Genomic DNA, 115,343 nt, shown 5'->3' with positions numbered 1-115,343 from the left:
AGCTTATGGCCCGCATGTATGGAGGAAACTGGAGTCTATCCGGGTGAGTCGCTGGGTATGGCGTTCATTTTATCCTCTGCATTTACTGATTATTGCGTTATTACGGGTGATTGTATAGAGAAGCACTCTTTAGGTTAGCGCTTGATGGATTGATTATATACAAGGAGAGACATACATGTTGAATATCGCACTGGCTGCCTGCATCCTATTGTTCGCAGCGGCGGGTTACATCGCATTCATGAATTCCAAATTAATTGCGGATAAAAAACGGGAAGCATACATTCCTCCGCCTGCTTCGGAATATACCGTTTATATGACGCCTCAGTTCACGGAGGAGGACAAAAGAACGATGATTCCGATCGGCGTCATGGAATTTCGCGATCCGCAAGGGATGATGAAGGTATATCTTTGCCGGGTCAGGAATGCATCCGAGGATTTGAAGCTGGAGCAAGCCGGCAATGTGTTTCTTCATCATTTGACGAAGGCCAGGGACACCGGCAGCCTGATGTTCTACCGCACGGTGGATGAGGCGCTGCAAGGACCGGAAGAGAAGAGTTTGACCGACCGACTGTCTGCAGCTGCCAAAAAAAAGCCGAGAACAGAATAGGCAAACAGGGTCAATCCACCCACTAGCGGGGTAATAAAGAAATAAAAGACCGAAAGGAGATTTTCCGAAATGAAAACATTTAAAATCGGAAGGACATCGGTCTCCGTCTTTATAGGCGATATTACGACATGGACGGGCGACATTATCGTCAATGCTGCAAATTCGGGACTGCTGGGTGGAAAAGGCGTGGACGGCGCAATTCATAGCGCCGGCGGGCCGGAAATCATGGAGCAGTGCATGGAAATTCGCAAGCAGCAAGGCGGCTGCCCGCCAGGCAATGCCGTGATTACCGGTGCAGGCCGGCTGCCTGCCCAGCATATCATTCATACGGTCGGCCCGATCTGGGAGGGCGGCGGACGGCGTGAGGAGCATACGCTGGCGGAATGCTACCGTAATAGTCTCCTGCTTGCAATCGAGGTGGGTGCCAGAAGCATCGCCTTTCCTAATATAAGCACGGGTATCTATGAGTATCCTAAGGCTCCGGCATGTGACGTTGCGTTAAAGGCGGTTACGGAGCTACTTGAAGAGGATCTGCCGGATAACCGTCTGGATCGGATTGACTTCGTTTGTTTTTCTCCTGATAATGAAGAGCTTTATATCCATTGGCTTGAGCAGTACACACAGGCGAAGGAGGCGCAAGTATAAGAAAAACCTTATCGACGCACATTCTCAGAAGACAGACCGCGTTTATAGGAAGTTTTTCTTGCGATATCAGGAATGCCCGTGCTTCGAAGTTTATACTTTCTGATATCTAAAGAAAAACCTTATCGACGCACATTCTCAGAAGACAGACCGCGTTTACTAGGAAGTTTTTCTTGCGATATCAGGAATGCCCGTGCTTCCTCTCCCGGAAGATAGACCGCGATTCATTAATAAAAATCAGGGGCGCAGTTAGCGCCCCTGACGTTTTGTCAGTCGACTTTTACATATGATAGGAACCGCTTGGCTCAAACAGCACCCATTCCAGCATCGTGATCATATCGTCGAGACGGGTTTCCTGATTGAGAAGGGAGGCTCGCTCCGGACTGTTCTCCTCGAGAGCAGTCAAGCGAGTTTGCAGCATTTTCTTCTGCATCGTAAGTTCATTGATCTTGGATTTGATTTGGTTTTCGGTTCGCATAAGTATAATCCTTTCGTTTGTATGAAATCCATCTGTTTACCCCATATTATAGCATTTGATTCAGCTTAAGACGAAGGAGCGGATTCACATGGAAAGTGAATATAATATGAAGAAAATAGCGGCGGAGCATGCCGCCAAGTATGTCCAGGATGGGATGAAGATTGGGCTGGGCACTGGCTCAACCGCTTATTACGCGATTCTCAAAATCGGCGAGATGGTCCGATCCGGACTCTCGATTCAGGCCGTGGCTACCTCTGAAGCATCGGAGAAGCTGGCGATGGAACAAGGGATATCCTTGACGCCGATCCATCAGATCGATCGCTTGGATCTGACGATTGACGGGGCGGATGAGCTGGATGACCAGCTCCGTTTAATCAAGGGAGGGGGCGGAGCGCTTCTCCGCGAGAAGATCACGGCTTTTCACAGTGAACGGCTCGTGATTGTAGCGGATGAAGCGAAAGCCGTAGCTCAACTCGGCGCTTTCCCGCTGCCGGTTGAGATTGTCCCTTTTGCTTTTGAGTGGACGGTTCGATCACTAGCCCAGCTTGGTTGTTCTGTGGAGATCCGCCGTAAGCAAGATGAGGGGGTTTATGTTACGGATAACGGGAATTATATTGCTGATTGCCGGTTTCAGCATATTGCCCGTCCTGAAGAATTGAGCTCTCGGCTAGGCGCCATTCCTGGTGTGGTTGAACATGGGCTGTTTATCGGTATGGCCGACCAAGCGATCATCGGCTGCCAGGATGGAACGGTACGGATATTGCATTCCGGGAGCATAGAAGCAAAGAATACATTTGACAGTTGATCCGGCGTTCATTAACCTTAATAACATGATATCTTTCGGAGGGTGAAATATGTCGGATATTCAAGAACACGAGGATACCCCGTTACATTTGCTGGTTGTCCTTGCCAGAGCTTATAACGCAGTGATGACACATTCGCATCGCAGCATCAATAGTCACGGATTGAACTCCACCGAATTCGGCGTATTGGATGTGCTCTATCACAAAGGACCGCAGCCGCTGCAAAAAATTGGCGAAAAGGTGCTTATTTCCAGTGGTAACATTACATACGTGGTGGACAAGCTTCAAAAGAAAAACCTGCTGGTTCGCCGGGCTTCCGCTGAGGATCGCCGCGTCATTTATGCTGAGCTTACTGCAGAGGGAAAGGAATTCTTCGAAGCCATCTTTCCTCAGCATCAGGAATTGATGGTTAAGGTGCTTAGCGGCTTGTCGGAGGACGAGAGAGCGCAGGCGGCGATGCTGCTGCGCAAGCTGGGGATCAGTGCGGAGAAGATGTTGTAGACCTATACAAGTTTTAGATTGGAGATATGTATGCTTAAAGATATAACGATGCAAGCCATGCAACCCGAAGTAAAGGAACTGCTCAGCTACTCGGTATTTCCGGATCCGGAGGCTGTGGATCAGGCGGCTGCTGCTTATGAGACGGGCCCAAGCCGGTTGTTTGGATTTGAAGAGGACGGTCTTCTCTTGGGAGTCATCGGTTTCGATGTTGATCAGGACGAGCTCACCATTCGGCATCTTGCCGTTCTTCCGGAGAACCGGGGCAAGGGATATGGACGCGGATTGATTTTGGAGCTGCTCCTTGAGGTCCAGCCTAAGCCGGCCCGGGTCATTGCGGAAACGGACGAAGAAGCCGTAAACTTCTACCGCAGTATCGGCTTTGAGGTATACAGCCTGGGAGAAAAGTATCCGGGTATTGAAAGATTCCGCTGCATTTACGAGGTGGAGGAATCCGAAGAATAGGCTATTCTTATTTAAAGCATGTTTGCCGTCTTCGAGTGGAATTAAAATTGCCATTCAAGACAATAGACCCGTTTCGCAATGGGGGCACTCCTCATATAATGTCGTAACGAGCGGGGCAGGGGGTGAACATGTTGGTGTACCATTATACCGCTGTCGGCGATTCCTTGACCTTCGGGTTTGGGGCGATGCCTGGCAGCGGTTTTGTTCCGTTATACCGTCGGATGGCGGAGGAGAAGCTTCGCCAGTTCGTGGCCCATGAGAATCTCGGGGTCAATGGATTAACCTCGGATGAGTTATACGATCGGGTCGTTCAGCTTCCTACGTATCGCTTTCATCTGCAGCAGGCTCAGATCATCACGATATCGATCGGAGGCAATGACTTGATACGTGCGGTAAAGTCCACGGGAGGCCGGCCGAATCGGGAGGTGCTGGATGCTGCCTTGCATCGATGTCAGAATCATGTGGCTAATACCATTAGACATATCCGTAAAATAAAGACTCCGGTCAGCAAACCTTATTTTATTCGCGCTATCGGTCTGTATAATCCATACCCGGCCTGGACGGAGGCAACGGAATACGTGATTCGGTTCAATCGGCACTTGATGGGGCTAGGTGACGACTATTTCCGAGTAGCTGATATTTACGCACAATTTTCAGGCCGAGAGAAAGAACTGATGTCGGTGGACGGTTTACACCCGAATGGCCGAGGGTACCGGGTGATCGCGGAACAATTAAACCGGCTTGGGTACAAGCCACTTGCATAACCAATCGAATGATTAAGAAAAAAAGGGCGTCCCCTGGTCTCTCGACCATGGGACGCCCTTTGGTTTATGTAATCCTTATTAATTATAATAATTTCCTGAAAAAGCTTCGTACGGCCCATTTGCGTTCTTGCCGTTTTTTGTATTTCGGCAGTGACCGGTATACATCCATAGATTCCTGATAAGACTTCTTGGCATCCTCGGTCCTTCCCAGCGATTGATACATATATCCCAGCAAATAAAAGGCTTCGCTTGAAGAAGAGTGAATGGAATGGAACTGCTCCAAATAATGGAGCGCCTTCTCCCGATCCGAATCCCGAAATGCATCGGCAAGCCTAAGATAAGGCCGGCCGTATTTGACCCTCGGGTTGATCTCCAGGGCCCGAATAATATCCGACTCCCCTTGCGGGATGCTGCCGGTATGCAGCCGTGCGTTTCCGATATCGTCCCAGAACTCGGCGGAGTCCTCCAGGCTGGATTCAATGGATTCCAGCAGTTTCAGGGCTTCCCCATACTTACGTCGCTCCAGAAGCAATCTGGCAAGCTCGTGCCTTGATGAAACGTCGCTGGGGCTAACTGCAATCTGTCTGCGCAGCTTGGAAATATTACGTGCGCGCTTAATTGGCTTTGTCACGCTGGGAAATACCCCGACGAAGCGGCGGTCCAGCACATACACGATGAGAAGCAGCACCAGGATCGCCGTAATCGGATTACCGAAGATGTAGAACAGAAATCCAAAAATGATGAGTTTAAACAAAAGAGATCCCTCAATTTCTATGTAAAGTTGTAACACAAATTATACCATAACATGGATTTATTTAGGTGGAAATACTATCGGTTCCATAGACCTTGAATACATGCGCATGTCGGAATAGGCCATAGGTATTGAAAGAAGGTCGATGATAGCCGATAAAGGTAGTAAAGAGGTGATAATCATGGCGAAAAAGGGACAAATATTCCATCATTACAGTTTCGAAACGAAGAAAAAGGCAGTCGCCATGCGGCTGGAGGGCATGACTAAGAAAGAAGTGGCATCGGCCTTACAAATATCTGATATCGGACGGCTGAAAGTGTGGATGCGCAAATACCGTGAGTTGGGCGAAGAAGGTTTGGTCGATCGCCGCAGGAGAATTGTATATTCAGATCCTGACACCGAACGGGATGAAAAAGAACAACTTTCGCAGGTATAGACAATAAGTGATCACATGAGGTGTGGTAAATGACCGTTCCACCATGCCTCTTTCATATGGGAATCAAGGGTGATGCTCTATGGTCGTATCCGGGATTTTTAGATGCATGGGCCAATTCATTAATCTTATCCCGAACAGGCGACAGCCCAGTTCATTTGAGCAGAACCGACATAACATGTGGTATGTTCAAAAAAGGAGGGATTCATGTGAGCGGAGTAGGAGAAGGTTATGGCGGCTATGGATATGGCTCTTCTGTAGGTGCTATTTTGGTATTATTCATCTTGTTGGTGATCATTACTCGCGCATTTATCTAATCCATCTTTTGAGCGAACAAACCAATTGAATCAATAAGTAAATACCGAGCACCTTGAGCAGTCACAACGACAGACCGTCCAAAAGAGGCATGGCCTCTTCTTAGGGCGGTCTTGTTCATGATGAAGCGAGAATCGGCGTGAATGATTGGTCATGAATATCGTTTAACAGCATATGAGAATAATCTCAAAAAAAACAGACCGCTCGAGAAGAAGTGGTCTGTTTTTAGGAGAACGAATATGGACCCGGGTCCATTCTCTGTCCAGGTGTGTTACTCATGCTACATCATAATCAATATAACCTTACCGTTTACGAAAGATACGATATCAAAATTCGAGTATCCCCAGGTTTCAATGGTTTTCCCGCCGCCGGTGGTAATGTCCTTGGCCGCCGGATTTCCCCATGACAGCTGCACCTGTTCTTTGGTCATCCCGAGGGAAACCTGGCCTGCTTTAATCTGTTTCCAGACCGATGCGGACCATTTGTGTTTTTGGTAAGGGTCGTAATTTAATAGGGAAGAACGGTCCGCAAACAGCTGCATCACTTCCGAAGACCGCATAGGATAGCTTTTCACTGTTTTTCCTGAAGCCGTTTTGAAGATCACGTTGAATTCGCCTTTGTCATCCGGCAAAATGTCGGTTACCGTCAATTTCGAGAAGCGTTCCAAGTCTTCGAAATCATTCACCCAATACGTTCGACCAATAAATTTAACCAAGCTGCCCTGCATCGCTTTTTTGATCAAGCCGGCCGTCTCACTGGAAACAACGGTCATGACTGCATCGCTCCCGAAGGAGATATTCGCTTGTTTCCACTTGGCTTCCCAATTGATTTTCGCGCCCAGAACATCGGATAACATAGAAGCTGGAATTAGCAGTTCGCCTTTGTCGGTCATCGGAGCTGCCTTTAAGCGCAGCGGGCTGCCATTCAGCTTGGCCTGGTTGCTGCCTGCCGTGAGCAAGAGCACGGTCTCTCCGAGCTTGGCCTCCACGGATCCGTTTTTGGCCGAATAGGTGCCGCCCAGTGCCTGCATGACGGATTTGGCCGGCACCATGATATTCCCGTTAACTTGTTTCGCATATTTCAAATTGTTGCGCAGGCTGGACGATACCGTTATCGATTTGGACAAGCCGCCTGAGGTTACTGTAATCTGTGTCTTGCCAACGCCCGCAGACTTCAGTGTTCCGTTCTTCTGTATGTTCATCAGATAAGGCTTCTCTATATCGATCAGGGCATCTTTAACCGGCACTTTGATCTTGGCCCCGTTCGTGTAAGTCTCCTGGATACTGACTTCAAGGGTATCCCCTACATAAGGCTTGGCTTCGGATATCGAAACCGATAAGGCCTTAACGACAGGCACATCAACCGATTTGTTCTGTCCGTTCGTGTGATGTATCCAGCTTCCGTCAGAGCGCTGTGCATAGAACCCCTCCGACAGATCCTCGGCATTTCCGTAAATCGAGGTTCTTACGATCCCGCTAAGTCCGGAGACCTGGTCCTTGAGCTTCCAGCGGTCTTTATACACTCCGGTTGTCCATACGGTTCCGTCTTGGAGCGTCACAATCAGAAGATCCGTCGGCTCATTGGATGCATAAACGATATGAGCTGCGTTCTGGGCGACGGTAACCGGGATAATGCGCCCGTTATCATCAAAGTTGGACGTTTCGTATACCACCACGTCACCGTTGTCACGCAATAGGGCAACACGCCCGCTGTGAACCGTCATGGATTTGACCCCGACCGGGTTCTCCACGATACCGAGCTTCTTGAATTGTCCCTTTTTGTAGTTATCCTCTAATAGCAGTTCCCCGTTTGAGGACAAGGCGGCAAATTCTTGATCCGCATTGGCGATAAGCAAAATGCTACTGAGGTTTTTTGCTTTTTCCGAGCCGCCCCATACGGTGCCGTCCGACTTCAGCCAGTAGGAACCCGCTATCTGCTTCACTCCGCTTGTTCCCGGAACGACCTCGGGTCCCTTGCCGATATCCCATTCCACTAATCGCCCATCCTGCGTCATACCGATGCCTCCGTATTCATAACCGCTGATGGCTGCAACTTTACCCGGCGTCCGTATGGCATGTCGTCCGTCGATCAGGGACCACATGGAGCCATCGCTCATCAGGTAGGTGTTCCTTCCCGCAATGTCGCTGATCTGGAGCCTGGACTCTTCGGCAGAAACGATCCCGTTCGTCGTGCTGCCTGCAAAACCAAGTCCCACCAGCACGGCGAATAATACGAGAACATACAACGTTCTTCTCACTTACATGACCTCTCTTCATTTTACAAATAGGAATATTTTTCAAACAGCTATATTGATTCGACAAAATCGGTGTTATTCCTGCAATTAAAAACGCCCTCCGATATCCGGGGACGTCTTGCCGGTTAAGCTCGCGATAGTTCGACGAACTGTCTCGACCTTAACGGTGTTTTAGTTAAGAGATTACGGTGGGCGTCATAGGTGGCAGAAACCAACCTGATTAAGGAATATGAGTTCCTCCCAACAGCAATAAAGCCGCGTATAAATCATTCTTCACTGTTTCGATTTTGGCGAATTTCCTGAATGTAAGATTAGAGATTAAAGCGATCAAGGCATATTTTATTCTCGTTCGTTCTATTTCTGTATCTTCATGGCTAATGATACGATTCATGAATCAGTTCCTCCCCCAGAGACAGATGCTGTTGTGCCTTTATTCGTCCGCTGCGGAGAGCGCAGCGTATGTTCACGTATGTTCATCTTAGCGGAACAAATACACAACACCGGCGGCGGCAAGAAATATGATCGCGGCTAAAAAGAAACCGTTGGCTATTTTCCTTTTAGATGCGCGGTCTTCCTTGGAATCAGCATAGAAGTTGCCTCTTTGTTGGTATCCCGTAGTAAACATTCCGGATAGAAGCCCTGTTATCAAGAGGCAAGCCAATCCTGCATATAAAAACAGGTTCATCACGTGTTCCCCCCAACATGCCCTTTATTGTAAGAACGTTTGCTGAGAGGGAATGGTTATGCATTTTTACACAGGTAAGTGCATCGTCTGACTAGAAGCAGCAATTGATATGACAAAAAGCCGCTCATCTCGTTTAGCGGCTCAACAAAAAAAAGAACTAAATCCCTGTAATAGACATTGCCGTTACAGGGATTTAGTTCGGGAACCTCCGAAGAGATTCCCTCATGGGAGAGGAGAAACCGGACGAAGAGCTTATGGGGAAACGTAAGTCTTCTCCGCGGTTGTCTACGACATTCATTGATGTCGATATTTCAAGGATGCCCGGCTGTGGTAGAAATATACATGGCTTTGAAAAAAAATGGCGAGACATTATGTTTCGTTTTTCATATATGGGATGATTGTGTTACGATAATCACTGTCAATGGCGTTGTCTTGGCAATTAATTTATAGATAATGAAACGGGTGAATGAAGCAGTGAGAGTAGTATCCGGAAGTGCAAAGGGCCGGCCGCTCAAAAGTGTGCCTGGTACAAGCACCCGTCCGACGACGGATAAAGTGAAAGAATCCATATTCAGTATGATCGGCCCTTACTTTGAGGGGGGCGCCCTGCTTGACCTGTTCGCAGGCACGGGAGGCCTTGGCATTGAGGCGTTAAGCCGGGGGATGGATCGCGCTGTTTTTATTGATGTGGAACCGAAGAGCATCAGTACGATCAAGGATAATTTGAAGGCGGCCAGACTTGAAGATAGCGCTGAGGTGTACCGCAACGATGCGGGACGAGCGCTTAAAGCGCTTGAAAAGCGCGGCTACAAGTTCGATCTGGTCTTTTTGGACCCGCCTTACAGGTTTAAGAATGGTGACGAGCTGATGCTGGATATGGCAGAGCGAGGTTTGCTGCAAGATTCAGCTGTGGTGGTATTGGAATACGAATCAAGTTACAATTATCCTGAGAAGTTTGGTGATTTTTGTTGTTTCCGGACCGCGAAATACGGAGAAACCGCCATTTCGATATATCGTTACGACACAGCGCAAGATCAAGCGTCAGAGCTTGATGAGGAGGAATTACAAGATGACAAATGAGAATACTAGTACATACCGAGTTGCCGTATATCCGGGAAGCTTTGATCCGGTCACCATGGGACATATGGATATCATCACACGCGCTTCCAAGCAGTTTGATCTGCTGATTGTGGCCGTGTTGAATAACTTAAGCAAGAACCCGCTGTTTACGATTGAAGAGCGCAAGGATCTCTTAAAACAGGAAACCGCGCATCTTCCGAATGTGGAAATCGACAGCTTTCGTGACCTTTTGGCGAATTATATCCGTCAGAAGAATGCCCAGGTCATCGTACGGGGGATCCGCACGGTGACCGACTTTGAATATGAACTTCAGCTGGCATCCACCAATCACAAGCTGAATCCGGATGCCGAGACAATCTTCATGATGACGCACCCGAAATATTCGTTCCTTAGCTCAAGTCTTGTTAAGGAAATCGCTCATTTTAATGGAGACACCACGGATCTGGTTAGCCCCGAGGTCCATGCCGCGATGCGCCGTAAATTTAGCGGCGATAACGGTCAATAAGACGGGAACACAGCCAGAACGCCGCTATCAATAATAAGCAGATCGCGCCTTGAACCTGCAAGAATGAAGGCAATCCGCTCCAAAAGTTGAAGTGCTGATCCGTATTGGCGTGATCCAGCGGTTCTGTTCGGAAAGCCGGTACGATGCCTGCTGAAAGGGCGCTGACCGGCTTCCACATTGCCAGTGTAATCGCAAAGGCGAGCATGGAATGCAGGGCTCGCTTCATCATAAAGTAACGCCAAGAGAGACCGGTTTCCCGCATGAGCGACAGGCTTTGCAACTGAGCGCTGATTCCGCTCCATGCAAGTGCGGCGGACAGTACAGCCAGCTGTATAATTCCAGCTTGGAATGCCGAGGAGCTGATGGACTGGGCTGCCAGATGGGCCTCTAAAATTCCGGATACAAGATAGGGTGGAAGCTGCGGCAGCAGGTGACCGGTCAATACTCTGGTCAGGACGGCGAAGAACAAGATAAAGCCGCCTGTCATCATTAAAGTTTGAACTGAACGGGTAACGGAATCGCCTAGTAATTTGCCAAAGCTCCGCCCATCCCGTTGATGGGCCTCCAGCGCCGCAGTCGCTGCCCTTTTAAGAAGGGGGCGTTGGGCGTTTTCCCTTGTCCTTACTGTGTGTAGAGTTGAATTAAACCGTCGTGTGTCTTCTGAAGAAACCGGTTTATGGAAGAGTCCGAAGATCCAAGCGGCTAGCAGTCCGGAAATCCAATGAACGATCAGCAGCAGATACCCAGCCTCCGGTTTATGAAGGAGGCCGGTTCCGATGACAACGAGAATGGTCATTGGATTACAGAAATGGGATATAGCGGCGAGCCTTCCGGCATCCATGGCGCGAAGCTCGCCTTGTGTATACATTCGGGAGGCGGCCTGCGCTCCTGCCGGGAACCCGGCCGTCATTCCTGTTATAAGAACCCAGCCGCCAGCACCGGGAAGTTTGAATATTTTTTTCATCAAAGGGTCCAGCAGTACGCCAACCCCATGGGCCCAGCCATAGGCGATGAGTATTTCCACCAGTACGAGAAAAGGCAGCAAAGCGGGAAATACGATATTCCACCACAGCTTAAGTGCTTGCAGGGTGGCTTGGAAGGCAGGTTCGGGCGCGCTGACGACAGCCAGTACAAGCAGGAAAGCGGCGGCACCCAGCAGGATGGTGTTCCACAGCCCGTTTGATGACTTGACGGCGTTGTCTTTATTCATAAGGAATCTCCTTTCAGCGTAAACATGGCTAGTACAACTTTATGCAAAGGAGACAACCGTCAGACCAAACTTGGTGGAAGGCTGGATATATAAGGCGGAGGGAAGGGAACCACATGAAGAAGTCTGTAAAACCGAATGGCTTAAAAATTGCGCTGTATTTGTTAATGGTCGGGGTCATGCTGTACGTTGTCGTTTATATGCCGACCCCTTATCTCGTATACCAGCCGGGGAGTGCCGAAGAGGTTCGCCCCATGATCAATGTCGAGAAGGGCGATCCGGCGGAAGAGGGCACTTTTATGATGACAACCGTGTCGGCAAGCTATGCCAATATGGCGTTGTTGATGATGTCTGCATTTAACTCGAATGCGGAGGTTGTGAAAAAAGCTGAGAAAATGGGCGATCAGAGCAAGGATGAGTATGCAGCCACACAAGTGTATTACATGAACTCTTCCCAGTCGTCTGCAATGGAAGCCGCCTATCAGGAAGCAGGAATTGACTACAGCATCGAGCCTGCTTATGTATTCGTGATGTCGATCTCCGAGAATTCTGTTAATGCCGAGCATTTCCGGCCTGGCGATAAATTGATCAAGATCGATGGGCAGCCGGCAGAGGATAATGAGAAAATTGCCAGCCTGTTAGGCGGGAAAAGCATCGGGGAAGTGGTATCCGTGGAGCTTGAACGCAAAGGGAAAACCGTTAAGGAACAGGTTCAGCTTGTGAGCATTAAGGATGAGAAGACAGGAGCGGAGCGTCCGGGATTAGGCGTCATGATTGCCACGATGCAAAGCGTGGAGCCGGCCGATCCCGATCACACCATTCATTTTGCGGATACCAATATCGGTGGGCCGTCAGCCGGACTGATCTTTACTCTTGAAATATATAACCAGCTTACTGATGGTGATTTAAGCAAAGGTTACCGGGTCGCCGGAACGGGTACCATTGATAAATCAGGCGCCGTAGGCCCCATTGGCGGCGTGAAGCACAAGATCGTGGCTGCTGATCGGAAGGAAGCCGATATCTTTTTTGTGCCGCAAAAAAATTACGATGAAGCCAAGAAGCGCGCGGACCGGATCAAAACGGACATGAAGCTGATCCCGGTCGAGGACCTGCAAGACGCAGTGGATTATCTGGAGGAGCTGCCGCCTAAGGGGTGAGCGGCGGCAGCAGGTAATCGCCGTAGTAGTGGCGCATGTCAGGCCTAGGTTGCCCGTTGGCATAAACGGCGGCTGCCATCAGGTCCCTCTCCAGCTGAGGATGCTCCAGCTTGGCCGGCTTGTGAATGACGGGGAGCGCTGCGCTGCGCTTCATTCGTTTCAGCAGAGAACGTCCTGTCTCGCTAAAGCCGAGGACCCGGATATATCCCGGACCTTTCGCCAGCTCTTCGCGATTCATCGATGCCTTGTCATGATTCAGCATGATGTGCAGCAGCATGCGCTGAAGCTTGGTTCGCGTATAGCGCTTGGTCTTCAACGCTTCCAGGAGGGCGTCAACCGTCGGCTGCTCCAGCTGAAATAGCGAGCGCTGAACACGGTGCTCCAAGCCTTCGGTCACTTCGAGAAGGCCTTCAAGCTGCGCGGGCGTATGCGTGAGCAGGGTTTGAAACAGCGGCTGACGAAACTGCTCCCAATGGACAGGAGCTCGTCCGCTCTTGATTTCCCGCTCCATGATGCTGTGCGTGAATTCCGGCATATAGGGTCTGGCGGCTTCCAAGCCCTCTGACAGAATAATGTTCCGGATGGCGGTTGCACTGGCAATGGACGACGCTCCCGGCAAGGGATCATGGTACTGTGCGTTTTCTCTTGGAATGGTGTAGGGTGTAATGCGGCTTCCCAGGCGCTCTAGAGCGATTAGGTAGTGCAGGCCCAAGGAATTGTTCGGCTGCGTGAGCAGCTCTTGCAAATGGGCAATCGCCGGTTCGGACTCACCGAATAGGGCAGCAGCGGCAGCGCCGTAAGCGGACGGGAAGTTCATGCCTTCCCGGAGGCGCTTTTCGATTTCGGATCGAAGCTCGCCGGATTCGTTGGCGAGCGAACGGGACAACGGCAGAATCTGCTCCAGCGTACCGCTTTCGGATCCGAAGGATAGGCAATTCACTACGCCCGTAGCCTCCAGAATGGCTACCGCACCGTACGCGAACCATTCCGCAGGCTGCACGGCATAGGTTACCGGCAACTCGAGGCACAGGTCAACTCCCATGGCAAGGGCCATTTCCGCCCGTGCGCGCTTGCTTGCGATGGCAGGCTCGCCGCGCTGGAGAAACGGACCGCTCATCACCGCAACGACGGCATCTGCCCCCGTGACTTCTTTGGATTTGCGATAATGCAATACATGACCGTTATGTAAGGGATTATATTCAACGACAATGCCAACCGTCTTCATTCGTTTCAACTCCTTGATTAGAATATAACATAATTACATGACGATCCTGCAACAATAAGCGCATCCCCGGGAGAGTTGTAATTCTGGTAGTATGAAGAGAAATATCGGGTAACAATAAAGAGGTTGTTAGGGTTATCCTGTTGACAAAACTCTTTGGGAATCGGTATAATAATCTTTGTTTGTTTGGAGTGATGGATATGCTAATTCAATTTCGTAAATTGACAACCAGCGATCAACCGTTACAGTTCCATCAAACCGTGGATGTAAGCAATGCCGTTAAGGACCGCAAGGATATCATTGCTGTTCAGCCATTAGACGTGGATTTGACAGCAATCCCATCGGTTTCTGGTACGGTGGATGTTCGTGGACGATTGCAAGGCGAGCTGGAGATGAATTGCTCCCGGTGCCTGAAGCCGATCAGCGAACATGTGCACATCCCTTTTCATGAAGTATTCCAGCCGGTGGAAGATCCTGAATCCATTCAGGATGAGAATGATGACACTACATACGTGCAAGGTGAGAGTGTGGATCTCACTCCCTATGTAGAAGAAGCATTTTTGCTCCACCTGCCGCTAGCTCCGGTATGTAAAGCCGACTGCAAGGGACTCTGCCCGAATTGCGGCAAGGACCTGAATGAAGGCACGTGCGACTGCGATACGGAAGTGATCGATCCTAGGCTAGCCGGTCTGAAGGACTTCTTTAAATGATGATGGATATGGCACCCGTTCAGCGGGTTGAACTGATAAGGAGGTGGGAACATGGCAGTACCTCAACGTAGAACGTCCAAAACACGTCGTGACAAGCGTCGTACTCATTTTAAGCTGGCTGTGCCAGGCATGGTGAAATGCGAGCAATGTGGAGAATTGAAGCTTGCTCATCGCGTATGTAAAGTATGCGGAACGTATAAGGCAAGAGAGATCATCAAACAATAGTTTTTAAATAAGTAGTACTTCATCTTCGGTGAGGTGCTATTTTTTTTGTCTGAAGCCCCCCTTTCTTTTTGACGTGACATGATTTATACTTAACATTAGTACCAGGTTCTAATATTTGCGACTAATTTACATATATATGTTTGAAGAATGGCGGCTTTCATAGCGGCAGAAGGAGTTGTTTCGTCATCGATCGTTTATCCAAGAAAGACCGTCACCAGCGGCTGATTCAGCTGATCGACGAGAATCCCTTTGTTACAGACCGCGAGTTGACTCGCCAGCTTAAAGTGAGCATTCAGACGATACGCCTTGACCGTATGGAACTTGGCATCCCGGAGCTTCGTGAGCGAATGAAGCAGATGGCGGAGCATTCCTATGACCAGGTTCGTTCCTTGTCGCTCGAAGAGGTGATCGGGGATGTCGTTGACTTGCAGTTGGACAAGAGCGGAATATCGATATTTGAAATCCGCGAGGAACATGTATTCAGCAAAACGCGGATTGCCCGTGGGCATTATGTGTTCGCTCAAGCCAATTCACTTGCCATCGCCGTAATCAATGAAGAAATCGCATTGACGTCTTCAGCGGATATACGGTTTTTGAGACAGGTTCGTCTCGGCGAGAAATGCATTGCCAAAGCCTACGTTAGGTCCATTGCCGGCCAGAAGGGGAAGGCCAAGGTGGAAGTGTTTACTTATGTCGCTGATGAAATGGTGTTCCAGGGGAATTTCGTAATCTACCGATCTGCAGGAGAATGACATAAGTAAAGGAGGAAGTTTGGCATGAGAATTGCGATTGATGCAATGGGTGGCGACAATGCCCCCCAGAGTAACGTCGAGGGCGCACTCATTGCGGCACGGGAATGGAGCGATACCGAGATCATTCTCGTTGGGGATGAAGCGCAGATTGGAGCGCTCCTGAAGGACAAGCCGTCCAATCTGAAGGTGGTTCATGCAAGTGAAGTCATTGAAGCGGAGGATGAGCCGGTTAAGGCGGTCCGCCGGAAGAAGGATGCTTCGATGGTTGTAGCGGGACGCATGATTCGTGAAGGTGAAGCCGATGCCATGATCTCGGCTGGCAATACGGGAGCCCTCATGACGACCGGGTTGCTGGTCGTTGGCAGGATGAAGGGGATTGAGCGTCCTGCGCTTGCGCCTATGATTCCTACGCTCGACGGCAAGGGGATGCTCGCCTTGGATCTCGGAGCGAACATGGATTCGAAGCCTGAGCATCTGCAGCAGTACGCACTAATGGGCAGCCTGTATCGCGAGAAGGTGCACGGAATCACCAAACCGCGGGTCGGGCTGTTAAATGTCGGTACCGAGCCGGGCAAGGGAAATGAATTGACGAAGCATGCTTATCCGTTACTGGAGGAGCTGCCTATCCATTTTGTTGGGAACGTCGAGTCCCGCGATGTCATGAACGGAGTTTGTGATGTGCTCGTATGTGACGGGTTCTCGGGCAATATTTTGTTGAAATCGATTGAAGGAACGGCTGGTGCGCTCTTTTCGCTATTGAAGGAGCAGTTCAGCAAGTCGCTTAAGACCAAGATGGCCGCCGCCTTGATGATGCCGGAGCTTCGCAGCCTGAAATCAACGCTCGATTATAAGGAGCATGGCGGAGCACCTTTGCTTGGTCTGAGCGGTCTGGTCGTTAAGAGCCATGGTTCATCGGATGCGAACGCCATCAAGAATGGGGTTCGCCAAGCGCGGACGGCGCTCCAGAACCGATTGGTAGAGAGTATTTCGAATGAAATCAGCGGGAAGTGAGTGAGGAAATGAACAATTTGCGTCCGGTCGGTATTATTGGCACAGGCAAATACGTACCTGAGAAAATATTGTCAAATCATGATTTAGAGAAAATGGTAGATACAAGCGATGAATGGATTGTCTCGATGACGGGAATCCGGGAACGACATATTGCCGCTCCGAACGAAGCGACGTCGGATTTGGCTTATCATGCTGCTGTGAACGCGTTGAAATCCGCTGGAATGAACGCCGAGGATCTGGAATTGATTATTGTGGCGACGATTACGCCGGATATGTTCTTTCCTTCTACAGCATGTCTTCTCCAGGATCGTCTGGGTGCCAAGAAGGCGGCGGCATTTGACCTGTCTGCTGCTTGCTCGGGGTTTGTATATGGCCTTGCAACGGCCACGAATTTCGTGAAGACAGGTATGTATAACAACGCTCTGGTTATCGGGGTAGACTGCTTGTCCCGCATTACGGATTACACGGATCGGAACACCTGCGTCCTGTTTGGGGACGGTGCCGGTGCGGCAATCGTCGGCGAAGTGCCGGAAGGCCGCGGGTTCCAAGCCTTTGATCTGGGTGCTGAAGGTGCGGGTGGAGCACATCTGTACATTGAGGCAGGCGGTTCGAGATTGCCGGCTTCCGCTGAAACGATTAATACGAATAAACACTTTATTTATATGAACGGCCGCGAAGTGTTCAAATTTGCGGTACGGGTGATGGGGTCTGCCACGGAAGCCGTTTTATCCAAAGCAGGCATCGACAAAAAGGATATCGACTTATTCATTCCTCATCAAGCCAACATCCGGATCATTAAGTCTGCCATGGAGCGCTTGGAGCTTCCGGAAGAGAAAGTCGTAATCAATGTTGATAAATACGCCAACACCTCAGCCGCTTCCGTGCCGCTGGCTCTTGTCGAAGCACAGGAATCTGGTCGTCTGAAAGAAGGAGACAAGGTGTTGATGGTTGGTTTTGGCGGAGGATTAACCTGGGGTTCCTCCGTACTCATCTGGTAACAGAATAGTATGTAGAACTAGTGAAATAAAAGAAGGGAGCTAACGATTTTGGGTAAAACAGCATTTATATTTCCAGGTCAGGGCGCTCAGTCCGTCGGAATGGGAAAGGATGCCTATGATGCGGTTCCTGCCGCAAGGGATCTGTTTCTTACCGCGGATGAACAGCTTGGATTTCCGCTCAGTTCCATTATTTTTAATGGTCCTGATGAAGATTTGAAACAAACGGTAAATACGCAGCCAGCTCTCCTCTCAACCAGCATGGCTTATCTGGAAGCCATTCGCGGCAAGGGGATCGAACCGGATTACGTTGCGGGACATTCCCTTGGCGAATACAGCGCACTTGTATGTGCAGGCGTGCTTTCTTTCGAAGAAGCGGTATCGATCGTTAGAGCCCGCGGAGAATACATGGAGGCAGCCGTACCCGGAGGTCAAGGCGCCATGGCAGCCGTGCTTGGCGCAGACCGTGAGGCTTTATCCGAACTGTGCAAGAGCATTACGGCAGAGGGGCATGTTGTAGAACTTGCGAACATGAACTGTCCGGGACAAATCGTTATCTCGGGTTCCGCACAGGGCGTCGCAACTGCCGCAGAAAGAGTCAAGGAAGCAGGCGGCAAGCGGGCTATCCCTCTGGAGGTAAGCGGACCCTTCCATTCGTCGTTGATGAAAGAGGCGGCAAACCGGCTTGCCGACAAGCTGGAGCAGGCCACTTTCAGCACACCTTCCGTTCCGGTAGTTGCCAATGTGACGGCGCGTCCGGTGGAAGATGCCGCTGCCATCCGCGGTTTGTTGGTGGAGCAGGTATACTCTCCCGTGCTATGGCATGACAGCGTGGAATGGATGATCGCTCAAGGAGTGGACACTTTCGTCGAGATTGGTCCGGGCAGTGTTCTCAGCGGTTTGATCAAGAAGATTGACAAATCCGTCAAAGTCATTAATGTAAATAGTCTGGACAGCGTCAGCAGTTTGGAGACGGTCGTATAAATAACGATGGATAAAAACCAGATTACTTTCGGAAAGGAGGAATAGGTATGAGTGAAGCTCTAAAAGGACAGACTGCGCTTGTTACGGGTGCTTCCCGCGGCATTGGCCGGAGCATTGCTCTCGGACTTGCCGATTTGGGCGCTAACGTTGCTGTCAATTATGCAGGTAGCGAAGCGGCTGCAGCCGAGGTTGTGGAAGCGATTCGCGCAAAAGGCGTATCGGCCATCGCGGTTAAATCCAACGTTGGACGGACCGAAGAAGCCGATGCCATGGTAAAGCAGGTGTTGGAGACTTTTGGTCGAATTGATATCCTGGTGAATAATGCAGGGATCACTAGAGACAATCTAATCATGCGGATGAAGGAAGAGGAGTTCGATCAGGTAATCGAAACGAATCTGAAAGGGGTATTCAATTGCCTTAAGGCGGTGACGCGTCCTATGATGAAACAACGTTATGGGCGCATTATCAATATATCCTCCGTTGTCGGAGCGCTTGGCAATCCGGGGCAGGCCAACTATGTTGCGGCCAAAGCCGGAGTCATCGGTCTGACCAAATCAGCCGCTAGGGAGCTCGCTTCCCGTGGAATTACGGTGAACGCCGTGGCACCTGGTTTTATCGATACCGATATGACCCGGGAACTTCCTGAGGACATGCGGGAAGGCCTGCTTGGCGGAATTCCGCTCGCCCGTCTGGGGCAGCCGGAGGAGATTGCCGGCGTGGTTGCTTTTCTAGCATCTTCCAGTGCATCCTATATGACTGGACAAGTGCTGCATGTGGATGGCGGCATGTATATGTAGGCGCCGCCAATGTTCCGGCGCTGGCCGCTGGGCATTAAATCGTTTTCAAATGCCTTCTATGGCAATTTGAAGTCATATCTCGTATAATTACCAAGAGGAGGTGAGCCGGATGTCCGATGTATTGGAACGCGTGAAACGCATCGTTATCGACCGCCTGGGTGTTGACGAAGCCGACGTAACATTAGAAGCATCTTTCAAAGACGACCTTGGAGCTGATTCTCTCGATGTAGTTGAATTGGTGATGGAGTTGGAAGATGAGTTTGATATGGAGATCTCTGATGAAGATGCGGAGAAAATTACGACCGTAGGTGAAGTTGTAAACTACATACAATCTCATACCTAAGTCATTACAGTTAAGTCCCGTTCTTTAGCAAGACGGGACTTCTCCACATTCAATCCAAGCTTTTTTAGCACAAACAAGTGATAGATTATTACTGCCTTCGTTATCATGAGTCTGCATATGCGGCTTCATAGATGGACGGGCAGTCCATATAGAGGTGAAACTGTTTGAAACATAGAGTCGTTGTAACAGGAATGGGCGTCATGACCTCGATTGGTCAAGACCTGGATACATTCTGGAACAGTTTGATGGAAGGCAAGTCTGGCGTATCCCGCATCGAAGCATTTGATGTGAGTGATTACACAACACAGATCGCAGCATCCATGAAGGATTTTAATCCGGAGGATTACATGGATCGCAAAGAAGCCCGCAGGATGGACCGTTTTGTACAGCTTGCGGTTGCAGCCGGTTCGAAGGCGCTGGAGGACAGTGGCCTTGAAATTGGCGTGAATGCCGATGCAGAACGGGTTGGCGTTTCGATCGGATCGGGTATCGGCGGTTTGGGCACTTGGGAGGATCAGCATAATATCCTGCTCGAAAAAGGCCCGAAACGTGTAAGCCCCTTCTTTATTCCAATGATGATCGCTAACATGGCCTCAGGCCAGATGTCGATCAATCTGGGAGCCAAGGGTCCGAACACTACACAGGTTACGGCTTGTGCTACCGGAACGCATTCGATCGGCGATTCATACCGTCTGATACAGCGCGGTGATGCCGATGTCATGATCTGCGGCGGGGCGGAGGCAACCATTCGTCCAACAGGGATGGCTGGTTTCTGCGCTATGCGTGCAATGTCAACCCGCAATGACGAGCCGGAAAAAGCCAGTCGGCCATTCGATACCGGCCGCGACGGTTTTGTTATGGGTGAAGGCGCGGGCGTGCTTGTGATCGAATCCCTGGAGCATGCGTTGAAACGCGGTGCCAAAATTTATGCCGAGGTGGTTGGCTATGGCCTTAGTGCCGATGCCCATCATATTACCGAGCCGGATCCGGATGGAGCAGCTCGCTGCATGAAGATGGCGATCCGTGACGCAGGCATTGCGCCGGAGGATGTGGATTATATTAATGCTCACGGGACTTCAACGCCGGTGGGAGACCGCTCGGAAACCAAGGCCGTTAAGATGGCTCTCGGTGACCATGCCTATAAAGTAGCCGTTAGTTCAACCAAGTCGATGACGGGGCATTTGCTAGGCGCTGCCGGCGGCGTTGAAGCGGTTATCTGCGGACTGAGCTTGAAGAACCAAACCATTGCACCAACGATTAACCTGGAGGATCAAGATCCGGAGTGCGATCTTGACTACGTACCGAATCACCCGCGTAAAGCCGATTTGGATATCGTCATGTCCAATTCGTTCGGATTTGGCGGGCATAATGCCACGATTATCCTGAAAAAATACGCCGAGTAAGGGGACAGTGTGTTGAGTGGAGATCTGAAGCAGTTACAGCATAAACTTCAAATCCAGTTTCGCAATGCAATGCTGCTGAAGCAGGCCTTTACCCACGCATCTTATGTAAACGAACATCGCTTCAGTCAGAGCCAGGACAACGAGCGTCTTGAATTTCTAGGGGATGCTGTTCTGGAGCTGACGGTGAGCGAATTCTTATACAACCTTTTTCCGGACCGTCCGGAAGGCGAGTTAACCAAGCTGCGGGCCGCTATCGTATGTGAGCCCTCCCTGGTGCAATTCGCTGTAGGTCTGGACTTTGGTCGTTACGTTCTGCTAGGCAAAGGAGAGGAAATGACGGGCGGTCGAACCCGCCCGGCTCTTCTGGCAGACGTATTTGAGTCATTTGTGGGGGCGCTTTATCTGGATCAGGGATTGGAAGCGGTTCGCCGGTTTTTAAGCGACCATGTCTTTCCCACGGTGACCGTCAACGGTCGTCCGCAGATGAGCGATTATAAGACTGAGCTTCAGGAACTGACCCAGCATCACGGCATGGGCGCACTGGAATATCGTATCGTAGAAGAGCGAGGACCGGCACATGAGCGGGAGTTTGTCTCGGAGGTATACATGGGAAGCGAATGTCTTGGACGCGGAAGCGGCAGATCCAAGAAAGAAGCCGAGCAGCAGGCAGCGGCAGTAGCCTTAAAGCAGCTGAAACGTGCGGATGCCTAAAGCTTCGCTGATGTGATGACAAACAAAGAGCAAAGAGCAGTCAAGCGGATAACCGGACCCGGATAGGATGACTGTTTTTTGCTCTTTTCGTTGTCTGTCTTTTGATCAAGGGACAGCTGCTTATAACGTTGATGGACCTCGTCCAAAGACGGCGGTGAAGCCGATTCTACTTATGTTACAATAGCAGGAGAGGTGATAGTTCGAATATGTTTTTGAAACGGATCGAGTTAGCAGGATTTAAATCGTTTGCCGACAAGACGGAGATGGAATTTGTCCGGGGAATTACAGCCGTTGTAGGTCCGAATGGCAGCGGAAAGAGCAACATTTCCGATGGGATCCGCTGGGTGCTTGGCGAGCAGAGCGCCAAGTCGCTTCGCGGCGGCAAGATGGAGGACATTATCTTTGCCGGAAGCGATGCGCGTAAAGCGGTTAATTATGGAGAGGTCTCCCTTACGCTGGATAATGAGGATCATGTACTACCGCTGGATTTTAATGAGGTAACCGTAACTAGGAGGGTGCACCGCAGCGGGGACAGCGAGTATTTCATTAATAGGCAATCATGCCGACTCAAGGATATTACGGAGCTGTTCATGGACACCGGAATTGGTAAAGAAGCCTATTCCATCATTGGACAAGGCCGGATCGAGGAAATATTGAGTACACGTTCAGAAGATCGCCGGGGGATTTTTGAGGAAGCATCCGGGATCGTTAAATATAAATCCCGTAAAAAAGAGTCTGTACGCAAGCTGGATGAAACAGAGCAAAATCTGCTTCGCATCCACGACTTGGTCACGGAGCTTGAGGATCAGATCGGACCACTCAAAGAGCAGTCCGAGAAGGCCATTCGCTACAAGGAGCTTCGGGAGAAGCTGAAGCACAAGGAAATCTCGCTGTATGTGTATCAGATCGAACAGATACATACCTCATGGAGCGAGGCCAATGCCAAGCTTGAACAGCTGAAGGAAGAACAGCTCGCGCTGTCCACCGTTGTATCCGCGCACGATGCCAAGCTGGAAAGTGACAGATCAGCGCTGCGCCAGCTGGAGCAGGAAGTTGAGGATCTGCAGAGCCAGCTGCTTCAATTCAGTGAGCTGTTCGAGAAGAGCGAAGGCTATGGCGAGGTGCTCAAGGAACGCCGCCGCAACCTGGAACGTACGCGCGAGCAGCTGGAAGAAAGTTTGCAGTCAGGCGATCAACGTCTAGGAGCGCGCGTAGGCGAGCTTGCGAGCATGAAGAGCAAGCTGCAGGAGCTACAGCAGGAATTAACCCAAGTGCGGGACCAGCTGTCAGCGGAAGAAGCGAAGCTGGTGGGCGTAACCGGCGGAATCAGCCAACAGCAGGAAGAGAGCTTGAAGGGGAATTTACTGGAGCTTATGAACCAAATGGCTCAAGCCCGGAATGAAATCCGTTACGCCGACCAGCAGCAGGAAGCGCTGGATCGGCGGATGAATCGGGCGCAAGAGGAGTCGGGTAAATGGGAAGCCCTGAAAGAGGATCTGCTCCGCCGCAAAGATAGCATCGATCGAAGTATTGAACGCTTCGGTAAAGAGATTGCAGACCTCCGCAGCGGTTATATCAGCGAGAGTGAGCGATATCAATCCCTGCAGAAATTGCAGGAAGAGACGCAGGGAGCGCTTCGGAAATGGGAGCAGAAGCGGGAGGCGCAGATTTCCCGCCGCGATACCATGAAAGAGCTTCAGGACGATTTTGACGGATTTATGCTGGGGGTTAAGGAAGTACTGAAGGCTTCCCGCAAATCCGTGCTCCACGGGGTCCATGGTGCGGTGGCCGAACTGATTCGTGTACCGGAAAAGTTGGAGCTTGCGATGGAGACAGCCCTTGGCGCATCGGTTCAGCATATCGTCATGGAGAACGAATCCGTATCCAGGCAGGCGATTGCCTTCCTGAAGCAGCGCCAGTTAGGACGGGCAACCTTCCTGCCTTTGGACGTCATTCGTCCACGGAACGTATCCGCTTCGGATCGGCACTTGGCAGAAGGAGAAGCCGGGTTTGTAGGCTTTGGCTCCGAGCTGGTGAAGTATGATTCAAGATACAGCAACATTGTCGGCAGCCTTCTGGGCAATGTCGTGATCGCCGAGACCTTGGAGCAAGCGAACAAAATTGCTGCAAGATTCTCCTATCGCTTCCGTGTCGTCACACTCGAGGGCGACGTGGTCAATGCAGGCGGATCCATGACAGGCGGCAGTCAGCACAAGAAAACGAACAGCCTGCTGGGACGCAAGCGTCAGTTGGAGCAGCTGGATCAGGAAATCACGGAGACCGAGAAGCAGCTGGAGAAGCTGCAGCAGGGCATTGAAGGCGTCCGGAATCAAATGATCGAATCTCAGGATAAGCTGGACGAGCTTCGTAAAGCCGGAGACGACAAGCGAATCGAGGAACAGCAGGCTGCAGGGGACCGCAAGCAGCTTGAGCATGAGCTGCGCCACGTCCTCGAACAAGCCGAGCTGGCAGGCGAGGAGAAGAGCAGTCAAGAGAAGGAAGCCAAAGAGATTCAGGCAAGCCGTGAACGCGCGCAGAAGCTGTTGTCTGAGCTGGAGGAGGAAGAGAAATCAACCCATCTGGCGATCCAAGCTGCAGAATTTGCCCGTAAAGCTAATGAGTCGGCGAAGGAAGAGCTTCAGAGTCAGCTGACAAACCTCAAGGTTCGCGAAGGAAAGCTGGATCAGGAAACCTTCTCGCTGGAGGAGCAGCTCAAGCGCCTTCAGTCGGATGTCGACAACCACGTGAAGGAGCAGAAACAGAACCGCACGATGCTGGCCTCCGTTCAAGCCGACCTGAATCAGAACGAAAGCGAAAGCGTAAAGCAGATCGAGGATCTGAACCAGTACAAGCTGAAGAAGGAAGAGGCTACGCAGCAGCTGGAATTCAAGCGGGCTGCACGCACCGCGCTTAGCCGGAAGCTGGAGCTGGAAGAGAGCGAAACCAAGGAACAGCGCACGCAGCTGCGGGCCGTGGATGATCAGCTTCGCCAGACCGAGATTGGGGTAAACCGGCTCGATGTTGAGCTTGAGAATATATTGAAGAAATTAAGCGAGGACTACGAGCTGAGTTATGAGCTTGCCAAGCAGCGGTATCCGATTCCGGAAGACATCACTGCCGCTCAGAACGAAGTGCGTGACTTGAAGAGGTCGATAACTTCCCTGGGAGATGTCAATCTTGGGGCCATCGAAGAGTATCAGCGCGTTAATGAGAGATACCTGTTCTTAAGTGAGCAAAAGGCGGATCTGGTTGAAGCGAAGACAACCCTGTACCAGGTCATTAAGGAAATGGACGATGAAATGTCCAAGCGTTTCAAGCTGACGTTTGATGCGATCCGGCGCGAGTTCGGCACGGTATTTACGAAGTTGTTCGGAGGTGGACGTGCCGACCTGGTCCTGATCGATCCGGACCGATTGCTTGAGACGGGGATCGATATCGTTGCGCAGCCACCTGGCAAGAAGCTGCAGAATCTGCAGCTTCTCTCCGGTGGTGAGCGTGCATTAACCGCTATGGCGCTGTTGTTTGCCATTTTGCAGGTGAAGCCGGTTCCGTTCTGCGTACTGGATGAGGTCGAGGCGGCGCTTGACGAAGCGAATGTGGTCCGGTTTGCCCAGTATCTGCGGGAGTTCTCTGAGCAAACGCAGTTTATCGTGGTCACCCACCGCAAAGGAACGATGGAAGAGGCCGACGTGCTGTACGGCGTCACGATGGAAGAAGGCGGCGTGTCGAAGCTGGTGTCCGTCAAGCTTGAGAATGAGGAAGCGGAGATTGCCTAATTTAACATAACGACATGGAGGGTACGTATGAGCTTTTTTAAGAAGTTAAAAGAGAGCATTTCCAGCAAAACGGAAAACGTAACAAAACAGTTCCGGGACGGACTCGAGAAAACTCGGAAGGGATTTATCGAGAAAGTGTCGGACCTGGTCATTCGCCGGAAAAAGATCGATGAAGAATTTTACGAGGAATTGGAAGAGATTCTGATTGGTGCTGACGTCGGCGTCAATACGGTGATGGATCTGATGGACGATCTTCGTGCCGAAGTGAAGAAACGGCGGATTGAGGACGCTGCCGATCTGCAGCCAGTCTTGTCCGAGAAACTGATGGGACTCCTTCGTGATGACAGCAGCAATGAGCTGAGGGAGAATCCGGATGGAATTACGGTCATTCTGTTTGTCGGCGTTAACGGAGTCGGCAAAACCACCACGATTGGTAAGCTGGCACATCGTTACAAGCAGGAGGGCAAGAAGGTTTTGCTCGCCGCTGGCGACACATTCCGTGCAGGTGCGATTGAACAGCTGGAGGTATGGGGAGAACGGGTTGGCGTTGAAGTCATTAAACAGCAGCCCGGCTCAGACCCGGCAGCTGTTATGTTCGATGCGGTTCAAGCAGCCAAGCAGCGGCAAGCGGATGTTCTGCTCTGCGACACGGCGGGACGTCTTCAGAACAAAACGAATCTGATGGAAGAGTTGAATAAAATCTTCCGCGTTATTCAACGCGAAATCCCGAGCGCTCCGCATGAGGTGCTGATGGTCCTTGATGCGACGACAGGACAGAATGCGCTAAGCCAGGCGAAGCTGTTCGGAGAGAAGAGCGGTGTGACCGGCCTCGTATTAACCAAGCTGGATGGCACGGCTAAGGGCGGCATCGTAATCGCAATTCGGCAGGAGTTGAATCTTCCGGTGAAGCTGGTAGGCTTGGGAGAGAAAATGGGCGATCTCCAGACCTTTGACTCGGAGCAGTTCGTTCATGCCCTCTTTGCGGGTTTGATTAAAGAAGAAGAGAATGCCGCAGAACAACAAGGCTAGGCACTTGTCTAGTCGCTATGTATACAAAAGGACCGAAAGTATAACTTTCGGTCCTTTTCCATGTTCGGTTCAATCTACGGGCACATGCATTTTTATGAAGAGACGATTCGAACGAACTCAATCGAACGAAGCGGGATGATGGCAGTATCTGTAGGAGGACCATAGATGATGGGTGGTACTTTTAAGGTGATGGTTCCCTCGCCCACTTCGGTCAGCGTGCCGATGATCACATCTCCCGACACCGTTACTTCGGTTTCCGAGCCGATAAATCCTTGCAGCCAATCCACGTAGCGCATATCGGTTAACCTCCTTGCCGTTATGAAAGTTTGAAGCTGACATTCCGTATCATCTGAAGGTATTACTGAACGGAAGTAATATTGGCAAATGGAATCAGCACAAGGTCGCCCGATGCTTCACGGAGCTGAACACCATCTTCAGCAGTAGCCAGAACGACTCCTTCCAGCGTAACAAACGTTGTGCTGACCCGTACTTGTTGGCCTGTACGGACTTCGAAAAATTGAATCAGCTCCGGATTAATCGTTAAACCCGTGAGAACCTGACTCTCCAGTGACTCTACCCGTTCGGTTAGTTGACTGGTTTCCTGGCTTAGAAGTTCGACCTGCCGTGTTAACATTTTGACTCTGCCGGCAAGTCTTCTGCAGAACAGGAAGCAACACATAGTCATTCTCCTTTCTGTATTACCAACGGTTGTGCTCCTCGATATGGTTCTTTAAATCCAGAAGCGAAGCGGTGCTTTCTTCCTCAGCTGCGCGGATCATGGGCATAATTCGCTCCACATGACCAGGGCCATATTTAAGGAAGGTTTCGGTTTTATCGATCAGCACATCAAGCGGCTGACGATAATCCGTAAAGTACTGACCGAGACGAAAAGAGCTCAGCAGGCTATGCACTTTGCTCATGGTGCTAAGCGCCAGTACAGGCTTGCCGCCGCGTAAAGCGGCTAGCGTCGGGTGAAGCTTGAATGATATCAGATAGTCCACGGATTGTATGAAGCTGTAGGTGAGCTCGATATCCATGAGAAACGGCAGCGTTTCAATGGAAGCGCCAGGGGTCAGCTCCCTTACCTTCTGCTGCATTTGCAGACAGGTGTTGTAATCGGAGTACGCGTTGCCCGGATGATGAATAACTGGAATAAGGACGGCATGATAACCTTTGGCGATAAGATGCCCCAGCAGTTTGGTCATGTTCTCCATCGGGAACGATTCATAGGAAAACACAACAACGCCAACGGTGGGGCGCTTAGAGAATCGTTTCACCGGGATATCGGGCTGACGATAGCCGAATACCATATCAGGGGCGGTTTCAACATTTCGGTGGAAGCCTGCCCGCCTGGCGATGGCCGACGATCGATCATCCCGGAATACCGCGCGGTTTGCCTTGGAGATTATCTCCCGGTAGGCGGATACCTGCTCCTCAGGCCAGGTGTGTTCCGGGTAGGCGTCCACGATGCCGACACCGTAGACCCAGGTAGGCTGTCCTTTAAGCTGCGGAGGGAAGTAATAGGAATTGAATGAGTAGGGTGTAATTAAATCGCCACCACCGATGATAAAGGCGTCCGTCTGGCGGGGATCCAATCGGGAGTTCCATGGATAGACGTGATGATCGTGGAATACCTGGCGAAGGGTGTGAAGAAATAAATCATCACCGAAGTTTCCCATTCCATAGTACCCGGAAGCGGCAATATGCATTTACGTATCACCTCCTTGTCAAGCGTTGTCTAGCTCTTGCCTGTTTGCTGACACCAGGCTTCGAAGAGGCTGCGGTTACGCTGGCTGGTGCTGCTGCCATAAAGGACGCGATGATACAAGACGGCATCGACCTGAACCGGTGAGCTGTGCTTAAGAAGCCTGGCGGTGACATCGATATCTTCGAAGATACGCCCGAGACGATCCTCCCGATTCCACCAGCCGCCAATGGCGATTAAGGATGACTTGCGATACATTCGAGGGACAAGCGGGTGCCCATGTTGGGTCGTTCGATTTAAGGAAGCAGACCAGGACGAATAAAGATGCCCGGAATCAACGTTTCTTCTCCATAGGGGACCGAACTGCCTGGTTCGTTCCCAGCATCCATACCGCCCCGTGGCCATCCTGCCGTCCGGATTCTGGTCAAGCGCGTCAGACAGGAGTTCAATCGCATCCGGTGCCAGCCAGTCATCTCCATCCAATTCCAGAATATATCGACCCTTTGCTTCAAATAACAGCCGATTCATCATGATCGCCTTTCCGCGGTTACGCGATTGGGACAGGACCCGGATTCTGCTGTCAAGATAAGCGCAGGCTTCCTCCAGACTGTCGTCCTCCGAGCCGTCATCGCCTATTAGCAGCTCCCACTTATCGCTTGATTGAGCCAACACGGAACGGATGCTCCACCCTAAAGTGTCCTTCATATTATGAATGCTCATCAGAATGGAGATGACAGGCTGCGGAGGAATTTCAGGGGATAAAGCCCCTTTCGAACTGGCGGTATTCCCTCGCATTCTTGTTGCGGACAGAATAGGGAGAATATACTCCAGATCCTTTTGATACGGAGGATTTTGCGTCGGGTCCAGATGCATCGTAAGGCTTGGATCGGCGGGCAGCAGATCGTAAGGCAGAAATTTAGCAGCCGGAAGCCTGTTATCCCAGCGGGTGAGAGCAGCAAGCAGCCAGGTTTTTCTCCAATACAGAGGGGCGCCGTTCATGCATATACAGGCAATACGATCTGGAATATGGGGTGGTATCGGAATGGAATGCTGTGCGCTTTTATGGGAAAAAGACAAGGTACCGCTCCATAGAATCCACTCATGATCTATTTGTGAGATTTCCTGAATGATGTGTTCACGGTAGGCTGTCGTATCGATGTCCCTGTAGCCGAATGGCTGGGTACGGATTCTGGCATAGGGTTTCAATGGTGGTTCATGCCTTTGTCCAGGATGGCCTGGCGGATCACTTGATCGGCTTTCAATCCGCGTTCAACCCAGCGATTCTCTCTGGCGTAGGCAATGCGGGCCAATTTATGCTCTTCCGTGTTCGGCTGATGGAGCATGGAGGACAGCTTGCCCAAGAAATCATCATGGGTGGTCGCTGTAGTAACATGCGGCTCCATGGCGATGCATTCCGGCAGAGCCGTTGACAATACCCGGACACCGGATGCCAGATACTCGTATGCTTTGACTGGATTGGTTGCCAGCGTAATCGGATGATATTGGAAGGGGATCAATGCAACGTCTATATGAGTCAGATAACGCTTGAGCTCCTGGTGTGGCTTTTCACCAAGTATATGCACATTGGGGAGCTTCGAATAATCGCCGGAGCTGCCGTAAGGAGCTCCAATGGAAACGAATTGGACGTTCGGAAAACGAAGGGCCGCCTTAGCGAACAGCTCATGATCTACCCAATAAGCCCAGGCGCCGATATAAGCGACAACAGGACCCGGAGGGAGATCGGTGGGTCTTTCACTGAATGGAATATGGAAAAATGAAGAGTCTGCGCCATTCGGGATCAGGGTAAGCGGTTTATCCGGATATGCCAGGGACAACCGGGTGTGAATCACCTCTGCGGTACATACGACATGGTCCGCTTCATCAATCATTTTGGGTTCATATTTTGCCCAATGCGGAAATTCATCACAGCAGTCGTAGATGGTGACGTCGGGTTTGAAGAGTGTGGAAATGCGCGTACGGAGCTTAGACCAGGTCGTCCAGACGACAATCGGATGTTCTTTGCGAAGGGCAGGCAGCTTTTTGTGCAAAAAGGTTTTGGTATCTGTGAACAGGAACACATTCGGTTCAATTTCTTTGAACTCCTTATCCAGCGGTGCCAGGTTTTCGAAGAAAACCTGATGACCAAGCGAGCCCAATTGAGCCATAAGCTGCTGCGGTCTCTGTTTCATATACGACCAGTTCATCGTTCTCGGATAAATGATAACAGCCAAGAGGTTTCCTCCTTTCTTTGTACTCGGGATAATATATGCATTGCTAGCTTCATAGAATTGGACGAATAAGCCGAATCGCTGAAAAATGGTTGATTTCTACAAGCACGCACATGACCGGAACGAATCTATCAACTTTCCATATAATGCTTAATATATGAGGTTTCAGATCTATCTTTTCATATAAAACGAGGGGGAGTGAAGGTTCGTGAAACATAAAAATGTTCTGGTTATATTCGGAACGCGTCCGGAAGCGATTAAAATGGCACCTTTGGTCAAGGAATTGGAGTCAGCCCCGGGATTAACTCCAATCGTATGCGTAACCGCCCAGCACCGGGAGATGCTGGACCAGGTGCTTCGTTTTTTTGAAATCCAGACGCAAACGGATCTGAATATCATGAAGGAAGGGCAATCCTTATACAATTTGAGCGCTGACCTGCTAAAAGGGATGGAGAAGGTATTCCAAGCGAGAAAATATGATCTAGTGCTGGTCCATGGAGATACCACAACGGCATTCATTGGTGCATTGGCAGCTTATTACGCAAAGGTTCCGGTGGGACATGTGGAAGCAGGGCTGAGGACGTATGACAAATACGCGCCGTTTCCAGAGGAGATGAATCGCGAGTGGATCGGCAGGGTGGCGGATATGCATTTTGCCCCGACGGCGCTGTCGGCAGCAAATCTCAAAGCCGAGAATCGTTCGGCTCACGTGTATGTAACGGGAAACACGGGAATCGATGCAATGAAGTGGACGCTAAAGGCTCCTTTTAAACATCCGATACAGAACAAGTTACGGAAAGATAGCCGCTTAATACTGATGACCATGCATCGGCGGGAGAATTGGGGAGCACCGATGAAAGGGGTATTTGAGGCTGTGAAGCGAGTGATCCAGAAGCACCCTGACATTGAAGTGATATATCCGGTCCATCCGAACCCTGTACTACAGGAGGCGGTCGCGCAAGAGCTTGAGGGGCACGAGCGAATCCACTTGACCGAACCGCTCGATGTCGTTGATCTCCATCATATCATGCAGCGTTCCTATCTGGTCTTGACGGATTCCGGCGGCATACAGGAGGAAGCGCCGTCACTGGGGAAGCCGGTTCTGGTACTGAGGGATAAAACCGAACGCCCGGAAGGGGTCACAGCAGGTACCCTAAAATGCGTTGGTACGGAGTGTGAAGCGGTTCAGGCAGAAATAGAGCGGCTGCTGACGGATAAGGAAGCGTACCACAGCATGGCCAGAGCCCATAATCCGTTTGGCGACGGCACCGCGTCCCGCCAAATCGTCAGCGCCATCCATCGATTCTTTCAATCGCAGAGGGGCTGATATAGGGGACGGCTTTGATTTTGCATGCCCGAAGGGCGTATAATGAAGTATAAGTCGGGTTCAAAAAGTCAGTTTTTTTGAAATAACCTCTATAAGATTTCAAGCGAAAGGATACCTGTTATGGCCAATACTTACACTTATCCACGCAGAGAAGAGATAGCGAATGCAATAACGCATGGCATAGGAGCGGCGCTTAGCGTTGCTGCGCTGGTGCTCCTAATCGTATTTTCAAGTTTGAAAGGCAATGCCTGGCATGTGGTGAGCTTCACCATCTACGGATCAACGATGCTCCTCCTGTATCTGAGCTCCACGCTCGTGCACGGTTTGAGAGACGGGAAAGCCAAGGATTTCTTTGAGTTTATGGATCACTCTTCCATTTACTTGTTCATCGCAGGGACGTATACGCCATTCCTGCTGGTTGCCATCCGGGGATCGCTGGGCTGGAGTCTTTTTGGGATTGTATGGGGCATTGCGCTGTTCGGTGTCGTGTTTAAAGCATTCTTCGTCAAGAAGTTTCTGTTCCTCTCCACGATATTCTATATTGCGATGGGCTGGCTGATCGTTATTGCCTGGAATCCGTTAACAGCGGTTGTAGCGCCTCAAGGGATGAATTTGCTTGCCATTGGAGGCGTGTTGTACACGCTGGGTACCATATTCTATGTGTGGCGGGGCTTCCCGTACCATCATGCTATCTGGCATTTGTTTGTGCTGGCGGGTTCGATTCTTCACTTTTTTGCGATACTGATATACCTTCTTCCTATCGGTTGAACGGGTAGGAAGAAGGCTTCCTGCACATGGAGAAGGATGACAAGGGAAATGGCTTGACATCCTTCTTTGTTTTTTGTATGATAAGGTTCGTTAAGCGAACTGTAAAGTGTTTTTCCTTGACGAGGGGGTGCCCTTAAATGAGTCAGGAGAATTGGCTCGAGAAGACGAACCGGATCAATTTGCTGTTCGATTTCTATGAGCAGCTGCTGACAGAGAAACAGCAGACCTTTTTGAAATATTATTTCCATGATGATTTTTCCCTTGGAGAAATCGCTGGTGAATTTGAGATTAGTCGTCAGGCCGTCTATGAGCATATTAAGCGCGCAGAACAGGTCCTTGAGTCCTATGAAGAGAAGTTGGGGCTCCTGAGCAAGCATGAAACGCGCATCCGGGAGCTGGATAAGTTTCGGGTAATGGTGGAGCGTAGCGACCTGGGTGAACATGATAAGAATGTAATGACCGATATGGTCGAACGATTAAAAGTATGGGATTAAGTATGAACGGAGGTGGCGGATATGGCGTTTGAAGGATTGACCAGCAGACTACAGAATGTGTTCAGCAAGCTTCGTGGTAAAGGCAAGGTGTCCGAGGAAGATGTAACAGCCGCCATGCGTGAAGTCAGACTCGCGCTTCTCGAAGCCGACGTTAACTTCAAAGTGGTTAAGGATTTCGTATCCAAAGTAAAAGAGAAGGCCATCGGCAAGGAAGTGATGGACAGCTTTACGCCCGGCATGGTGATCATTGACATCGTTAATAAAGAACTGACGGAGTTGATGGGAGGAAGCCAAGCCAAACTGGCGAAGAGCAACAAGCCGCCAACAGTTATTATGATGGCCGGTTTGCAAGGTGCCGGTAAGACAACGACTTCGGGTAAGCTGGCCAAGCTGCTTCAGAAGCAGAACAGCCGACCGCTGCTCGTTGCCGGCGATATTTATCGTCCAGCGGCGATCAAACAGCTCGAAGTACTCGGCAGTCAGATCAACGTACCGGTGTTCTCGCTAGGAGACAAGACAAGCCCGGTTGAAATCGCAAAACAGGGCCTCCAGCATGCCAAAGATAACGGTCACGATTATGTCATTATCGATACCGCCGGCCGTCTTCATGTCGATGAAGAGCTGATGGAAGAATTGAAGCAGATTCACAGCGTAGTGAATCCTGATGAAGTCCTGCTTGTCGTTGATGCGATGACAGGTCAGGATGCGGTGAATGTCGCGGAAAGCTTCAATCAGCAATTGACGCTCACGGGCGTCGTACTGACGAAGCTGGACGGCGATACCCGAGGCGGTGCCGCCCTCTCGGTTAAGGCCGTTACCGGATGTCCGATCAAATTCGCCGCACTTGGCGAGAAGATTGATGCGCTCGAACCGTTCCATCCGGAACGAATGGCATCGCGGATTCTCGGCATGGGCGATATGCTGTCGCTTATCGAGAAAGCACAATCGAACATTGATGCAGACAAGGCCAAGGAAATGGAACGTAAAATGCGTAATGCCGAATTTACGTTTGAGGATTTCCTGGAGCAGATGGATCAGGTCAAGAAGCTCGGTCCCCTGGATCAGCTGATGGATATGATTCCCGGCATGGGCAAGATGAAGCAAGCCAAGGATCTCAAGGTGGACGAGAAGCAGATGGGACGCATTGAGGCTATTGTTCACTCCATGACAACAGCGGAGAAGCAGCAGCCTGACATTATCAATCATAATCGTCGTAAACGGATTGCGGCGGGCAGCGGAACCTCGCTGGCTGAAGTGAACCGGCTCATCAAGCAGTTTGACGAAATGCGCCGCGTGATGAAACAGTTCTCGGATATGATGGGTCCTAAAGGCGGCAAAAACAAGGCCATGAAACAGCTGAAAGGCTTGACTGGCGGAAAAGGCATGAAATTCCCGTTTCGTTAAGTCACGGTGATATCGAATGGACATTTTTTGAAGGAGGTGAATTTTCAAATGGCAGTACGTATTCGTCTGAAACGCATGGGTGCTCACAAGGCTCCTTTCTACCGCGTGGTGGTTTCTGATTCCCGTTCCCCGCGTGATGGCCGTTTTATCGAGGAAATCGGTTATTACAATCCGGTTGCTCAACCGGCTGAAGTTAAGATCGATGAAGAGAAAGCACTGAACTGGCTTCAAAATGGTGCGCAAGCATCTGACACGGTTCGCAACTTGCTTAGCAAAGCGGGCGTAATGAAGAAGTTTCATGAGCTGAAGCATCAGAAATAAGACTGATCGCGAGGGTTATCTATGGAAGAATTAGTTCGCGTTATTGCTAAGGCTTTAGTGGATCATCCAGAAGATGTGACTGTGAAGACCGTTGAGAAGGAGCACTTGATTGTATATGAGCTGTACGTGCATCCTGACGATGTCGGGAAGGTCATAGGCAAACAAGGGCGTATCGCCAAATCATTGCGTACAGTCGTAACATCGGCGGCGGTTAAAATGGATAAACGGGTGACCGTTGATATCATTTCTTAAAATATACGAAAGGGGGTTAGGATGCATGTCCTAGCCCTTTTTCGTACATGCTGAAGAAATCAGCCGGTCATGCTAGTGTGAACGTTCATTAAGTGATGCAGGAGGAAGACCATGTCTGAAAAGTTGTTTACTGTAGGGAAAATCGTGAATACGCACGGCATCCGTGGGGAAGTTAAAGTCATGCCGCATACGGATTTTGCCGACCAGCGATTTGCTCCAAAGAGCCAGCTGTACATTGTCCCTGAGAAGGGAAGCAAGATTGAAGTAACGGTGGATACATCCCGTTTTCATAAAAACATGTATATCCTTAAGTTCAAAGAGCTGCACGGCATCAATGATGCTGAGAAATATAAGGGCTCGCTGCTGAAAATTACACCGGATCTTCAGGAGGAGCTTCCGGAGGACGAGTACTATTTCCATGAGATTATTGGCTGCAAGGTGCTGACCGACGAAGATCCAGCCGAGGAACTCGGTACGATCTCCGAAATTTTGACGCCGGGCGCTAACGATGTATGGGTTGTCAGAACGCCTCAGGGAAAAGAAATTCTCCTTCCGGCCATACCGGATGTCGTACTTGATGTAGACATGGAAGCGAAGCTTGTCCGCGTGCATCTCATGGAAGGGTTGTTATAGTCCATGCGGATTGATGTGCTGACGCTGTTCCCCGAGATGTTCGATGGTGTGTTTCATTCCAGTATTCTGGGGAAAGCGGCCGAAAAACAAATTGTGAGCTTGAATGCCATCAACTTCCGCCAGTATGCGGGAAACAAGCATGGTCAGGTCGATGATACACCATATGGCGGCGGTGGAGGAATGGTGTTAAAGCCGGACCCGATTTTTGCTGCGGTGGAGGATATTCTTGCTTCCAATGGGAATGAGATCGCGAATCATGATGATGTGGCTAATCCTGCAGGGGAGTTACCGGCGGAAGTCTCCGGAACAGCCAAGCCTCCGCGAGTCATTCTGATGTGTCCGCAAGGAGAGACTTTCACGCAGAAGAAGGCGGAAGAATTATCACAGGAAGACCATCTGGTGTTTATATGCGGGCATTACGAAGGTTACGATGAACGAATTCGTGAGTTTCTTGTTACCGATGAGTTGTCCATCGGAGATTATGTGCTCACCGGTGGAGAGCTGCCGGCGATGGTTGCCATCGATTCTGTAGTCCGATTACTTCCGGGTGTACTCGGCAATGAAACCTCGGCGGTCACGGATTCATTCAGCACAGGTTTGCTTGAATATCCGCACTATACACGTCCTGCTGAGTTTCGCGGCTGGAAAGTGCCGGATATCCTGCTAAGTGGTCATCATGCGAATATCGACGTGTGGCGTCGGGAACAAGCGCTTAAGCGGACATGGGAGCGTCGCCCGGAATTGTTAGACAAGCTGGAATTGTCCAAACAGGATCAAGCGTATATAGACAAGCTACAGCGAGAAGTGGGATCCTCATAAGTTTTTTTGCTCAATCGAAGAACAGATCTGTGAGCACAGGTCTGTTCTTTTTTTATTCCTTTAACGAACCGGTTTCACGCTTGCACCAGAACAAAATTCGTATGAATTGAATAGTGTGATAAATAGGCGTTTGCGGATGTATGAGATCGTAAGGGGTGAAATCGATTGAGGCAAGAAAGAAGGAAGCGTAGGGACAGCAAGGCTGTCATTCAGGGACTTACACCTGGACGAATCCGTGTAGGAAGGAACCAAGCCACTCGATTCGTTACATTGATCCGTCAATTAACGTCACTGTTACGCGCATTTGTGGAACAGCCGGTTAACGAGAATTTCACGCTTATCAAAATACAATTGCAGAGCCTTAACGATCTGGTTTCGGGAATGAGGTTCTCGATGCGAGAACGGCGGGGGCTTAGGCTGGTCGTGCAGCAAATTGCAAGGATTTCCAATGCAGACAATCTGGAAGGCATCTTAACAAGACTGAACGAAGTCATGACGTTGTTTCAATCATATGGAGAACGACTCGGAGTCGGCGGCGAGATCGGTACGGATATCGCGGCTTCACAACAAGGTATTCAATCTAGGCTGGAGAATGCATTTCCGAGTGCGGATGCTGTGCCGCTGGTCAATTTAATGAACAATCTGCCTTTTTATATTATGAATGCAGCGACGAATCCAGGGGCAGCGTCGCGGCAGCAGCTTGCAGAAGTACTCCAAGGAATTAACCGGCAGGCTGCGAGATTAGGGAGTTCCGGACCGCAGTTAAGTAGGCTGCAAGCAGCAGCGGATGGAATTCAAGCTTCGCTTCTGGATGGAGCTTCGCCGGAGCTTTTGAATGAACAGCTCACTAATTATACGAATGCTCTTTCAGGAGCGGTATCGACGTCAAACATTCCAGTGACTGTCCAACAAGCTGCCGTTCAATCTCTGGCAGCTGTATCAAGGACGAGCGCTGTGAGCGTTCAGGGTCTCACAATCCAGGAAAGCGTGCCGGGTAACGGTCAGCCGGGCGTGACGGGAGCGACAGGACCTACGGGAGAAGCAGGAGCGACGGGAGCTATTGGACCGACTGGTGCAACCGGATCGACCGGGTTGCCTGGAGTGCCGGGGGCAACCGGACCAACAGGTGCCATGGGTGCTACGGGACCAATAGGTCCGGAAGGACCACCGGGGGCGCCTGGCGGGATTACAGGAGCAACCGGAGCGACAGGTGTTACGGGAGCAATCGGAGTAACCGGGGTCACGGGAGCGACAGGGGCAACGGGAGCAACTGGAGAAACCGGGGCAACCGGGGTCACAGGAGCAGCAGGAGCCACGGGGGCAACGGGTGTTACGGGAGCAACTGGCGTGACGGGCGCAACGGGAGTAACTGGTGAAACTGGTGGTACAGGTGCAACAGGAGCAACTGGGGGAACAGGAGTAACGGGAGCGACGGGTGTAACTGGAGCGACTGGAGTAACTGGTGTAACAGGAGCCACAGGAGCCACCGGAGCCACCGGAGTCACGGGAGCAGCAGGAGCCACGGGGGCAACGGGTGTTACGGGAGCGACAGGCGTGACAGGACCAACGGGAGCAACAGGAGAAACCGGAGTAACTGGAGTAACTGGAGCCACAGGTGTAACAGGAGCCACCGGAGCAGCAGGAGCAACTGGAGCAACTGGAGCAACTGGAGTGACGGGAGCAACGGGTGTAATCGGAGCGACAGGTGTTACAGGAGCAACCGGGATCACCGGAGTAACAGGAGCCACCGGAGCAACAGGTTCGACGGGAGTAACTGGTGAAACAGGACCAACGGGAGCAACAGGAGCAACTGGAGAGACCGGTGCAACAGGAGTAATGGGAGCGACAGGTGTGACAGGAGCAACCGGGATCACCGGAGCAACAGGTTCGACGGGAATAACTGGTGAAACAGGAGCTACAGGACCAACGGGAGCGACGGGAGTAACTGGAGCCACAGGTGTAACGGGAGCCAGAGGTGTAACAGGAGCCACTGGAGCAACAGGAGAGACTGGTGCAGCTGGCGTGACGGGAGAAACTGGTGCAACAGGAGCCACAGGAGCAGCAGGAGAGACAGGTGCAACAGGACCAACGGGTGCAACCGGAGCAACGGGGGCGACTGGGGAGACTGGTGCAACTGGCGTAACGGGGGCTACGGGAGTAACAGGAGCAACTGGTGAAACAGGTGTTACGGGGGCAACAGGAGCCACCGGAGCCACGGGAGCAACGGGCGCACCAGGAGCCACCGGGGTCACGGGAGCGACAGGTGCCACGGGGGCAACGGGAATAGCAGGAGCAACAGGCGAAACAGGAGTAACAGGAGCGACAGGACCAACGGGAGCAGCAGGGGCAACGGGTGTTACGGGAGTAACTGGTACAACTGGCGGTACAGGGGCAACCGGAGCAAAAGGAGTTACGGGATCGACAGGAGTGACAGGAGCAACCGGGGTCACCGGAGTAACAGGAGCTACAGGTCCAACGGGAGCGACGGGTGTTACAGGTCCGGCTGGTGCAACTGGAGCCACCGGAGTAACGGGAGCAGCAGGTGCCACGGGGGCAACCGGAGTAACTGGTGCAACTGGTATTACAGGAGCAACCGGGGTCACGGGAGCGACAGGCGCTACGGGAGTAACGGGTCCGACCGGTGCAACTGGAGCAACTGGAGAGACTGGTGCAACGGGAGTAACGGGTGAAACAGGAGCTACAGGACAAACGGGGGCTACGGGAGTAACTGGTGGTATAGGGGCAACAGGAGCAACTGGAGCAACAGGAGTCACAGGAGCAACGGGAGCCACAGGTCAGGCTGGTGCAACTGGAGCTACCGGGGTCACGGGAGCAACAGGTCCGACTGGCGCTACGGGAGCAACTGGTGTAACTGGCGGTACTGGTGCGACCGGAGCCACGGGAGCCGCAGGAGCAACGGGGGCGACTGGAGAGACTGGTGCAACAGGAGTTACGGGAGCGACAGGTGTGACAGGAGCCACTGGAGAGACTGGTGCAACTGGTGCTACGGGAGCAACAGGCCCGACCGGTGCTACGGGAGCCACAGGAGAAACTGGCGTCACAGGAGCTACAGGAGCGACAGGAGCAACAGGTTCGACTGGCGCTACGGGAGCAACCGGAGCAACCGGAGCAACCGGAGCAACCGGAGTAACTGGAGCAACGGGAGTAACGGGAGCTGCAGGCGTGACAGGAGCCACCGGAGCAACCGGAGCAACCGGAGTAGCAGGAGCAACTGGAGCAACAGGAGCAACCGGTGCAGTAGGTGCTACAGGAGTAAGGGGAGCCACCGGAGCAACAGGGGTCACAGGAGCAACCGGTGCCACAGGTCCGGCAGGCCCGACGGGTCCAACCGGCTCTACTACCCTTGTGGGTGGAAGTGTTATCTATGCTAGCAATGGAGCCACTCAAAATGTGGCCATCAACTCACCGATTACTTTCTCAACCAGTACGCTTCAAGGCGTAACCTTCAATGGTACAACGACGCTGACTATAGTGACAGCAGGCTTTTACTATTTTAATTGGCAAGTTTCTATTGCTAATGGTCAGACAGCTCCGAACACATTCGGGATCGTTGTGAATGGAAATACTACGAATACGGCGAACATGAACTCGAATTCAACCAACGCCGAAGTTTCAGGCTCTGCCGTCATCAATTTAAGTGCAGGTAATACCGTTGAGCTTTATAATTTATCGCCGGTCAGTAAATCAATAACGGCACCGCAAACCGCTGCAAGAATTTCTATCTTTAGAATCGGCTCATAGCGTCTGTTGTATACTTCAATGTCATTTTTAAAAATGGCTGATGCATCGTCTCCTTTGGTGGGTAATAAGTATTTGGAGAAACACTTGAGAGACTGGGAGGCATCTTGTGATGACAGAACATCGACAACAACAGGAAGCAAAAAAATAGAAGAAACAAACCATACAGAAGTCCAATTTCAAACGGTAGACGATATTCTTGAGTACTATGGCAAGCGCCACAAAGGTTTGCACGACTCGAAAGAAAGTGTAAATTAAGTAGTTCAGCCTAACCGCTTCCTCGCATGATTTTTCATGCTGGAAGTGGTTTTTTATGAACGAAAGCTCGGTGAAAAGACTGGTTTAACCATGAGGGTGTAAAGATAAAACACTTGATTCGGACTGCGAAATATGTTATTATTTTTTTTGTTGTGAATACGGTGGTCCGCTGCGGATAATGAAGGAAATACATAAAGTTTCCGGAAGATGCAAGAACACCTGTGTGAGAGGAGGGAGTCATAGATGAATATCGTTCAAGCGATTACTCAAGAACAACTTCGTAAAGATATTCCGAGCTTTCGTCCTGGTGATACTTTAAAAGTACACGTTAAGGTTATCGAGGGAACTCGTGAGCGTATCCAGTTGTTTGAAGGTGTAGTAATTAAACGTCGCGGTGGCGGAATCAGTGAGACTTTTACCGTTCGTAAAATTTCTTACGGTGTTGGTGTGGAAAGAACTTTCCCAATCAACTCGCCTAAAATCGATAAAATCGAAGTGGCTCGCCGTGGTAAAGTGCGTCGTGCGAAGCTTTATTATCTTCGTGAACTGCGCGGTAAAGCAGCGAGAATTAAAGAAATTCGTCGTTAATTACAAGGCGGTAGAAAGGGGCTTGTGCGAATATACAAGCCCCTTTTGTATATCCAAAAATCGTTATCATGCGAAAGCGATCTATAGGGAAGGACGGTGGGTTATGGAGAAAGATCAACACCAGGAGGCCATTGAAACCAACGTGGGGAAACCGGCCAAAAAGGCTAAGAACGAGCTTGTAGAATGGCTGAAGGCTCTTCTCATTGCTCTGGTTCTCGTCGTTCTCATTCGCTGGCTTCTCTTTAAACCGTTTATTGTGCAGGGTCCATCCATGGAACCTAACTTTGTATCCAATCAGAAGCTGATCGTCAACGAGATTTTATATGATATCCGCAAACCCGAGCGTGGAGAAGTTATCGTGTTCCATGTTCCTGATGAGGGCAGGGATTTCATTAAACGCGTGATCGCAGTTGCTGGTGATACGGTTAAAGTTGAAGGCGATAAAGTGCTTGTCAACGGGGAGCCTGTGAATGAAACCTACATACAGGAAGCAATTGATCAAGCGCATGCTGAAAACAGATTATACAATAACACGGACTTCCCGAACTCGTTCGTTCAGGACGGCGTTGTGCCAGAGGGCCATGTGTTTGTGATGGGGGATAACCGCTCCAACAGCACGGACAGCCGTATGATAGGATATGTTCCTTTGGGGGATATTATCGGGCGAGCAGACTTGATCTTCTGGCCGATTAAAGACATAGGGCTCATCAACCATTAGCCATGGCGCTATAGAAACGATGAAAGTTTGCAGAGCAAAGTAGAGGTGACGACGTTGACAATACAATGGTTTCCCGGACATATGACCAAAGCGCGCCGCCAAATTCAGGAGAAGCTGAAGCTGATCGATGCTGTAATTGAACTGATCGATGCGAGGCTTCCGCTCTCAAGCCGAAATCCGATGATTGACGAGATTTTGCAGGGCAAGCCGAGGCTCATTATTATGAACAAAGCCGATTTGGCAGATCCTGAGGTAACAAGGCAATGGCAAGCCCATTTCAAAGAAAACGGCTTAACCGCCTTCCCTGTAGATGCATCCACGGGGACAGGTGTTAAGGATATTCCGAATCAGATCAAGCTGCTGCTGAAAGAGAAGATTGACAAACAAATCGCCAAGGGCATGAACCCGCGAGCTATGCGGGTATTGATCGTGGGGATTCCGAATGTAGGCAAATCCACGCTGATTAACCGGCTTGCCGGCCGGAACATCGCCGAGACGGGAGACCGTCCGGGTGTCACCAAAGGGCAGCAGTGGATTAAGGTTGCCGGCGGTGAGATGGAATTACTGGATACACCCGGTATCCTGTGGCCAAAGTTCGAGGATCAGAATGTAGGGTACCGCCTGGCGGTCACCGGCGCCATTAAAGAGGAAATATTGAATGTAGAGGATATTGCCTTTTTTGCGATCAAATATTTCTCCAACTATTATTGGGAATCGATGAGCGAGCGCTTTGATCTTAAGGAGCGCCCCACGGATCTGGATAACCCGGATGAAATTGTCGCTGTCATGGAAGCGATCGGAAAAAAACGCGGCTGTATCGTAAGCGGCGGAAGAGTCGATCTGGAAAAAGCCTCAAGCATTTTCCTGCGTGAGCTTCGCGCAGGTAAACTAGGGCGATATTCCATGGAATCGCCTTATTGAATCGTTAACGGAGAATGGGAGGATGAACTGCTTCTCACTCCAGCTCAACCCGAAAGAACCGTTCTGCCCGAATACCGGGAGAACGGTTCTTTTTTTTCAATAAAGGGATAAACATCAGAGGCATGCCCGCACACACTATCGTAAGAAAAACTTTCTTTCCTCGTGTTCCGACCTTCTGTCCAAGTATGTCGCTCAGCGTCTTTCTTGTGGATCAGTTGGAGGTCCATGGTGGAGTCTCAGCTCCTTCTGCAATCCCCTAGTCTATTTTTTCAGTCGATGCCCTGAAGAGCGGTTTTGTTTGGATATGCGTGACTTGATAGGGTAACGCCGGTTCTTTCACCCGGGACAACAGCATGTTGGCCGCAGCAATTCCCATTTCATCGCTATGGATATGTACCGTTGATAAATGGGGTTCAACGATGCGCGATTCAGGCGCATTATCGAAGCCGCATACGGCAATGTCGCCGGGGATGGCGATATGGTTATTCTTCAAGGCTTTCATCACATTGACCGCAATAAAATCATTGGCGCATACAAAAGCGGACGGCATCTGTTTCATCTGTTTCAGCCGCTTCTCCATCCAGTCGGACTCGGAGAAAAACTCACGGTCCGGGTTTAGAACACATTGTTCCAGATCCAGCCGGATCCCCATTTCGGTCAAAGCCCGATTAAATCCCACCCAGCGTTCATTAAAGCTCTTGCAATGATGGATGTCCCCGATAAATCCCAAAGACATGTTGCCCTGCTCAATGAGCCGCCTGGTCATGTGGCAGGTGCTGTGTTCATTCTCCATCAGTAGTAAATCCGCCTGCAAGTCCGGGTAGAACATGTCAGCGGCACAATCGATAAATACGGTAGGAAGGCCGAGGCTTGTGAGCTCCTTGCTGTATTCCATATCAAATAACTCAATACAGATGATTCCATCCACTTTGGAGGATTCAAAATTGTTCGGCAGCGTCCGAGAATTTCGATCGATGTCCCGGACAATATGAATGGACAGGTTATAGCCTTCCGCGCTGATTCGTTTCTCAAGCCCGCTGATTAAGCGCGAGCCAAAATGGGAGGTGCTCGGAAGATTCGCCGTAAGAAGAGCGATGTTTCCCGGGTTTTTAGTCAGCAGGTTGTCCGTCTCCATGAAGGCAAATTGTTTGTATTTCAGTTCGATCGCTTTTTTGATAACCCTGCTGCGCGTCTCGTCCGGAATACTTTCGCTGCCGTTCAAAGCTTTGGATGCCGTATTTCTGGAGATCCCCAGTGCATCCGCAATATCTTGAATTGTGACTTTTTCTTTCGTCATGTATCTGATTTCACCTCAAATGATCAACTTCATACCAGTCTCGTTGTTTCTTCCAGGCGCTATTGACCTGAATATCTTAAATCAAATGTATAATAGATTAGCTAAAATAGCAACCTCAACTTTACAAATGCACAATCGATTTAACATTTAAACAACCGTGATTTAGTTGAAATCGACTTCGTTATTCCATTACATTTGTTAAAACATCATCTAACAAGGATGGAAAGGGTGGGAATCCGTAATTTCACGTGATAAACGACATGGATTGCCCTTGTTTATGACCAATGGATGAAGTAAACGAACAATTAATATTGTCAATTGCACAAATATATTTTTACAAAAAAGATTGACTGAAGTTACAACATTTGATAAATTGTAAAAGCAACATTCAACATAAGTGAAAAATGAAAGCCTTTTCTGTAAGCAATATGTAAACTTCTCTAGAAAGAACGGGGGAACAGGTTTGGAAAATTCAATGGAACCAGCCAACCAGGGGGCAGGGATAATCAGAGAACGGAGTTCTGCGGGGCGAATGCTCGCTTTCATCAAGAAAAACTATTTTCTGTACATACTGCTAGCTCCAGCGCTTATATTGACCCTTATTTTCAAATACGTCCCGATGTACGGTGCCGTTATCGCATTTAAGGATTTCAGTCCCATTAAAGGGATTCTGGGCAGCGAGTGGGTTGGGCTCAAACATTTTGAAAAGTTTATCGCCTCGCCGAATTTTGACGTCATTTTTATGAATACGCTTAAATTGAGTTTTTTTGGTCTGATCTTTAGCTTTCCGGTGCCGATCCTGCTTGCGCTCATGTTAAACCAGGTTCGCAAAGCGACGGTCAAGAAAAATGTTCAGCTGTTTCTATATGCACCCAATTTCATCTCGGTGGTCGTCATTGTCGGAATGCTGTTTATCTTCTTGTCGCCAACGGGGCCGATCAATCAATTGGTCATTTGGATGACGGGTAATCCGCTTATGTTTATGTCGCAGCCGGAATATTTCAGGTGGATCTATATCCTATCGGATATATGGCAGAGTGCCGGGTGGGCCTCCATCATCTATGTGGCTGCTCTTGCGAATGTGGACCCGGAGCTGCATAACGCGGCCAGCCTGGACGGAGCTAACCTGCTCCAGCGCATCCGTAATATCGATCTGCCCACAATTAGGCCCATTATGGCGATCGTCTTCATACTTGCGGCAGGGGGCATTATGTCGATTGGCTTTGAGAAGGCTTATCTGATGCAGACCTCCATGAATCTTCCCACTTCGGAAATTATCGCTACCTATGTATATAAGGTCGGCTTACAGTCAGGCGATTACGCGTACTCGGCAGCGGTTGGTTTATTCAATTCCATCATCAATGTCATTTTGCTCGTGACGGTGAACTTTATTGTCCGAAAACTCAATGAAGGCGAAGGCCTCTACTAGGAAAGGAGACATATTCATGGCCGTTAAACATTCACGCTTCGACCGCTTTCTGTTGTCATTAAATGCAATCTTTTTAACGCTAGCCGTACTGGTCGTGATCGTTCCATTGGTTTACATTGTCGTTGCTTCGTTCATGGATCCCACCGTGCTGCTGAATCAAGGACTCTCTTTTAAAATTTCCGATTGGAGCCTGGAAGGCTATCAGATGATCCTGTCCAATCCTGCGATGCTTCGCGGATTTGGCAATGCGGTGTTCTATTCAACAGCATTTGCACTTCTTACGGTAACGGTTTCGGTCTGTGCGGGATACGCCCTTTCGGAGAACCGGCTGGCCGGACGACACTTCTTCATGACGCTGTTCATTATCACCATTTTTTTCGGAGGCGGACTGATTCCTACGTACTTGCTCGTGAGGGAGCTTGGCATGCTCAATACGGTATGGGCCGTGATCATCCCGGGTGCGGTGAATGTGTGGAATATCATTTTGTCCAGAACCTTCTTCAAAGGGGTGCCGAATGAATTGAAGGAGGCTGCTAATGTGGACGGGGCTTCCGATATGAAGATCTTTGTCCGGATCGTTCTGCCGCTATCCAAGCCCATTATCTTTGTGCTCGCGCTGTATGCTTTTGTTGGCCAGTGGAACGCATTCTTCGATGCCATGATCTATCTGGACGATCCCAAACTGCACCCGCTGCAGCTCGTTCTTAGATCGATTCTGATACAAAACCAGGCTGCGCCGGGCATGATCAGCGACCAGCTTGCGATGGCGGAGCTGAAACGGCTTTCGGAAATGATTAAATATTCGGCGATCGTGATATCCAGCCTTCCGCTATTGATTATGTATCCGTTCTTCCAAAAGTACTTCGAGAAAGGTGTTATGGTTGGCTCTCTCAAATAGCGTGCCGCCTTCAACATAGTAATCCTAATACATGATTTGGGAGGTCATTGATATGAATAAGAAGGGATTCAAGAAACAAAACCGTAAAAAAGCGGTAACTCTGACAGCTCTGGCAGCCGTGCTGCTCTTGTCCGGGTGCGGCAAGGGCGGGGAAGCCTCAAATGAGTCGCCGGACGGTAAGGTCACCCTGAACGTTCTGACGCAAAGCTCGCCGCTGGCTCCTGCCGACCCTAACGAGAAGCTGATCAACAAGCGGCTGGAGGAGAAAACGGGCATTCACATCAGGTGGAAGAACTATACAAGCGATGTATTTGCGGAAAAACGCAATCTGGCCGTGGCTAGCGGAGATTTGCCCGACGCCATCTTCGATGCGGGGTACGGAGATTACGATCTGCTGAAACTGGCAAAGGACGGAGTCATCATTCCCGTGGAGGATTTAATCGAACAGCATATGCCCAATCTGAAAAAGGTGCTGGAGCAAGCACCGGAATACGTCAACATGATTACGGCACCGGATGGACATATCTATTCTTTTCCATGGATCGAGGAGTTGGGTTCAGGGAAAGAGCGGATTCAATCGGTGGATAACTTCCCCTGGATTAACGTGGAGTGGCTCGACGCCTTGGGGCTTGAGATGCCAACCACCACGGAAGAGCTAAAAACTGTATTGAAAGCGTTCAAAACCCAAGATCCGAACGGCAACGGACAGGCGGACGAAATACCACTGTCCTTCATTAATAAGCCGGGGGGTGAGGATCTGACATTCCTGTTTGCTTCATTCGGCTTGGGCGAGAACTGGGATCACACCGTCGTTACGGATGGCGGGAAGGTCGTGTTTACCGCAGCCGACAAGGGGTATAAGGAAGCCATAGCATTCATTCACGAATTATATGAAGAGGGATTAATCGACATCGAAGCATTCCAGCAGGATTGGAATACCTACCTGGCCAAGGGAAAGGACCACCGGTACGGCATGTATTTTACATGGGATAAAGCTAACATTACGGGCATGAACGAAACGTATGATCTGATGCCGCCGCTTGCAGGGCCAACCGGCGAGATCAATGTAACAAGGACGAACGGAATCGGTCTTGACCGGGGAAGATTGGTCATTACCAGCAGCAACAAGAAGCTGGAGGAAACGGCCAAATGGATTGACGCGATGTATGAACCGCTCCAATCGGTTCAGAACAACTGGGGAACTTACGGTGACGATACGCAGCAGAATATTTTTGAGCTGGATGAAGCCAAAGGGATGCTGAAGCATCTTCCGCTTGAAGGCACGGCTCCGGTAGAGCTTAGGCAAAAAACAAGCATCGCGGGGCCGCTTGCGATCCTGGACGAGTATTATGGAAAATACACCACGATGCCGGATGATGCGGCGTGGAGGCTCAAACTCATGAAAGACGTCATGGTCCCGCACATGAAAGCGGAGAATACATACCCGAAAGTGTTCTTCTCCATCGACGAGTTGGATCGCTTATCCACGATTGAAGCGGACTTGTTCCCTTACCTGGAAAGAATGCGCACCGAATGGTACCAGAATGGAAAGGTAGATCAGGAATGGGATGCTTACCTGAAGGAATTGGATCGACTTGGACTTCAGGAGTGGCTGACGATCAAGCAAACGGGATACGACAGAAACATGAAGTAACCGTGTGGAATGCAGCGGCCGTTCATGCATATCGTTGAAGTACGGCCGTAAACCCACATGATAACGATAATGAAGGAGATCACCGAATGACGAACACGGAACAGCAAAACTATCGAAATGCCTACCATTTTTCACCACAGAAGAACTGGATGAATGATCCTAACGGCATGGTCTATTTTAAAGGGGAATACCATTTGTTTTATCAGCATCATCCCTTTGGCACCACATGGGGACCCATGCACTGGGGACATGCGGTCAGCAATGATCTGGTTTCCTGGGAAGAGCTCCCCATTGCGTTAGCGCCCGATGAGCATGGCACGATCTTTTCAGGCAGTGCGGTTGTGGACTGGAACAATTCCAGCGGATTTTTCGACGAAGGGTCCGGGCTTGTGGCGATTTTCACTCACCATCATGATGTGCCGGGCGCACAGCCAATGATTCAGTACCAAAGTCTGGCGTACAGCAAGGACGAAGGAAGAACCTGGACGAAGTATGAAGGAAATCCGGTCCTTCGCCATGACAGCTATGTTGATTTTCGGGATCCCAAAGTGTTCTGGCATGAGCCGTCATCGCAGTGGGTGATGATTGTGGCGTGCGGACAGACGGTATGTCTCTATCGATCTTCCAATTTAAAAGAATGGGTATTTGCCAGCGAGTTTGGAGAGGGCATCGGATTTCATGATGGAGTATGGGAATGCCCCGATCTGTTCCCTCTTACTACGGAGGACAATGAAATACGATGGGTCATGCTTGTCAGCATTGGCGATGATTCGGCCTTTGTCGAGGGCTCCAGAACGCAATATTTCATTGGAGATTTTGACGGAACAGCGTTTATTCCGGATAGGCGCTCCAAGGGTGATGTGCGGTGGCTGGATTACGGCAGGGACAATTATGCCGGAGTAAGCTGGTCCGACATTCCTGCAGCGGATGGCAGAAGGCTGTTCATTGGCTGGATGAGCAATTGGAAATACGCAAACTTGACACCAACGGATAGTTGGAGGGGTGCCATGACCTTGGTGCGGGAACTTAAGCTGGAGATGCTGGAAGGTGAAATCATTGTAACGCAGCAGCCGATTCGTGAAATCGAGGAGTATCGTCATGAGGTGCTTTCCTTGCGTGATATAGCCGTGGATGAGGCTGCTGTCCGATTAGCGGCTGTAAGGCTGGAGAACTTCGAGATCCTTGTCCGCTTTGATCCAACATCTTCGCTTGGTTTGAAAGTAAGGGCAGGATTAGGACAAGAAACGTTGGTCGGTTGGGATGCAAGGTTAGCCGAAGTATACGTGGATCGCAGCCGTTCAGGGCAAGCGGATTTCCATAAAGATTTCCCCGGCAAGCATGCGGCACCGTTAAAGACACCGGGCTCTATGCTGGAACTGCGGATCTTCGTGGACCGTTCGTCCGTGGAGCTGTTCGCGGATCGCGGGCAGGCGGTGATCACGGATTTAATTTATCCTGATGCTGCTTCAATGGGAATAACCGTATTTGCCGATGATAACCGGAAGGTTATAGAATCCCTCCATATCTATGAGGTTTCTTCATCTGGTGGCCAGTTAAAGTAATATGAATCGATAAGACACAAGGAGATCCGGCAGTATGCGTATTGGAGCAATGGAAGCGGGCGGCACCAAATTTGTTTGCGGTATTGGAAGTGAAGATGGAATCGTCGAGGACAGTTTCAGCTTTCCGACAGGACAGCCGGAAGGGACATTATCCAGAGCCATTTCCTATTTCAAGGATCATGAGGTAGACGCCATTGGCATCGGGTCATTTGGCCCCATCGATCTGAAACCGGAGAGCCCGACATACGGATATGTAACGTCAACACCGAAACCTGGATGGTCGCATACAGATGTCCTCGGTAAGATGAAGTCGCATATGGACATTCCCTATGGCTGGGATACGGATGTTAATGCAGCTGCTTTTGGAGAAGCGACTTGGGGAGCAGCGAGAGGGCTGAGCAGCTGCGCTTATTATACGGTGGGTACAGGTATTGGTCTCGGCCTTTATGCCGAAGGACGACTGGTTCATGGATTGGTTCATCCGGAAGGCGGCCATGTTCCCGTTAAGCGCCATCCCGAAGATGCTTTTGCAGGAGCCTGTCCTTATCATGGCGATTGCCTGGAAGGATTGGCAGCAGGGCCGGCGCTTGAAGCCCGATGGGGGTTGAAAGGACATCTGCTGCCGGCCGATCATCCCGCTTGGGAAATCGAAGCCTATTATATAGCGCAATCCATAACCGGACTGATCCTGACGAATTCCCCGGAGAAGATCATACTGGGCGGCGGGGTTATGCAGCAAGCTCAGCTGTATTCCCTCATTCGTGCAGAGGTGAGGCGCAATTTGAACGGATATGTGCTTGCCGACGAAATTGTACACGATATCGAGAATTATATAGTTCCTCCGGTATTAGGCACCCAGTCCGGTTTATGCGGCGCATTGGCTCTGGGAATCCGGGCATGGCAAGATTCGCAATCATAAACAGGTTCGTCATTAGGAGATCAGCCCGAGTGTTCGGGCTGTTCCTTCCTATATAACGTGTGGTAAAGAATCGAAACGAGGTGGATATATGAAATTACCGCAGAATGTACATACCATGTTGCTGCGCACGATGTCTGCGATCACGATGACCTTATTGCTGGCGACAAGCGTCATTCCGGATTCGGCATGGGCGGCGTCAGCGATCCAAGAAGCGAATGCAGCTTTGAAAGGGAAAGGAGAAAACGACATTTTTGAAAGCGCATCCAATGTAAAGACCAACCTCGAAGGGTGGCAGTTGAAGGGCAATGGCAATATGGAACAAACGGCAGAAGGTTTACGGCTTAGCTCCGATTCAAGTGAGAATGCAGCGGCGATCTCCGCAACCAGAGCAGATGATTTTGTCTATGAAGCCGATGTGATGATTACAGATATGCAAGCAGATGCTTCGCTGGTCTTTCGTTCAAGCGTTGACGGCTGGTCATCGTATATGCTGCAAATCGTACCCAGTGCAGGCTTGGTTCGCCTCAAGGATGCCCGCGAAGGGAACGGAAGATTGAAGGTTGAAAAAGCGCTCTCGTTGAGTCAAGGGGAAATCGTTCACCTAAAGGTCAAGGTGGTAGGCAGCAATATCAAGGTATATTGGGGAAACCAATATGAGCCGATGATTGAAGTCGATGATACGGCTTATTCCACAGGACAGCTGGGTCTACATGTATGGGATGGTTCCGCCCTTTTTCAAAATATCAAGGTGAGCGAGTGGAAAGGCAACTTGTTCGGACCGGTAAATACGAGCGGGGACTGGCAGCCTGACATCAAAGGGCTTAAGGGATCGGCATCGAAAGGGCTCGAAGCCTACAGAATCTATAAGAATGCGGCTGCGGATTATGTGCTGGAAGGCAATATCACCTTAGGGGGAGAGGCTGAAGCCGGGTTCTATTGGAGAGGGAACGACCAAGGAACGGAGGGATACGAAGCCATATTCAGGAGAGCGGATAATCAGGTCCGGGTAACGCTGGAAACCTCGGATGGAAAGGTGATCGGCGCATCGAGCCGTACATACCCAAGCCTGCCCACAAGAGCGCATCATGTGGAGATCCACGTCTCCGGAGACAGAATTCAAATCGCTGTAGATGGTTACGAACCGGCTGCGATCCGCATATCCGACGGAAGTTATGCGGGCGGATCGATCGGGATGAAGATAAAGTCCGGAACGGCTTACTTTCAGGACGTGTACGTAACCCCGATGGAGGATTATTATACCGAGGAATACCGCCCGCAGTATCACTATAGCCCAATCCGAGGCTCGGCAAGCGATCCGAACGGATTGGTCTATTTCGAAGGGGAGTATCATCTCTTCCATCAGGACGGAGGCCAGTGGGCGCATGCGGTCAGCCGGGATTTGGTGCATTGGAACCGGCTGCCGATCGCACTGCCTTGGAACGATCTCGGACATGTCTGGTCGGGTTCCGCCATAGCCGACACAACGAACGCTTCAGGTCTGTTCGGGGATTCTGGAGGCAAAGGACTCATTGCCTACTACACATCCTTCAATCCTGATCGGTTTGGCGGGAATCAGAAGATCGGACTTGCTTACAGCACCGATCACGGACGGACCTGGACGTATTCGAAAGAACGGCCGATCCTCATCGAGAACCCGGGCAAACAGGGCGAGGATCCCGGAGGATGGGATTTTCGCGATCCCAAAGTGGTTCGGGATGAAGCCAACAACCGCTGGATCATGGTGGTATCAGGGGGAGATCATATCCGCTTCTATACCTCCGACAATCTGGTCGATTGGACCTTAACGGACCGTTTCGGGTATGGGGAATATATCCGTGGAGGCGTGTGGGAATGTCCGGATCTGTTTCAGCTTGCCGTGGACGGCTCGGGTCAGCGCAAATGGGTGTTGATGATCAGCAGCGGCGCTAATCCGAACACCCAAGGCTCCGATGCGGAATATTTTATCGGCGATGTGACGCCAGACGGCAAATTTATGAATGATCATACGGCGGGGACCGTGCTGAGAACGGATTGGGGCAAGGAATTCTATGCCTCCATGTCCTTCTCCGACTTGCCGGACAATCGAAGAATCATGCTGGCATGGATGACGAACTGGGATTATCCCTTCAGTTTTCCAACTTCAGGCTGGAAGGGTCAGCTGACCATACCTAGAGAGCTGTCACTCAGAACGACGAGTGAGGGGATACGTCTGCACCAGTCTCCAATCTCTGAGCTTGAGACCCTCCGGAATACGGTAATCCATGTGAACAACAGGGAAGTGACGGAGACCTCGCAGAATGTTCTAAAGGGACTTCAGGCAGGCGCGTTTGAAATCGAGGCGGAAGTCGAGTTCCTACGGACAGCAGCGAGCTGGAATTCGGCTTCCGGCTGCGGGAAGGCGGCGGACAACAGACGGTGGTTGGTTATAATAACTCTGCGCATCACATGTTCATTGACCGTTCGGCATCGGGAACCACGGATTTCTCCAGTCTGTTCTCGACCGAACACAAAGCTTTGCTGTACCCCATAGATGGAGTGGTCAAGCTGCGTATTTACGTCGATGAATCTTCCGTCGAGGTGTTCGGCAATGACGGAAACGTTGTATTCTCGGACGTTATTTTTCCGGATCGGGCCAGACGGGGGTTGAGCTTTTACACCCAAGGCGGCCAAGTGAAGCTGAAATCCCTTCAGGTGCATGAGCTGGATTCCGTGTGGAAGCATCTTGATCTATCGGAACCTGCTTCCCGAATCCTGTTGGATTCATACGAGCTGGACCTGTCCCAGGGAGAGACCGAAGCGTTGTACGCAGCCGTGGATCGTGTCCAGGGCAACGGGAAGAAACCTTTGGTATGGTCATCCAGTCATCCCGATACGGTCCGGATTGTTTCATCCGATGAGACCCATGCCGTATTGAAAGCTTTGAATTCGGGAGAAGCCGTCATTACGGCCTCAACCCCAAACGGAAAAATATCAGCGAGCACCCGCGTGTTAGTCTCGAGCGGAACGTTCAAAACGAATCTGACGGGATGGAAACCGGATCTCAAGGCCTCGAAGTGGGTCCTTACCGAGCATGGAATCCGGGGCAGCCATTCAAGCGATGCCAATTATATGGCGCAAGAGAAGGCAGGAGACTTCACGTTCGAAGGAGACATGCGGCTTGGAGAAGCAGGCGGTGCCGGGTCCATGCTGTTTCGGGCAAGCGGGGACGGACGAAGCGGATATTATCTGAATCTGGATCCTGGTATGAAGGCGATTCGGCTCTTCTACATGGTCGAAGGGCGATTTGAGGAACGTCAGGTCCTGGCCAGAGTCCCCGGCTTTATCCAAGGAGGAAGAACCTATCACCTGAGGATTGAAGCGAAAGGTCCGCATATTCAAGTCGACGTGGACGGGAAGACGGTAATCGATGTGATGGACGGGACATTTGCCGAAGGGCATTTTGGCGTCAATGTGTTCGGCGGACAAGCTTCCTATCAAAATGTCTACGTCCGTCATTCGTCTGAAGCTCGTCTGACGAAAACCAGCTTCACGAACGAAGCCGTGAAACAGGCAATCTATACCGAGAAATCCGTAAACGGCGAACCCGTTACCGTGAAGGAATCAACGGGTACGGGGAACCCGTTATGGGTATTGGTACCAACAGGAGAGGACGATACGTATTCCATTCGTACACCAGAAGGGAAGGCTTTGGATGTGGATACCGGGCAGAACCGGATTCAGTTATACACATATCTCGGTTATAACAATCAGCGATGGCGAGTGGAACGTCAGGAAGATGATACGGTAACCATCCGATCCGTGCACGATGGCCGGGCGATTGCCGTAAGGGCTGACGGTTCGGGGCTTGAAATGAATGAGCCTGATGCCGGTTCGGATCGTCAGCGATGGCGGCTTGGCCCTGAAGCCGAGGGAGCGATAATCGAATAAGGGGAGAGCTGCCGTTGCCGGCGGCTCTTTTTTTCGTGGGATTATAACCGACAGTTCGGCGATGCACGAACCAATACCTGCCGGGATGCAGGCCGGGATAAAAGGGTGACGCTCCGTGGCGAGTATGATACTCTAGAAGAGTTACTAGATTGATAGAATAGATAGGATACACCGTGTGCACGAATAGGTAACAAACGGTAATTCGGAACCAAAGGGGTTAAACCTATGACAGATTTATTGATGTACGAGCGTGAGTATTGGAGCCGTTATATACATATTGCAGGCATCGACGAGGTCGGCCGAGGCTGTTTGTTCGGCGATGTGGTCGCAGCAGCGGTCATTTTGCCGGAGGGATTAGTGATTGAGGGGATCAACGATTCGAAGAAACTCAGTGCCAAGAAGCGGGAGACCCTTTATGACCTCATTATGGAACAGGCACTGGCGGTCGGCGTTGGTTTGGTGGACGCGGAAACGATTGACCGCATTAACATCAAACAAGCCGCAAGGCTTGCCATGAAGATGGCGATCGAGCAATTGGCTGTTACTCCCCAGTTTTTGCTTGTTGATGCTGAGAAGGTGGAATGCGATATTCCCCAGCGTGCCATCATCAAAGGTGATGCTAACAGTCAGTCCATTGCCGCGGCATCCATTATTGCCAAGGTGACTCGTGACAAATTGTGCGAAGGGGAATGGGAGACGCGTTATCCGGAATATGGAATTGCCGTACATAAAGGCTACGCTACCAAGTTTCACCGTGAACAGCTGCAGCTGCACGGACCCACCGCGATGCACAGAAGAAGTTTTCTGAAAAATATGGAGATTGAGCAATTGTCGCTATTCTAGATTTCGAAGCAGCCCGCCCTCGTCAAAAGGCGGGCTGCTGCCGATATATAAGGTAAACAGAAGGTGTGGGAGGAACTATCGTGAACATCGGATCGTTGATTCGCGGACTCCTGGGAGAGCAAAAGCCGGGAGAAGCAAAGACGTTAGAATTAAAGCCGGGTCAGGTCGTTCGCGGTGTCGTTATGAACGTTTCGGAGGACGGGCAGGAAGCTGTGGTACAGATCCAGGGCGTTCAAGTGAAGGCGAAGCTGGAAACGCCGCTTCGAGCCGGGGAAACCGCTCTTCTGCAGGTTCAGCCGCCGGGAGAGGGAGGGACGGCCGTTCTCAAGCCGCTTAGTCAAACGCCAGGACAGCCGCTGTCCCCGTCTTCGATGGCTGAGGTGCTGGATTTTGCCGGTCTTCCGGATACGAAGGAAAACCGCGAAATGATCAAGGGTATGCAGAACGCGGGAGTCCCGCTGACGAAGGACAATATCGCCTTGTTCCGTGAGGCATTGGCCGTGAAGCCTCCGCAGATTCCCGCGGCAGAATGGGCGGAGTCGGCTGCGATCGCGTTTCACCGGGGCCTGCCGATTACCCCCGAAAGTGTAAAGGGACTGCATCAGGCTGTGTTTGGACCCCAGCTTCATCAACTGCTGCAATCGTTGGATCAGCAGCTAGCGTCTGCTCTAAGCGCAGGTAGCGGAGGCTTGGTGGATGCGGGGAAACAAGCAGCATCCGCTAAGTCTGCTACGGCTGCTGGCGCAGAGGCCTCCGCTGCGGTACCGCAGCAAGGAGCTGCTGCGAATGGCGCAGCCGGCAGTGCCGCACAGGCCGGCTCAGGTCAGCAGGCGCTGCTGACCAAGCTGCAGGGCCTGCTGCAGCAGCTGCGCGGCGAGCTCGCGCAGCCATGGGCCAGCGGCGGCACGGCAGCGCCTGCCGCCGGCCAACCCGCCGCCGTGCCAATGGGGCCGGCGGCAGCTCCAGGCGAAGGGGCCGCAGGCCCTTTGCCAAAGCCGCCCACCCCTGGCGCGGAGCCGTGGGTGGGGCGGCTCTTGAAGCTGCTCGGTGCGGAGCACGAGCAGCAAGGCCTGCGCGGGGCCGGTACGGGCCCCGCGGGCGAAGCGGCGCGCAGTGGCGGCGCCGCAGCACCAGCCGGGCAGCCTGCGGCGGCGCCCGGCAGCAGCACGGCCGCGGGCGCGGCTCCCGGCGCCGCCGCGCCCGGAGCGAGTGCGGCCTTGCCAGCATCGGCAGCTGCTCCAACGGGAGCAGGCGCGGCTGCCCCGCCTCCTGCTGCAGCGCAGCCAACCGCTGCTGCGGCAGCCCAAGCATCCCTGCCCGCCACTCCTGCCCCTGGGGGCAGTGGCACAGCAGCGAGTATGCCAGGGACCCTCGCTACGCCGGGGAATGCGGCGAATACGGCGAATGCGAATCAGCAAGCTGTCCCGAATGCTCAGGCCGGTGCCGTGAATCAGCAGGGCTTGACGCAGCCGGTTGTGCCATCCGGCCAGCAGAATTCTGTCCAAGGCGTACAACAGGCTGTCATGGCCTCAACGCAAACGGGTGAGTCGGCGCTTGCCCTGCAAGACACACTGAAGGGAGTATTGCTACAGGTGCTATCCAGCCAAGAAACGCCGCCTGCACTAAAGGAAGCGGCACAGCAACTCGTTCAGCATTTGACGGGCCAGCAGCTTTTACTAAACACCGATCGCACGGCACCGTTTGCGCAGGTCACGATGTTCATACCTCTGCATGGGGTCGATGGGGAACAGACGGCATCCGTACATATTCAATCCCGCAGAGGCCGCAAAGGCGAGCTGGATGCGACCAACTGCAGGCTTTTGTTTGACTTGGACATGAAATTTCTAGGCCCGACCTTGATCGATGTGCAGGTTGTTGACCGGATCGTCAGCCTCAGCTTTCGGAATGATCAAAGTTACGCCGCGGAGCTGTTTGAAGGAAAAAAAGAAGAGTTGGCTCAAGCTGTTTCGTCTATCGGCTACCAATTGCTCAGCGTAAAAACAGAACCGCTGCCCCTAGTTGCCCCGCCTAATTCAGATATGTCCGTGCAGGGAACGGCAGCAGAATACACCCCGCAAACCTATAAAGGGGTGGACATGCGGATATGACCAAGCAAGAGAAAGAGCAAGGGCAAATAACAGCCATGAAAAAGGCAGTCGCCCTGAAATATACGCCCGGCGAGAGCGAGGCGCCGGTTGTGGTCGCCAAAGGGCAAGGGAAATTGGCGGAGTCTATATTAGACAAAGCTAAAGAGCATGGCGTCCCTGTCCAGGAAGATGCAGCTTTGGTGGAGATTCTCTCCAAGCTGGATCTGGATCAGCAGATTCCCGAGGAGCTGTACCAGCTTGTAGCGGAAGTGCTGACATATGTTTATCGTGCGGATCGTCAAGCGAAAGATGGAGGGATGATGCCATAATGAACTCGCCTTCCGGCAAAAAGGACAGCCGCAAGCAAAAAGGAGCCGCTGCCGAAGAGCTGGCGGCTGCTGCCCTTATTGAAAAAGGATACCGGGTGCTGGACCGGAATTGGCGCTGCCGGTTTGGAGAACTGGACATCGTTGCCGAAACAGGGGGGACCCTTGTGGTGATTGAGGTCAGAAGCCGAAGCGGTACGACCAGCTTCGGCACGCCTTCCGAGTCCGTGAACGCCCGCAAAGTGATGCAGGTCCGAAACACAGCCCAGCAGTACGTTCATCATAAGCGATATTATGAACGGCCGATCCGGTTTGATGTTATCTCCATTATTCTTCGCCCAGATCTGACGCCCGTCTCGATGGAACATATCGAGAATGCATTTTAGATGGATATGATCCAAAGCATCTATAGGAATACCAAAAAGAAGGTGATAGGAGCCGAGCTCCATCACCTTCTTTGCGTAGGACAGATTATTTATTCAATTGGAGCACAGACCGTTGTTAACAGCTCATATTACTCCCCAATTCCATTTCACAAATGAGTGGTTTCATCAGCGGTGATATATTGGCGATCCAACTGACGGTATTGAATCGCTTCTGCGACATGCTGGCTCTGTATCCTATCGGATGCCTCCAAATCGGCGATGGTCCTGGCCAGCTTCAGGATTCGGTCATAAGCGCGCATGCTCAGGCCCAGCGTATCGATTGTCGCTTGCAGAAGCTCAGCCGAGTCCTTGTCGAGCACCGCATGTTTCCTCAGGAAGCTGCCGAACAGTTCGCTGTTCCAGCTGAACGGTAGCCTGCTGTAACGTTCCAATTGAATCCTTTGTGCCGCATAAACTTGATCCCGCATTTGCTTGGAGGATACAGGTGTTGTGCTTCCAGGCCATTCCTTTGGCCGAGGCACGTCCACCTGAAGGTCGATCCGATCCATCAAGGGCCCCGATATTCTAGCGCGATATTGAGCAATTCGTGTAACGCTGCACGTGCAGCGTTGATGAGGGTGATCACTGCCGTAATAACCGCACGGACAGGGATTCATCGAACAAGCGAGCATGAAGTGCGCAGGGAAGGTAAATACCGCTCGTGCCCGGCTGATGGTTACTTCGCGATCCTCCAGGGGCTGTCGCAGCACCTCCAGCACATGCCTCGAGAACTCAGGAAGCTCATCCAGGAAGAGAATGCCTTTATGGGCCAGACTGACTTCTCCCGGCTTCGGAATGGTACCGCCTCCGATGAGCCCGCCGGCTGATATGGTATGGTGAGGGGACCGAAAGGGACGTCTGGTCATTAACCCATCGGATGGCTTTAGCTTTCCGGCAGCACTGAAGATTTTCGTTGTGGTCAACGCTTCTTGGTCCGTCAGCGGCGGCAGTATGGTGGGGAGGCGCTTCATGAGCATCGTTTTACCCGTGCCCGGGGGCCCAATGAGCAGAATATTGTGCATGCCTGCGGCGGCAATGGTCAGGGCGCGTTTGATATGCTGCTGACCGATCACATCTCTATAGTCTTCCAACTGTTTGTCCTGCAGGCCGTCCGTTTGTGTTCTGCTTGGATGCGTGGCCTGATCGTATCTGAGCTTTGCCAGCGAAACGGCAGCGATGGTTGCTCCTCCAGTTTCACGGTTATCGATAACTCCATCTGATCCATCCTCGACGAGCTCATTCAAGTGCCTGAGCCCATAAACTTCGATCCCCCCGATCAATGCAGCTTCCGGGGCATTTTCGCTCGGAAGAAGGACTCCGGCATATCCTTCCTTTTTCGCTTGCTCCACCATTGGTAGCACCCCGGTGATGGGTCTGAGCGTACCATCCAGTGCGAGTTCGCCTAGGATCAATATTTGCCCGGCATTCGAAAAGGTCCATTGTTCGCTTGTCAGCAATATGCCGACAGCGATCGCCAAATCGAAGGAAGAGCCCTCTTTTCGGAGATCCGCCGGTGCTAGATTGACGGTTACCCGTTTTAAGGGATAGGTAAAACCGCAGTTTTTAATCGCTGCCCGAACCCGCTCAATGGATTCGCGAATGGAGGAATCGGGCAGACCGATGATGGAGGTTTGGGGCAGTCCGTTTGCCAAGTCTACCTCGACCTGGATGACAACGCCGTCAATGCCGTGCAAGCAAGCGCTATGAAGTTTTCCGTACATAAATAAAAGCACCTCATTTCTGATATCAGTGGATTGAATTGCAAAAGAACATCCAAGATTCGAAATGGGTGCTTCCTCATTTTCGCTGGGTGACTCTAGTCCGTATTGTAAAAGTTTACCTCCTGGCTGTCAATTCGCACTCCTCTTCAAGATATTCCATTCAAGGGACAAGGACCCAACCGCGATGCGGGATCTGAGCGGTGAATGTACCATAATTCAGAAAGTTGTCACTTCTTCAGAATCGTAGCTACAGACAATAACGGGAAGGAATGTGAATAGTCAATGCACGGTTCCGGCAAGTAGAATCAAAATCATAAACGACATGCTGCTGTAAACAGTAGCTGGCGTTACATCATCATACATAAGGGAGAGGGTTGCGTGAACATTTGGAACCGAAAGCTCGGGTTGGTGGCATTGGCCGCCGTTATAACCGGCACATTATTGAGCGGATGCTCAAAAGAAAACGTTGCAAAAGAGGAGAATCCCGAAAACGCCGCCTTAGGCAAAGAAGTCACACTAGAAATGATGACCTTCTCTCATACGAATTGGCCCTATAAGGAAAACTGGCCGATTTACAATTACTTAAAAGAAGAGACCGGCATCTCCTTCAAGGTACAACCCGTGATGAGCGATTACACCACAACGATGAACCTGGCGATATCCTCGGGCGAAATACCGGATCTTATGATGGTCAACAGCTTGAACGCCGCCAATACGCACGGGGAGAGCGGAGCGTTTGTCGACTATTTCGAGCATTTGGAACAGATGCCGAACTACAAGAAGTTTCTCGAGGACCATCCCGAAGTGAAGGCGGCTATTCTGTCTCCAGAGGGAAAGAACTATTTTATGCCGCTGTATGGACTTGAGCAGCAATCCAGGCGGTCATGGCTTTACAGAGACGATATATTCAAAAAACACAATCTGACGCCGCCGACGACATACGACGAACTGTACACCGTCGCCAAAAAATTAAAGGAATTGTACCCGGACAGCTTCCCGATTGCCGTTTTCAACGGTTTGAGTCCACTGGTCAATATGGCACCTGCGTTTAATACCAACAGCAGCTACTATTATGATTTCGAGAAGAATGAATGGCGCTATGGTCCGACAGAGGATAACTACAAGAAACTGGTTGAGTACATGAATAAATTTTACACGGAGGGCTTGGTTGCGCCTGACTTCATGGCACATAAACGCAAGCAATTTAACGACCTGCTGCTTCAGAACAAATCGTTTATCGCCAGCGATTATATCGGCATCATGGATGAACTTCCGTTAATGCTTGGGGATAAGGCAGCCGAGTTCAGTCTCGATTATATGGTTCCTCCTGTTGGAACGCCGGATGGCAAATCCCACAATGTATTTGCCGGATTGCAGTCCGACGGCTTTGCGGTGGCGGCAAATTCCAAAGAGCGGGATCGGCTGCTGAAGTATCTTGATTTCTTGTTCTCTCCCGAAGGAATTGAGCTGGCAACTTGGGGCAGGGAAGGCGAGACGTTCACAACCGAGAACGGGGCTCGCAAATTCAACCCGGATTACAAAGAGTTCGGCGACTTGAGAACCAAGACGGGCATCGCAACAATCGGGGCGCATACGGTATTGGATATGACGGCTTACGAGTCCATGTATTCCCCAAAAATGCGGGAAGCGATGAAAATCGCGCCAAACCATGAAACGAAACCCCAGCCAAGGCTTGCGTATACGAATGAAGAAAATGAAGTGCTCAGCATGGTCGGCGAAACGGTGAAAAAATTCCATGAGGAGCAGATCGCCAAGTTCATTCTAGGACAGAAACCGATGGATGATTGGGATGCTTACGTGAATGAAGTGAACAAGCTTGGCGTGCAGCAGGTGCTGGATGTGCATAAAAGTGCTTATGAGCGGACGCAAAAGTTCTTAAACGAAACCAAGTAATGGATATCTGCGCGGCATACGGCAAGATGAGCGCACTGCTTTCTTTTCCCGGACCGGCTCTCGGCTAAGTAATGGCTGGTCCCGGTCCTTATGGGGGAAGCGGCCTGATGGATGAGTTTTGAACTAACGGGTAAAGGAGGATACGTTTTTTTGCAACCACAGAAGAATCCGGGTTTCTTGACGAAAGTGAAGCGGGACAAATACCTGCTGCTGCTGCTTCTGCCCTGTGCTCTGTATTACATCATCTTTAAGTACGTTCCCATATTCGGCATTTCGATCGCCTTTATGGACTACAACCTATTTAAGGGGATCACGGAGAGTGACTGGGTGGGTTTCAAATATTTCAGCATGTTTTTTAATACGCCTGATTTCTGGCCTGTTCTCAGAAATACATTCCTGCTGGGGTTATACAAGCTGATCTTCGGCTTTCCGGCACCTATCATCCTTGCTTTACTCATTAATGAAGTGAGCAAGTCGTTTTTGAAACGGTTTGTCCAAACGGTCAGTTATCTCCCGCACTTCATATCCAATGTCGTTGTAGCGGGGATCGCGGTTATGTTCCTGTCCCCGACAGGCGGGGTAGTCAACCAGCTGCTGAGTGCCGTCGGACTCGAACGAATCAACTTTTTGGTTGAGGCCTCCTGGTTCAGGTCGATCTATGTAACGACCGACGTATGGCAGCATATCGGATGGGGGACCATCATCTATTTGGCTGCTTTGACGGCAATCGATCCGCAGTTATATGAAGCGGCACGGATGGATGGTGCTAACCGGTGGAAGCAGGCGCTGAACATTACGCTTCCCGGCATTGCGCCTGCAATCGTGATTATCTTGATACTTGATATCGGAAAAATACTGGAAATCGGCTTTGAGAAAGTATACCTGCTCGCAACTCCCGCCACTTATGAGACAGCTGATATTATATCGACCTACGTGTACAGGGTCGGCTTAACGCAAGGCAACTACAGTTATGCCACAGCGATTGATCTGTTTACCGGCATCATCAGCTTCATCTTCATTATCGCGGCGAATTCGTTCAGCCGGCGGGTTAGCGGAAGCAGCATCTGGTAAAAGGAGGAACATGATGAAACCGAAATGGAATTGGTTTGACGCGCTCAATGCCTTGATCCTTTCCGGGATCGTGCTCGCATGTCTGTATCCGTTTGTTTATATGCTGGCCGTGTCCCTGAGCGATTCCGCATCCATCGCCTCCGGGGAAGTATGGCTATGGCCGAAGGGTTTCAATCTGGATATGTATCAGTACGTGTTCGAGGACGGTCGGGTTCTGAAAGGATATAAGAACACGCTGATTTACGTGATTTCAGGGACCGCCATTTCTTTGATTGTAACGGCACTAGGGGCTTATGCGCTGTCCAAGACCAAGATGGTCATGGGCAAACCGATCCTGATGCTGATCGTCTTTACGATGTTTTTTAACGGCGGGATGATTCCGACGTTTCTGGTCGTGAAGGAGCTGGGCTTTGTCAACACCATATGGGGCATGGTACTGCCCGGAGCGGTAGGTACCTGGAATCTGCTCATCATGCGGACTTTCTTCATGGGCATGCCTCAAGAGCTCGAGGAATCCGGAAAAATAGATGGATTGTCCGAAATCGGGATTTTCTTCCGGATTGTGCTCCCGCTATCCAAGCCGGTGCTGGCCACCATCGGCTTGTATTATGCCGTCGGGATGTGGAATAACTTTATGGGGCCGCTGCTGTATCTGCGGGATGCCGATATGCAGCCCCTTCAGGTCATTTTAAGAAACATCGTGCTGTCGGGGCAATTGACGGGGACGGATGGTCCGGTTGTAGGCGATATCGTGGTGGTGGAGGATGGCTTGAAATTCGCTACCATTATGGTCTCTACCTTGCCGATCCTGCTTGTCTATCCGTTTATACAGAAGTATTTTGTAAAAGGGGCTTTGATAGGCTCGGTTAAGGGTTAGCGTTAAAGGTAAAGCGGTCGGCCGCTCACCTGTGTGTTATCGGATCCAGCTGGTTTTCCGGTAATCACCCGGTGTTTGGCCGGTTATTTTTTTGAACATGCGGATAAAGGAAGTGACATTACGGTAGCCGATTTGGTTGCCTACTTCCTGAATCGGCATATTTGTCGTCTGCAGCAGTTCTTTCGCTTTTGTTATTCGAATCGCATTCAATTGGTCGCTAAAATTGCTCCCCGTCTTCTCTTTAATATACCCGGACAGATAAGTTGGCGACATGTTGAGTTTAAAGGCGAGCTGTTCGAGTGATATATCTTCAGCGTAATGGGACTCCAAATAATGAATGACATATTGAATGATATCGTAATGTTCCTCCCGTTTCAGACGGATCGCATGGGCTGCATGGGCAAGCTCGTCGAGCAGGATATCCCGGTATTGCGCGGGTGTTACGCTATAAGCAAGCTTTTGTGCGTAATCCGGAAGGGCGTCGATATTGATTTTCAGCAGTTCTACTGTCCTTCTCATGCGGACCGAGACCGATTTGGCAAAGTGGCTTAGTTGATCGGCCGTGGCCTCTTGCCGCTGCAATCGATCCAGTGCGCGCTCAATGAGCGATTGGCAGCTGCTCTCGTTGCCAGCCTGTAAATTCACGTAAAATTCGTGTTCCTGCTCGGCAGTGAATCCTGTTACATCTTCACGGTGTTCCTTCTCCCAGATAATCTGGGTTTCCTCTATCGGCATGGCTTGCTGCAGGAGCGACATGGCTTCTGCATAAGCCCGGTCAAAATCAGAGGTTTGCTGGAATACGGACGAAACTGCAATATTCACGAGATAGGTGCTTTGATCCTGATCAAAAATCTTTTTGAGCTGATTGAGACACTGCTGCAGCATGTCAGATTTTTCTTGTGTATACACAATGGATAAAATCTGCTTGCCCTCCATCTGAAGGGTATGGGATATGGGAAACGATTCTTGGAACTGCAGCGTGATCATATCTTTGATCTTGCCGGTTGTCCTTGTCATTAAGGCATCAAGCTGACGCGAAGGGACGTGCCGGTACCTCAACTGATAAACGATAACCATAAATGCACCCTCGCCGACCCAAAGCTCTTTGGAAGCGTTGGTATCAAGGGCAATGTTTTTGAACTGGGCCAAATAATGGTAGCTTGTCAGCAGCGGTTTGGTATGGTCCATCCATTCCTTGATGATCTTACGTTCATGCTGCAAACCCTTCAGATGGTTGGAAATGGCGCTGAATTCGGCAATACTCCCTTGATATAGCTCCATCTCCGCTTGGCCCAGACCCGTAACCATTCTCTTGAGCGGCAGGTTGATTTTTCGGGAGAAAACCCATGATGCCAGAATACCAATAAGCAGGGTAGCTGCAAATAAGAGTACAGCCATCCAGTTCATGCGGCTGATGCTTTGATTGAGTTCCTTATGCGGAATAACAGAAACGTAGGTAAGATCGGAGCGGGCGCCTTTTTCGAAAAAATAATAGGTTCCCTTCTCCATCATCCATTCCGATTGGCCGTCCCATTCCGGCAGTGGCAGGGATTTAGCATCCGGGGCGGATTCATACAGGGTTGTTCCCTCCGAGTCTACCAGCAGAAAACGGGAATCGGCCATTCCTTTATATGATTCATACCAGCTATTCATATTTACGAAAGCGATGATCCTCCAGGGGCTTCCCTGTACATTGGTAATGAGCGGCATCAGCTGCAATTCACTCTTCTCGGTCCCGATGGTGAACGTGCGGCTGGGAAGCAAGTGCAGAAAACCGTTTGCGTGATCTCTACGTTTCCAGAATTCGTATGAATAGGAGTCGCTTTTGTAGTAATGCTTAAACATGCGGTCATCATCGACGATGCCATCCCGTTCAATCAGGAAGGAATGATTTTGGTAGTAAATCATGACATTATTTAAGTGGTAGTAGGGCTGGCTTACCAGAGTCCGAATCTGATCCATCACCGTATCCACCTGCAGATAATTGATGCCTTTCTTTCCCCCGGAATCGGCCTGCCTGCTGATATTGCCGACAAATTCATCGTGCTGAAGGTTAAGGAGAAGATTTTTCCATGTGGAGTATTGTTTCTCAAAATGATCGACGGTGTTTCGAATCAGGGTCAGATTATATTTGACAATTTCATTGTTAACATTGCGGGAGTAGAATGTCATCGACCATAGATTATAGGAGGAGAGCAGGAAAATCACGACGAGAAAATACACGAGCATTTTGACAAATAATGAATGCAGCGGAAAAAATGACTTCAACCAACTCATGCTGAATCTCCTTATAATTGCGTTCACTAATCTTTCAATCATTCTACCGGATAGCAGAAAAAGGATAAAGAGTTTTATTTTACGACATAGTTTAACGCGAACAAAAAGGGATTTAATGGTATAATAGTAATCAATACACTAATTATTACGGGGGGGAGAGGGATTCGGTATGACAATTTTATGGGAAAATATCATCAATACATTAGTTGCAGGATTGTTTGGCGTTGCCGTTGTCGTATTGGGGATTGTCGGCTTGATACGCTTTGCACGAAAAAATAAATGAATAATACATATTTTTCCAATTTATATCTGGAAGGAATCATACCCATGCCAAATCGAGTGGATAAACTGTGAACTTTTTAAGGTAAGCGTTTTAAAAACATGTTACAATAGCTTGGGTTTAATATATAAAGGTTGACAGGGTAATCTTTCATAGATTAGTTCCGTGTTAGCCAGCCTTGTTCCAGTCATGTTGATAGGAGGATTCGAGAATGAATATCCATGAATATCAAGGAAAACAAGTACTGAAGCAATATGGAGTAGCTGTTCCGAACGGCAAGGTAGCGTTTACGGTAGAAGAGGCAGTTGAAGCTGCACAATCTTTGGGAAGTCCCGTAACCGTTGTCAAAGCACAGATCCACGCAGGCGGTCGGGGTAAAGCTGGCGGCGTTAAAGTGGCGAAGAACCTGGATGAGGTTCGTGCTTATGCTGAAGAAATTCTGGGCAAGGTGTTGGTGACTCACCAAACGGGTCCGGAAGGCAAGGAAGTCAAGCGTCTCCTCATTGAAGAGGGCTGCGATATTCGCAAAGAGTATTATATCGGTGTGGTCGTTGACCGTGCTACCGGCCGTGTCGTTTTGATGGCGTCCGAAGAAGGCGGTACCGAGATCGAAGAGGTTGCAGCAGCAACTCCCGAGAAGATTTTCAAAGAGGTCGTAGATCCAGCGATCGGACTTCAAACATTCCAAGCACGGAAATTAGCGTATTCCATTAATATTCCGAATGAACTGGTAGGAAAAGCCGTTCAGTTCATGCTGGCCTTGTATAAGGCATTTGTAGAGAAGGATTGCTCTATCGCTGAAATCAATCCGCTTGTCGTAACCGGGGACGGAAACGTCATGGCTCTAGATGCCAAACTCAACTTTGACTCCAATGCGTTGTTCCGTCATAAAGACATCCTTGAGCTGCGCGACCTGGACGAAGAAGACGAGAAGGAAATTGAAGCATCCAAATACGACTTGAGTTACATAGCTCTGGATGGCAACATCGGCTGTATGGTTAATGGCGCCGGTCTTGCCATGGCTACGATGGACATCATTAAGTACTATGGCGGGGACCCTGCAAACTTCCTTGATGTTGGGGGCGGTGCAACAACGGAGAAGGTAACGGAAGCCTTCAAGATCATTTTATCCGATCCTCAAGTAAAAGGAATCTTTGTCAACATTTTCGGCGGCATTATGCGCTGCGACGTTATCGCTACCGGTGTTGTCGAAGCTGCTAAACAGTTGGGCTTAACTCGTCCGCTTGTTGTACGCTTGGAAGGGACGAACGTAGACCTCGGCAAGCAAATTTTGGCTGAGTCCGGTCTTAACATCGTACCTGCTGATTCCATGGCCGACGGAGCACAGAAGATCGTCTCCCTCGTTCAGTAATATTTCATTCCTGAAGGGGCATGGCACGATGGGCTTTGAAAGCCCTGCCGTGCGGTTGCTTTCATTTTCAAATAACAATAGGGGATGTGAATCAATCGTGAGTATTTTGATCGATAAAAATACAAAAGTTATCACGCAAGGGATTACAGGTAAAACAGCCCTTTTCCATGCAAAAGGCGCCTTGGATTACGGTACACAGATGGTCGGGGGAACTTCACCCGGCAAAGGTGGAACCGAAGTCGAAATTACGCTTGAGAACGGTGAAACCGTCAAATTGCCGGTTTACAACACCGTTGAGGAAGCCAAAGCCAAAACAGGCGCAACCGCTAGCGTAATTTATGTGCCCCCGGCTTTTGCTGCGGATTCCATTCTGGAAGCTGTTGATGCCGAGATGGATCTGGTTATCTGTATTACGGAAGGCATTCCGGTGCTGGATATGGTCAAAGTATCCCGCTATATGGAAGGCAAGAAGACTCGTTTGATCGGACCTAACTGTCCGGGCGTTATTACGCCGGGTGAATGCAAAATCGGCATCATGCCTGGTTACATCCATACGCCAGGACATGTCGGAGTTGTATCGCGCAGCGGTACCCTGACATATGAAGCCGTTCATCAGCTGACTGCTCGCGGCATTGGACAATCCTCCGCCGTAGGGATTGGCGGCGACCCGGTTAAAGGGACGGAGTTTATCGATGTATTGAGACTCTTTAATGAAGATCCTAACACCAAAGCGGTTATTATGATCGGTGAGATCGGCGGTACAGCGGAGGAAGAAGCGGCTGAATGGATCAAAGCGAACATGACTAAACCAGTGGTAGGCTTCATTGGCGGGGCAACTGCGCCTCCAGGAAAACGCATGGGCCACGCAGGCGCGATTATTTCTGGCGGTAAAGGGACAGCCAAGGAGAAAATCTCTGTACTTGAAGCGTGCGGTATCAAGGTAGCTCCTACACCTGCTGAAATGGGCTCAACCCTGGTTAGCGTGCTTGAGGAGAAGGGTCTCCTGGAGTCTTGCACGACTCACTAGATCCAGATTTTTATGCAATTCTAGCTAAGGCATAACTTAAGGTAAGCAACCTTTTATTTCCTAAACAGGAAATGAAGGGTTGCTTTTTTGTTTTTGATTTTATATTTTAAGGAGGTCCCGTTATGAAGGTGGACAGCTTACTGCTGATCGCATTGCATGAAAGCGAAGGTGTCGGATGGAAGACCATTAACCGAATCATATCGAACGGTGAGCTGCATGAGGGGTTGCTGTCTTATGATGCGAATGATTGGAGGGCATGTGGTCTGTCTGTCGAAAAAGCGAACAAACTGGCCAAGGACTTTCCTTCCGATGTCGAAAGAAAGCAGATTAATCTGTCGAATGCGGATGATGTCGGGTATCGGCAACATGAAGCCGGGGTATGGAATTTGACAAACCGTTCAAAAATACGTATTATAACAGCCCTCGATGATATCTACCCGGACACGTTACGATCTTCGCCACAGGCTCCTTGGGTGTTGTATTGCATCGGCGATCTACATCTGCTGTCGAGGTATGGGATTGCGATGGTAGGTACAAGAATGCCTACGGCATATGGACGCAAAATTGCAACGATGCTATCCGAGGAGTTGGTACGATCAGGGTTCATGGTTGTCAGCGGCATGGCCAGAGGCATTGATAGCGTAGTCCACGATACGGCTTTGCGAAGCGGAGGACCGACAGTGGCGGTTCTCGGAGCCGGCGTTGACGTTATATATCCACCGGAGAACCGATCGCTGTATGAGGAGATCGCGGCTAAGGGGCTTATCATTTCCGAATACCCGCCAGGCACCAAGGCTTTACCGGGGTTCTTCCCTCAGCGTAACCGGATTATCGCGGGACTCACGTTAGGTACCGTGGTGGTGGAGGCGGATGCCCGCAGCGGATCGTTGATTACGGCGGATTTAGCCCTGGAGGCGGGAAGGGACGTGTTCTCCGTTCCGGGACCTGTTACTTCACCCAAGAGCAGAGGGACTTTGGATTTGATCAAGCAAGGAGCCAAGATGGTCACGGAAGCAAGGGATATAATAGAAGAATATGATTCCCTGTTGCCAAAAGTGGCCTCCGGTACATACAATAAGGAGCGGCGGGCCCCTGGTCAGGAGCAGCCGGATGAACTAGCCGGGTTGACAAATGACGAACGACAAATATACCATATGCTCGAACAGGGTCCCGGGTCGCTGGATGATATGATCGAGCGAACCCGGTGGGATTTTGGACATTTGCATTCAGTTCTGTTATCTTTAATCATAAAAAAGCAGATTACCCAATTACCCGGTGCTATATATAAGATCATTTAATGGGAAAGTTTGAATGTTGGAGAGGAGGATGAACCTGTGGCGGATTCACTCGTCATCGTAGAATCGCCTGCTAAGGCGAAAACGATTGGCAAATATCTCGGCAGCAAGTATATCGTGAAGGCTTCGATGGGTCATGTTCGCGATTTGCCGAAGAGCCAGATCGGGGTTGAAGTGGAAAACGACTTCAATCCGAAATACATTACGATCCGCGGAAAAGGTTCTGTCTTAAAGGAACTTAAGGATGCTAGCAAAAAGGTGAAAAAAGTGTACCTCGCAGCTGACCCCGATCGCGAAGGAGAGGCCATTGCATGGCATCTTGCGCATGCGTTGGAGCTGGACGATACTCAAAGCCTGCGGGTTGTATTTAATGAAATAACGAAAACAGCCGTGAAGGATGCCTTCAAGACGCCGCGCAAAATTAACATGGATCTGGTCAACGCGCAGCAGGCAAGACGTATCCTGGACCGATTGGTTGGTTATAAGATCAGCCCTATTCTATGGAAGAAAGTGAAAAAGGGACTCTCTGCCGGCCGTGTTCAATCGGTAGCCGTCAAAATCATTCTCGACCGCGAGAATGAGATAAGCGCTTTCGTACCGGAAGAATATTGGACCATTACGGCCAGGCTGGCCATTAAAGGATCTGCATTCGAAGCCAAATTCACGCAGCTTAATGGCGCAAAGAAAGAGCTGACCAATGAACAGGAAGTAAATGAAATTCTCGAAGCGATTCGGGATGCTTCCTTCCAAGTCAGTGAAGTAAAAGAGCGAGAGCGTCAGCGCCATCCGTCTCCACCGTTTACAACGAGTTCCTTGCAGCAGGAAGCTGCACGTAAACTTGGTTTCCGGGCTGCTAAGACCATGTCGGTTGCCCAGCAGCTGTACGAGGGCGTCGAGCTTGGCAAGGAAGGCACCGTCGGTTTGATTACCTACATGCGTACGGACTCCACGCGCATCTCAGGGACGGCTCAAGAAGAAGCAAAAGAATACATCACCGAGAAGTATGGTGATCCGTTCGTTCCGGAGAGCCCGAGACAATACTCGAAAAAAGCAGCCAACGCTCAGGATGCGCATGAAGCGATTCGTCCTACATCGGTGCTGCGGGATCCTGAATCCATGAAGCCGTTTATGAGCCGTGATCAGCTCCGCTTGTACAAACTGGTCTGGGAGCGTTTTGTGGCAAGTCAGATGTCTTCTGCAGTGCTGGATACGCTTTCTGTGGATATTGCCGCAGGCAAGACCGTCTTCCGCGCAACAGGTTCGAAGGTTCGGTTCCCTGGATTCATGAAGGTTTACGTTGAAGGCAACGACGACGGGACGACAGAGGAAGATAAATACCTGCCGGAGCTTCATAGTGGCGACATTCTGGAGAAACAGGATATTGAGCCGAAGCAGCATTTCACGCAGCCGCCTCCGCGTTATACGGAAGCACGTCTAGTCCGGACGCTGGAAGAGCTCGGCATAGGGCGACCTAGTACGTATGCACCGACACTGGAGACGATCCAGAAGAGAGGCTACGTTGCCATCGAAGAGAAAAAATTCATGCCAACCGAGCTCGGTGAACTTGTCATCGAGCAGATGGAGCAGTTCTTCCCGGAAATTCTCAATGTGGAGTTTACGGCTAACATGGAAGAGGACCTCGACCATGTGGAGGAGGGCTCCGAAGATTGGGTCAAAGTATTGGCAGAGTTCTATGAATCCTTTGAAAAGCGCCTTGAAGTAGCAGAGGAAGAAATGAAGGAAATCGAAATCGAAGATGAGGTTTCCGACGAGATCTGCGAAAAGTGCGGAAAGCCGTTGGTCTATAAGCTGGGCAGGTTTGGCAAGTTTCTTGCATGCTCAGGCTTCCCGGATTGCCGGAATACCAAGCCGATCGTGAAAGATATCGGTGTGGCGTGCCCGAAATGCAAGGAAGGCCATGTCGTGGAACGACGAAGCAAGAAGGGGCGCGTCTTCTTTGGGTGTGATCGTTATCCCGAATGTGATTTCGTATCATGGGATAAACCGTCAACGAAGCCGTGTCCGAATTGCAGCAGCTTAATGGTAGAGAAGAAAAGCAAGCAAGGCATCAAGCTTCAATGTACTTCTTGTGATTATTCCGAAATGGTCGAGGAACAAGACGACGCAGCAGATTTGTAAGGCATACAGGGGGTAATGACGTTGACAGATTCACAGAGGGTTACGGTTATCGGTGCAGGGCTTGCCGGCAGTGAAGCTGCCTGGCAGATCGCTAGCCGGGGCATACCCGTTACATTATATGAGATGCGGCCGGTCGTTAAGACGCCGGCTCATCATACGGACAAGTTCGCTGAGCTTGTATGCAGTAATTCGCTTCGGGCGAACGGTTTAACCAACGCAGTAGGGGTATTGAAGGAAGAAATGCGGATGCTGAACTCGCTTGTCATCGGTTCGGCAGACCGCAATTCCGTCCCGGCTGGCGGCGCATTGGCCGTTGACCGTGATGGTTTTTCGGGAGAAATTACGGAAACTCTGCATCAGCATCCTTTAATTGAGGTTGTAAATGAAGAAATTCAGCATATACCTGAAGAAGGCATCGTTGTTATTGCTACAGGGCCGCTGACCTCGCCCGCATTGTCATCACAGATTCGTGAGCTGATGGGTGAGGACTATTTCTATTTTTACGATGCGGCTGCTCCGATCGTGGAAAAAGATTCAATTGATATGAGCAAGGTTTATCTGGCATCCCGTTATGATAAAGGCGAAGCGGCTTATCTGAATTGTCCCATGACAGAAGAAGAGTTCGACGCTTTCTATGACGCTCTTATCAATGCCGAAGTCGCTCAATTGAAAGAGTTTGAGAAGGAGATTTATTTCGAGGGCTGCATGCCGATCGAGGTCATGATGAAGCGTGGTAAGCAAACCGCCTTGTTTGGCCCGATGAAGCCTGTTGGATTGGTGAACCCGCATACAGGCAAGCTGCCGCACGCTGTGGTGCAGCTCCGTCAGGATAATGCGGCAGGTACCCTCTACAATCTTGTCGGTTTCCAGACTCATTTGAAGTGGGGCGAACAGAAGCGGATTATTTCCATGATTCCGGGACTTGAGAACGCCGAAATTGTGCGATACGGCGTCATGCACCGCAACACGTTTGTCAATTCGCCAAAATTGCTGGAACAAACCTATCAGGTGAAAACGCGGCCTAATCTGTATCTGGCGGGACAAATGACGGGCGTAGAAGGATATGTGGAATCGGCGGCATCCGGATTGATTGCTGGGATCAATGCAGCAAGAGCTGCTCAGGGGCAGGAGGGGATCGTATTCCCTCAGGAATCAACCATCGGGAGCATGGCCTACTACATAACCCATGCAGATCCAGATAACTTCCAGCCGATGAATGCGAACTTCGGTCTTCTTCCGAGCCTTGAGAAGCGCATTCGCAACAAGAAGGAGAAAAACGAAGCGCTTGCAAGCAGAGCTCTAGACGGAGTACGCGTATTTATTAATGCTAACGAACTAAATACAATCTAATCTTATTTTCTTAGGGAGGTCTTGCCATCATGGAAATGACTTTTCACGCCACTACAATTTGTGCAGTACGGCATAATGGCACAGCAGCTATTGCCGGCGATGGCCAAGTTACATTTGGTGAAAGTGTAGTCATGAAGCAGACCGCCAAGAAAGTGCGCCGTCTTTACCGGGGACAAGTTGTCGCCGGTTTTGCCGGTTCTGTGGCGGATGCAATCACGTTATTTGAGAAATTCGAAGGCAAGCTGGAAGAGCATCATGGAAATCTGCAGCGCGCCGCTGTTGAACTCGCGAAGGATTGGCGTCAAGACCGTGTGCTTCGCAAGCTTGAAGCTTTGATGATTGTTATGGATAAAACCGGGATGCTGCTGATTTCAGGCGGCGGCGAAATCATCGAGCCTGATGATGATGTGCTGGCCATTGGGTCAGGCGGCAATTTTGCCTTGTCGGCAGGACGGGCGCTTAAGCGTCATGCCGGACATATGGAAGCGAAGGATATCGCCAGAGAAGCGCTTCAGATCGCTTCTGAGGTGTGTGTCTATACCAACAGCAATATTATTGTCGAAGAGCTGTAAGGATGCCATACAGCAACATATAGCCATATCAGGGGTGGAGGTATTCGCGATGAGTAAAGAATCGATGACGCCAAGACAGATTGTATCCGAGCTGGATAAATACATCGTAGGCCAGAAGGAAGCTAAAAAATCGGTCGCTGTAGCACTTCGGAACCGCTATCGCCGGAGCTTGCTTACGGATGACGAGCGGGATGAAATCGTACCGAAGAACATATTGATGATCGGTCCCACCGGCGTCGGCAAAACGGAGATTGCAAGAAGGCTTGCCAAGCTGGTTCATGCTCCGTTCGTTAAGGTCGAAGCGACAAAGTTTACCGAGGTTGGATATGTCGGCCGTGATGTGGAATCCATGGTACGGGATCTTGTGGAAACCGCGATCCGGATGGTGAAGCTGGAACGTACCGAGAAGGTTAAGGACAAAGCCGAGGAAATGGCGAACGAGCGGATCGTTCAGTTGTTGGCGCCTTCAACCAAAGGGCAGAAAAGTCAGCGAAATCCCTTTGAGATGCTGTTTGGCGGTGCGAATAACGATACCCAGACCGAAGAAGAGGATGCGGACGATAAGGACGTTAGTCTCAAAGAGAAGCGGAGACAGGTGCGCTTTAACCTGCTGTCCGGTAAGCTTGAAGACGAAACGATTGAGATTGATGTCGAGGATGCTGCTCCAAACATGTTCGATATGTTTGCGGGGCAGGGCAATGATCAGATGGGCATGAACATGCAGGAAATGTTCGGCAATCTGATGCCAAAGCGCACAAAGCGCCGCAAGCTGTCAGTGAAAGAAGCCAGGAAAGTGCTGACGCAAGAGGAAGCAGGCAAGCTCATTGATATGGATGATGTCATCCAGGAATCCATTCGTCGGGCAGAGCAATCCGGCATTATCTTTATCGATGAGATCGACAAGGTTGCCAGCCAGGGCCGCCAATCGGGTCCGGATGTGTCCAGAGAAGGTGTGCAGCGCGATATTTTGCCGATCGTGGAAGGCTCAACGATTATGACGAAATACGGACCGGTAAAAACGGACTTTGTCCTCTTCATCGCGGCAGGTGCTTTTCATATTGCAAAGCCATCGGATTTGATTCCCGAGCTTCAGGGGCGTTTTCCGATTCGGGTGGAGCTCAGCAGCTTGTCACTCGACGATTTTGTATCCATTTTGACCGAGCCGAAAAATGCACTAACCAAGCAATACGTCAATCTGCTGCGTACCGAGGATCTTGAGGTTGAGTTTTCTCCGGAAGCAATACGGGAGATTGCCCAAATTGCGGCTTCGGTTAACCAGAACACGGAGAATATAGGCGCGCGGAGACTTCATACGATTTTGGAGAAGCTCCTTGAAGACCTGTCATTTGAAGCGCCTGAGTTGACGTTGGACCGCATGGTGATCACGCCGCAGTATGTTTGGGAGAAACTTGCCGGCATCGCCCAGGACCGGGACCTGAGCCAGTATATTCTGTAGTCGCAAGCATATAGGTCTATATGCCGGGTATGCGAAAGTAAATAATTGTCGATATTCATCCCACTCCTTGCAGCAAGTTGTCGAAGCGCTTTCGCATGTTGGAAGGGATCGGGACGGATTTCGTAATTTTTTGTGAATTTTATGGTCCCCATCAGGACCTACCTTTCGGGAAAAATCGCTTAAATTTTACAGATTTAGTGATACGATTTGCAATAATATAGAAAAAAACCGGATAAAAATGAACACAAAGCCCTTCTTTTTGGTAAAAGATAGGGCTTTTTTCTTATTGTAAAAAGTCCCAATCTTTAAGAAACTTAGTTTATGTGACATCATGTTGTCTTTTTCTACTTAAGACCTAGGTTAGTTCATACGGATTATATGATTTGTCGAAAAAAGAGGATTTAGCTAGGAAGAGTGGAATACCTTTCTGCAAAGTCCAGTCAGGAGGAATGAGCTAGTGAATCTGTTGAATAATAGTTCTTTTCAACGGCTTCAAAGCGGTTTGGATGCAGCTAATCTCAGAAACAATGTGATTGCAAACAACATCGCCAACGTGGATACTCCTCATTTTAAGAGATCCGAGGTATCCTTTGAGAGTCTTCTGAAAAAAGAAATGGATGGGGCCCAATTGTCATTACAGGGCAGAAGAACAGATCCCAGGCATTTTGTCATTGGTTCAACCGGGGGGATTCCTGAGGCTTCGGTCATGAAGGATGGCAGCAGCTCCATGAATAACAACCAGAATAATGTCGATGCAGACAGAGAAATGTCGCTGCTTGCAGAGAATCAGCTCCGTTATAATTCATACATACAAGCTGTCAATGAGCAGATTCGAATGATGCGTACAGCTATTGAAGGGAGATAGGGTTCATGAATATTAGCAATAGCTTCGGTATTAATGCATCAGCTCTAACAGCACAACGGCTTCGAATGGATGTCATCTCCTCCAACATAGCCAATGCGGAAACCACTCGCGCGCGAATCGAGAACGGCCAAGCCGTTCCCTATCGTCGAAAAACGGTAGTGTTACAGCCGCAGCAGGAATCATTTGAAGGGCTACTTAGAGCTCAGATGAATGGTCAGAATGCGGGACAAGGGGTAAAGGTTGCGCAGGTACGGGAAGATCAAACCCCGCTGAAACAGGTATATAACCCTACACATCCCGATGCGAATACGGAAGGCTATGTCTTTATGCCTAACGTGGACATTACGAAGGAAATGGTGGATATGATAGCAGCTACCCGTTCGTACGAAGCTAACGTTACGGCGATCAATGCTTCGAAAGCGATGATTATGAAGGCGTTGGAGATCGGTAGATAACAAGTGGAAAATACATAAGCCCATATTGTAGGAGGAGAGAGAGAAATGATTCAAAATGCAATGTTCAGTGTTCAGGGCGTGCAGCCGCTTCAACTGCAGGAGCAAGTGAAAAATGGTGCGACTCCATCCGAATCGATTCGCGATTTTGGCTCTTACCTGAATGAAGCACTGAACTCTGTGGCATCACAGGAACAAAATGCACATGTCATGAGCGATAAACTAATGATTGGACAGGTAAACGTAGATCAGGCGATGATATCCGCCCAACAGGCTCTGTTGAGCATTCAGCTCACAACACAGGTCCGAAACAAAGTGGTAGAAGCCTATCAAGAGATCATGCGCACGCAAATCTAAATGTTTCTAGCAAAGTTTCGGATGGGGTGACAATGTGAACGAGAGAATGACCCAGTATCGGGAGAGAATGACCCAGTATTGGAACCAATTCAGCAACAAACAAAAAATAATGTTAATTGCTACAATAGCATTTGTTTTGATTGCTCTAATCGTACTAACGATGCAGTTCTCCAAGACGAAGTACGAAGTAGCATTCAGGGATTTAAATTCCAGCGACGCTGCAGGAATCATCAGCCACCTGGAGACCCAAGGGATTTCCTACAAGCTGAGCGAGGATGGCAGAAGCATCCTGGTTCCGAGTACGAGCGCAGCTAAAGTCCAGATTGATGTAGGGTCGCAAGGACTTGTACAGAATGGTACGATCGGATTCGAAACCTTCGAGAAGAACGCATCAGCCATCGGGATGACAGATAACGAATTCGAAGTGAAATATGTAAATGCACTGAATGGCGAAGTAGAACGACTGCTCGAGAAGATGCAGGGCGTCCAGGATGCAACGGTATTATTGAATTTGCCAAAAGAAAGTGTATTTGCAAAAAACGGAAACGAAGATCAAGCCAGCGCTTCCGTAGTTGTGCAATTCAAACCAGGCTACCGGCCTAATCAAGAAGTCATTGACGGGTATTATAACCTCGTGAAGACGGCCATTCCGAACTTACCGGTTGAGAACATTACAATCACCAATGACGAAGTCGAGCTGCTCGCAACAGCTAAAGGCGGTCAAGGCGGATTGATCGGTAAGGTGGAAGAAAACTTCGCGCTTCAGAAAAAATTCGAAAGCGACGTTAGGCAAAATGTTCAGCAGTTTCTCTCGCAGTACATGGGATCGAATAAAGTCAATGTTCTGGTCGCTTCCAAACTGAACTTTGATCAGGTGCAGAGCAAGGAAAACATCGTAACCCCTGTTGATGAAGAAGAAATGAAGGGGATTGAGCTCAGTGTTCAGGAGATCCAGAAGAACTATTCGGGAACCAGTAGTCCAACCGGCGGAGTGGCCGGTGTAGGCGAAGAAGCTGTTCCGGGATATCCAAGCGATTCTGGAAGCGGGGAAACGAACTCGGAAGAGCTCTCCAAAACCGTTAACTATGAAGTTAACCGGATTACGAAGGATATCATAGCAAGTCCATATACTGTTAAAGATTTAACCATTAATGTCTCGGTTGAACCACCTGCCGGTCAACAAACTTTGGATGACGCGACAAGAACGGCAATACAGAACATTCTGGTTAATATCGTGCGTGCATCGCTCTCGGATACAGGCTCTACTTATACAGACGCTGATTTGTCCAAAAAAGTTTCGGTTATTTCACAGGTATTTAATGTAAATGCGGATGAAAATCCGAAAACCGTTCTTTCACAGCCTGTATTATGGGGGATTGGTATCGCTGCGTTGGCGTTAATTGCCGGAGGAACCTATTTCATAATCCGCAGACGCAGAAAGCAGCAGGAAGAATTTGAAGATGATATTCAGCTTCCGCCAGTTACGGAATTCCCATCGATTAATCTCGAAAGTATAACCAATGAAAGCCAGGTTCGTAAGCAGCTCGAAACCTTGGCGAAGAAGAAGCCAGATGAATTCGTGAATTTACTTCGCACATGGCTAGCTGAGGAATAGAGGTGGAAGCATTGGCTAAGGGAAATAACCAAATGTTAAGCGGACGTCAAAAAGCGGCTATACTGCTCATTACACTTGGCCCGGAAGTGTCTGCTCAAATATTTAAACATCTTCGAGATGAAGAAATTGAACAATTGACGCTGGAGATTGCGAATGTTCGTAAAGTCGACAGTGATGAAAAAGATAGCATTATTCAGGAATTCCATCAAATATGCCTGGCCCAGGAATACATCTCGCAAGGCGGAATTAATTACGCTAAAGAGATTTTGGAGAAGGCGCTTGGACAGCAAAAAGCGATGGAAGTGATCAACAGACTGACGGCAACGCTTCAAGTAAGACCGTTTGACTTTGCTCGCAAAGCGGACCCAAGCCAAATTCTGAACTTTATCCAGAACGAAAATGCACAGACTATTGCACTCGTCTTGTCGTATCTTCAATACGAGCAGGCATCTGCGATCCTATCTTCGCTTCCGCAAGAGAAGCAGGCCGAAGTAGCGCGTAGGGTTGCGGTCATGGACAGTACTTCACCAGAAGTCATCGCCCAGGTGGAACGGGTTCTGGAACAGAAGCTGTCGGCGACGGTTACCCAGGATTACACGAGTGCGGGTGGCATTGAATCCATCGTTCAAATTCTGAACGGTGTGGATCGCGGTACGGAACGAACGATCCTCGATTCCCTGGAAATCCAGGATCCTGAGCTCGCCGAAGAAATCAAGAAGCGGATGTTCGTATTCGAGGATATCGTCAACGTGGACAACCGTTCGATCCAGCGTATTATCCGCGATGTCGAGAATGCCGATCTACAGCTTGCACTCAAGGTGGCAAGCGAAGAAGTACGGGACGTCATTTTCCGCAACATGTCCAAGCGTATGGCCGAAACCTTCCGCGAAGAGATGGAATACATGGGACCGGTACGGCTGCGTGATGTGGAGGAAGCTCAGACTCGGATTGTAAGCACGATCCGAAGACTCGAAGAAGCGGGCGAGGTCATTATTGCCCGTGGCGGAGGAGATGACATCATTGTCTAACTTGATCAAATCGTCCCACTATAAACCGATGGATGTGTTGAAAGAGTTGGATCTTGCTCGTCGTTACGCTTCGCCAACCGAGGAAACGGTAGAGGAATATACTCCCCCGACTTCCGAGCCGGCTGTCGTACAAACACTGGCTGAAGCCGAACGCTTAAAGCATGAGATGCTAAAAGATGCTCAGGAGTTTGCCGAACGACAAATCCGCGAAGCTTCGGAAGAGGCGGAACGGCTGTTGGCCGAAGCGCAGCAGCAGATTGAAGCGTGGTGGACCGACAGAAGGCTTCAGGACGAGGATTTGTCCGAAACGCTGAAGATGGAAGGCTTTAATCAAGGATATGCCGAGGGTTCAGCCAAGGCAGAGCTTGAGATGAAGGAATTGATGGAGCAAGCGACATTACAGGCGAGCGAATTGCTTCAGCTTGCCCATCAAGCCAAGGAAGATCTAATTCAGGAAGCGGAGCCTTTTTTGGTGGAGCTCAGCTGCAGCATAGCGGAGAAAGTACTGGATCGTCAGCTTACGATCGAACCTGATTTCACGCTGGAGCTGATTCGAAAGAATCTGGCACGCAAGCGGGAAAAAGGGGTCATCTCTCTCTGCGTAGCTCCTGAACAGTTCGAATTTGTATACGCGGCACGGGAAGAGCTCGGATTATCGATCGACTCTCAGGCAGAACTTCAAATTTTGCCGGATTCCACGGTTAAGGATCGAGGCTGCGTGATCAGGTCTTCTTTCGGAAGCGTGGATGCCCGGATCGATACACAGCTATCCGAGATCAAAAAAGAGCTCGTGCGGTTCGCTCTTGATGACGAGGAACGGAGAAATCAAGATGAAGAAGCTGAATAGCGCGCGGTACTTGGATCATCTGAAACATCTGGACCCCGTTCGCATCAACGGTAAAGTTACACAGGTTATCGGACTGATGGTGGAGTCCGAAGGACCGGATGCAAGTATCGGCGATGTTTGTTATATCTATCCCACGAAGCAAACCAAGCCCCTCAAGGCGGAGGTCGTGGGTTTTAGAGACAATAAGGTGTTGCTAATGCCTCTCGGCGAGCTTCACTCGATTGGTCCTGGCTGTGATGTAGTCGGTACCGGCAAACCGCTAAGCGTGCAAGTAGGTTCGGAACTGCTTGGCAAAGTGCTCGACGGATTGGGACAACCGCTGGACGGATCCATCATTCCGGCGCGCATGCCGCACTATTCAACCCATAATGTTCCGCAGAACCCGCTTAATAGGCCGAGGGTTCAGGAGCCGATCAGCATCGGCGTCCGCGCGATTGACGGATTGCTCTCCATCGGCAAAGGCCAGCGGGTCGGTATATTCGCCGGATCCGGTGTCGGGAAGAGTACCCTGATGGGAATGATCGCCCGAAACACTTCTGCCGATGTCAATGTCATTGCTTTGATCGGGGAACGTGGACGCGAAGTGCTGGATTTCATAGAACGGGATTTGGGTCCCGAAGGGTTAAAACGGTCCGTCGTAATTGTTGCGACCTCGGATCAACCGGCACTCATCCGCATTAAAGGGGCCTTGATCGCTACAACGATCGCCGAATATTTCAGGGATCGCGGCCTGAATGTGATGCTGATGATGGATTCCGTAACCCGCTATGCGATGGCGCAGCGAGAAGTAGGACTGGCCGTAGGAGAGCCGCCGGCCATGCGCGGTTATACGCCGTCTGTATTTGCCAGTCTGCCGAAGCTTCTGGAACGCGCAGGCACAGGGCCAACGGGCTCGATTACCGCCTTTTACACGGTGTTGGTAGATGGTGATGATATGAACGAACCGATCGCGGATGCAGTCAGGGGAATACTTGATGGTCACATCGTACTAAACCGGAATATCGCAAACAAAGGGCATTTTCCGGCAATCGATGTGCTGGCCAGCATTAGCCGGGTGATGAAAGATATATCTCCAGAGGAACAAATCGATGCTTCCGAGAACGTAAAGCGACTGATGGCGATATATAAGGACTCGGAGGATTTGATCAATATCGGGGCGTATCAACAGGGCTCGAATGCCGATATCGATGAATCGATTGAATATATCGGGCGAATATGGGATTTCACGAAGCAAAAAGTGAATGAGAAAACAACATTGAATGAGGTTCAGGAACGTTTGATTTCCGAGTTTTCAAGGAGATGACTTTGAAGAATGAAATTTCATTATGCATTCCAGAAAATCGTAGACCTGAAAAGCAACGAGAAAACGCAAGCCGAATGGATGCTGTCAAGCGCCATCGGGAAGCTGCAGGCGGAAGAGAAAAGTCTGAATGAGCTGTATGAGATGCGGGATCAAATGTATCACGCTCAGCAGGAAGCTGCATCACGGTGCGTGCCGGTCGCTGAGATCCGAAACATTCAGGTATATGCAGAGCACTTGGAAGAATGCATTGAGCGTAAGAGGAATGACATACGGATCGCTCATGTCAATGTAACGAAGAAACAAAAGGTATTGTCCGACAAGATGCTAGACGAAAAAGTGTGGCTGAAAGCAAGAGATAAATCCCAAGAAAAGTTCCGGCATGAAAGTCTCCTTCGGGAACAAAACGAGCTGGACGAAATGGCGACGGTACGTTTTGCGATCAAAGCCCGATAAGGTTTGCAAACACCGAAGGGTTACGACCGCGAAGGAGGAATGAGAGTGGCACGAAAAGACATGCCGCTTGATAAGGAAGAATCAGGCGGAGGATTTGAACGGATACTGTTGATTTTGGTACCTGCTATATTCACGATCGTTCTGCTCGGGGCGCTTGCCGTATTTTTTAGAGCCGATGTGCGGGATGGACTAATCGATGTAGCCAATAAAATTCCGGTCGTCAAGAACTGGGTCCCGGATCCGGTGCTGACCCCGGAAGAACAGAAACTCAAAGAAGCGAAGCAGCAGGAAGAAAGCGCGGAAGCAACGATTGTTGAACTTAAGAAGCAGCTTGCCGAACGCGAAGAAACATTAAATGAAGTAACGGAGCAAAAAGCAGCGCAGGAAAACAAGGTGAAAGAGCTGGAAACCCAAATTGATTCGATGCAAAGTACATCGACAAGCGGTGAGGCCGAGGAGGAAGACGCGTATACCAAGCAGATTCGCGAACTGTCCAAGCTCTACGCCGACATGAGTCCAAGCAAAGCGGCACCGATCATGCAAAACCTTACGCTGGAAGAAATGGTGCTTATGCTTAGTCAGATGAAGAGCAGCAACCGGGTTGCCATTCTGCAAAAAATGGATCCGAAAACGGCCGCGGATGCAACCATGATGCTTAAAGATGCCGAGACTTCTGAAGATATGGCCATCGCGGCTCTGCAATCCAGGCTCAAGAAGAACGAATCGGAGGCAGCGCAGAAGAAGACATCCGACAATCTGGATAAAAATCAGTTGAATCAGACTTTTGCCGGAATGACACCCGCCAACGCTGCCGAACTGCTGATGCAAACGTATAAGATCAGCCCTGCTAAGACCATGACCATTCTGAATACAGTGGATGATGCTACTCGTTCACGGATTTTAAATGCGATGTCCTCGAAAGATGCGGAGCTGGCAGCAAAGATATTGAATCGCCTGATGGGCTCTAAATAAGCTCTGAAATGAATCTCCATCCCCAGGAAAGGAGGTGAAATAAGACGATGACAATAACGGTACAAAACATGTCTTCATCCATAAGCAGTCCCTCGGGAAGCGGAAAGGCAAGCGCGGCGGGTCAGACGACAGCGGGTGTATCCTTTGATGCGACACTGGCTTACCAGATGAATAGCAGCGGGAACAGCGCTTCAACAACATCGACGGAAGTCGCTGCCAAGCTGGAATCCTTGCTAACGCAGTATTCTTCGGAAACCGATGCATCGCTTGAAGGCTTGATGGAATTGCTTCAAGGTTTGCTGCAGGAGCTGGACACCATGGACCAGGCATTAATGGAGGATCCATCCCTTTTGCAAGAGCTGCAGAATTGGCTCACGCAAGCGAATATTATGCTGAGCGGAGCTGCTTCCCAGGCACAAGAAAACGCGGGTGGGAATGAGATGTCTCCATTGGCTTCCAGACCGGAGACCATTCGATTCGCGGTACAGGATACGATTAGCCAGCTGGCATCGATGCTTGAAAATTCTAAAGTTTTACAGCTTGAATCAAATGATTCATTAAAACAATTAGTCCATGCTTTTCATGAAATTTTGAACAGAGGAGTAGAAAGAACAACGAACCAAGTTCAAAAGAATCCGATAGAGTTGGATTTAAGTAGTGGAGGGACTAATAGTTTGATTGAAAACAATCCAGCAACAGCGTCGAGTCCAGTAAAACAACTTTTACAAGAAAGCATTCAGCTAAATCGTGTACTGAATGAAAATTCACAACTTCGTTCATTGAACTTGAATGGACAAGCGCACCGAAATGACTTGTCTGTTGCTACTGTATTCAATCAGAGTTTAGTTTCTAAACAGGGGGCTGATATCTCAAATAATGGGATTCAGAATCAACAGGTTCAAAGCGAGCTTAATGTCTTAGAGTCCCTTGTTGTTGAAGATGTTGAAATCCCTGAACACGTTAATATTACAGCTGGACAATTGACATTGCGATCTGGAACACAAGTATTGGTAGGTTCGCATGTGCCTAAAGTTCCTGTGATGCAGTTTGCTAAAGAGATGACCAATTTTATCATCAATAAGTTTGAGTTTGTAAAAAGTCAGACCTTTACAGAAGCTAGAATTTCGTTGAACCCAGAGCATCTGGGTCAAGTTGATATCAAACTTACGATGCAGAATGGCCAATTAATCGCCCAGTTCATGACAAGGTCGACGGATGCTAAAGAGCTGATTGACCAGCAGATGGCACAGCTTCGAAGCTCTTTGATTGCACAGGGGCTGCAGATCGAGAAAATTGAAGTCACACAGAGCAGCCAGCCTTCCAATGCGAATCTTTATCAAGACGGCCGTCAGCCTGGATCAGGCCAGCAGCAGTCACAACATCGCTCAAAGGAAAAGGACAGGCCATCCGATGATGCCGTGCTGGCAGCAAATTTGACAGAAGAATTAAACGACTGGATTGCAGAGCATCAAGTCGACGATGAACGGATGCAGACAGGAACATTTAACGCTAAAGCCTAACAGTGAGGAGGTGAACTTGAATGGCAACAAATCCGGTATCTACTACTAATATGTGGCCCAATTATGCTAAAGGGAACGTCAGCAATAAGAACGGAAACGGCCAGGAGCTTGGCAAAGATCAGTTCTTGAGCATTCTGATTACGCAGCTGCGCCATCAGGATCCACTTCAGCCGATGCAGGACCGGGAATTTATTGCCCAAATGGCCCAGTTTACTTCCCTGGAGCAGCTGATGAATATCAATACTCAATTAACGGCAATGAGTCAGTCTTTGGGTTCTGCATCTAGTTTAATCGGCAAACAGATCAGCTGGTTGCTCAAGCCGGAGGATGATTCTGAAGCGGTTATGAAAAGCGGTATCGTAGATTCCATCATTGTTCGTGAAGGCGTCCATTATGCCAAAGTCGGTGACAGTGAGGTATCGCTTGACCAGATCATGAAAATCGAGAACGCCGTAACCGAGGATGATCCAGAAGCATTGAATCCAAGTCTGACAGATCCTGCAACAAACAATCCTGATCCTTCCGTACCTGAAACAGCTAATCCCGGTCCGTCAGATACTGAAGCAGGAGATTTCGGACAAGGGGTAGACGAGCCTGAGGGAACGGCGCCATGAGTGACCGCATGATGATTGGGCATTTATATCCTGGGAAAATACATCCTGCAACGCTTCATAATGAACGAAAAACTGCACAAGCTCAGACGACTCCGCCCGCCGGGACGTTCCAGGAGCTCTTAAATGAGAATCTGCTTAAAATCAGCAATCATGCGGCAAAGAGACTTCAGCAGCGGGGCATTGAATTAAAGAGTGATCAGCTTGCGCAGATTCAGAACGCAGTGGACAAAGCTGCAGCGAAGGGGAGCAAAGAATCCCTCATTCTGATGAAGGATATGGCTCTCATAGTGAATATTCCGAATCGGACCGTGGTCACAGCGATGGATGGCAACGCGATGAAGGATAACGTTTTTACGCAAATTGATAGTGCAGTAATTATTTCGTAAATCTGGCTGGCCCGTGAGGAAGCCAGGCGGCCGCTGATCGACAGAAGCGGTCCATAACAGAAGGAGGAAAATCGATGTTAAGATCCATGTATTCCGGTATTTCCGGAATGAGAGGTTTCCAGACCAAGCTTGATGTCATTGGTAATAACATTGCTAATGTAAACACGGTAGGTTTTAAGGCTGGACGTGTGATGTTTAAGGATGTTATGAGCCAAACTATCGCAGGTGTGACTCCGGGTACAGAAGATCCTACAGGGGGGGTAAACGCAAAGCAAATAGGTCTAGGCGTTTCGGTAGGGTCTATTGACACTCTGCATACACCTGGTAGCGCAATGATAACCAATAATCCCACTGATTTAAGAATTGATGGCGATGGATTTTTTATGGTGAAATTAAGTGATGAACAGGAAACGCCTTTTCTTACTCGTGCCGGGGATTTTCATGTTGATGTAGCTAGAAACCTTGTTACATCAGATGGTTTTCTCGTACTAGATTCTGGCGGGGAACCAATTGTACTTGGTGAGAATGTAACTGCCTTCTCGATAGCTCAAAATGGAACGATAATTCAAAAACTCGATGACGGAACTACGGATGAAGGCGCAGTAATTGGGGTTGCTAAAATACCGAATCCCGAAGGGTTAGAGAAAATTGGAGGCAATCTTTATAGAGTGACTCTGAATGCTGTCCCGGACGGTGACTTAGAAGATGTCATGTACGGTGGAAATGATGCAGAGGCAGGAACTGGCGCTATTATTTCAGGCCAGCTCGAAATGTCCAACGTTGACCTGACCGGCGAATTTTCGGAAATGATTGTCGCTCAGCGCGGCTTCCAAGCCAACTCCCGGATTATCACGACTTCGGACGAAGTTCTTCAAGAAGTTGTAAATCTGAAACGATAAAGATGGATAGGGAGGGGCAATCCCCTCCCTGATTAAACAAGGAGGCTGTCCATGATATCGGTAACGAGGTTAAATGGTTCGCAGTTGTGGCTTAACGCGCTGTTGATAGAAATGGTCGAGGAGACTCCTGACACCTACATTACTTTGATTAATGGAAAACGAATGATTGTGCTTGAAAGTGCAAATGAAATCATCACTTCCGTTAAGGCGTATCATCACGAGGTAGGAATTCATCAAGCTACCATTAAAGTGCAGCAATTGGAGGAACCTTCATGAAAAAGATGCTCCCCTGGTTAATTACGATCCTGTTATCCATTACGCTGATTGTCCTGGCGATCTTCCTATTGTCGGATAAATTACTTGGCGATAACGGTAAAAGTCAGGCTTCAGCCAATGCAGCGGCTTTACCTAAATTTTCTGCCGATGAGATCGTTGCGATGACATCGGAAATCGCCGGGATCAAGACGAATTTAGCCGATCCAAGCTATATCGCCCAGATGTCCTTTGCTTTCCAGCTTAATGACAAAAAAGCAAAGGAAGAATTCGAAAAAATCAAGAATATCAAGATTAAACCGATTATTATCAAGACGTTGGCCGATACGAAGCCCGAATTACTGAATGATTCGAAGGGGCGCGAACAATTTAACGCTAAGCTGGTGAATCTGGTTAATAAGTCGTTAACGTCTGGACGTTTAATTCAAATTGAAATGACAGATGTTATCGTCACTGAAATCTAGACTGTTCGTCGGACGACCTGTAAGGGGGTGAGTAGATGGTTGATGTTTTATCGCAGAATGAGATCGACGCCTTATTGGCCGCTCTCTCTTCAGGGGAAATGGATGCTGAAGAACTGAAAAAAGAGGAAACGCAAAAGAAAATTCGTTCTTATGATTTTAAGAGGGCACTCCGCTTTTCCAAGGATCATATTCGGAGCTTGACCCGCATTCACGAGAACTTTGCACGATATTTGACCACATATTTTTCGGCACAATTACGCACTTTTGTGCAAATTAACGTGGTCCAGGTTGAACAGCTTCCATATGATGAATTTATTCGCTCCATACCCAAAATGACAGTTCTCAATATATTCGAGGCGGAACCGCTTGTCGGGCGCATGGTGCTCGAGGTCCATCCCAACATTGCTTACGCGATGCTGGACCGTTTGCTGGGAGGAACAGGCATAGCTCCTTCTTCCATCAGCTCGATGACCGAAATCGAGACGATCATCATGGAACGCATTTTCAGCCGGGCATTCGACAGTCTTCAGGAAGCATGGAAAACGGTGCTGGACATCTCACCGCGGCTTGAAGCATTGGAAACGAATCCGCAATTCATGCAGATTGTTTCTCCAAACGAAACCATTGCGCTAATTTCCCTTAGCACCAAAATCGGCGATACCACGGGGATGATTAATCTGTGTATCCCGCATGTAGTGCTGGAACCGATCATGTCGAAGCTATCGGCGCATCAATGGTTTATCTCGGAGAAAAAAGCGAGTGTTCCAGAGGAAGTAGATGCTCTTAAGCAGCGCGTAAGTAAGGCCAAGCTTCCGATTGTTGCCGAATTGGGCGTTTCACAGCTTACCGTGTCCGAATTTTTAGGACTGAGCGTCGGCGACGTCATCTCATTAAACAAGCCGATGCATGATGGACTTTCCATTAAGGTTGGGGACAGATTAAAGTTTATTGGCAGTCCCGGAACGATAAAAGACCGGGTTGCTGTACAAATCGATGAAATTGTCATCGAAGGAGCTGAAGAATTTGACGAGTAAAGACTATTTATCCCAGGAAGAAATCGACGCTTTGTTAAAACAGTCGGAAATGGCATCACCAGCATCAATTCCTTCGGCGGCGACTGTCGATGATGTATTAACACCTTTGGAGCAGGACGCGCTCGGCGAGATTGGTAACATTACCTTTGGCAGTGCTGCAACCGCTCTGTCTACCTTGCTGGGCAAAAAAGTGGATATCACTACACCCAAAGTGTCGATCATTAAGCGAAGCGAGTTTGAGGAAGAATTTCCGAAGCCGCATGTAGCGGTACATGTTACTTATGTGGATGGATTTGAAGGAATTAACTCGCTAGTCATTAAAACGCGCGATGCTCAGGTCATTGCCGATCTGATGTTAGGCGGGGAAGGCAACCCCGTGGAAGAGGAACTGAACGAGATTCATATCAGTGCCGTTCAGGAAGCGATGAACCAGATGATGGGCTCTTCCGCAACGAGCATGTCGACGATTTTTAACCGGTTCGTCAATATATCGCCGCCAGGCATTGATATTTTGAACATGGCAAAGGGTGAAGGGGTTAACAACCTTCCGCCGGATGAAACACTGATTAAGATTTCATTCCGATTAATTATCGGTGACCTTATTGATTCAACCATTATGCAGCTGCTTCCCGTTCATTTTTCCAAGGATATGGTGCACATGCTTATCAACGGAACGGAAGAGCCTCAGCCTGCGAAGCAGGAAGCCGCGCCGGCGGTGGAAGCACCTGTCAGTACCCAGGAACCGGCTCAAGCACCAGCTAACCCTGTGAATGGCAATGATATGGGCCAAGGATATGACTACGGACAAGGCTACGGCCAGCCAATGCAGGGACAGGGAGGGCCGATCCCGCAATCCATGCCATATGGACAGCCGCAGATGCCTTACCAAGCGCAGCCGCAACAATATGGCGGCATGCCGAATCGCAATGTGAATGTACAGCCCGTACAGTTTGCGAATCTGCAATCTGCGCCGTACACCCAGGTGGATGAAAACAATCTGAACTTACTGATGGACATTCCCCTTAAAGTCACCGTAGAATTAGGGAGGACTCAAAAGCAAATTAAGGATATCCTGGAAATGTCGCAAGGTTCGATCATCGAGCTGGACAAGCTTGCCGGTGAGCCTGTAGATATCCTTGTCAATCATAAACTGATTGCCAAGGGCGAGGTCGTTGTCATCGATGAGAACTTTGGTGTACGCGTGACGGATATCGTGAGCCAATGGGACCGGATTCAAAAATTACAATAGCACAAACATTTTAGGGAGGATTTTTATCAATGGCTAACCGAATTCTGATTGTGGACGATGCTGCATTTATGAGAATGATGATCCGTGACATATTGGTCAAAAACGGATTCGAGGTTGTGGGAGAAGCACAGGACGGTGCGCAAGCAATCGAGAAATTTAAAGAACTTCGTCCAGATCTGATTACGATGGATATTACGATGCCGGAAATGGATGGTATCGCAGCGCTGAAAGAGATTAAAAAAGTCGATGCGAATGCAAAAGTGATTATGTGCTCTGCCATGGGCCAACAAGCGATGGTTATTGATGCGATCCAAGCTGGAGCCAAGGACTTTATCGTTAAACCGTTCCAATCGGACAGAGTCATTGAAGCCATCAATAAGACGCTTGGCGTATAAGGATTCTTCTTATGATGATGGCAGCTTCTGATGGATTAGGCTCAAGTAGTACTACCGGGTATTATTTACAGTTATTTTATGTCTTTATCGTACTTGCCATCATCGTTGCGTTGATCGTGTTCCTGATTCGCTTTCTCAGCAGAAAGAATCAGAGCTGGATGCAGGGCCGCTCCATTCGTACTTTGGGTGCGGTTGGGATGGGCCCTAACAAATCCCTTCAGCTCGTCGAAATTGGGGGCAGCATCTATGTGATCGGAGTTGGCGAAGACGTCCGGTTGGTGGACAAAATTTCTGATCCAGCTGAAGTTGCGCTTATCCAAGCTGCATTTGAACAGGATTCTGGAATACATAATGGGGCACTGCCGCCTTTTATAACGAAACTGGCGGCAAAACTCCGTAAAGACAAACCACCGGAAGAAATGGAATTGGACGATACATCTTCTTTCCATGAAGTGTTCGAGTCCAAGCTGCGCAGCGTACCGAACCGGAAAGAAAAGGTTGAAGAATTGCTGCGGGAGGATCATAAAGATTCATGAATAAAAAGATCTCGTACGCCATCGCGATTTTCATATTGTTTGGATTTCTGTTTTCCCATACGGTATTTGCGGATCCGATTCCAAACATCGATATTCAAATCGGCAATGAGGGAGATACACCGGGGACAAGCTCCTTGTCCTTGATACTCCTGATCACCATTCTTAGCATTGCACCGGCGATACTGGTGCTGATGACTAGTTTTACAAGGATTGTTATCGTGCTTGGCTTTGTCCGTACTTCGCTCGGCACACAGCAAACACCGCCAAACCAAGTGTTGATCGGCCTGGCTCTGTTTCTTACCTTATTCGTAATGGCTCCGACGTTGTCTTCAATGAATGATGTAGCGCTGCAGCCCTATCTGAAAGGTGAGATCACCCAAGCGGAAGCACTGGATAAGGCTCAAGATCCCATAAAGAAATTCATGTTCGCGCACACACGGGAAAAGGATCTATTGTTGTTCATGAATTACACAGGCGCAGAGAAACCCGAATCTTATGAGGATATTCCATTAACGGTTTTGGTACCGGCATTTGCCATTAGTGAGCTGAAGACGGGCTTTCAAATGGGCTTTATGATCTTCATTCCGTTTCTGGTCATCGATATCGTGGTTGCCAGCGTGCTGATGGCGATGGGTATGATGATGCTGCCGCCGGTCATGATCTCGCTGCCATTCAAGATTTTGCTTTTCGTGCTGGTAGACGGCTGGTATTTGGTAGTGAAATCCATGCTGATGAGCTTTAACACGTAGCAATAAGCGGCAAGTAATTCGAATACAGGGGGACTTAGCCGTGAGCGCTGAATTTATTATCGGTCTGGCAGGACAAGCGGTTTATATTGTGCTCCAGGTGAGCGCACCGATGCTGGTTCTCGCACTGGTTGTCGGACTAATCATCAGTATTTTTCAAGCGACAACACAAATCCAGGAACAGACGCTGGCTTTCGTACCAAAAATTATTATCGTACTTATATCATTATTGCTGTTTGGTCCTTGGATATTAACGACGTTAGTGGATTTTACCCACGGAATTTTGGACAATCTCTACAAATATATCGGATAGGCTGAGTGTCCATGGAATGGTTGCAGCAAAGTTTACCTGTTTTTATGCTTATATTTTGTCGAATAACAGCTTTTTTTGTAATATCGCCAGTGTTTACTTCACGCGGTATACCCCCTTCTTACAAAATAGGCCTTTCGGCCATCATCGCCCTGATCGTATATTTTTCGTTCGGGATCGGAGAAGTGGTTCCGCAAGATCTGTCTTACGTCATATTAATTGTCCAGGAAGTATTGGTTGGACTGCTGCTTGGTTTCACTGCTTATCTTATTATGACCGTCGTCCAAACGGCAGGCGCATTTATTGACATTCAGATCGGGTTCAGCATGGCAAATGTCATCGATCCTTTTACGGGGACTTCCAGTCCATTAATCGGTAACTTCAAGTATTATCTTGCTCTACTGGTGTTTCTGAGCATGAATGGCCATCACTACCTGTTTGATGCGATTATGTACAGCTATGATTGGATTCCGATTACGGGGGATGTGTTTGGGAAGATTCATGACGGTAATGTGACGGATTTTCTCGTACGGACATTCTCACACTCTTTTGTATTGGCACTTCAAATGGCCGCTCCGCTGGTAGCCGCTTTGTTCCTGACCGATGTCGGGCTTGGCTTTCTGGCAAGGACGGCGCCGCAGTTCAATGTATTTGTTATCGGTATAATCATCAAAATCATCGTTGGACTCGTGCTGCTGATGCTGCTCATGCCGATGCTGGTGTCACTATTTGATCATCTGTTTGCCAAAATGTTTGAAGCACTCCGGCAGCTACTCGGCGTTCTTGGCGACGGGCCGACTTAAGGAGGATGGAGGTGAAGCGGATGTCATACCGGTATCCGGTCGACTTACAGTTGTTCGCTGGCGAAAAGACGGAGAAAGCCACACCGAAGAAACGCCAGGATACACGTAAGAAAGGCCAAGTTGCCAAGAGTATGGAGGTATCGGGTGCATCGGTTTTGCTGGCCGCATTCTTTTGCTTGTTAATTTTCGGCGGGTATATGAGAGACCGCACTGTTCGACTGTTTATTGACATTTATATTAATCGGCTCTCCATGGACGTAACGAAAGACAATGTGATGCAGTTATTCGGGGAGTACGGTGTTCAAATCTTGCTTCTGCTGGCTCCGTTGTTTATCTCGATCTTCGTTGTTGCGCTGATCGCCAATTACTTGCAGGTCGGGTTTATGCTGACGGGCGAGACTTTGAAAATGAAGTTCAGTAAAATCGATCCCATCAAAGGGTTCAAGAACATATTCTCGATGCGTTCCTTGGTCGAGTTTTTGAAATCGGTCATTAAACTGACCATCATCGGCTACCTCGTGTACACCACCTTGTGGGCTGCCAGGGAAGGATTATCGTCCTTATCGACGATGGGTCCCGACACCATTTTTCATTTCGTGGCGGATATCACCATGTCACTGGGTTTTAAGATTGCCATCGGGCTGATCATTCTGGCCGTTTTGGATTACATGTATCAGAAATATGATTATGAGAAAAACATTCGAATGTCCAAACAGGACATCAAAGACGAGTACAAGAAGATGGAGGGCGATCCGCTGATCAAAGGGAAGATCAGGGAACGCCAGCGTCGGATGGCACTGCAGCGGATGATGCAGGAAGTCCCGAATGCCGACGTTATCATCACGAACCCAACCCACTTTGCAGTGGCGATCAAGTATGACGGGTCCATGATGGAAGCTCCGCAGATCATTGCGAAGGGTCAGGATTTCATGGCCTTGCGGATTAAAGAAATAGCGAAGGAACACGGAATTATAACGATGGAAAACAAGCCGCTGGCACGCGCTTTGTACCAACGGTCGGAAATCGGGGATTCGATTCCGGGAGACCTGTTCCAGGCCGTAGCGGAAGTGCTGGCCTATGTATATAAACTAAAAGGTAAAGTGAAATAATTAGGGACCGGAGGCGTCATTGCAGTGAAAATAAAAGATCTATCTGTCCTTGCGGGTGTCATTGGCATCGTACTCATGATGATTCTTCCGATCCCGGTATGGCTGCTCGATGTACTCCTGATTATCAATGTCTCGCTGGCGCTTATTATTTTGCTGGTGGCCATGAATACGAAGGAAGCCCTGGACTTCTCCATCTTCCCTTCCTTATTGCTCATCACGACACTGTTTCGTGTAGCGCTTAACATTTCGACTACGAAGCTGATTCTGTCGGAAGCTAATGCGGGCGAGGTTGTAGCCACGTTCGGTAAGTGGATAGCGAATGGCGAAATTGCGGTTGGGTTCATCGTCTTTTTGATCCTCGTTGTTGTACAGTTCATCGTGATTACCAAAGGCTCGGAGCGGGTAGCAGAGGTTGCGGCAAGATTTACGCTCGATGCGATGCCTGGTAAACAGATGAGTATCGATGCGGATCTGAACGCAGGTTTGATCAATGAGCAGCAAGCCAGGGAGCGGAGAAGAAAAATCGAGCGGGAAGCCGACTTTTACGGGGCTATGGATGGTGCAAGTAAATTCGTTAAGGGTGACGCCATCGCTACGATTGTCATCATGCTGATCAACCTGATCGGCGGATTTATCATCGGGATCTCGATTCACGGAATGTCATTCGGAGACGCGATGAGCACATACTCCATCCTGACGATCGGGGACGGATTGGTCAGTCAGATTCCGGCGCTTTTGATTTCCACTGCAGCGGGGCTGATTGTTACAAGAGCTTCTTCGGAAGGGAACCTGGCGGAGGATCTGACAGGGCAGCTCTTCTCATACCCTCATCTATTGTACATTGTTTCAGGTACCGTTCTGTTGCTAGGGATTTTCACACCCATTCACCTGATTACGACCGCACCGATTGCGCTCATCTTATTTATTGCGGCACGGAGGATGCAGAACAATCTGGATCGCAAGCAGGTCGAGGTGGAGCAGATGGAGGAGGAACAACAAATCGAAGAGGTTCGAAGTCCGGAAAGTGTGATCAACCTGCTTCAGGTTGACCCGATCGAATTCGAATTCGGGTATGGGTTGATTCCGCTCGCAGATGCGCAGCAGGGCGGAGATTTATTGGACCGGATCATTATGATTCGGAGACAATGCGCACTTGAGCTGGGACTTGTCGTACCGGTTATCCGAATTCGCGACAATATTCAACTAAAACCGAATGAATATGTCATAAAAATAAAAGGGAATGCTGTCGGCGGCGGTGAATTATTATTAAATCACTACCTCGCCATGAGCCCTGGGTACGAGGATGATTCCGTAACGGGGATCGAAACGACTGAACCCGCCTTCGGGCTCCCAGCGCTTTGGATAGATGAAGCCATGAAAGAGCGGGCGGATCTTGCCGGATATACCGTAGTCGATCCACCGTCCGTAGTGGCTACCCATTTGACCGAGTTGATTAAGAGACATGCCCATGAGCTGATTGGACGCCAGGAGACTAAGGCATTGGTTGACAACATCAGAGAAAGCTATCCGGTCCTTGTGGACGAGCTCATTCCTTCCGTGCTGACTATTGGAGAGGTGCAGAAGGTATTGGCTAAGCTGCTCCGCGAAAAAATCTCGATTCGGGACATGGTCACGATTCTCGAGACCCTTGCGGATTATGGACATTACTCGAAAGATCCCGATGTCCTTACCGAATATGTAAGACAAGCTCTCTCGCGGCAGATTACCCAGCAATATGCTCAAGAGGGAGAGGCTATGCGGGTCATCACGGTTGGACCGCAGCTTGAGAAGAAGATCGCCGAAAGCGTCCAGCAGAGCGACCAAGGAAGCTATCTTGCCATGGACCCGGCATCGACACAGAGCGTGTTTCAGAAGCTCAGTGAACAGGTTAACCGGATCATTCAGATGGGGCAGCAGCCTGTTCTGCTTACCTCACCGGCCATAAGAATGTATTTAAGGCAGGTTATTGAACGAAGCATGCAGGATATTCCGGTGTTGTCTTATAGTGAGCTGGAGCCGAACGTCGAAATTCAAAGTGTCGGAGTGGTGAACTTATGAGAGTGAAGAGGTATATCGTCGACACGATGCCTGAGGCGATGCAGCACATTCGTACGGATTTAGGTGCGGATGCCGTCATACTGAGTACGAAGGAAACCAAGGTGGGCGGATTCCTGGGTATGTTTACCCGCAAGAAGATCGAGGTAATCGCCGCAGTAGAGCAAGCGGAGAAATCCAAAGGCTCTGCTCCGATGAAGTCCAAAGTTACGCCTGCCGTACCTTCTGGTGCCGTACCCAAGGCCTATCAACGAACGGCTGAAATTTCAAAGCCTGGTTCACAAGCCTCCACGAATTCCGTGAATAACACGGATACAACCTCCGGCGTACAGCAGGAGGATGACTATAGTCGTTTTGCAGATATTCTTAGCCAGGTTGCTGCTTCCGAGGAGGCCGTTAACAGTTACAAGGATGAAGCGGGTCATGGGCAACAGCCTGCAGCACCTGCACAAACCGCGATGCGATGCGATCAAGCGGAAACGGCTGCATCAGTTGAATCTGTGAAGTCTGATAAGTCTTCTCGTGGAGGACAGGAGGAGCCATTAAGCTCCCGTTTGGGAATTAGTGAATCCGAACAAAGAGTCCTTGAAGAGCTTAAGGAAATGAAGGAATGGATCGCGCGATTGTCCAGGCAAAATCTCGAAGCGCAGCAGCTTCCCGAGCCGCTGCATTTCATTCGGGATCAGCTGCTTAAGCAGGATCTTTCGGCCAAGCTGACGGAAGAGTGGCTCACTGCCGCTGAAGAAGCCTGGCAAGCCAGTCATATGCAGATGAGCGAGGCCGAGCTGCAGAACGTGATTTACAAGCAAGCCGAGGCGTTCCTTGAGGGACGTATTGGCGGCGGTGTTCAGCCCGAGACCCGGATTGTATATATTGCCGGTCCGACAGGGGTCGGCAAGACAACCACGATCGCGAAGATCGCAGCAGAGCAGCTGTTCCGTAACCAACGCAAGGTAGGTTTTATCACTTCCGATACGTATCGGATATCTGCCGTTGAACAGCTGCGCACCTATGCATCCATTCTCAATGTGCCGATGGAAGTCGTGCAATCGCCCGGTGATATGCAGCGAGCCCTTCAGAAGCTGCAGGATTGTGATTTGGTGTTGATGGATACTGCAGGTCGGAACTATCGGAATGAGCTGCTCGTTTCCGAGCTTCAAAGCCTGTTCTCCCATTCCGATCAAAGCGAAACCTATCTTGTGCTCAGCCTGACCTCCAAGAGCAGCGATATGATCGAAATCGCGGATCATTTCAGCAAATACGAACTTGATAAGGTCATCTTCACGAAGATGGATGAGACCGGCAGCTACGGCTCCTTGTTTAATCTGATTGATGCCCATAACCTTCGCTTGTCCTATATGACCAATGGTCAAAATGTGCCGGATGATCTGCTGATGGCCGATAGCGAGCGGTTATGCCATCTGCTGCTGGGAGAGATTCGTACATGACGGATCAAGCTCAATCGCTCCGCCAGCTGGTTTCTTCTCAGCAATCAGGGAACAGCGTTAAACCAACATCCCCAAGAACCGCCAAGATTATTACGGTCAGCAGCGGTAAAGGCGGGGTTGGGAAATCCAATTTCACGCTGAATTTTGCGCTGACTTTACAGTCGATGGGCAAAAAGGTATTGGTGTTTGATGCCGACATCGGGATGGCAAACATTGACGTTCTTATGGGCGTGAGCTCCCGGTACAGCTTGTATCATCTCATTCGCCGGGAGAAGAGCATTGAAGAAGTAATTCAATACGGACCTGACAAGCTTCCTTACATTGCCGGAGGTTCCGGTTTGGCTGACATGATGTCCCTGTCTGAAGAGGAAATGAATTATTTTATTTCACAGATTGAAATTATTTCCTCGGAAATGGACTATATCATTTTTGACACGGGAGCTGGCTTGTCCAAGGAAAATATGAGGTTTATTACTTCGGCTGATGAATGCCTAGTCGTCACGACGCCGGAACCGACGTCCATCACAGATGCCTATGCGTTAATCAAGGTGGTGCACGGCACGGAATGTCAGGTTCCGTTCAGCCTGATTGTCAATCGTGCGGGAGATGAAGAGGAGGCAAGTGAAGCAGCGGGCAAAATTATTTTGACGGCCCAGCGTTTCCTGGATATCGACATCAAGCTGCTGGGTTCGATTGCTGATGATACGCATGTTGTCCAGGCGGTTAAACGGCAGGTCCCATTTACAACAGCTTATCCGCGATGTAACGCCTCCAGCGATATCAGACGGATCGCGCTTCGCTACATGACCGTCCCTGCTGCCACAGAGCCTGAAGCTCCGAAGGGAATCAAAGGATTTATGCATCGGTGGCTCAAACGTACGAAATGATTCTTTGCTTGGATTAATGGAAACTGAGGTGGACATCTATGAAGCCTTTTCGTGTGCTTGTCGTTGACGATTCCGCATTTATGAGGAAAATCTTTTCCGATTTCATCGAGCGTGACCCATCTTTTCAAGTTGTCGGAACAGCTGATAACGGTCTTGATGCCGTTCGGAAAGTAAAGGAATTAAATCCGGATGTCATTACATTGGATGTAGAAATGCCGGAAATGAACGGCCTTGATGCTCTGAAGCTGATTATGGAATCGGGTCCCCGTCCGGTCATTATGTTGTCCGGCATTAATGAGCAAGGCATGAAAGAGACCATTCTTGCCCTTGAGGCAGGAGCATTTGATTTTATACGAAAGCCTTCCATTTCTAATGCGCTTGATATTGAGCAGGTGCGTTCAGAACTAATGAAGCAACTGAATGCGGCGATGCAGGCTAAACAGCGGAGGGCATTGTGGGAAGAAGAAGAGCAGAGACGACGGAGTGCGGACATAACGGTTCCTCTTTCGCCAAAGCCTTCTGACAAAACGCTGATCAAGAAGCCGCAGGTGATTGAGAAGAGAACAACGGTCAGCCAGACTGACCAACGGAGCAAGCTAAAGGAGTCGCCCCGTATCCCGCCATCTCGAACTGTGGAAAAGAAGGTGTCTACTGCTGCGGAAGGAGCAGAGCACGCTGGACCAAGGCGAAAACAAGCAGATCGCAAGCCGGTTGCAGACTTTGTTCCAGTCGCGCTTCCAGAGAACGAGAGTCTTCAGCTCCGTGAAGCAAAGATACCGCAATCAATGGAATTGACGGATTTGGTTGCGGTGGGCTGTTCGACCGGCGGGCCAAGAGCATTGAAAGCTTTTCTCGAGCCCATTCCCGGTGACTTCTGTGCCCCGATTGTCATCGTTCAACATATGCCGCCGAGCTTTACCAAATCGCTTGCACAGCGCCTGAATTCATTCAGTCAGCTGGAAGTCATGGAAGCTGAACAAGGGATGGTATTGGAACCGGGCAAAGCCTACATTGCTCCTGGAGGCAGCCATATGAGGGTTTGCCGTTCGGACAGCGGCGTTTACCAAATCAGGATCAGTGAGGATGAGGCCCGCAACGGTCACCGTCCATCTGTAGATGTGCTGTTCGAATCCTTACTGCCATTGACCATGATTAAGCGTCATCCGGTACTGATGACCGGCATGGGAAGCGATGGAGCGAGAATGATGAAGAAGCTTTATGATACAGGAGTGACATCCACCTACGCGGAGAGCGAGCAAACCTGCGTCGTATACGGGATGCCGAGATCAGCTGTTGAGCTCGGATGTGTAAGCCACGTTCTGCCACTACATGATATCGCACCTAGAATGGTTCAAGCTGTAAATAACGGAAAGTGAACTTGAAGAGGAGGTGTCTCTCAATGGACATGAATCAATATTTGACAATGTTTATTGATGAGTCAAATGATCATCTGCAATCATTAAATGAAAACATGCTTCAATTAGAAAGCAACCCGGACGATATCGGGATCGTACAGATTATTTTCCGATCGGCTCATACATTGAAGGGTATGGCAGCAACGATGGGATACGAAGATCTGGCTTCGCTTACCCACCAGATGGAAAACGTGCTGGATCTTGTCCGAAACGAAAAGTTAAAGATGCAGGATTTTATCTTTGACACGCTCTTCAAAAGCTTGGACGCTCTTGAATCGATGGTGCAGGATATCACCAACGGCGGAGACGGGAAAGCGGATGTTTCCTCTATCGTGGCATCTTTGCAGGCGATTGTGCGTGGAGAAGGGGCAACACCTGCTGGGGAAGCTGCCGAAGGAGATAGCTCTGTTGCGGCCGTTCAGGGCATTGAATTGGATGAGTTTCAATTCTCCGTGCTTGATCAATCGATTTCGGAAGGACATAAGGTTCTATATATCCAAGTGACATTGCGAGAGGATTGCCAACTCAAGGCGGTTCGTGCCTACATGGTATTCGAAACGCTGGAAAGATCCGGGGAAATCGTCAAGACGTATCCGGACGTTCAAGAGATTGAACAAGGTGAATTCGATCGCGTATTTTCGTTGTATTACATAACGCAAAGAGAAACGCAAGATATTGAAAGCCAGATTCTGGGCGTTTCGGAGATCGAGACTACCACGGTTGTGGCGCTCGATCATGAAACTTTGCAGCAAATGGTACAGGAGAGCGCGGCTACAGCAGAAGCTGTCAAACCGCAAGTTTCAGAAGCATCCCAAGCAGCTGCAGCTTCACCGGAAGGCAAAGGAACTTCAGCGCCTGTCAAAGAATCCAAGGCACCCGCCCGAAATGCTGGGGGAGGTAATCCTTCAAGAACGATCCGGGTTGATATTGAACGGCTCGATGTTCTAATGAATCTGTTCAGCGAGCTTCTGATTGATCGGGTGCGCCTTGAGCAGCTGGCCAGCGAGTCCAAGAACCAGGAGCTGACGGACACGGTTGAGCACATGAGCCGCGTAAGCAGCGATTTGCAGAATATCGTCCTGAAACTGCGCATGGTGCCTGTGGACACGGTGTTCAACCGTTTTCCTAGGATGGTGCGGGACCTTGCCAAAACCTTGGACAAAAAAATTGATTTGATTATTACCGGAGCTGAAACAGAGCTGGATCGTACGGTTATTGATGAGATTGGTGACCCGCTGGTCCATTTGCTGCGAAACTCGGCAGACCATGGCGTCGAACCTGTTGCCGACCGTATCGCTGCCGGTAAACCGGAGACCGGAACCGTGCATCTGCGTGCGTTCCACAGCGGCAACAATGTCTTCATTGAGATTGAGGATGATGGACGCGGTATCTACCGTGACAAGATTCTGAAGAACGCGCTGGCAAAAGGCGTTGTGACGGAGGCCGAAGCAGCGACCATGACCGATGACGAGGTCAATCAACTGCTATTCGCGCCGGGATTCAGCACCGCTGAGAAAATTTCGGACGTATCCGGCCGAGGCGTTGGGCTTGACGTTGTTAAATCCAAAATCGTTGCCCTGGGCGGTAACGTCACCATCTACTCGACGCCGGGAAAAGGCACGAACTTCTCCGTTCAGCTTCCATTAACGCTCTCTATCATAGCAGCTATGCTGATTCGGATGGGGTCCGAAAAATACGCGATTCCGCTTTCCTCCATTGTTGAAACGGGCATCATCAAGCGCGGGCAAATCAAACATGTTCACGGCAGCCGCATGATCCAGTTCCGTGAATCGCTGATACCGGTCATCTCGCTTAGCCGTTTGTTTGAAGTTCCAGATTTTGATGAAGAGCTGGAAGAAGAAACGGAGATCGTTGTGATCCGCAAGGGGGATCGTTTAGCGGCACTCACCATCGATGATTTTATCGGTCAGAGTGAAATCGTCATTAAAAATCTCGGTAAATATCTGCCTGCCATTCAGGGAGTATCCGGAGCAACCATCCTCGGGGATGGACAGGTCGCTCTTATCATCGACGCAAATGCATTTATCAAATAAATCGTTGCTATCAAGCACGGCAGGCCACACATTTTGAAGGAGGACTTATTCATGGGAGAAGAAATCAAGGTTATTGTCTTTAAACTTGGGGAGGAAGAATACGGCATCGAGGTAGACAAGGTTCAAACCATTGAGCGAATGATGCCCATTACGCGTGTTCCGAAGACTTATGCTTTCGTAAAAGGTGTTATTAATCTTCGAGGCGTCGTCATTCCTGTAATCAATCTGCGCGGCCGTTTTGGATTGGACGAGGTGGAAGTAACCGATCAAACGCGGGTTATCATCGTAGCTGTCAATGACATGCAGGTAGGCTTTATCGTAGATTCCGCTAGTGATGTCATCGATCTGAATACGGACAGCATTGACTCTCCGCCTGAGGTGGTCGGCGGGATTAAAGCGAAATATCTTCGCGGTGTCGCGAAGGTAGGAGAGGAGCGCCTTCTCGTCATGCTGAATCTGTCCGAAGTGCTGAACAAGAGTGAGATTATTCAGCTGGAAGGCCTTGAGGAGTAGACAGTGGAGCTGTTTAAGCATGGCAAGGAAATCAAAATGGATGTTTTGAAGGAAGTAGGAAACATCGGAGCGGGCAATGCGGCAACCGCCCTCTCCCGCTTGCTTAACAAACCTATTGATATGGCTGTACCCAAAGTTCAACTCCTGCCTTTTGAGCAGATTGCCGAAAGTGTAGGAGGAAGCGAACAGCTCGTTCTTGCCGTATTTTTACGGGTGGAAGGCAGTGCGCCGGGCAATCTCTTCTTTATTATGAGTCCGGAAGCCGGGAAGAATTTACTGCAGAATCTGGCGGGCTTTGAAGTGTCGGATGAGGAACAATTCTCCGAGATGGAGCAGTCCGCATTATGCGAGATCGGAAACATATTGTCAGGCTCGTACTTATCGTCGCTTGCCGATCTGACCAATCTGTCCATGACACCTACGGTGCCGGCCCTCGCGATGGATATGGCAGGTGCCATCTTAAGTTATGGATTGCTGCAGTTCGGAGAAATGGGAGACGATGCCCTCTTAATCAACACGACGTTCCTAGAAGGGCAGAACGAGGTGGAAGGCCAGTTCTTCCTGATACCTGATCCACAATCATTTGCTCAAATTTTCGAAGCTTTAGGAGTGCCTTTAGAGCATGATTGAAGAACAAAGCATAGTGAAAGTAGCCATGGCGGATCTGAACGTCGCAGGTCCGAACGGTATTTTGCGTACAACGGGACTCGGCTCGTGCGTCGGACTGACGTTGTATGATCCGGTGACGAAGATTGGTGGAATGGCGCATGTAATGCTTCCATCTTCAGCGATTGCCAGAGAAGGGCAGCTAAACCTGGCCAAATACGCCGATACGGCTCTTCCGATCCTGTTGAATCAGATGAGGAATTTGGGTGCGTCTCCGGCACGTATGGTAGCCAAAATGGCCGGGGGAGCTCAAATGTTTGCTTTTGCCGGCTCGGGTGACACCATGCGCATTGGTCCGCGTAATGTAGAGTCTTGCAAGGCTGGGCTCGAGCAGATGGGGATTACGCTAATTGCCGAGGATACCGGAGGAAATTATGGAAGAACCGTTGAGTTGGACTGTGCAACGGGTAAGTTTACAATACGAAGCGTACAAAAGGGCATAAAGGAATTGTAGCTAATGGGAAAACTCCGTTTTTATCTGATGACTGGAATTGCCGGTTTTGTGTTCACGTTTATATTCTCCATACGTAACAATCTGTGGATGACTAGCATGTATCGGGCTCTCCTTGCATGTGTGATTTGGTTTCTTCTGGCGTTCCTGCTGAATTGGATGTTTGCTGCCATTACGGGTCCGCGAGCCGTTGTTCAAGGGGACGTCGACACGCAGCGGGAGCAAGACCGAGGAACTGTTCTTGATTTATCCACGCCTGATGAGGATCGGGAATTGATGGATTTAATCCATTCCGAATCCAGCAGCAAAGAGAATGGAGACTTTGTACCGCTAAATCCTCCTAAGCTGGTTTCAACGAAAGAACCCGAAGAACTGGCCAAGGCCGTTCGTCACCTTACGGAAAAATAAGGAGGGTGAAGGCAATTGGACGAACGTAAAGCTTCTGTGCTAAACCATGCGGATTTGTGGAGCGCATGGAAGGAAGATGGAGACCATGAAGCGAAGAAGAAACTAATCGAATATCATTTGCACATCGTTGACTATGTTTCAAGCCGCTTGGCTATCGGTCTTCCGAAGAACGTTTCTAAGGGAGATTTGGCCAGCAATGGGGTAATGGGTCTGATTGATGCCATCGAAAAGTTTGATTACAAACGAGGGCTGCAGTTCGAAACCTATGCTTCTTGGCGTGTGCGCGGGGCTATTCTGGACTCGCTGCGCCAAGGGGACTGGGTGCCGCGTTCCGTCCGCGAGAAAGCGAAGAAGATTGAAACTGCATATCAGCAGTTGGAACAGAAGTATTTACGCAGCGTCAGTGATTCCGAGATGAGTGATTACCTTGATGTGACTGAGAAGGAGTTCCGGCACATGCTGCAGGAAGTAGCGGTCATGACATTGACATCTCTGGAGGATCCGATCCGCGAGGAGGAGTCTGAGACCCGAATGTCGCTCCTGGTTGATGAGAAAGCGAAAAATCCGGATCACAAGGTCCATGAATTTTATCTGCGAGAAGCCCTGATGAAGGGTATCGGTAAATTAACCCCGAAAGAGCGGACCGTAGTTTCCTTATTATATTATGAGGATTTATCACTCAGCGAAATTGCTGAGGTGATGTCGCTATCACCTTCACGAATATCTCAGCTTCATTCCAAAGCGATATTGAGACTTCGGGGCGCGCTCGATAAAGATCGGGATTTGCTGATGCAAAACGATTGACGCTTGCCATTTATGAAGGGGGTTCCTGGATTGTCTGTAGATTATGCATTGGATCAGTACTTTAGCGTTACGCTATCGGATGACAAGGTCGTCGCCTATATACAGTTCACCAAGTGGGAGAAGGATTTCTCTTGCTCTGTAGAAGCTCTTGAACAATTTCTGAGAAGTCACCAGGTACGATATGGACTTCAACATGATACGTTGCGGCGAATCGCAGAACATGCGGAGGAATATCAATATAGTAGAACGCCGATTGCCATGGGAACGGAACCTATGCACGGACAGAACGGCAGAATCGAATTTACCGTTAATTTTGGGAATGAGACGAACCTGAAGCCGCTGGAGATCGAAGATGGCAAAGTGGACTATAAAGAAGTGATTCGTTTAAATAATGTAAAGAAAGGCCAGCTGCTGGCAACCCGAATCCCGCCAACAAAAGGAGTCCCCGGAACTGCGGTGACCGGAGAGGAGATTCCGAGCAAACCGGGTAAGGAAGCTCATTTCAAGGTGGGGAAGAACGTCGTTGTTAACGCCGAGAAAACTGCAATGTACGCTGCCCTTGACGGACTCCTCACCAAAACTGAAAAAGGAAAAATCAATGTGTTTCCGGTATATGAGATTAACGGGGATGTTGATTACAGTATTGGCAATATCGATTTTGTCGGTACGGTGGTCATTCGCGGCAATGTGCTTACCGGATTCAGAATCAAGGCAGCAGGGGATATTCGAGTTACCGGCTTTGTGGAAGGAGCCGAGCTGGAGGCTGAAGGTTCGATCGATATATCCGGCGGAATCATCGGTTACAATAAGGGCTATGTAAAGGCGGGCCAGGATGTCAAAAGCTCGTTCATCCAGGATGGAAACGTCATAGCCGGCGCTAGCGTATTCGTCTCACAGAGCATCATGCATTCCAATATCCGCGCGGTTCAGAATATCGAATGCAACGGGATGAAGGGGCTCGTGGTGGGCGGCATTCTGCAGGCCGGGGAAAAGGTCGTTGCGCGAACGATCGGAAACAGCATGTCGACGGCTACTGTTGTTGAAGTCGGCGTGCTGCCTGAGCTGCGGAATGAACTTGCGGATCTCAGAGCCCAATTGAAGCAATCTTTAGAAAGTATGGATAAAACCGATAAAGCGCTTTATCTTCTGAATCAATTAGCTTCCTCGGGTCAATTGTCGCCAGACAAGCTAGCGCTGCGGATTAAGCTGAATGCGACCAAGAAATCAAACATGGCAGAACAAGCCGATATCAAGGACCGTATGCTGGAAATCGAGAAGATGCTGGAGGATACCGGCAAAGCAAGAGTGAATGTGGTAAAGACGATCTACGGCGGAGCCAAAATTGTCATAGGGCGGTATACCCGCTTTGTTAAGGATCCCACGCAGCGGGTTTCTTTTTACTATCATGAAGGGGATATCACCATGGTGCCGCTCTTGTAGGTCAAAACATACGTTTTAAATGCTTGTGGACATGATCCTATATTATGAGGTGATTCCATTGAGTTTGAAATCGGTTGAGATGCAAATTGCGGTCCCCAGAACCAATGAAGCGGGCAAGATGCATAATGAAACCCAGCAGCGACCGATGAATGATCAGACACTGCTTGCGGGTGAATTAACGAAGAACAGCCGTGCGGAAGCCAGCGAAGCACGGAAGTGAGTGAGACGGCGGAGACAGCCGTGCGCGATGACGGTAGCCGTCAATCCTCTGGGCAGCAACATGGCCGGGGAGCGGCAGAATCAAGCGAAACAGTGGAGCAGCCGGCTGAGCATCCTTATAAAGGCAAAAATTTCGATGTTTCGCTCTAGATAATTTATAGGCATAAAGGAGTTAATGGATTTGAAACCATGGATATATATCGTGCTGCTTGGCATTGCCGCCGTGCTGTATGCTTTTATGCTGCCGAAACGCCGTGAAGAGACCGTGTCCAGCGAGCGGGTTGTAAAAGAAGTGGAGAACACGCTTGAAGGATACATGGCGGAAATCCAAAATGAGAACGAACAGTTGGTGGAACTGGTTAGCCAGATGAAAAAAGAACTGGATGCCAAGCAGCAAGCACATCAAGAGCAGGTCAGTGATTTGCGGCACCGCATGCTGGCCATGGAGGAGAAGATGACCGATTCGCAAACGCGTCTTCGACTGGCGGAAGAGAAGCTTGTGCAAGCCGCTGCGACCGTTTCTTTGTCCGCAGGAGCAGCTGCAGCGACTTCCGAAGCTGAACCTGCACCTCCTGTACATTCCATCAAATCCAGATACGCGGAGCTGTTTGATCTATATGAACAAGGAAAGTCCATCGATATGATTGCCAAGACCACGGGTCTTCAGCGAGGCGAAGTTCAACTTATTATTCAGTTGGCCAAACAGGAGGAGTCCGTGTGATCAAGAACCGTACATTTATGATGGGCCTGGGAAGTGGTCTCGTGATCGGTGCAGTGCTGCTTCAGCTGATGTGGATCGGTCAAGGCACAACTGCATCACAGACGCAGGAATTAACGAAGGAGCAGCTGGTTGCTGCAGCGGAAGCTTTGGATATGCAAGTCGTCGAAGGTTCAGACGAGCTGTTGACGGCGGAGCAGTGGGAAGAGAAGAAGCTTGGTGAGGGCGGCGAGTCCGAAGGAGCCGATCCTGCACAGAAGACGGGAACGGAACAGCCGGAAGCACCGGAGCAGCCGAAGAAGCCTGAACCGGGCGAGGAGAAGAAACAGGAATCCCCCCGGGTAACGAATCCGGCGAAGCCGAAAACACCGGCTAAAGCGGAAGCGCAGATTAAAGTAAACATTCCATCCGGAAACAATCTCAGCGATGTAGCAAACAGCCTTATGAATGCCGGCGTCATTGACAATAAACAGGCATTCATCACTAAAGCTACCGAGAATAAAATCAACACCAAGATCCTGAGCGGTACATACTCGTTTACGGCAGGCGAGAGTTACAATTCGATCATCACGAAAATCACGACAAAACCCTCCAACTAGCACTCCGGTTGAGAGAGGTTTTTTTCTTTATAGGAACTCTTCAAGCTCTTGATTGGCTGGACCTGATGAAGTACATAAAAGACATTGCAACCTGCCCATGGTTATGTTATAGTAATTGACGGTGTTAAAACACACGCCAGAGTGATTTCGTTGAGGGTGCTTCCAGGATTGGGAGTCTTAATGAAAAATGATCTCGGCGGAGGGACACACAAAAACCAAACTTAGGAGGTGCGTGAAGATGGCAGTAATTTCCATGAAACAGCTTTTGGAAGCTGGCGTTCACTTCGGTCACCAGACTCGTCGCTGGAACCCGAAAATGGATAAATTTATCTTCACTGAAAGAAACGGTATCTACATTATCGACCTGCAAAAAACGGTCAAGAAAGTTGAAGAAGCTTTCAACTTCGTAAAAAGCGTAGCTGGAGAGAATGGTACAATCCTGTTCGTCGGCACGAAAAAACAAGCTCAAGATTCCGTGAAGGAAGAAGCAGAACGTTGCGGTATGTACTACATCAACCAACGTTGGCTCGGCGGAACTTTGACTAACTTTGAAACGATCCAAAAGCGTATCAACCGCTTGAAGCAGCTCGAAACTTGGGAAGAGGACGGCACGTTCCAAGTATTGCCTAAGAAAGAGGTTATCCTTCTCCGCAAAGAGAAAGATCGTCTTGAAAAATTCTTGGGCGGTATCAAGAACATGAAGGGTCTTCCAAGCGCATTGTTCGTTATCGATCCTCGCAAAGAGCGCATCGCAGTAGCGGAAGCTCGCAAATTGGGTATCCCAATCGTTGGTATCGTTGATACGAACTGTGATCCGGATGAAATCGACTATGTAATTCCAGGTAACGATGACGCGATCCGCGCTGTCAAATTGTTGACTGGTAAAATGGCCGATGCCGTTGTTGAAGCTCACCAAGGCGAAGAAACAACTGCTTAATCGGGATTAAACGTATAAACCATGAATTAAATGAAAAGGGTGGTTGGTAGGTGTATAACCTCTCACTGCCCTTTTTTTAAGATGTTAGAACGGATAACGTGCGAATATGTGTGAAATCCGGAGCCTGGCATCTCAGGGGAAGAACAACTACTTAATGCGGTCTGGAATCTTGGAGAGAACAAAGAATGATGGTTTTCTTGAGGACCAAACGCAAAACTTCATCATACCAATTTGGAGGGAATTCTAATGGCAGTAACAGCTAGTGCGGTAAAAGAACTTCGCGAAAGAACAGGCGCGGGCATGCTGGATTGCAAAAAAGCGCTGGATGAAACAAATGGTGATATCGACAAAGCGATCGCAGTACTTCGCGAAAAAGGTTTGTCTGCAGCAGCTAACAAAGCTGGCCGTATTGCAACTGAAGGTGTTGTAGAGTCTTATATTCACGGTGGCGGACGGATCGGCGTTCTCGTTGAAATCAACTGTGAAACCGACTTCGTAGGTAAAACAGATCAATTTAAAGAGTTCGCTCGCGATATCGCTATGCATATTGCGGCTGCTAACCCTAAATATGTTCGTCGTGAAGAAGTGCCGACTGAAGATCTTGAGAAAGAAAAAGAGATTTTGAAAAACCAAGCCCTGAACGAAGGCAAGCCTGAAAAAATCGTTGAGAAAATGGTTGAAGGCCGCATCAACAAATACTATGAAGAATATTGCTTGCTTGAGCAATCCTTCGTCAAAGATCCTGACAAAACGATCAACACGCTGCTTAACGAAAAAATCAGCACGATCGGTGAGAACATCTCCATCCGTCGTTTTGCCCGTTTTGAACTTGGCGAAGGCTTGGAGAAAAAACAAGACAACTTCGTTGAAGAAGTTATGTCCCAGGTGAATAAATAAGCCGAATGGGCTAATATAAGTTATAGAAAAGAGTGGAACACACCTGTGTTCCTTCTTTTTTAAGAGATATAAAGGCATAAGAGAGATAAGATTGTTATAAATTCGGAGTAAGGCACCCTTATCTCACAAGAAAGAATGGACTTTAGTCTTGATTAGACGACCAGAAGTTTCTACTTGAGACGGATGTTTTTACCCGATTTTTATAAACCGTCAAGCAGTGCCGGTGTGTCTGTCTGTCGTTTTTCAAACGGGCGTCGTATACTTAGGCGCCGTCTTAAAGTGGAGGGTTATCATTTGGAACAGCCAGTATATAAACGAGTGATATTGAAAGTCAGTGGGGAATCCCTTTCAGGGCAGAATGGATATGGTATTGATGCTGAGACGATCTCATCGATCGCTGAGCAGGTTCGCGAGGTGGTTGAGCTTGGTGTGGAGGTCGCCATCGTATGCGGCGGCGGAAACATCTGGCGCGGTATCGCCGGCAGCGCGAACGGAATCGACCGTGCGACAGCAGATTATATGGGAATGCTGGCTACGGTGATGAACTCTTTGGCTCTTCAGGATGCCTTGGAGCAGATCGATGTGCCGACTCGGGTGCAAACCTCTATCTCAATGCAGCAAATTGCGGAGCCGTATATTCGCCGCAGAGCCATTCGGCATTTGGAAAAAGGTCGTGTCGTAATTTTTGCGGCAGGAACGGGTAACCCATACTTCTCCACCGATACGACTGCAGCGCTTCGCGCAGCGGAAATCGAAGCAGAAGTGATTCTCATGGCGAAGAACAAGGTGGACGGAGTGTACTCCGCTGATCCATTTAAGGATGAAACTGCCGAGAAGTACGAGCAGCTTACGTATCTAGACGTATTGAACAAAAACCTTGGGGTAATGGACTCTACAGCTTCATCGTTATGTATGGACAACAACATCCCGCTCATCGTCTTCGCTATTACGGAGCAAGGTAATATCAAGCGCGTCGTTCTGGGCGAGAAAATCGGAACGATCGTCAAAGGGAGTGTAGATTAATGCCGCAATCGGTGAAAAAGAATGCAGAAGAACGCATGGAAAAAGCGATCTTGTCTTTGAAGCGTGACCTGGCAACGCTGCGCGCAGGACGGGCAGCGCCAGCGCTGCTCGACCGGATCACGGTTGAATACTACGGAGCACCAACCCCGCTGAATCAGCTGGCTAACATCAGCACGCCGGATTCAAGAACGCTCATGATCCAGCCTTGGGACAAGTCGTCCTTGGCCGATATCGAGAAAGCGATCATGAAATCTGATGTCGGATTGACGCCGGCGAATGATGGTAATCAAATTCGTCTCGTCGTACCTGCACTGACGGAAGAACGCAGAACCGAACTGGTGAAAATGACGAAGAAATTCGGCGAGGAAGCGAAAGTGGCCATCCGCAACATTCGCCGTGATGCCAACGACGACATCAAAAAATTGGAGAAAACAGATATTTCCGAGGACGAGTCCCGGAGACATCAGGAAGATATCCAAAAAGCGACGGATAAATTTATCGCAGAAGTCGACAAAGTCCTCGTTGCTAAAGAAAAAGAGATCATGGAAGTATAAGAGACTTGTGGCCCCTCCTGTCAATGGTGGGGTTTGTCTCTTTTTTTGCAGAAAGATGCCTGGAGGAAATGGAATGATCAAACGGGTTCGATCGTGGTTGAATCAGGAGGACAGTCAGCAGACGCATCAGCTCTCTCCGGACAACATCCCACATCATGTCGCCATCATTATGGATGGTAATGGACGCTGGGCGAAACGGCGCGGTATGCCGCGAATCGTTGGCCATCAGAATGGCATGAAGGCTGTCAAAAGAGCGGCCATTGCCGCCGATGATTTGGGAATCAAAATATTGACGATGTACGCTTTTTCGACAGAAAATTGGACGCGTCCGAAGGATGAGGTCGATTTTCTGATGAAGCTTCCGCAAGAGTTCCTGGCTATTGAGCTGGAAGAGCTGATCGAGAAAAATGTCCAGGTCCGCATGATGGGACATCCGGAAGACCTTCCGTCCCATACCGTGTCTGCGATGGAAGAAGCAGTTGCGAAGACAGCCGGCAATGACGGACTTGTGCTTAACTTTGCACTCAATTACGGAAGCCGGAAAGAGATCACCGAAAGTGTCAAGGCGCTCGGACGAGAAGTGCGCGACGGGATTCTTCGTCCTGAGGATATTACAGAGGAACTGATTGGCCAGCGGCTCCTCACAGGCGAATTGCCGGATCCGGATTTACTGATCCGCACAAGCGGCGAGCTGCGGCTAAGTAATTTTATGCTGTGGCAGCTCGCGTATAGTGAGCTATGGTTTACGGATGCCTATTGGCCGGAATTTACCAAAGACCATTTGGTGGAGGCCGTAGCCGATTATCAACAAAGAACAAGGCGCTACGGTGGACTTTCGTAGCCGATGGAGGATGGAACGTTTTGAAACAGCGATTGATTACCGGAATTATAGCGGGAGCGGTCTTTTTAGGATTATGTTTCATAGGCGGTCTGTGGTACCATCTTCTGATTCTGGCGATGGCGCTAATCGGTTATTATGAGTTTGTGCGCATGACCAATACGGCACCGTTCGGGGGAACGGCGTGGATTGGATATGCGGGGGTGCTGTTGCTTGTATTTCCATGGGGTCCGCTTGATTTGAATATTCAGATCCCGTGGGAACATGTACTTTGGCTCCTGCTGCTTTTATTTTTACTGGCGACCGTGACGACGAAGAATGTAATTGATATCAAACGGGTTTCCTTATTGTTTATGGCTTCAGCGTATATCGGAATCGGATTTTCCTTTATTGCCGAATCACGACATGCTCCTGACGGCCATGGCGTATTCTGGACTTTTCTGCTTCTGGCCTCGATCTGGGCAAGTGATGCGGGAGCGTATTTTGTCGGACGCGCCATGGGGCGCCATAAACTGTGGCCTTCCATCAGTCCGAACAAAACAGTTGAAGGTGCGCTCGGCGGTGTGGTCATCGCCGTGTTCACATCTCTGCTCTTTTCATTCTTCTCAGATGGATTCCTGACGGCTGGACAAGCGATTCTGATCGGGCTTTCATGCGCTGTTATCGGTCAACTCGGGGATTTGGTGCAATCCGCCTATAAACGGGTGTATGACATCAAGGATTCGGGTAAACTGCTGCCGGGCCATGGAGGGATACTGGATCGATGTGACAGTTGGATCGTCGTGTTTCCGTTTGTACATATATTGAGTCTCCTGCCTTACTGATGAAAGGAAAGATGTTGCATGAAGAAGATCAGCGTACTCGGCTCCACTGGCTCCATAGGTACCCAGACTTTGGACGTTGTGAGGAAACACCGGGAACATTTTCAGATTGAGGGCCTCGCTGCAGGGAGTAATAAGGACCTGCTGCTTCAGCAGGTCAAAGAGTTTTCTCCTCGCAAAGTGTCCGTTGCCACGAAAGAGCTTGCTGACAGCATAAGGCAAGATCTTCCTGCCGGAACCGAAGTGTTCCATGGTCATGAAGGCTTGATCGAGATTGCGGCAGCGACAGATGCGGAAATGGTGGTTACAGCGGTTGTTGGAAGCATGGGTCTGTCCTCTACGCTTGCAGCGATTGATGAGGGGAAGACCATTGGGCTCGCGAATAAGGAAACGTTGGTAACGGCAGGTCATCTGGTTACGGCCCGAGCGGCTGCCAAAGGGGTAAAACTCTTGCCGATCGATAGCGAGCATTCCGCCATATTCCAATGCCTGAACGGGGAGCGGCATGAAGATATTGAACGGATCACGCTGACGGCTTCCGGAGGCTCATTCCGGGATTACACCCGGGAACTGCTGGTCAACGTTACGGTGGAGGATGCGCTAAAACATCCGAACTGGTCCATGGGTGCCAAAATCACGATTGATTCGGCCACCATGGTCAATAAAGGGCTTGAGGTGATCGAGGCCCATTGGTTGTATGGTATTCCTTACGACAACATTTCTGTGCTGCTTCACCCGGAAAGCATCATTCACTCTTTTGTGGAATTCCGCGATTCGAGTATCATTGCCCAGCTCGGCAACCCGGATATGCGGGTTCCGATTCAATATGCGCTGACCTATCCGGAACGGTGGACTTCGCCTGCACCAAGGCTATCTTTGGCGGAAGCGGGCAAGCTGCATTTCCGGGAGATGGACCTTGAACGTTTTCCTTGTTTAAGGCTTGCTTATGAATGTGGTAGAATGGGTGGGACAGCGCCAACGGTATTCAACGCAGCTAATGAAATTGCGGTCGCCCGGTTTCTCCGCGGCGAAATCTCTTTTCTGCGAATTGAAGAGATCATTGAGGAAGTGCTGCAAAGCCATCATGTTGCGCCGGAACCGGCACTGGAAACGATTGAAGAGAGCGATCGGATCTCACGTGAATTAGCTTCCCGACTATAGGATTTGAAGTGTTTTTGAAATCTCCCTTGAAAAAAAGCGGACAGCTTGTGATTCTCTTGTGGACGACAGGAGAATAATGATAATCTATAGGGACATACTGCGTTCTCAGAGGAAAAGGGGGATGTAAAGAATTGGAAATGGTTCGGGTCGTTTTTTTAACGGTGCTCATGTTTTTTGTGATCGTTACCGTGCACGAATGGGGTCACTATTATTTTGCCCGGCGTGCCGGAATCTTGGTACGCGAGTTCGCGATTGGATTTGGTCCAAAGCTGTTCTCATATAAACGCCATGAAACGCAGTTTACGCTACGTCTTCTTCCATTCGGCGGATACGCCCGTATGGCCGGGGAAGATCCGGAACTTGTCGAGATTCAGCCCGGTCAGACGATTGCGGTTCGATTGAATGCAGAGAATCAAGTGAAAAAGATTTATCTGGATCAACTCGACAACCGTAAAAATGTCATTCGCGGCGAAGTCCAGTTTATGGATATGGTGGATCGTTTGTCGGTTAGGCTTGATGTGGATGGTGAGTTCCAGCAATTCGAAATCCATCCGCAAGCCTTGACGGTAGCCAAAGGTGTCGAGACGCAGATCGCACCGAGAGACCGTCAATTCGGCAGCAAAACCGTCGGCCAAAGAGCGCTTGCGATTTTTGCCGGTCCTGTCATGAACTTCATTCTGGCCTTCGTGCTGTTTGCCCTTCACATTCAAATGGCCGGCATACCGGTTGAGAACCCAACCTATGTGCAGATTGGCGAGATTACGAAAGGCATGCCTGCAGATGAAGCCGATCTGAAAGAGGGAGACATCATCGAGAGCATTAACGGAACCGCCATTGGTGCCGATTATCAGAAGATGATCGAATTGATTGCGGCTTCCAAGGACAAGCCGATGGAATGGACTGTACGCCGGGGTGAGGAATCATTTGATCTGACCTTAACTCCGCGGACGATGGAGGGACAGGAAGGCGGCAAGGTCGGGATTGTTCCTGAGCTTCCTACCCGATCCGCAGGGATTGGGGAGACAATTACCGGGTCCGGGACCGCAATGGTAGATACAACGAATATTATCTTCCAGGGCTTCAGACAGTTGATTCAGAAGTTCTCCATGGATGATCTTGGCGGTCCTGTACGGACATTCGAAGTGACGGGGCAAATCGCCAAGCAGGGTATCGAACAGCTCACCTATTGGGCAGCCATTCTAAGCTTGTATCTGGGCATATTCAATCTGCTGCCGATTCCGGCACTCGATGGAAGCCGGCTCGTATTCTTAGGAATCGAAGCTTTAAGGGGCAAGCCAGTTGATCCGAACAGAGAAGGCATGGTTCATTTTATCGGGTTTGCGATGCTGTTCCTGTTAATGATAGCCGTAACCTACAACGATATTTTGCGTTTGATCAACGGATAAAAACCTAGGGTACGGCTCGGTGCGCCAGCCGCAACGAAAAGCCGTACCTTTTCTATTGTTAGCAGATGTTCATGTTTAACGATATCTAGCGAATGGAGTTACTATAAATACAGGGCGGGCTATAGAGCCGCAGCTTGTTCACACATATCGCCAATAACGCCAGTCAAGCCGTTAAACAGGGTTTAGACCATGCGTTTTACTAATGGGAGGCACACGATTTATATGTCTAAGGAATCGAAGGATAAACAATTCGTGACGGAGATTACCCCGCAAGCGGAAGATTT

117 protein-coding genes and 1 pseudogene (2 of these 118 cut by a window edge) are annotated in these 115,343 nt (G+C 49.8%); 103 read left to right on the top strand and 15 right to left on the bottom strand.

The window, feature by feature from the left end; genetic code table 11:
- The 3 genes from AC0VZ8_RS21965 to AC0VZ8_RS21955 all read left to right on the top strand — a co-directional run.
- On the top strand, positions 1–118 hold the end of the coding sequence (locus tag AC0VZ8_RS21965) for a TraX family protein (protein ID WP_475484376.1). 506 nt of this gene lie to the left of the window's left edge; only the last 118 of its 624 coding nucleotides appear in the window; its start codon lies off the left edge, out of view; the stop codon is at positions 116–118.
- Between the two features lie 57 nt (positions 119–175).
- The gene (locus AC0VZ8_RS21960) at positions 176–607 is read left to right on the top strand and encodes a hypothetical protein (protein WP_475484375.1); all 432 of its coding nucleotides are present in this window, start codon (positions 176–178) and stop codon (positions 605–607) included.
- A 69-nt stretch (positions 608–676) separates the two neighbouring features.
- Positions 677–1,252, top strand: coding sequence for a macro domain-containing protein (locus AC0VZ8_RS21955; RefSeq protein WP_260065795.1), 576 nt, complete (start codon positions 677–679; stop codon positions 1,250–1,252).
- A 277-nt stretch (positions 1,253–1,529) separates the two neighbouring features.
- On the opposite strand, the gene AC0VZ8_RS21950 is transcribed toward AC0VZ8_RS21955, so the two are convergent.
- Positions 1,530–1,727: a hypothetical protein gene (locus tag AC0VZ8_RS21950; protein WP_071220023.1), complete on the bottom strand. Its 198-nt coding sequence runs from the start codon at positions 1,725–1,727 to the stop codon at positions 1,530–1,532.
- An 88-nt stretch (positions 1,728–1,815) separates the two neighbouring features.
- Between AC0VZ8_RS21950 and rpiA the strand changes: the two genes are divergently transcribed.
- The 4 genes from rpiA to AC0VZ8_RS21930 all read left to right on the top strand — a co-directional run bounded on the left by rpiA (position 1,816) and on the right by AC0VZ8_RS21930 (position 4,257).
- Complete coding sequence (rpiA, locus tag AC0VZ8_RS21945) at positions 1,816–2,532, top strand: ribose-5-phosphate isomerase RpiA (RefSeq protein ID WP_071220024.1); 717 nt, start codon at positions 1,816–1,818, stop codon at positions 2,530–2,532.
- A 49-nt stretch (positions 2,533–2,581) separates the two neighbouring features.
- Entirely contained in the window at positions 2,582–3,031 is a 450-nt protein-coding gene (locus AC0VZ8_RS21940) for a MarR family winged helix-turn-helix transcriptional regulator (RefSeq protein ID WP_071220025.1), read from the top strand.
- 30 nt (positions 3,032–3,061) lie between these two features.
- A complete protein-coding gene (locus AC0VZ8_RS21935) occupies positions 3,062–3,493 on the top strand; it encodes a GNAT family N-acetyltransferase (RefSeq protein WP_475484374.1) in 432 nt (143 codons plus the stop codon).
- Positions 3,494–3,621: 128 nt separating this feature from the next.
- Positions 3,622–4,257 carry a GDSL-type esterase/lipase family protein gene (locus AC0VZ8_RS21930; RefSeq protein ID WP_475484373.1) on the top strand — a complete coding sequence of 212 codons (636 nt, stop codon included), beginning with the start codon at positions 3,622–3,624 and terminating at the stop codon, positions 4,255–4,257.
- An 82-nt stretch (positions 4,258–4,339) separates the two neighbouring features.
- On the opposite strand, the gene AC0VZ8_RS21925 is transcribed toward AC0VZ8_RS21930, so the two are convergent.
- A complete protein-coding gene (locus AC0VZ8_RS21925; RefSeq protein WP_071220028.1) occupies positions 4,340–5,011 on the bottom strand; it encodes a tetratricopeptide repeat protein in 672 nt (223 codons plus the stop codon).
- A gap of 178 nt (positions 5,012–5,189) precedes the next feature.
- On the opposite strand from AC0VZ8_RS21925, the gene AC0VZ8_RS21920 reads away from it, so the two are divergent.
- Positions 5,190–5,444, top strand: a complete 255-nt coding sequence (locus tag AC0VZ8_RS21920; protein ID WP_071220029.1) for a helix-turn-helix domain-containing protein — start codon at positions 5,190–5,192, stop codon at positions 5,442–5,444.
- Positions 5,445–5,650: 206 nt separating this feature from the next.
- The gene (locus AC0VZ8_RS21915) at positions 5,651–5,758 is read left to right on the top strand and encodes a YjcZ family sporulation protein (protein WP_233355008.1); all 108 of its coding nucleotides are present in this window, start codon (positions 5,651–5,653) and stop codon (positions 5,756–5,758) included.
- A 278-nt stretch (positions 5,759–6,036) separates the two neighbouring features.
- Here the strand turns inward: AC0VZ8_RS21915 and AC0VZ8_RS21910 are convergent, their stop codons facing one another.
- The 3 genes from AC0VZ8_RS21910 to AC0VZ8_RS21900 all read right to left on the bottom strand — a co-directional run bounded on the left by AC0VZ8_RS21910 (position 6,037) and on the right by AC0VZ8_RS21900 (position 8,695).
- Complete coding sequence (locus AC0VZ8_RS21910; protein WP_475484372.1) at positions 6,037–8,013, bottom strand: stalk domain-containing protein; 1,977 nt, start codon at positions 8,011–8,013, stop codon at positions 6,037–6,039.
- 217 nt (positions 8,014–8,230) lie between these two features.
- A complete protein-coding gene (locus tag AC0VZ8_RS21905) occupies positions 8,231–8,401 on the bottom strand; it encodes a hypothetical protein (RefSeq protein WP_475484371.1) in 171 nt (56 codons plus the stop codon).
- Between the two features lie 87 nt (positions 8,402–8,488).
- Complete coding sequence (locus tag AC0VZ8_RS21900; RefSeq protein WP_475484370.1) at positions 8,489–8,695, bottom strand: DUF5316 family protein; 207 nt, start codon at positions 8,693–8,695, stop codon at positions 8,489–8,491.
- A gap of 474 nt (positions 8,696–9,169) precedes the next feature.
- Here AC0VZ8_RS21900 and rsmD point away from each other — a divergent pair, with 474 nt between their 5' ends.
- Together rsmD and coaD are read left to right on the top strand one after the other, a co-directional pair.
- Complete coding sequence (rsmD, locus tag AC0VZ8_RS21895; RefSeq protein WP_071220033.1) at positions 9,170–9,775, top strand: 16S rRNA (guanine(966)-N(2))-methyltransferase RsmD; 606 nt, start codon at positions 9,170–9,172, stop codon at positions 9,773–9,775.
- Positions 9,765–10,280: a pantetheine-phosphate adenylyltransferase gene (gene coaD / locus AC0VZ8_RS21890; protein ID WP_071220034.1), complete on the top strand. Its 516-nt coding sequence runs from the start codon at positions 9,765–9,767 to the stop codon at positions 10,278–10,280. The genes rsmD and coaD overlap by 11 nt, the downstream gene beginning before the upstream one ends.
- Here coaD and AC0VZ8_RS21885 read toward each other — a convergent pair.
- Positions 10,258–11,490 (bottom strand): nucleoside recognition domain-containing protein, encoded by a 1,233-nt coding sequence (locus tag AC0VZ8_RS21885; protein ID WP_475484369.1) that lies wholly within the window; start codon positions 11,488–11,490, stop codon positions 10,258–10,260. The genes coaD and AC0VZ8_RS21885 overlap by 23 nt on opposite strands.
- Positions 11,491–11,603: 113 nt before the next feature.
- Here AC0VZ8_RS21885 and AC0VZ8_RS21880 point away from each other — a divergent pair, with 113 nt between their 5' ends.
- Positions 11,604–12,644 carry a SepM family pheromone-processing serine protease gene (locus AC0VZ8_RS21880; protein ID WP_475484368.1) on the top strand — a complete coding sequence of 347 codons (1,041 nt, stop codon included), beginning with the start codon at positions 11,604–11,606 and terminating at the stop codon, positions 12,642–12,644.
- Here AC0VZ8_RS21880 and AC0VZ8_RS21875 read toward each other — a convergent pair.
- Positions 12,634–13,869, bottom strand: coding sequence for a nucleotidyltransferase (locus tag AC0VZ8_RS21875; protein ID WP_071220037.1), 1,236 nt, complete (start codon positions 13,867–13,869; stop codon positions 12,634–12,636). The two genes, AC0VZ8_RS21880 and AC0VZ8_RS21875, sit on opposite strands and share 11 nt — an antisense overlap.
- 197 nt (positions 13,870–14,066) lie before the next feature.
- Between AC0VZ8_RS21875 and AC0VZ8_RS21870 the strand changes: the two genes are divergently transcribed.
- From AC0VZ8_RS21870 to ftsY, 12 genes are all read left to right on the top strand, one after another.
- Positions 14,067–14,576, top strand: a complete 510-nt coding sequence (locus AC0VZ8_RS21870; protein ID WP_071220038.1) for a YceD family protein — start codon at positions 14,067–14,069, stop codon at positions 14,574–14,576.
- A gap of 51 nt (positions 14,577–14,627) precedes the next feature.
- Positions 14,628–14,801, top strand: a complete 174-nt coding sequence (gene rpmF, locus AC0VZ8_RS21865) for a 50S ribosomal protein L32 (RefSeq protein ID WP_006211382.1) — start codon at positions 14,628–14,630, stop codon at positions 14,799–14,801.
- A gap of 140 nt (positions 14,802–14,941) precedes the next feature.
- Positions 14,942–15,553 (top strand): transcription factor FapR, encoded by a 612-nt coding sequence (gene fapR, locus AC0VZ8_RS21860; RefSeq protein WP_179090709.1) that lies wholly within the window; start codon positions 14,942–14,944, stop codon positions 15,551–15,553.
- A 24-nt stretch (positions 15,554–15,577) separates the two neighbouring features.
- Complete coding sequence (gene plsX / locus AC0VZ8_RS21855; RefSeq protein ID WP_071220039.1) at positions 15,578–16,564, top strand: phosphate acyltransferase PlsX; 987 nt, start codon at positions 15,578–15,580, stop codon at positions 16,562–16,564.
- Between the two features lie 8 nt (positions 16,565–16,572).
- On the top strand, positions 16,573–17,562 hold the full coding sequence (locus AC0VZ8_RS21850; protein ID WP_071220040.1) for a beta-ketoacyl-ACP synthase III: 990 nt from the start codon (positions 16,573–16,575) through the stop codon (positions 17,560–17,562).
- Positions 17,563–17,610: 48 nt separating this feature from the next.
- Entirely contained in the window at positions 17,611–18,543 is a 933-nt protein-coding gene (gene fabD / locus AC0VZ8_RS21845; RefSeq protein WP_475484367.1) for an ACP S-malonyltransferase, read from the top strand.
- Between the two features lie 47 nt (positions 18,544–18,590).
- Positions 18,591–19,340: a 3-oxoacyl-[acyl-carrier-protein] reductase gene (fabG, locus tag AC0VZ8_RS21840; protein ID WP_071220042.1), complete on the top strand. Its 750-nt coding sequence runs from the start codon at positions 18,591–18,593 to the stop codon at positions 19,338–19,340.
- Positions 19,341–19,449: 109 nt separating this feature from the next.
- A complete protein-coding gene (gene acpP, locus AC0VZ8_RS21835; protein WP_006211375.1) occupies positions 19,450–19,683 on the top strand; it encodes an acyl carrier protein in 234 nt (77 codons plus the stop codon).
- Positions 19,684–19,847: 164 nt separating this feature from the next.
- Entirely contained in the window at positions 19,848–21,086 is a 1,239-nt protein-coding gene (gene fabF, locus AC0VZ8_RS21830; RefSeq protein ID WP_071220043.1) for a beta-ketoacyl-ACP synthase II, read from the top strand.
- 12 nt (positions 21,087–21,098) lie between these two features.
- Positions 21,099–21,797 carry a ribonuclease III gene (rnc, locus tag AC0VZ8_RS21825; protein ID WP_071220044.1) on the top strand — a complete coding sequence of 233 codons (699 nt, stop codon included), beginning with the start codon at positions 21,099–21,101 and terminating at the stop codon, positions 21,795–21,797.
- Positions 21,798–22,003: 206 nt separating this feature from the next.
- A complete protein-coding gene (gene smc / locus AC0VZ8_RS21820; RefSeq protein ID WP_475484366.1) occupies positions 22,004–25,573 on the top strand; it encodes a chromosome segregation protein SMC in 3,570 nt (1,189 codons plus the stop codon).
- Between the two features lie 27 nt (positions 25,574–25,600).
- On the top strand, positions 25,601–26,602 hold the full coding sequence (ftsY, locus tag AC0VZ8_RS21815; protein ID WP_071220046.1) for a signal recognition particle-docking protein FtsY: 1,002 nt from the start codon (positions 25,601–25,603) through the stop codon (positions 26,600–26,602).
- A gap of 92 nt (positions 26,603–26,694) precedes the next feature.
- Here ftsY and AC0VZ8_RS21810 read toward each other — a convergent pair whose 3' ends face one another.
- The 5 genes from AC0VZ8_RS21810 to AC0VZ8_RS21790 form a co-directional block, all read right to left on the bottom strand.
- Complete coding sequence (locus tag AC0VZ8_RS21810; protein ID WP_071220047.1) at positions 26,695–26,898, bottom strand: hypothetical protein; 204 nt, start codon at positions 26,896–26,898, stop codon at positions 26,695–26,697.
- A gap of 62 nt (positions 26,899–26,960) precedes the next feature.
- Positions 26,961–27,281 (bottom strand): hypothetical protein, encoded by a 321-nt coding sequence (locus tag AC0VZ8_RS21805; protein ID WP_071220048.1) that lies wholly within the window; start codon positions 27,279–27,281, stop codon positions 26,961–26,963.
- Between the two features lie 19 nt (positions 27,282–27,300).
- On the bottom strand, positions 27,301–28,311 hold the full coding sequence (locus AC0VZ8_RS21800) for a polysaccharide pyruvyl transferase family protein (protein ID WP_475484365.1): 1,011 nt from the start codon (positions 28,309–28,311) through the stop codon (positions 27,301–27,303).
- Between the two features lie 29 nt (positions 28,312–28,340).
- A complete protein-coding gene (locus AC0VZ8_RS21795) occupies positions 28,341–29,513 on the bottom strand; it encodes a glycosyltransferase family 2 protein (RefSeq protein WP_475484364.1) in 1,173 nt (390 codons plus the stop codon).
- A complete protein-coding gene (locus AC0VZ8_RS21790) occupies positions 29,510–30,538 on the bottom strand; it encodes a glycosyltransferase family protein (RefSeq protein ID WP_475484363.1) in 1,029 nt (342 codons plus the stop codon). The genes AC0VZ8_RS21795 and AC0VZ8_RS21790 overlap by 4 nt, the downstream gene beginning before the upstream one ends.
- Positions 30,539–30,797: 259 nt before the next feature.
- Here AC0VZ8_RS21790 and wecB point away from each other — a divergent pair, with 259 nt between their 5' ends.
- The 12 genes from wecB (at position 30,798) to ylqF (ending at position 42,797) form a co-directional block, all read left to right on the top strand.
- Entirely contained in the window at positions 30,798–31,862 is a 1,065-nt protein-coding gene (gene wecB / locus AC0VZ8_RS21785; RefSeq protein WP_475487735.1) for a non-hydrolyzing UDP-N-acetylglucosamine 2-epimerase, read from the top strand.
- Between the two features lie 120 nt (positions 31,863–31,982).
- Positions 31,983–32,630: a PAQR family membrane homeostasis protein TrhA gene (gene trhA / locus AC0VZ8_RS21780; protein ID WP_475484362.1), complete on the top strand. Its 648-nt coding sequence runs from the start codon at positions 31,983–31,985 to the stop codon at positions 32,628–32,630.
- A gap of 137 nt (positions 32,631–32,767) precedes the next feature.
- Complete coding sequence (locus AC0VZ8_RS21775; protein WP_475484361.1) at positions 32,768–33,124, top strand: putative DNA-binding protein; 357 nt, start codon at positions 32,768–32,770, stop codon at positions 33,122–33,124.
- A gap of 21 nt (positions 33,125–33,145) precedes the next feature.
- Positions 33,146–34,528 (top strand): signal recognition particle protein, encoded by a 1,383-nt coding sequence (ffh, locus tag AC0VZ8_RS21770; protein WP_071220054.1) that lies wholly within the window; start codon positions 33,146–33,148, stop codon positions 34,526–34,528.
- 48 nt (positions 34,529–34,576) lie between these two features.
- Complete coding sequence (gene rpsP, locus AC0VZ8_RS21765; protein ID WP_006211361.1) at positions 34,577–34,849, top strand: 30S ribosomal protein S16; 273 nt, start codon at positions 34,577–34,579, stop codon at positions 34,847–34,849.
- Positions 34,850–34,870: 21 nt separating this feature from the next.
- On the top strand, positions 34,871–35,101 hold the full coding sequence (locus AC0VZ8_RS21760; RefSeq protein WP_006211360.1) for a KH domain-containing protein: 231 nt from the start codon (positions 34,871–34,873) through the stop codon (positions 35,099–35,101).
- 111 nt (positions 35,102–35,212) lie between these two features.
- Entirely contained in the window at positions 35,213–35,734 is a 522-nt protein-coding gene (gene rimM, locus AC0VZ8_RS21755; RefSeq protein ID WP_475484360.1) for a ribosome maturation factor RimM, read from the top strand.
- A gap of 3 nt (positions 35,735–35,737) precedes the next feature.
- Positions 35,738–36,553 (top strand): tRNA (guanosine(37)-N1)-methyltransferase TrmD, encoded by an 816-nt coding sequence (gene trmD / locus AC0VZ8_RS21750; protein WP_475484359.1) that lies wholly within the window; start codon positions 35,738–35,740, stop codon positions 36,551–36,553.
- Positions 36,554–36,718: 165 nt separating this feature from the next.
- Positions 36,719–40,315, top strand: coding sequence for a collagen-like repeat preface domain-containing protein (locus AC0VZ8_RS21745; RefSeq protein ID WP_475484358.1), 3,597 nt, complete (start codon positions 36,719–36,721; stop codon positions 40,313–40,315).
- Between the two features lie 498 nt (positions 40,316–40,813).
- Positions 40,814–41,158, top strand: a complete 345-nt coding sequence (rplS, locus tag AC0VZ8_RS21740) for a 50S ribosomal protein L19 (RefSeq protein ID WP_015736355.1) — start codon at positions 40,814–40,816, stop codon at positions 41,156–41,158.
- 103 nt (positions 41,159–41,261) lie between these two features.
- A complete protein-coding gene (gene lepB, locus AC0VZ8_RS21735; RefSeq protein ID WP_036663956.1) occupies positions 41,262–41,876 on the top strand; it encodes a signal peptidase I in 615 nt (204 codons plus the stop codon).
- 54 nt (positions 41,877–41,930) lie between these two features.
- Positions 41,931–42,797 (top strand): ribosome biogenesis GTPase YlqF, encoded by an 867-nt coding sequence (ylqF, locus tag AC0VZ8_RS21730; protein ID WP_194543595.1) that lies wholly within the window; start codon positions 41,931–41,933, stop codon positions 42,795–42,797.
- Between the two features lie 256 nt (positions 42,798–43,053).
- Here ylqF and AC0VZ8_RS21725 read toward each other — a convergent pair whose 3' ends face one another.
- Entirely contained in the window at positions 43,054–44,094 is a 1,041-nt protein-coding gene (locus AC0VZ8_RS21725; protein WP_475484357.1) for a LacI family DNA-binding transcriptional regulator, read from the bottom strand.
- 532 nt (positions 44,095–44,626) lie between these two features.
- Between AC0VZ8_RS21725 and AC0VZ8_RS21720 the strand changes: the two genes are divergently transcribed.
- The 11 genes from AC0VZ8_RS21720 to AC0VZ8_RS21670 all read left to right on the top strand — a co-directional run bounded on the left by AC0VZ8_RS21720 (position 44,627) and on the right by AC0VZ8_RS21670 (position 58,125).
- The gene (locus tag AC0VZ8_RS21720) at positions 44,627–45,523 is read left to right on the top strand and encodes an ABC transporter permease (RefSeq protein WP_475487734.1); all 897 of its coding nucleotides are present in this window, start codon (positions 44,627–44,629) and stop codon (positions 45,521–45,523) included.
- A 16-nt stretch (positions 45,524–45,539) separates the two neighbouring features.
- Entirely contained in the window at positions 45,540–46,421 is an 882-nt protein-coding gene (locus tag AC0VZ8_RS21715) for a carbohydrate ABC transporter permease (RefSeq protein ID WP_220684582.1), read from the top strand.
- A gap of 52 nt (positions 46,422–46,473) precedes the next feature.
- Positions 46,474–48,075, top strand: coding sequence for an ABC transporter substrate-binding protein (locus AC0VZ8_RS21710; RefSeq protein WP_475484356.1), 1,602 nt, complete (start codon positions 46,474–46,476; stop codon positions 48,073–48,075).
- An 86-nt stretch (positions 48,076–48,161) separates the two neighbouring features.
- Complete coding sequence (locus AC0VZ8_RS21705) at positions 48,162–49,637, top strand: glycoside hydrolase family 32 protein (protein WP_475484355.1); 1,476 nt, start codon at positions 48,162–48,164, stop codon at positions 49,635–49,637.
- 34 nt (positions 49,638–49,671) lie between these two features.
- Entirely contained in the window at positions 49,672–50,556 is an 885-nt protein-coding gene (locus AC0VZ8_RS21700) for an ROK family protein (protein ID WP_475484354.1), read from the top strand.
- Positions 50,557–50,644: 88 nt separating this feature from the next.
- Positions 50,645–53,086, top strand: a complete 2,442-nt coding sequence (locus AC0VZ8_RS21695) for a 3-keto-alpha-glucoside-1,2-lyase-like domain-containing protein (RefSeq protein ID WP_475484353.1) — start codon at positions 50,645–50,647, stop codon at positions 53,084–53,086.
- Complete coding sequence (locus tag AC0VZ8_RS21690) at positions 52,972–54,483, top strand: GH32 C-terminal domain-containing protein (RefSeq protein ID WP_475484352.1); 1,512 nt, start codon at positions 52,972–52,974, stop codon at positions 54,481–54,483. Before AC0VZ8_RS21695 ends, AC0VZ8_RS21690 begins: the two co-directional genes overlap by 115 nt.
- A 225-nt stretch (positions 54,484–54,708) precedes the next feature.
- Positions 54,709–55,326, top strand: coding sequence for a ribonuclease HII (locus AC0VZ8_RS21685; protein WP_074961831.1), 618 nt, complete (start codon positions 54,709–54,711; stop codon positions 55,324–55,326).
- A gap of 80 nt (positions 55,327–55,406) precedes the next feature.
- Positions 55,407–57,434 (top strand): hypothetical protein, encoded by a 2,028-nt coding sequence (locus AC0VZ8_RS21680; RefSeq protein WP_475484351.1) that lies wholly within the window; start codon positions 55,407–55,409, stop codon positions 57,432–57,434.
- Positions 57,431–57,742, top strand: coding sequence for an EscU/YscU/HrcU family type III secretion system export apparatus switch protein (locus tag AC0VZ8_RS21675; protein WP_071220065.1), 312 nt, complete (start codon positions 57,431–57,433; stop codon positions 57,740–57,742). Before AC0VZ8_RS21680 ends, AC0VZ8_RS21675 begins: the two co-directional genes overlap by 4 nt.
- Entirely contained in the window at positions 57,742–58,125 is a 384-nt protein-coding gene (locus AC0VZ8_RS21670) for a YraN family protein (protein ID WP_071220066.1), read from the top strand. The genes AC0VZ8_RS21675 and AC0VZ8_RS21670 overlap by 1 nt, the downstream gene beginning before the upstream one ends.
- Positions 58,126–58,271: 146 nt before the next feature.
- Here the strand turns inward: AC0VZ8_RS21670 and AC0VZ8_RS21665 are convergent, their stop codons facing one another.
- Positions 58,272–59,885, bottom strand: coding sequence for a YifB family Mg chelatase-like AAA ATPase (locus AC0VZ8_RS21665; RefSeq protein WP_475484350.1), 1,614 nt, complete (start codon positions 59,883–59,885; stop codon positions 58,272–58,274).
- 378 nt (positions 59,886–60,263) lie between these two features.
- On the opposite strand from AC0VZ8_RS21665, the gene AC0VZ8_RS21660 reads away from it, so the two are divergent.
- The 3 genes from AC0VZ8_RS21660 to AC0VZ8_RS21650 all read left to right on the top strand — a co-directional run bounded on the left by AC0VZ8_RS21660 (position 60,264) and on the right by AC0VZ8_RS21650 (position 63,747).
- Entirely contained in the window at positions 60,264–61,799 is a 1,536-nt protein-coding gene (locus AC0VZ8_RS21660) for an ABC transporter substrate-binding protein (RefSeq protein ID WP_475484349.1), read from the top strand.
- Between the two features lie 111 nt (positions 61,800–61,910).
- Entirely contained in the window at positions 61,911–62,870 is a 960-nt protein-coding gene (locus AC0VZ8_RS21655) for an ABC transporter permease (protein ID WP_071220068.1), read from the top strand.
- Between the two features lie 13 nt (positions 62,871–62,883).
- Entirely contained in the window at positions 62,884–63,747 is an 864-nt protein-coding gene (locus AC0VZ8_RS21650) for a carbohydrate ABC transporter permease (protein ID WP_071220069.1), read from the top strand.
- 36 nt (positions 63,748–63,783) lie between these two features.
- Here the strand turns inward: AC0VZ8_RS21650 and AC0VZ8_RS21645 are convergent, their stop codons facing one another.
- Positions 63,784–66,024: a helix-turn-helix domain-containing protein gene (locus AC0VZ8_RS21645; RefSeq protein ID WP_475484348.1), complete on the bottom strand. Its 2,241-nt coding sequence runs from the start codon at positions 66,022–66,024 to the stop codon at positions 63,784–63,786.
- Between the two features lie 491 nt (positions 66,025–66,515).
- On the opposite strand from AC0VZ8_RS21645, the gene sucC reads away from it, so the two are divergent.
- From sucC to proS, 53 genes and pseudogenes are all read left to right on the top strand, one after another.
- On the top strand, positions 66,516–67,676 hold the full coding sequence (gene sucC, locus AC0VZ8_RS21640; protein ID WP_006211339.1) for an ADP-forming succinate--CoA ligase subunit beta: 1,161 nt from the start codon (positions 66,516–66,518) through the stop codon (positions 67,674–67,676).
- A gap of 97 nt (positions 67,677–67,773) precedes the next feature.
- Complete coding sequence (gene sucD / locus AC0VZ8_RS21635) at positions 67,774–68,703, top strand: succinate--CoA ligase subunit alpha (RefSeq protein WP_071220478.1); 930 nt, start codon at positions 67,774–67,776, stop codon at positions 68,701–68,703.
- A gap of 122 nt (positions 68,704–68,825) precedes the next feature.
- A complete protein-coding gene (dprA, locus tag AC0VZ8_RS21630) occupies positions 68,826–70,001 on the top strand; it encodes a DNA-processing protein DprA (RefSeq protein WP_475484347.1) in 1,176 nt (391 codons plus the stop codon).
- A 36-nt stretch (positions 70,002–70,037) separates the two neighbouring features.
- On the top strand, positions 70,038–72,137 hold the full coding sequence (gene topA / locus AC0VZ8_RS21625; protein ID WP_071220072.1) for a type I DNA topoisomerase: 2,100 nt from the start codon (positions 70,038–70,040) through the stop codon (positions 72,135–72,137).
- A gap of 15 nt (positions 72,138–72,152) precedes the next feature.
- Entirely contained in the window at positions 72,153–73,487 is a 1,335-nt protein-coding gene (trmFO, locus tag AC0VZ8_RS21620; RefSeq protein WP_475484346.1) for an FADH(2)-oxidizing methylenetetrahydrofolate--tRNA-(uracil(54)-C(5))-methyltransferase TrmFO, read from the top strand.
- 29 nt (positions 73,488–73,516) lie between these two features.
- Positions 73,517–74,059, top strand: a complete 543-nt coding sequence (gene hslV, locus AC0VZ8_RS21615; protein WP_006211334.1) for an ATP-dependent protease subunit HslV — start codon at positions 73,517–73,519, stop codon at positions 74,057–74,059.
- A gap of 49 nt (positions 74,060–74,108) precedes the next feature.
- Positions 74,109–75,515, top strand: a complete 1,407-nt coding sequence (hslU, locus tag AC0VZ8_RS21610; protein WP_475484345.1) for an ATP-dependent protease ATPase subunit HslU — start codon at positions 74,109–74,111, stop codon at positions 75,513–75,515.
- Positions 75,516–75,972: 457 nt separating this feature from the next.
- Positions 75,973–76,380, top strand: a complete 408-nt coding sequence (gene flgB / locus AC0VZ8_RS21605) for a flagellar basal body rod protein FlgB (protein ID WP_071220075.1) — start codon at positions 75,973–75,975, stop codon at positions 76,378–76,380.
- A 5-nt stretch (positions 76,381–76,385) separates the two neighbouring features.
- Positions 76,386–76,835: a flagellar basal body rod protein FlgC gene (gene flgC, locus AC0VZ8_RS21600; protein WP_475484344.1), complete on the top strand. Its 450-nt coding sequence runs from the start codon at positions 76,386–76,388 to the stop codon at positions 76,833–76,835.
- A 45-nt stretch (positions 76,836–76,880) separates the two neighbouring features.
- Positions 76,881–77,189: a flagellar hook-basal body complex protein FliE gene (fliE, locus tag AC0VZ8_RS21595; protein ID WP_071220077.1), complete on the top strand. Its 309-nt coding sequence runs from the start codon at positions 76,881–76,883 to the stop codon at positions 77,187–77,189.
- A 34-nt stretch (positions 77,190–77,223) separates the two neighbouring features.
- Entirely contained in the window at positions 77,224–78,804 is a 1,581-nt protein-coding gene (gene fliF, locus AC0VZ8_RS21590) for a flagellar basal-body MS-ring/collar protein FliF (RefSeq protein WP_071220078.1), read from the top strand.
- An 11-nt stretch (positions 78,805–78,815) separates the two neighbouring features.
- Complete coding sequence (gene fliG, locus AC0VZ8_RS21585; protein ID WP_071220479.1) at positions 78,816–79,832, top strand: flagellar motor switch protein FliG; 1,017 nt, start codon at positions 78,816–78,818, stop codon at positions 79,830–79,832.
- Entirely contained in the window at positions 79,825–80,679 is an 855-nt protein-coding gene (locus AC0VZ8_RS21580; protein ID WP_260065133.1) for a FliH/SctL family protein, read from the top strand. The genes fliG and AC0VZ8_RS21580 overlap by 8 nt, the downstream gene beginning before the upstream one ends.
- Positions 80,663–81,982, top strand: a complete 1,320-nt coding sequence (gene fliI, locus AC0VZ8_RS21575) for a flagellar protein export ATPase FliI (protein ID WP_071220080.1) — start codon at positions 80,663–80,665, stop codon at positions 81,980–81,982. Before AC0VZ8_RS21580 ends, fliI begins: the two co-directional genes overlap by 17 nt.
- Before the next feature lie 9 nt (positions 81,983–81,991).
- The gene (gene fliJ / locus AC0VZ8_RS21570; protein WP_260065135.1) at positions 81,992–82,435 is read left to right on the top strand and encodes a flagellar export protein FliJ; all 444 of its coding nucleotides are present in this window, start codon (positions 81,992–81,994) and stop codon (positions 82,433–82,435) included.
- A 39-nt stretch (positions 82,436–82,474) separates the two neighbouring features.
- Positions 82,475–83,407 carry a MotE family protein gene (locus AC0VZ8_RS21565; RefSeq protein ID WP_071220082.1) on the top strand — a complete coding sequence of 311 codons (933 nt, stop codon included), beginning with the start codon at positions 82,475–82,477 and terminating at the stop codon, positions 83,405–83,407.
- Positions 83,408–83,454: 47 nt separating this feature from the next.
- Positions 83,455–84,927, top strand: coding sequence for a flagellar hook-length control protein FliK (locus tag AC0VZ8_RS21560; protein WP_475484343.1), 1,473 nt, complete (start codon positions 83,455–83,457; stop codon positions 84,925–84,927).
- A gap of 20 nt (positions 84,928–84,947) precedes the next feature.
- Entirely contained in the window at positions 84,948–85,541 is a 594-nt protein-coding gene (locus AC0VZ8_RS21555; protein WP_475484342.1) for a flagellar hook capping FlgD N-terminal domain-containing protein, read from the top strand.
- Entirely contained in the window at positions 85,538–85,927 is a 390-nt protein-coding gene (locus AC0VZ8_RS21550) for a TIGR02530 family flagellar biosynthesis protein (protein WP_475484341.1), read from the top strand. The genes AC0VZ8_RS21555 and AC0VZ8_RS21550 overlap by 4 nt, the downstream gene beginning before the upstream one ends.
- A 74-nt stretch (positions 85,928–86,001) precedes the next feature.
- Entirely contained in the window at positions 86,002–86,826 is an 825-nt protein-coding gene (gene flgG, locus AC0VZ8_RS21545; protein WP_475484340.1) for a flagellar basal body rod protein FlgG, read from the top strand.
- A 51-nt stretch (positions 86,827–86,877) separates the two neighbouring features.
- Positions 86,878–87,102, top strand: coding sequence for a flagellar FlbD family protein (locus AC0VZ8_RS21540; protein ID WP_475484339.1), 225 nt, complete (start codon positions 86,878–86,880; stop codon positions 87,100–87,102).
- Positions 87,099–87,563: a flagellar basal body-associated FliL family protein gene (locus tag AC0VZ8_RS21535; RefSeq protein WP_475484338.1), complete on the top strand. Its 465-nt coding sequence runs from the start codon at positions 87,099–87,101 to the stop codon at positions 87,561–87,563. The genes AC0VZ8_RS21540 and AC0VZ8_RS21535 overlap by 4 nt, the downstream gene beginning before the upstream one ends.
- Before the next feature lie 35 nt (positions 87,564–87,598).
- Positions 87,599–88,597, top strand: a complete 999-nt coding sequence (gene fliM / locus AC0VZ8_RS21530; RefSeq protein WP_100538068.1) for a flagellar motor switch protein FliM — start codon at positions 87,599–87,601, stop codon at positions 88,595–88,597.
- The gene (gene fliY, locus AC0VZ8_RS21525; RefSeq protein ID WP_194543568.1) at positions 88,587–89,846 is read left to right on the top strand and encodes a flagellar motor switch phosphatase FliY; all 1,260 of its coding nucleotides are present in this window, start codon (positions 88,587–88,589) and stop codon (positions 89,844–89,846) included. Before fliM ends, fliY begins: the two co-directional genes overlap by 11 nt.
- A 29-nt stretch (positions 89,847–89,875) precedes the next feature.
- Positions 89,876–90,241 carry a response regulator gene (locus AC0VZ8_RS21520; protein ID WP_006211317.1) on the top strand — a complete coding sequence of 122 codons (366 nt, stop codon included), beginning with the start codon at positions 89,876–89,878 and terminating at the stop codon, positions 90,239–90,241.
- 11 nt (positions 90,242–90,252) lie between these two features.
- Entirely contained in the window at positions 90,253–90,777 is a 525-nt protein-coding gene (locus tag AC0VZ8_RS21515) for a FliO/MopB family protein (protein ID WP_071220090.1), read from the top strand.
- The gene (fliP, locus tag AC0VZ8_RS21510) at positions 90,774–91,526 is read left to right on the top strand and encodes a flagellar type III secretion system pore protein FliP (RefSeq protein ID WP_071220091.1); all 753 of its coding nucleotides are present in this window, start codon (positions 90,774–90,776) and stop codon (positions 91,524–91,526) included. The genes AC0VZ8_RS21515 and fliP overlap by 4 nt, the downstream gene beginning before the upstream one ends.
- Before the next feature lie 40 nt (positions 91,527–91,566).
- Positions 91,567–91,836, top strand: a complete 270-nt coding sequence (gene fliQ / locus AC0VZ8_RS21505) for a flagellar biosynthesis protein FliQ (protein WP_071220092.1) — start codon at positions 91,567–91,569, stop codon at positions 91,834–91,836.
- Between the two features lie 11 nt (positions 91,837–91,847).
- Positions 91,848–92,636, top strand: a complete 789-nt coding sequence (fliR, locus tag AC0VZ8_RS21500) for a flagellar biosynthetic protein FliR (RefSeq protein ID WP_475484337.1) — start codon at positions 91,848–91,850, stop codon at positions 92,634–92,636.
- A 20-nt stretch (positions 92,637–92,656) separates the two neighbouring features.
- On the top strand, positions 92,657–93,745 hold the full coding sequence (gene flhB / locus AC0VZ8_RS21495) for a flagellar biosynthesis protein FlhB (protein ID WP_260065709.1): 1,089 nt from the start codon (positions 92,657–92,659) through the stop codon (positions 93,743–93,745).
- Between the two features lie 24 nt (positions 93,746–93,769).
- The gene (gene flhA / locus AC0VZ8_RS21490; RefSeq protein WP_071220094.1) at positions 93,770–95,803 is read left to right on the top strand and encodes a flagellar biosynthesis protein FlhA; all 2,034 of its coding nucleotides are present in this window, start codon (positions 93,770–93,772) and stop codon (positions 95,801–95,803) included.
- Entirely contained in the window at positions 95,800–97,248 is a 1,449-nt protein-coding gene (gene flhF, locus AC0VZ8_RS21485) for a flagellar biosynthesis protein FlhF (RefSeq protein ID WP_475484336.1), read from the top strand. The genes flhA and flhF overlap by 4 nt, the downstream gene beginning before the upstream one ends.
- Positions 97,245–98,135 carry a MinD/ParA family protein gene (locus AC0VZ8_RS21480; RefSeq protein ID WP_260065148.1) on the top strand — a complete coding sequence of 297 codons (891 nt, stop codon included), beginning with the start codon at positions 97,245–97,247 and terminating at the stop codon, positions 98,133–98,135. The genes flhF and AC0VZ8_RS21480 overlap by 4 nt, the downstream gene beginning before the upstream one ends.
- Before the next feature lie 38 nt (positions 98,136–98,173).
- Complete coding sequence (locus tag AC0VZ8_RS21475; protein WP_071220097.1) at positions 98,174–99,511, top strand: protein-glutamate methylesterase/protein-glutamine glutaminase; 1,338 nt, start codon at positions 98,174–98,176, stop codon at positions 99,509–99,511.
- A 23-nt stretch (positions 99,512–99,534) separates the two neighbouring features.
- A complete protein-coding gene (locus AC0VZ8_RS21470) occupies positions 99,535–101,604 on the top strand; it encodes a chemotaxis protein CheW (protein ID WP_475484335.1) in 2,070 nt (689 codons plus the stop codon).
- Positions 101,605–101,655: 51 nt separating this feature from the next.
- Positions 101,656–102,117, top strand: coding sequence for a chemotaxis protein CheW (locus AC0VZ8_RS21465; RefSeq protein ID WP_475484334.1), 462 nt, complete (start codon positions 101,656–101,658; stop codon positions 102,115–102,117).
- Positions 102,118–102,153: 36 nt separating this feature from the next.
- Positions 102,154–102,747 carry a chemotaxis protein CheC gene (locus AC0VZ8_RS21460; RefSeq protein WP_251035541.1) on the top strand — a complete coding sequence of 198 codons (594 nt, stop codon included), beginning with the start codon at positions 102,154–102,156 and terminating at the stop codon, positions 102,745–102,747.
- Positions 102,740–103,237, top strand: a complete 498-nt coding sequence (locus AC0VZ8_RS21455; RefSeq protein ID WP_260065151.1) for a chemotaxis protein CheD — start codon at positions 102,740–102,742, stop codon at positions 103,235–103,237. The genes AC0VZ8_RS21460 and AC0VZ8_RS21455 overlap by 8 nt, the downstream gene beginning before the upstream one ends.
- A 3-nt stretch (positions 103,238–103,240) precedes the next feature.
- The gene (locus AC0VZ8_RS21450) at positions 103,241–103,642 is read left to right on the top strand and encodes a hypothetical protein (protein WP_071220102.1); all 402 of its coding nucleotides are present in this window, start codon (positions 103,241–103,243) and stop codon (positions 103,640–103,642) included.
- A 15-nt stretch (positions 103,643–103,657) separates the two neighbouring features.
- The gene (locus AC0VZ8_RS21445) at positions 103,658–104,446 is read left to right on the top strand and encodes a FliA/WhiG family RNA polymerase sigma factor (RefSeq protein WP_071220103.1); all 789 of its coding nucleotides are present in this window, start codon (positions 103,658–103,660) and stop codon (positions 104,444–104,446) included.
- Positions 104,447–104,476: 30 nt separating this feature from the next.
- Positions 104,477–105,886 (top strand): DUF342 domain-containing protein, encoded by a 1,410-nt coding sequence (locus AC0VZ8_RS21440; RefSeq protein ID WP_071220104.1) that lies wholly within the window; start codon positions 104,477–104,479, stop codon positions 105,884–105,886.
- Positions 105,887–105,944: 58 nt separating this feature from the next.
- Positions 105,945–106,255, top strand: a pseudogene (locus AC0VZ8_RS21435) (hypothetical protein).
- A gap of 25 nt (positions 106,256–106,280) precedes the next feature.
- Positions 106,281–106,826, top strand: a complete 546-nt coding sequence (locus AC0VZ8_RS21430) for a hypothetical protein (protein ID WP_475484333.1) — start codon at positions 106,281–106,283, stop codon at positions 106,824–106,826.
- Positions 106,823–107,422, top strand: a complete 600-nt coding sequence (locus AC0VZ8_RS21425) for an endolytic transglycosylase MltG (protein WP_475484332.1) — start codon at positions 106,823–106,825, stop codon at positions 107,420–107,422. The genes AC0VZ8_RS21430 and AC0VZ8_RS21425 overlap by 4 nt, the downstream gene beginning before the upstream one ends.
- A gap of 238 nt (positions 107,423–107,660) precedes the next feature.
- Positions 107,661–108,359: a 30S ribosomal protein S2 gene (rpsB, locus tag AC0VZ8_RS21420; RefSeq protein ID WP_071220108.1), complete on the top strand. Its 699-nt coding sequence runs from the start codon at positions 107,661–107,663 to the stop codon at positions 108,357–108,359.
- Between the two features lie 246 nt (positions 108,360–108,605).
- The gene (tsf, locus tag AC0VZ8_RS21415; protein ID WP_071220109.1) at positions 108,606–109,256 is read left to right on the top strand and encodes a translation elongation factor Ts; all 651 of its coding nucleotides are present in this window, start codon (positions 108,606–108,608) and stop codon (positions 109,254–109,256) included.
- Positions 109,257–109,550: 294 nt separating this feature from the next.
- Positions 109,551–110,279, top strand: coding sequence for a UMP kinase (pyrH, locus tag AC0VZ8_RS21410; RefSeq protein WP_006211297.1), 729 nt, complete (start codon positions 109,551–109,553; stop codon positions 110,277–110,279).
- A complete protein-coding gene (gene frr / locus AC0VZ8_RS21405; RefSeq protein ID WP_071220110.1) occupies positions 110,279–110,833 on the top strand; it encodes a ribosome recycling factor in 555 nt (184 codons plus the stop codon). The genes pyrH and frr overlap by 1 nt, the downstream gene beginning before the upstream one ends.
- A 73-nt stretch (positions 110,834–110,906) precedes the next feature.
- Entirely contained in the window at positions 110,907–111,674 is a 768-nt protein-coding gene (locus AC0VZ8_RS21400) for an isoprenyl transferase (RefSeq protein ID WP_071220111.1), read from the top strand.
- 20 nt (positions 111,675–111,694) lie between these two features.
- Entirely contained in the window at positions 111,695–112,495 is an 801-nt protein-coding gene (locus AC0VZ8_RS21395) for a phosphatidate cytidylyltransferase (RefSeq protein WP_071220112.1), read from the top strand.
- Between the two features lie 18 nt (positions 112,496–112,513).
- Positions 112,514–113,653 (top strand): 1-deoxy-D-xylulose-5-phosphate reductoisomerase, encoded by a 1,140-nt coding sequence (locus tag AC0VZ8_RS21390; protein ID WP_475484331.1) that lies wholly within the window; start codon positions 112,514–112,516, stop codon positions 113,651–113,653.
- A gap of 137 nt (positions 113,654–113,790) precedes the next feature.
- Positions 113,791–115,059: an RIP metalloprotease RseP gene (gene rseP / locus AC0VZ8_RS21385; protein ID WP_397376666.1), complete on the top strand. Its 1,269-nt coding sequence runs from the start codon at positions 113,791–113,793 to the stop codon at positions 115,057–115,059.
- A 222-nt stretch (positions 115,060–115,281) separates the two neighbouring features.
- Positions 115,282–115,343, top strand: the beginning of a protein-coding gene (proS, locus tag AC0VZ8_RS21380) for a proline--tRNA ligase (RefSeq protein WP_071220115.1). It continues 1,396 nt past the right edge of the window; only the first 62 of its 1,458 coding nucleotides appear in the window; the start codon lies at positions 115,282–115,284; its stop codon lies beyond the right edge, outside the window.

The organism is Paenibacillus sp. QJM3NY_38 (genome assembly GCF_056173265.1).
The sequence above is the reverse complement of the archived record's forward strand: the minus strand, read 5'-3'. Positions and strand labels throughout refer to the sequence as shown.

Bases quoted from the DNA above. Each gene is read 5' to 3' on its own strand.
- AC0VZ8_RS21960 (WP_475484375.1), top strand. From the start codon at position 176: ATGTTGAATATCGCACTGGCTGCCTGCATCCTATTGTTCGCAGCGGCG.
- AC0VZ8_RS21955 (WP_260065795.1), top strand. From the start codon at position 677: ATGAAAACATTTAAAATCGGAAGGACATCGGTCTCCGTCTTTATAGGC.
- AC0VZ8_RS21950 (WP_071220023.1), bottom strand. From the start codon at position 1,727: ATGCGAACCGAAAACCAAATCAAATCCAAGATCAATGAACTTACGATG.
- rpiA (WP_071220024.1), top strand. From the start codon at position 1,816: ATGGAAAGTGAATATAATATGAAGAAAATAGCGGCGGAGCATGCCGCC.
- AC0VZ8_RS21940 (WP_071220025.1), top strand. From the start codon at position 2,582: ATGTCGGATATTCAAGAACACGAGGATACCCCGTTACATTTGCTGGTT.
- AC0VZ8_RS21935 (WP_475484374.1), top strand. From the start codon at position 3,062: ATGCTTAAAGATATAACGATGCAAGCCATGCAACCCGAAGTAAAGGAA.
- AC0VZ8_RS21930 (WP_475484373.1), top strand. From the start codon at position 3,622: ATGTTGGTGTACCATTATACCGCTGTCGGCGATTCCTTGACCTTCGGG.
- AC0VZ8_RS21920 (WP_071220029.1), top strand. From the start codon at position 5,190: ATGGCGAAAAAGGGACAAATATTCCATCATTACAGTTTCGAAACGAAG.
- AC0VZ8_RS21905 (WP_475484371.1), bottom strand. From the start codon at position 8,401: ATGAATCGTATCATTAGCCATGAAGATACAGAAATAGAACGAACGAGA.
- AC0VZ8_RS21900 (WP_475484370.1), bottom strand. From the start codon at position 8,695: ATGAACCTGTTTTTATATGCAGGATTGGCTTGCCTCTTGATAACAGGG.
- coaD (WP_071220034.1), top strand. From the start codon at position 9,765: ATGACAAATGAGAATACTAGTACATACCGAGTTGCCGTATATCCGGGA.
- AC0VZ8_RS21885 (WP_475484369.1), bottom strand. From the start codon at position 11,490: ATGAATAAAGACAACGCCGTCAAGTCATCAAACGGGCTGTGGAACACC.
- AC0VZ8_RS21880 (WP_475484368.1), top strand. From the start codon at position 11,604: ATGAAGAAGTCTGTAAAACCGAATGGCTTAAAAATTGCGCTGTATTTG.
- AC0VZ8_RS21875 (WP_071220037.1), bottom strand. From the start codon at position 13,869: ATGAAGACGGTTGGCATTGTCGTTGAATATAATCCCTTACATAACGGT.
- AC0VZ8_RS21870 (WP_071220038.1), top strand. From the start codon at position 14,067: ATGCTAATTCAATTTCGTAAATTGACAACCAGCGATCAACCGTTACAG.
- rpmF (WP_006211382.1), top strand. From the start codon at position 14,628: ATGGCAGTACCTCAACGTAGAACGTCCAAAACACGTCGTGACAAGCGT.
- plsX (WP_071220039.1), top strand. From the start codon at position 15,578: ATGAGAATTGCGATTGATGCAATGGGTGGCGACAATGCCCCCCAGAGT.
- AC0VZ8_RS21850 (WP_071220040.1), top strand. From the start codon at position 16,573: ATGAACAATTTGCGTCCGGTCGGTATTATTGGCACAGGCAAATACGTA.
- fabG (WP_071220042.1), top strand. From the start codon at position 18,591: ATGAGTGAAGCTCTAAAAGGACAGACTGCGCTTGTTACGGGTGCTTCC.
- acpP (WP_006211375.1), top strand. From the start codon at position 19,450: ATGTCCGATGTATTGGAACGCGTGAAACGCATCGTTATCGACCGCCTG.
- smc (WP_475484366.1), top strand. From the start codon at position 22,004: ATGTTTTTGAAACGGATCGAGTTAGCAGGATTTAAATCGTTTGCCGAC.
- ftsY (WP_071220046.1), top strand. From the start codon at position 25,601: ATGAGCTTTTTTAAGAAGTTAAAAGAGAGCATTTCCAGCAAAACGGAA.
- AC0VZ8_RS21810 (WP_071220047.1), bottom strand. From the start codon at position 26,898: ATGCGCTACGTGGATTGGCTGCAAGGATTTATCGGCTCGGAAACCGAA.
- AC0VZ8_RS21805 (WP_071220048.1), bottom strand. From the start codon at position 27,281: ATGTGTTGCTTCCTGTTCTGCAGAAGACTTGCCGGCAGAGTCAAAATG.
- AC0VZ8_RS21800 (WP_475484365.1), bottom strand. From the start codon at position 28,311: ATGCATATTGCCGCTTCCGGGTACTATGGAATGGGAAACTTCGGTGAT.
- wecB (WP_475487735.1), top strand. From the start codon at position 30,798: ATGGCACCTTTGGTCAAGGAATTGGAGTCAGCCCCGGGATTAACTCCA.
- trhA (WP_475484362.1), top strand. From the start codon at position 31,983: ATGGCCAATACTTACACTTATCCACGCAGAGAAGAGATAGCGAATGCA.
- AC0VZ8_RS21775 (WP_475484361.1), top strand. From the start codon at position 32,768: ATGAGTCAGGAGAATTGGCTCGAGAAGACGAACCGGATCAATTTGCTG.
- ffh (WP_071220054.1), top strand. From the start codon at position 33,146: ATGGCGTTTGAAGGATTGACCAGCAGACTACAGAATGTGTTCAGCAAG.
- rpsP (WP_006211361.1), top strand. From the start codon at position 34,577: ATGGCAGTACGTATTCGTCTGAAACGCATGGGTGCTCACAAGGCTCCT.
- AC0VZ8_RS21760 (WP_006211360.1), top strand. From the start codon at position 34,871: ATGGAAGAATTAGTTCGCGTTATTGCTAAGGCTTTAGTGGATCATCCA.
- rimM (WP_475484360.1), top strand. From the start codon at position 35,213: ATGTCTGAAAAGTTGTTTACTGTAGGGAAAATCGTGAATACGCACGGC.
- trmD (WP_475484359.1), top strand. From the start codon at position 35,738: ATGCGGATTGATGTGCTGACGCTGTTCCCCGAGATGTTCGATGGTGTG.
- rplS (WP_015736355.1), top strand. From the start codon at position 40,814: ATGAATATCGTTCAAGCGATTACTCAAGAACAACTTCGTAAAGATATT.
- lepB (WP_036663956.1), top strand. From the start codon at position 41,262: ATGGAGAAAGATCAACACCAGGAGGCCATTGAAACCAACGTGGGGAAA.
- AC0VZ8_RS21725 (WP_475484357.1), bottom strand. From the start codon at position 44,094: ATGACGAAAGAAAAAGTCACAATTCAAGATATTGCGGATGCACTGGGG.
- AC0VZ8_RS21720 (WP_475487734.1), top strand. From the start codon at position 44,627: ATGCTCGCTTTCATCAAGAAAAACTATTTTCTGTACATACTGCTAGCT.
- AC0VZ8_RS21715 (WP_220684582.1), top strand. From the start codon at position 45,540: ATGGCCGTTAAACATTCACGCTTCGACCGCTTTCTGTTGTCATTAAAT.
- AC0VZ8_RS21710 (WP_475484356.1), top strand. From the start codon at position 46,474: ATGAATAAGAAGGGATTCAAGAAACAAAACCGTAAAAAAGCGGTAACT.
- AC0VZ8_RS21705 (WP_475484355.1), top strand. From the start codon at position 48,162: ATGACGAACACGGAACAGCAAAACTATCGAAATGCCTACCATTTTTCA.
- AC0VZ8_RS21700 (WP_475484354.1), top strand. From the start codon at position 49,672: ATGCGTATTGGAGCAATGGAAGCGGGCGGCACCAAATTTGTTTGCGGT.
- AC0VZ8_RS21695 (WP_475484353.1), top strand. From the start codon at position 50,645: ATGAAATTACCGCAGAATGTACATACCATGTTGCTGCGCACGATGTCT.
- AC0VZ8_RS21685 (WP_074961831.1), top strand. From the start codon at position 54,709: ATGACAGATTTATTGATGTACGAGCGTGAGTATTGGAGCCGTTATATA.
- AC0VZ8_RS21675 (WP_071220065.1), top strand. From the start codon at position 57,431: ATGACCAAGCAAGAGAAAGAGCAAGGGCAAATAACAGCCATGAAAAAG.
- AC0VZ8_RS21670 (WP_071220066.1), top strand. From the start codon at position 57,742: ATGAACTCGCCTTCCGGCAAAAAGGACAGCCGCAAGCAAAAAGGAGCC.
- AC0VZ8_RS21665 (WP_475484350.1), bottom strand. From the start codon at position 59,885: ATGTACGGAAAACTTCATAGCGCTTGCTTGCACGGCATTGACGGCGTT.
- AC0VZ8_RS21655 (WP_071220068.1), top strand. From the start codon at position 61,911: ATGAGTTTTGAACTAACGGGTAAAGGAGGATACGTTTTTTTGCAACCA.
- AC0VZ8_RS21650 (WP_071220069.1), top strand. From the start codon at position 62,884: ATGAAACCGAAATGGAATTGGTTTGACGCGCTCAATGCCTTGATCCTT.
- AC0VZ8_RS21645 (WP_475484348.1), bottom strand. From the start codon at position 66,024: ATGAGTTGGTTGAAGTCATTTTTTCCGCTGCATTCATTATTTGTCAAA.
- sucC (WP_006211339.1), top strand. From the start codon at position 66,516: ATGAATATCCATGAATATCAAGGAAAACAAGTACTGAAGCAATATGGA.
- dprA (WP_475484347.1), top strand. From the start codon at position 68,826: ATGAAGGTGGACAGCTTACTGCTGATCGCATTGCATGAAAGCGAAGGT.
- trmFO (WP_475484346.1), top strand. From the start codon at position 72,153: ATGACGTTGACAGATTCACAGAGGGTTACGGTTATCGGTGCAGGGCTT.
- hslV (WP_006211334.1), top strand. From the start codon at position 73,517: ATGGAAATGACTTTTCACGCCACTACAATTTGTGCAGTACGGCATAAT.
- hslU (WP_475484345.1), top strand. From the start codon at position 74,109: ATGAGTAAAGAATCGATGACGCCAAGACAGATTGTATCCGAGCTGGAT.
- flgC (WP_475484344.1), top strand. From the start codon at position 76,386: ATGAATATTAGCAATAGCTTCGGTATTAATGCATCAGCTCTAACAGCA.
- fliE (WP_071220077.1), top strand. From the start codon at position 76,881: ATGATTCAAAATGCAATGTTCAGTGTTCAGGGCGTGCAGCCGCTTCAA.
- fliI (WP_071220080.1), top strand. From the start codon at position 80,663: ATGAAGAAGCTGAATAGCGCGCGGTACTTGGATCATCTGAAACATCTG.
- fliJ (WP_260065135.1), top strand. From the start codon at position 81,992: ATGAAATTTCATTATGCATTCCAGAAAATCGTAGACCTGAAAAGCAAC.
- AC0VZ8_RS21565 (WP_071220082.1), top strand. From the start codon at position 82,475: ATGAGAGTGGCACGAAAAGACATGCCGCTTGATAAGGAAGAATCAGGC.
- AC0VZ8_RS21560 (WP_475484343.1), top strand. From the start codon at position 83,455: ATGACAATAACGGTACAAAACATGTCTTCATCCATAAGCAGTCCCTCG.
- AC0VZ8_RS21555 (WP_475484342.1), top strand. From the start codon at position 84,948: ATGGCAACAAATCCGGTATCTACTACTAATATGTGGCCCAATTATGCT.
- AC0VZ8_RS21550 (WP_475484341.1), top strand. From the start codon at position 85,538: ATGAGTGACCGCATGATGATTGGGCATTTATATCCTGGGAAAATACAT.
- flgG (WP_475484340.1), top strand. From the start codon at position 86,002: ATGTTAAGATCCATGTATTCCGGTATTTCCGGAATGAGAGGTTTCCAG.
- AC0VZ8_RS21540 (WP_475484339.1), top strand. From the start codon at position 86,878: ATGATATCGGTAACGAGGTTAAATGGTTCGCAGTTGTGGCTTAACGCG.
- AC0VZ8_RS21535 (WP_475484338.1), top strand. From the start codon at position 87,099: ATGAAAAAGATGCTCCCCTGGTTAATTACGATCCTGTTATCCATTACG.
- fliM (WP_100538068.1), top strand. From the start codon at position 87,599: ATGGTTGATGTTTTATCGCAGAATGAGATCGACGCCTTATTGGCCGCT.
- AC0VZ8_RS21520 (WP_006211317.1), top strand. From the start codon at position 89,876: ATGGCTAACCGAATTCTGATTGTGGACGATGCTGCATTTATGAGAATG.
- AC0VZ8_RS21515 (WP_071220090.1), top strand. From the start codon at position 90,253: ATGATGATGGCAGCTTCTGATGGATTAGGCTCAAGTAGTACTACCGGG.
- fliP (WP_071220091.1), top strand. From the start codon at position 90,774: ATGAATAAAAAGATCTCGTACGCCATCGCGATTTTCATATTGTTTGGA.
- fliR (WP_475484337.1), top strand. From the start codon at position 91,848: ATGGAATGGTTGCAGCAAAGTTTACCTGTTTTTATGCTTATATTTTGT.
- flhB (WP_260065709.1), top strand. From the start codon at position 92,657: ATGTCATACCGGTATCCGGTCGACTTACAGTTGTTCGCTGGCGAAAAG.
- flhF (WP_475484336.1), top strand. From the start codon at position 95,800: ATGAGAGTGAAGAGGTATATCGTCGACACGATGCCTGAGGCGATGCAG.
- AC0VZ8_RS21480 (WP_260065148.1), top strand. From the start codon at position 97,245: ATGACGGATCAAGCTCAATCGCTCCGCCAGCTGGTTTCTTCTCAGCAA.
- AC0VZ8_RS21475 (WP_071220097.1), top strand. From the start codon at position 98,174: ATGAAGCCTTTTCGTGTGCTTGTCGTTGACGATTCCGCATTTATGAGG.
- AC0VZ8_RS21470 (WP_475484335.1), top strand. From the start codon at position 99,535: ATGGACATGAATCAATATTTGACAATGTTTATTGATGAGTCAAATGAT.
- AC0VZ8_RS21465 (WP_475484334.1), top strand. From the start codon at position 101,656: ATGGGAGAAGAAATCAAGGTTATTGTCTTTAAACTTGGGGAGGAAGAA.
- AC0VZ8_RS21460 (WP_251035541.1), top strand. From the start codon at position 102,154: ATGGATGTTTTGAAGGAAGTAGGAAACATCGGAGCGGGCAATGCGGCA.
- AC0VZ8_RS21455 (WP_260065151.1), top strand. From the start codon at position 102,740: ATGATTGAAGAACAAAGCATAGTGAAAGTAGCCATGGCGGATCTGAAC.
- AC0VZ8_RS21450 (WP_071220102.1), top strand. From the start codon at position 103,241: ATGGGAAAACTCCGTTTTTATCTGATGACTGGAATTGCCGGTTTTGTG.
- AC0VZ8_RS21430 (WP_475484333.1), top strand. From the start codon at position 106,281: ATGGATTTGAAACCATGGATATATATCGTGCTGCTTGGCATTGCCGCC.
- rpsB (WP_071220108.1), top strand. From the start codon at position 107,661: ATGGCAGTAATTTCCATGAAACAGCTTTTGGAAGCTGGCGTTCACTTC.
- tsf (WP_071220109.1), top strand. From the start codon at position 108,606: ATGGCAGTAACAGCTAGTGCGGTAAAAGAACTTCGCGAAAGAACAGGC.
- frr (WP_071220110.1), top strand. From the start codon at position 110,279: ATGCCGCAATCGGTGAAAAAGAATGCAGAAGAACGCATGGAAAAAGCG.
- AC0VZ8_RS21400 (WP_071220111.1), top strand. From the start codon at position 110,907: ATGATCAAACGGGTTCGATCGTGGTTGAATCAGGAGGACAGTCAGCAG.
- AC0VZ8_RS21390 (WP_475484331.1), top strand. From the start codon at position 112,514: ATGAAGAAGATCAGCGTACTCGGCTCCACTGGCTCCATAGGTACCCAG.
- rseP (WP_397376666.1), top strand. From the start codon at position 113,791: ATGGTTCGGGTCGTTTTTTTAACGGTGCTCATGTTTTTTGTGATCGTT.